Annotated in this window: 89 protein-coding genes and 2 tRNA genes (1 of these 91 running past the window's edge); 43 read left to right on the plus strand and 48 right to left on the minus strand. The window is 52.4% G+C overall.

The features are described from left to right. Positions 1 to 197 precede the first annotated feature (197 nt). Positions 198 to 944 (plus strand): tRNA (N6-threonylcarbamoyladenosine(37)-N6)-methyltransferase TrmO, encoded by a 747-nt coding sequence (gene tsaA, locus NG346_RS06110; RefSeq protein ID WP_262280211.1) that lies wholly within the window; start codon positions 198 to 200, stop codon positions 942 to 944. A 607-nt stretch (positions 945 to 1,551) separates the two neighbouring features. On the opposite strand, the gene NG346_RS06115 is transcribed toward tsaA, so the two are convergent. The 5 genes from NG346_RS06115 to NG346_RS06135 all read right to left on the minus strand — a co-directional run bounded on the left by NG346_RS06115 (position 1,552) and on the right by NG346_RS06135 (position 9,366). After that, entirely contained in the window at positions 1,552 to 3,855 is a 2,304-nt protein-coding gene (locus tag NG346_RS06115; protein WP_262288441.1) for a glycoside hydrolase family 31 protein, read from the minus strand. Beyond that, positions 3,852 to 5,198 carry a glycoside hydrolase family 43 protein gene (locus NG346_RS06120; protein WP_396266739.1) on the minus strand — a complete coding sequence of 449 codons (1,347 nt, stop codon included), beginning with the start codon at positions 5,196 to 5,198 and terminating at the stop codon, positions 3,852 to 3,854. The genes NG346_RS06115 and NG346_RS06120 overlap by 4 nt, the downstream gene beginning before the upstream one ends. A 254-nt stretch (positions 5,199 to 5,452) precedes the next feature. Beyond that, positions 5,453 to 7,591 carry a Tex family protein gene (locus NG346_RS06125; RefSeq protein WP_262280209.1) on the minus strand — a complete coding sequence of 713 codons (2,139 nt, stop codon included), beginning with the start codon at positions 7,589 to 7,591 and terminating at the stop codon, positions 5,453 to 5,455. A 48-nt stretch (positions 7,592 to 7,639) separates the two neighbouring features. Then, positions 7,640 to 8,938: a D-alanyl-D-alanine carboxypeptidase/D-alanyl-D-alanine endopeptidase gene (dacB, locus tag NG346_RS06130; protein WP_262280208.1), complete on the minus strand. Its 1,299-nt coding sequence runs from the start codon at positions 8,936 to 8,938 to the stop codon at positions 7,640 to 7,642. Between the two features lie 5 nt (positions 8,939 to 8,943). Continuing rightward, positions 8,944 to 9,366, minus strand: a complete 423-nt coding sequence (locus NG346_RS06135) for a PH domain-containing protein (RefSeq protein WP_262280207.1) — start codon at positions 9,364 to 9,366, stop codon at positions 8,944 to 8,946. A gap of 157 nt (positions 9,367 to 9,523) precedes the next feature. Here NG346_RS06135 and nadB point away from each other — a divergent pair, with 157 nt between their 5' ends. Beyond that, the gene (gene nadB / locus NG346_RS06140) at positions 9,524 to 11,110 is read left to right on the plus strand and encodes an L-aspartate oxidase (RefSeq protein WP_154533973.1); all 1,587 of its coding nucleotides are present in this window, start codon (positions 9,524 to 9,526) and stop codon (positions 11,108 to 11,110) included. Positions 11,111 to 11,120: 10 nt separating this feature from the next. Next, positions 11,121 to 12,410 carry a serine/threonine protein kinase gene (locus NG346_RS06145; RefSeq protein WP_262280206.1) on the plus strand — a complete coding sequence of 430 codons (1,290 nt, stop codon included), beginning with the start codon at positions 11,121 to 11,123 and terminating at the stop codon, positions 12,408 to 12,410. A gap of 105 nt (positions 12,411 to 12,515) precedes the next feature. Here the strand turns inward: NG346_RS06145 and sov are convergent, their stop codons facing one another. Continuing rightward, entirely contained in the window at positions 12,516 to 20,156 is a 7,641-nt protein-coding gene (gene sov, locus NG346_RS06150; RefSeq protein WP_396266742.1) for a T9SS outer membrane translocon Sov/SprA, read from the minus strand. A gap of 73 nt (positions 20,157 to 20,229) precedes the next feature. Beyond that, a complete protein-coding gene (gene ruvA / locus NG346_RS06155) occupies positions 20,230 to 20,850 on the minus strand; it encodes a Holliday junction branch migration protein RuvA (RefSeq protein ID WP_262288443.1) in 621 nt (206 codons plus the stop codon). Positions 20,851 to 21,093: 243 nt separating this feature from the next. On the opposite strand from ruvA, the gene NG346_RS06160 reads away from it, so the two are divergent. Together NG346_RS06160 and NG346_RS06165 are read left to right on the plus strand one after the other, a co-directional pair. Next, positions 21,094 to 21,471: a hypothetical protein gene (locus NG346_RS06160; RefSeq protein WP_154533977.1), complete on the plus strand. Its 378-nt coding sequence runs from the start codon at positions 21,094 to 21,096 to the stop codon at positions 21,469 to 21,471. Positions 21,472 to 21,729: 258 nt separating this feature from the next. Next, positions 21,730 to 22,629 (plus strand): diaminopimelate dehydrogenase, encoded by a 900-nt coding sequence (locus tag NG346_RS06165; protein ID WP_262288444.1) that lies wholly within the window; start codon positions 21,730 to 21,732, stop codon positions 22,627 to 22,629. A gap of 163 nt (positions 22,630 to 22,792) precedes the next feature. On the opposite strand, the gene NG346_RS06170 is transcribed toward NG346_RS06165, so the two are convergent. From NG346_RS06170 to NG346_RS06180, 3 genes are all read right to left on the minus strand, one after another. Further along, entirely contained in the window at positions 22,793 to 23,752 is a 960-nt protein-coding gene (locus tag NG346_RS06170) for a metallophosphoesterase (protein ID WP_262288445.1), read from the minus strand. Between the two features lie 40 nt (positions 23,753 to 23,792). Next, on the minus strand, positions 23,793 to 24,743 hold the full coding sequence (locus NG346_RS06175) for an endonuclease/exonuclease/phosphatase family protein (protein WP_262288446.1): 951 nt from the start codon (positions 24,741 to 24,743) through the stop codon (positions 23,793 to 23,795). Positions 24,744 to 24,942: 199 nt separating this feature from the next. Next, a complete protein-coding gene (locus NG346_RS06180) occupies positions 24,943 to 26,349 on the minus strand; it encodes a C1 family peptidase (RefSeq protein ID WP_262288447.1) in 1,407 nt (468 codons plus the stop codon). A 129-nt stretch (positions 26,350 to 26,478) separates the two neighbouring features. Between NG346_RS06180 and dxs the strand changes: the two genes are divergently transcribed. From dxs to NG346_RS06200, 4 genes are all read left to right on the plus strand, one after another. Next, entirely contained in the window at positions 26,479 to 28,389 is a 1,911-nt protein-coding gene (dxs, locus tag NG346_RS06185) for a 1-deoxy-D-xylulose-5-phosphate synthase (RefSeq protein WP_262288448.1), read from the plus strand. 4 nt (positions 28,390 to 28,393) lie between these two features. Further along, positions 28,394 to 29,734 carry a Trk system potassium transporter TrkA gene (trkA, locus tag NG346_RS06190; RefSeq protein WP_154534533.1) on the plus strand — a complete coding sequence of 447 codons (1,341 nt, stop codon included), beginning with the start codon at positions 28,394 to 28,396 and terminating at the stop codon, positions 29,732 to 29,734. Positions 29,735 to 29,788: 54 nt separating this feature from the next. Beyond that, entirely contained in the window at positions 29,789 to 31,246 is a 1,458-nt protein-coding gene (locus NG346_RS06195; protein ID WP_262288449.1) for a TrkH family potassium uptake protein, read from the plus strand. Between the two features lie 110 nt (positions 31,247 to 31,356). Further along, complete coding sequence (locus tag NG346_RS06200) at positions 31,357 to 32,319, plus strand: type I phosphomannose isomerase catalytic subunit (protein ID WP_262288450.1); 963 nt, start codon at positions 31,357 to 31,359, stop codon at positions 32,317 to 32,319. Positions 32,320 to 32,821: 502 nt separating this feature from the next. Here the strand turns inward: NG346_RS06200 and recA are convergent. From recA to NG346_RS06225, 5 genes are all read right to left on the minus strand, one after another. After that, positions 32,822 to 33,871, minus strand: a complete 1,050-nt coding sequence (gene recA, locus NG346_RS06205) for a recombinase RecA (RefSeq protein ID WP_262280195.1) — start codon at positions 33,869 to 33,871, stop codon at positions 32,822 to 32,824. 76 nt (positions 33,872 to 33,947) lie between these two features. Continuing rightward, positions 33,948 to 35,186 (minus strand): saccharopine dehydrogenase family protein, encoded by a 1,239-nt coding sequence (locus NG346_RS06210; protein WP_262280194.1) that lies wholly within the window; start codon positions 35,184 to 35,186, stop codon positions 33,948 to 33,950. A 66-nt stretch (positions 35,187 to 35,252) separates the two neighbouring features. After that, entirely contained in the window at positions 35,253 to 35,870 is a 618-nt protein-coding gene (locus NG346_RS06215) for a DUF6621 family protein (protein WP_262280193.1), read from the minus strand. A gap of 59 nt (positions 35,871 to 35,929) precedes the next feature. After that, on the minus strand, positions 35,930 to 36,970 hold the full coding sequence (locus tag NG346_RS06220) for a DUF4435 domain-containing protein (protein WP_262280192.1): 1,041 nt from the start codon (positions 36,968 to 36,970) through the stop codon (positions 35,930 to 35,932). 4 nt (positions 36,971 to 36,974) lie between these two features. Further along, positions 36,975 to 37,796, minus strand: a complete 822-nt coding sequence (locus tag NG346_RS06225) for an AAA family ATPase (RefSeq protein WP_262280191.1) — start codon at positions 37,794 to 37,796, stop codon at positions 36,975 to 36,977. A gap of 121 nt (positions 37,797 to 37,917) precedes the next feature. On the opposite strand from NG346_RS06225, the gene NG346_RS06230 reads away from it, so the two are divergent. Both NG346_RS06230 and NG346_RS06235 read left to right on the plus strand, forming a co-directional pair. Further along, on the plus strand, positions 37,918 to 38,862 hold the full coding sequence (locus NG346_RS06230; RefSeq protein WP_262280190.1) for a DMT family transporter: 945 nt from the start codon (positions 37,918 to 37,920) through the stop codon (positions 38,860 to 38,862). A gap of 12 nt (positions 38,863 to 38,874) precedes the next feature. After that, entirely contained in the window at positions 38,875 to 40,113 is a 1,239-nt protein-coding gene (locus NG346_RS06235; RefSeq protein ID WP_262280189.1) for an MFS transporter, read from the plus strand. Position 40,114: 1 nt separating this feature from the next. Here the strand turns inward: NG346_RS06235 and NG346_RS06240 are convergent, their stop codons facing one another. Together NG346_RS06240 and NG346_RS06245 are read right to left on the minus strand one after the other, a co-directional pair. Next, a complete protein-coding gene (locus NG346_RS06240; RefSeq protein WP_262280188.1) occupies positions 40,115 to 41,377 on the minus strand; it encodes an ATP-binding protein in 1,263 nt (420 codons plus the stop codon). A 226-nt stretch (positions 41,378 to 41,603) separates the two neighbouring features. After that, the gene (locus tag NG346_RS06245) at positions 41,604 to 42,329 is read right to left on the minus strand and encodes a nitroreductase family protein (protein ID WP_262280187.1); all 726 of its coding nucleotides are present in this window, start codon (positions 42,327 to 42,329) and stop codon (positions 41,604 to 41,606) included. 378 nt (positions 42,330 to 42,707) lie between these two features. Here NG346_RS06245 and NG346_RS06250 point away from each other — a divergent pair, with 378 nt between their 5' ends. From NG346_RS06250 to NG346_RS06275, 6 genes are all read left to right on the plus strand, one after another. Then, positions 42,708 to 43,199, plus strand: a complete 492-nt coding sequence (locus NG346_RS06250; protein ID WP_262280186.1) for an RNA polymerase sigma factor — start codon at positions 42,708 to 42,710, stop codon at positions 43,197 to 43,199. Next, positions 43,196 to 43,867, plus strand: coding sequence for a DUF4974 domain-containing protein (locus tag NG346_RS06255; RefSeq protein ID WP_262280185.1), 672 nt, complete (start codon positions 43,196 to 43,198; stop codon positions 43,865 to 43,867). Before NG346_RS06250 ends, NG346_RS06255 begins: the two co-directional genes overlap by 4 nt. A 2-nt stretch (positions 43,868 to 43,869) precedes the next feature. Continuing rightward, on the plus strand, positions 43,870 to 46,413 hold the full coding sequence (locus NG346_RS06260) for an outer membrane beta-barrel family protein (protein WP_262280184.1): 2,544 nt from the start codon (positions 43,870 to 43,872) through the stop codon (positions 46,411 to 46,413). Between the two features lie 307 nt (positions 46,414 to 46,720). Further along, a complete protein-coding gene (locus NG346_RS06265; protein WP_262280183.1) occupies positions 46,721 to 48,817 on the plus strand; it encodes a TonB-dependent receptor domain-containing protein in 2,097 nt (698 codons plus the stop codon). A 155-nt stretch (positions 48,818 to 48,972) separates the two neighbouring features. After that, a complete protein-coding gene (locus NG346_RS06270) occupies positions 48,973 to 50,412 on the plus strand; it encodes a sensor histidine kinase (protein ID WP_262280182.1) in 1,440 nt (479 codons plus the stop codon). Positions 50,413 to 50,497: 85 nt separating this feature from the next. Then, entirely contained in the window at positions 50,498 to 51,208 is a 711-nt protein-coding gene (locus NG346_RS06275; RefSeq protein ID WP_262280181.1) for a response regulator transcription factor, read from the plus strand. A gap of 122 nt (positions 51,209 to 51,330) precedes the next feature. Here the strand turns inward: NG346_RS06275 and NG346_RS06280 are convergent, their stop codons facing one another. The 5 genes from NG346_RS06280 to NG346_RS06300 all read right to left on the minus strand — a co-directional run bounded on the left by NG346_RS06280 (position 51,331) and on the right by NG346_RS06300 (position 56,589). Continuing rightward, the gene (locus tag NG346_RS06280; protein WP_262280180.1) at positions 51,331 to 53,598 is read right to left on the minus strand and encodes a TonB-dependent receptor domain-containing protein; all 2,268 of its coding nucleotides are present in this window, start codon (positions 53,596 to 53,598) and stop codon (positions 51,331 to 51,333) included. A gap of 43 nt (positions 53,599 to 53,641) precedes the next feature. Then, positions 53,642 to 53,998 carry a GntR family transcriptional regulator gene (locus NG346_RS06285; protein ID WP_154534515.1) on the minus strand — a complete coding sequence of 119 codons (357 nt, stop codon included), beginning with the start codon at positions 53,996 to 53,998 and terminating at the stop codon, positions 53,642 to 53,644. 31 nt (positions 53,999 to 54,029) lie between these two features. Continuing rightward, positions 54,030 to 54,809 (minus strand): DUF2807 domain-containing protein, encoded by a 780-nt coding sequence (locus tag NG346_RS06290; RefSeq protein WP_262280179.1) that lies wholly within the window; start codon positions 54,807 to 54,809, stop codon positions 54,030 to 54,032. 66 nt (positions 54,810 to 54,875) lie between these two features. Further along, positions 54,876 to 55,682: a hypothetical protein gene (locus NG346_RS06295; RefSeq protein ID WP_262280178.1), complete on the minus strand. Its 807-nt coding sequence runs from the start codon at positions 55,680 to 55,682 to the stop codon at positions 54,876 to 54,878. A gap of 82 nt (positions 55,683 to 55,764) precedes the next feature. Next, positions 55,765 to 56,589, minus strand: a complete 825-nt coding sequence (locus NG346_RS06300; RefSeq protein WP_262280177.1) for an ABC transporter ATP-binding protein — start codon at positions 56,587 to 56,589, stop codon at positions 55,765 to 55,767. A gap of 397 nt (positions 56,590 to 56,986) precedes the next feature. On the opposite strand from NG346_RS06300, the gene NG346_RS06305 reads away from it, so the two are divergent. Further along, positions 56,987 to 58,282, plus strand: coding sequence for an O-acetylhomoserine aminocarboxypropyltransferase/cysteine synthase family protein (locus tag NG346_RS06305; RefSeq protein WP_262280176.1), 1,296 nt, complete (start codon positions 56,987 to 56,989; stop codon positions 58,280 to 58,282). A gap of 74 nt (positions 58,283 to 58,356) precedes the next feature. Further along, on the plus strand, positions 58,357 to 59,304 hold the full coding sequence (gene cysK / locus NG346_RS06310; protein ID WP_154534510.1) for a cysteine synthase A: 948 nt from the start codon (positions 58,357 to 58,359) through the stop codon (positions 59,302 to 59,304). Positions 59,305 to 59,823: 519 nt separating this feature from the next. Here the strand turns inward: cysK and nhaD are convergent. The 5 genes from nhaD to rsfS all read right to left on the minus strand — a co-directional run bounded on the left by nhaD (position 59,824) and on the right by rsfS (position 66,864). Next, positions 59,824 to 61,185 (minus strand): sodium:proton antiporter NhaD, encoded by a 1,362-nt coding sequence (gene nhaD / locus NG346_RS06315; RefSeq protein WP_262280175.1) that lies wholly within the window; start codon positions 61,183 to 61,185, stop codon positions 59,824 to 59,826. A gap of 229 nt (positions 61,186 to 61,414) precedes the next feature. Beyond that, positions 61,415 to 63,388 (minus strand): DNA primase, encoded by a 1,974-nt coding sequence (gene dnaG / locus NG346_RS06320; protein WP_262280174.1) that lies wholly within the window; start codon positions 63,386 to 63,388, stop codon positions 61,415 to 61,417. Positions 63,389 to 63,397: 9 nt separating this feature from the next. Then, complete coding sequence (locus tag NG346_RS06325; RefSeq protein WP_262280173.1) at positions 63,398 to 64,264, minus strand: phosphatidate cytidylyltransferase; 867 nt, start codon at positions 64,262 to 64,264, stop codon at positions 63,398 to 63,400. A 76-nt stretch (positions 64,265 to 64,340) separates the two neighbouring features. Continuing rightward, positions 64,341 to 66,455 carry an ATP-dependent zinc metalloprotease FtsH gene (ftsH, locus tag NG346_RS06330; RefSeq protein ID WP_262280172.1) on the minus strand — a complete coding sequence of 705 codons (2,115 nt, stop codon included), beginning with the start codon at positions 66,453 to 66,455 and terminating at the stop codon, positions 64,341 to 64,343. 49 nt (positions 66,456 to 66,504) lie between these two features. Next, positions 66,505 to 66,864: a ribosome silencing factor gene (gene rsfS, locus NG346_RS06335; RefSeq protein WP_262280171.1), complete on the minus strand. Its 360-nt coding sequence runs from the start codon at positions 66,862 to 66,864 to the stop codon at positions 66,505 to 66,507. Between the two features lie 289 nt (positions 66,865 to 67,153). On the opposite strand from rsfS, the gene NG346_RS06340 reads away from it, so the two are divergent. Then, positions 67,154 to 67,224: transfer RNA gene (locus NG346_RS06340), tRNA-Gln, on the plus strand. 124 nt (positions 67,225 to 67,348) lie between these two features. Here NG346_RS06340 and NG346_RS06345 read toward each other — a convergent pair. The 3 genes from NG346_RS06345 to NG346_RS06355 form a co-directional block, all read right to left on the minus strand. Continuing rightward, complete coding sequence (locus NG346_RS06345) at positions 67,349 to 67,879, minus strand: RsmD family RNA methyltransferase (protein WP_262280170.1); 531 nt, start codon at positions 67,877 to 67,879, stop codon at positions 67,349 to 67,351. Positions 67,880 to 68,014: 135 nt separating this feature from the next. Continuing rightward, complete coding sequence (locus tag NG346_RS06350; protein WP_262280169.1) at positions 68,015 to 68,830, minus strand: DUF3822 family protein; 816 nt, start codon at positions 68,828 to 68,830, stop codon at positions 68,015 to 68,017. Positions 68,831 to 68,833: 3 nt separating this feature from the next. Further along, positions 68,834 to 69,316, minus strand: coding sequence for a hypothetical protein (locus NG346_RS06355; protein WP_262280168.1), 483 nt, complete (start codon positions 69,314 to 69,316; stop codon positions 68,834 to 68,836). 111 nt (positions 69,317 to 69,427) lie between these two features. Between NG346_RS06355 and NG346_RS06360 the strand changes: the two genes are divergently transcribed. Next, on the plus strand, positions 69,428 to 70,861 hold the full coding sequence (locus NG346_RS06360) for an ATP-dependent DNA helicase (RefSeq protein WP_262288451.1): 1,434 nt from the start codon (positions 69,428 to 69,430) through the stop codon (positions 70,859 to 70,861). A gap of 172 nt (positions 70,862 to 71,033) precedes the next feature. Here the strand turns inward: NG346_RS06360 and NG346_RS06365 are convergent, their stop codons facing one another. The 5 genes from NG346_RS06365 to rsmA form a co-directional block, all read right to left on the minus strand. Then, the gene (locus NG346_RS06365; RefSeq protein WP_262280166.1) at positions 71,034 to 71,942 is read right to left on the minus strand and encodes a helix-turn-helix domain-containing protein; all 909 of its coding nucleotides are present in this window, start codon (positions 71,940 to 71,942) and stop codon (positions 71,034 to 71,036) included. Positions 71,943 to 71,968: 26 nt separating this feature from the next. Beyond that, positions 71,969 to 72,631: a SprT-like domain-containing protein gene (locus NG346_RS06370; protein ID WP_262280165.1), complete on the minus strand. Its 663-nt coding sequence runs from the start codon at positions 72,629 to 72,631 to the stop codon at positions 71,969 to 71,971. Positions 72,632 to 72,840: 209 nt separating this feature from the next. Beyond that, on the minus strand, positions 72,841 to 73,776 hold the full coding sequence (gene rsgA / locus NG346_RS06375; protein ID WP_262280164.1) for a ribosome small subunit-dependent GTPase A: 936 nt from the start codon (positions 73,774 to 73,776) through the stop codon (positions 72,841 to 72,843). A 10-nt stretch (positions 73,777 to 73,786) separates the two neighbouring features. Next, positions 73,787 to 74,347 (minus strand): ribosome recycling factor, encoded by a 561-nt coding sequence (frr, locus tag NG346_RS06380; protein WP_262280163.1) that lies wholly within the window; start codon positions 74,345 to 74,347, stop codon positions 73,787 to 73,789. A gap of 336 nt (positions 74,348 to 74,683) precedes the next feature. Then, positions 74,684 to 75,490: a 16S rRNA (adenine(1518)-N(6)/adenine(1519)-N(6))-dimethyltransferase RsmA gene (gene rsmA / locus NG346_RS06385; RefSeq protein ID WP_262280162.1), complete on the minus strand. Its 807-nt coding sequence runs from the start codon at positions 75,488 to 75,490 to the stop codon at positions 74,684 to 74,686. A 588-nt stretch (positions 75,491 to 76,078) separates the two neighbouring features. Here rsmA and NG346_RS06390 point away from each other — a divergent pair. The 4 genes from NG346_RS06390 to NG346_RS06405 all read left to right on the plus strand — a co-directional run bounded on the left by NG346_RS06390 (position 76,079) and on the right by NG346_RS06405 (position 82,257). Next, entirely contained in the window at positions 76,079 to 77,098 is a 1,020-nt protein-coding gene (locus NG346_RS06390; protein WP_154534497.1) for a lysylphosphatidylglycerol synthase transmembrane domain-containing protein, read from the plus strand. A gap of 35 nt (positions 77,099 to 77,133) precedes the next feature. After that, positions 77,134 to 78,588: an aminoacyl-histidine dipeptidase gene (locus NG346_RS06395; RefSeq protein WP_262280161.1), complete on the plus strand. Its 1,455-nt coding sequence runs from the start codon at positions 77,134 to 77,136 to the stop codon at positions 78,586 to 78,588. A 565-nt stretch (positions 78,589 to 79,153) separates the two neighbouring features. Next, positions 79,154 to 80,080 (plus strand): magnesium transporter CorA family protein, encoded by a 927-nt coding sequence (locus NG346_RS06400; protein WP_262280160.1) that lies wholly within the window; start codon positions 79,154 to 79,156, stop codon positions 80,078 to 80,080. 188 nt (positions 80,081 to 80,268) lie between these two features. Further along, positions 80,269 to 82,257: a DUF349 domain-containing protein gene (locus NG346_RS06405; RefSeq protein WP_262280159.1), complete on the plus strand. Its 1,989-nt coding sequence runs from the start codon at positions 80,269 to 80,271 to the stop codon at positions 82,255 to 82,257. A 161-nt stretch (positions 82,258 to 82,418) separates the two neighbouring features. Here the strand turns inward: NG346_RS06405 and NG346_RS06410 are convergent, their stop codons facing one another. Together NG346_RS06410 and NG346_RS06415 are read right to left on the minus strand one after the other, a co-directional pair. Beyond that, positions 82,419 to 83,441 (minus strand): AMP-binding protein, encoded by a 1,023-nt coding sequence (locus NG346_RS06410; RefSeq protein ID WP_262280158.1) that lies wholly within the window; start codon positions 83,439 to 83,441, stop codon positions 82,419 to 82,421. Continuing rightward, positions 83,420 to 84,451, minus strand: coding sequence for an o-succinylbenzoate synthase (locus tag NG346_RS06415; RefSeq protein ID WP_262280157.1), 1,032 nt, complete (start codon positions 84,449 to 84,451; stop codon positions 83,420 to 83,422). Before NG346_RS06415 ends, NG346_RS06410 begins: the two co-directional genes overlap by 22 nt. 131 nt (positions 84,452 to 84,582) lie before the next feature. On the opposite strand from NG346_RS06415, the gene trhA reads away from it, so the two are divergent. Then, positions 84,583 to 85,239 (plus strand): PAQR family membrane homeostasis protein TrhA, encoded by a 657-nt coding sequence (trhA, locus tag NG346_RS06420; protein WP_262280156.1) that lies wholly within the window; start codon positions 84,583 to 84,585, stop codon positions 85,237 to 85,239. A 388-nt stretch (positions 85,240 to 85,627) separates the two neighbouring features. Here trhA and NG346_RS06425 read toward each other — a convergent pair whose 3' ends face one another. The 5 genes from NG346_RS06425 to NG346_RS06445 all read right to left on the minus strand — a co-directional run bounded on the left by NG346_RS06425 (position 85,628) and on the right by NG346_RS06445 (position 90,084). After that, complete coding sequence (locus NG346_RS06425) at positions 85,628 to 86,020, minus strand: GxxExxY protein (protein WP_262280155.1); 393 nt, start codon at positions 86,018 to 86,020, stop codon at positions 85,628 to 85,630. A gap of 91 nt (positions 86,021 to 86,111) precedes the next feature. Beyond that, positions 86,112 to 86,939: a 1,4-dihydroxy-2-naphthoyl-CoA synthase gene (gene menB, locus NG346_RS06430; RefSeq protein ID WP_154535350.1), complete on the minus strand. Its 828-nt coding sequence runs from the start codon at positions 86,937 to 86,939 to the stop codon at positions 86,112 to 86,114. Between the two features lies 1 nt (position 86,940). Beyond that, complete coding sequence (menD, locus tag NG346_RS06435) at positions 86,941 to 88,620, minus strand: 2-succinyl-5-enolpyruvyl-6-hydroxy-3-cyclohexene-1-carboxylic-acid synthase (protein ID WP_262280154.1); 1,680 nt, start codon at positions 88,618 to 88,620, stop codon at positions 86,941 to 86,943. Further along, entirely contained in the window at positions 88,607 to 89,671 is a 1,065-nt protein-coding gene (locus NG346_RS06440) for an isochorismate synthase (protein WP_262280153.1), read from the minus strand. Before NG346_RS06440 ends, menD begins: the two co-directional genes overlap by 14 nt. Further along, positions 89,668 to 90,084: a PaaI family thioesterase gene (locus NG346_RS06445; protein ID WP_154535353.1), complete on the minus strand. Its 417-nt coding sequence runs from the start codon at positions 90,082 to 90,084 to the stop codon at positions 89,668 to 89,670. Before NG346_RS06445 ends, NG346_RS06440 begins: the two co-directional genes overlap by 4 nt. Positions 90,085 to 90,193: 109 nt before the next feature. Here NG346_RS06445 and NG346_RS06450 point away from each other — a divergent pair, with 109 nt between their 5' ends. The 11 genes from NG346_RS06450 to NG346_RS06500 all read left to right on the plus strand — a co-directional run bounded on the left by NG346_RS06450 (position 90,194) and on the right by NG346_RS06500 (position 104,473). Beyond that, on the plus strand, positions 90,194 to 92,482 hold the full coding sequence (locus NG346_RS06450) for an alpha-N-acetylglucosaminidase (protein WP_262288456.1): 2,289 nt from the start codon (positions 90,194 to 90,196) through the stop codon (positions 92,480 to 92,482). A gap of 441 nt (positions 92,483 to 92,923) precedes the next feature. Continuing rightward, positions 92,924 to 94,084 (plus strand): acyltransferase family protein, encoded by a 1,161-nt coding sequence (locus tag NG346_RS06455; protein WP_262288452.1) that lies wholly within the window; start codon positions 92,924 to 92,926, stop codon positions 94,082 to 94,084. A gap of 98 nt (positions 94,085 to 94,182) precedes the next feature. Continuing rightward, on the plus strand, positions 94,183 to 95,931 hold the full coding sequence (locus NG346_RS06460; RefSeq protein ID WP_235899385.1) for an ATP-binding protein: 1,749 nt from the start codon (positions 94,183 to 94,185) through the stop codon (positions 95,929 to 95,931). Positions 95,932 to 95,939: 8 nt separating this feature from the next. Continuing rightward, positions 95,940 to 96,752: a hypothetical protein gene (locus NG346_RS06465; RefSeq protein WP_262288453.1), complete on the plus strand. Its 813-nt coding sequence runs from the start codon at positions 95,940 to 95,942 to the stop codon at positions 96,750 to 96,752. 244 nt (positions 96,753 to 96,996) lie between these two features. Further along, positions 96,997 to 98,733 carry a lysine--tRNA ligase gene (gene lysS, locus NG346_RS06470; protein ID WP_262288454.1) on the plus strand — a complete coding sequence of 579 codons (1,737 nt, stop codon included), beginning with the start codon at positions 96,997 to 96,999 and terminating at the stop codon, positions 98,731 to 98,733. A gap of 15 nt (positions 98,734 to 98,748) precedes the next feature. Beyond that, positions 98,749 to 99,798 (plus strand): NAD(P)H-dependent glycerol-3-phosphate dehydrogenase, encoded by a 1,050-nt coding sequence (locus tag NG346_RS06475; RefSeq protein ID WP_263010686.1) that lies wholly within the window; start codon positions 98,749 to 98,751, stop codon positions 99,796 to 99,798. 369 nt (positions 99,799 to 100,167) lie between these two features. Then, a complete protein-coding gene (locus tag NG346_RS06480) occupies positions 100,168 to 100,572 on the plus strand; it encodes a GxxExxY protein (protein WP_154535359.1) in 405 nt (134 codons plus the stop codon). A 424-nt stretch (positions 100,573 to 100,996) separates the two neighbouring features. Further along, positions 100,997 to 102,355: a glucose-6-phosphate isomerase gene (locus NG346_RS06485; RefSeq protein WP_154535360.1), complete on the plus strand. Its 1,359-nt coding sequence runs from the start codon at positions 100,997 to 100,999 to the stop codon at positions 102,353 to 102,355. 118 nt (positions 102,356 to 102,473) lie between these two features. Then, positions 102,474 to 103,190, plus strand: coding sequence for an HAD family hydrolase (locus NG346_RS06490; RefSeq protein ID WP_262279267.1), 717 nt, complete (start codon positions 102,474 to 102,476; stop codon positions 103,188 to 103,190). A 30-nt stretch (positions 103,191 to 103,220) separates the two neighbouring features. Further along, a complete protein-coding gene (locus NG346_RS06495; protein WP_262279268.1) occupies positions 103,221 to 103,835 on the plus strand; it encodes a hypothetical protein in 615 nt (204 codons plus the stop codon). An 8-nt stretch (positions 103,836 to 103,843) separates the two neighbouring features. After that, positions 103,844 to 104,473: a hypothetical protein gene (locus NG346_RS06500; protein ID WP_262279269.1), complete on the plus strand. Its 630-nt coding sequence runs from the start codon at positions 103,844 to 103,846 to the stop codon at positions 104,471 to 104,473. 13 nt (positions 104,474 to 104,486) lie between these two features. Here the strand turns inward: NG346_RS06500 and NG346_RS06505 are convergent, their stop codons facing one another. The 3 genes from NG346_RS06505 to asnA form a co-directional block, all read right to left on the minus strand. Further along, positions 104,487 to 104,978 carry a GNAT family N-acetyltransferase gene (locus NG346_RS06505; protein WP_262279270.1) on the minus strand — a complete coding sequence of 164 codons (492 nt, stop codon included), beginning with the start codon at positions 104,976 to 104,978 and terminating at the stop codon, positions 104,487 to 104,489. Positions 104,979 to 105,001: 23 nt separating this feature from the next. Further along, positions 105,002 to 106,057 carry a 3-dehydroquinate synthase gene (gene aroB / locus NG346_RS06510; RefSeq protein WP_262279271.1) on the minus strand — a complete coding sequence of 352 codons (1,056 nt, stop codon included), beginning with the start codon at positions 106,055 to 106,057 and terminating at the stop codon, positions 105,002 to 105,004. Positions 106,058 to 106,203: 146 nt separating this feature from the next. Then, the gene (gene asnA, locus NG346_RS06515) at positions 106,204 to 107,241 is read right to left on the minus strand and encodes an aspartate--ammonia ligase (RefSeq protein WP_262279272.1); all 1,038 of its coding nucleotides are present in this window, start codon (positions 107,239 to 107,241) and stop codon (positions 106,204 to 106,206) included. Between the two features lie 318 nt (positions 107,242 to 107,559). Between asnA and NG346_RS06520 the strand changes: the two genes are divergently transcribed. The 3 genes from NG346_RS06520 to NG346_RS06530 all read left to right on the plus strand — a co-directional run bounded on the left by NG346_RS06520 (position 107,560) and on the right by NG346_RS06530 (position 111,485). After that, positions 107,560 to 107,633, plus strand: a tRNA-Arg gene (locus NG346_RS06520). Positions 107,634 to 107,836: 203 nt separating this feature from the next. After that, complete coding sequence (pepT, locus tag NG346_RS06525; protein WP_262279273.1) at positions 107,837 to 109,060, plus strand: peptidase T; 1,224 nt, start codon at positions 107,837 to 107,839, stop codon at positions 109,058 to 109,060. A 142-nt stretch (positions 109,061 to 109,202) separates the two neighbouring features. Continuing rightward, positions 109,203 to 111,485 carry a cation:proton antiporter gene (locus NG346_RS06530; RefSeq protein ID WP_154533003.1) on the plus strand — a complete coding sequence of 761 codons (2,283 nt, stop codon included), beginning with the start codon at positions 109,203 to 109,205 and terminating at the stop codon, positions 111,483 to 111,485. Positions 111,486 to 111,750: 265 nt separating this feature from the next. Here the strand turns inward: NG346_RS06530 and NG346_RS06535 are convergent, their stop codons facing one another. The 3 genes from NG346_RS06535 to NG346_RS06545 form a co-directional block, all read right to left on the minus strand. Beyond that, positions 111,751 to 112,179, minus strand: a complete 429-nt coding sequence (locus tag NG346_RS06535; RefSeq protein ID WP_262279274.1) for an RNA-binding S4 domain-containing protein — start codon at positions 112,177 to 112,179, stop codon at positions 111,751 to 111,753. A gap of 105 nt (positions 112,180 to 112,284) precedes the next feature. Next, a complete protein-coding gene (gene pth / locus NG346_RS06540; RefSeq protein ID WP_262279275.1) occupies positions 112,285 to 112,860 on the minus strand; it encodes an aminoacyl-tRNA hydrolase in 576 nt (191 codons plus the stop codon). Between the two features lie 33 nt (positions 112,861 to 112,893). Next, positions 112,894 to 113,526, minus strand: coding sequence for a 50S ribosomal protein L25/general stress protein Ctc (locus NG346_RS06545; protein WP_262279276.1), 633 nt, complete (start codon positions 113,524 to 113,526; stop codon positions 112,894 to 112,896). A gap of 226 nt (positions 113,527 to 113,752) precedes the next feature. On the opposite strand from NG346_RS06545, the gene nusB reads away from it, so the two are divergent. The 3 genes from nusB to NG346_RS06560 form a co-directional block, all read left to right on the plus strand. Then, positions 113,753 to 114,853: a transcription antitermination factor NusB gene (gene nusB, locus NG346_RS06550; protein ID WP_262279277.1), complete on the plus strand. Its 1,101-nt coding sequence runs from the start codon at positions 113,753 to 113,755 to the stop codon at positions 114,851 to 114,853. A 106-nt stretch (positions 114,854 to 114,959) separates the two neighbouring features. Further along, a complete protein-coding gene (gene yajC / locus NG346_RS06555) occupies positions 114,960 to 115,283 on the plus strand; it encodes a preprotein translocase subunit YajC (protein ID WP_262279278.1) in 324 nt (107 codons plus the stop codon). A gap of 19 nt (positions 115,284 to 115,302) precedes the next feature. Next, positions 115,303 to 115,343: the start of a YbbR-like domain-containing protein gene (locus NG346_RS06560; protein WP_262279279.1), read on the plus strand. 913 nt of this gene lie beyond the right edge of the window; the window shows 41 of its 954 coding nt (coding positions 1-41); it begins with the start codon at positions 115,303 to 115,305; its stop codon lies beyond the right edge, outside the window.

Consider the following 115,343-nt stretch of genomic DNA (forward strand, 5'->3'; position numbering starts at 1 on the left):
CTATCTTTTCTTGTTCCATGACCGCAAAGGTAAGCAAAAAAAATAGTTTTAGCACGCTATCATATCAAGTTCTTTGGTTAGGCAGCGGCATCCGTCCGCCACGGACAATCCCCCTTGGGCCCTTTTTTTCCCATGCGAGTTTTTTTTCGTACCTTTGCAATGTCATCATTATCAATATCATCAATCTGCGAAGCTGTATGGAAATAGAGAAGATCGCAACGTTTCATTCGCCTTTCGGCAGTAAGTTTGGCATTCCCAAGCAGAGCGGCATCGTGCCGGAGCTGCGTGGAGAGATCGTTTTGGAGAAGGCCTACCGCAACCCCGACGCGCTGCGCGGCATCGAGGACTTTGACTATCTGTGGTTGGTGTGGGGCTTCTCAGCCAACCGCCATGCGCCTACCAGCCTCACCGTGCGGCCGCCGCGCCTTGGCGGCAATGAGCGGGTGGGTGTCTTTGCCAGCCGCAGTCCTTTCCGACCTAATGGCCTCGGGCTGTCGTCGGTGCGCCTCGACCGTGTCGAGTGGGACACCCCACGCGGACCGGTGCTCCATGTGCTCGGCGCAGACCTGATGGACGGCACGCCCGTCTACGACATCAAACCTTATGTGACCTATGCCGACAGTCATCCCGAGGCACGCAGCGGCTTCGTTGACCGGCGGAAGTGGCAGAAGGTGGAGGTGGACATACCCGCGAATGTTCTCGCCCAGCTACGGGCGGCAGGACTCACGGAAGAGGATATTACGGCCCTGCGTGCCGTGCTTGAGGAGGATCCACGGCCACAGATACAGCGGGGAGAAGACAAGGAGTATGGAATGCCTTTTGCCGGACTCGACATCAAGTTCCAAGCTGTGGGTGGGAGACTGGTGGTAAGAAGCCTCCCCCCCCTCGCCCCCTCTCCCAAGGAGAGGGGGAGTGAAATGCTGCAAGGGGTCAACAGGGATTAGAGAGCTTTCCTCAAAGTACTCCAAAAGGCGTAGCCTGCTTGGTGGATCTGAGACTCTGTGTGAGAAAAATGTATTTTGTTAATGATAAGTTAGAATGAAAGGAATCGGTAAGCGAAGAATTATTCAGACAAAAACACCTCCGCGAGAACTTGCAATCTGGAGAATGAGAAATCGATGAAATAAGGGGCTATGGGTCAGAAACGGACTTTGAGGGTGAGAAAACAGTGATTTTATGACATCATCTCAGTTGTTTTACCTTGTCAGAAAGCTGTTTTGATGAGGTCAAACAACTGAGATGATCGAAAATTCTCTAGAGAATTTTGTGAGAAATGGGCACTTTTGCATTCGGCTTCAAATGATTTTATTCGTAAATCATACCATTTTAATCATAACGTATTGATTATCATTGGTTTGCGAAAAAGCCCAAAAATACCGTGAAATTGAGACAAACATGCACTCTCGTTCAGAAAATCGTCGCTACGAGGGCGGAAAATTGTCACTTTATTCAACAATTAACCATAGACAGATTTCGTTGAGAGCAGGGGAGTCTACGCGTCTCGCATCACGATTGTCTTTGCCAATATTTGAGTTCGTGAAGCGGGACGCGTCATTCGACGACATGCCATGCCACCTTTGTCTTTCCTTTTACGGTCAGTTTCCTTTGTTTGTCGTTCCATAGGAGCCGGGTGAGCTGGTACTTTCCCTTCTTGTAGTCGTAGGAGATGCCGTCGTCGTGATAGAGGGTAAACGCGGCATCGGCACCGGGGAAGACCAGAGCGGTGACAGGCTTTCCCTCTTGTGCATCGGAGTACTCAACGACGTCGGAGACGGGGATGACCGTTCCGGCCTTGACGAAGAGCGGCAGACGGTCGATGGTCACCACCACGGTGAGCCACTGGCCGCCTTCGTAGCGGCGATGCGTCCAATAGTCATACCATTGGCAACCACGGGGCAGATAGACGCTTCGCGTCGTCGTTTCAGACATCGGATGCGTCACGGGACAGACGAGAAGGGAGCCGAAGAGATACTCATCCTTCAAGTCGAGCACCGTGGTGTCGTCGGGGAAGTCAAAGGCCAGGGGGCGTGCCATGGTGTAGTTGCCCCGTGTCTGTGCCGCTGCCATGCTGTAGATATAGGGCAGCAGGCGGTAGCGCAGCCTGATCATCCGCAGAATGGCATCGTAGTAAGGCGTACCGGGCTCACCAAAGCGCCAGATCTCGCGTGGCGTGTCGCTGCCATGGGAGCGGAGCATCGGCAGGAAGGTGGCCCACTGAAACATGCGCACGTAGTATTCGCGATAGGCCTTGTCGTTTACTCCGCCCGGAAACTCACCTTTGTAGAACCATCGGTGGCCGTCGTCGCGTGTGAAGAATGAGCCCACGTCGACCGTCCAGTAAGGATTGCCGGTGGCCATATAGTTCAGTCCGGATGGTATTTGCTGGCGGAAAGAAGCCCATGAGGCATGGGTGTCACCATTCCACACCACGGTAGCATAGCGTTGCTGTCCTGCCCAACTGCTACGCGTGAGGTTGAGCACACGTTTGCGGTCGGTGGTAGCCCGCTGGTTGTCGTAGAGGCCACGGGCGTGGTTGAGTGAGTAGAGCTGGCTGCGCTCAGCACCGAGGGTCTCGCTGAGGATCTGCGTGTTGAGCTGCCATCGCCGTTGCTGATCATCCCATCCATAGGGATGTCCGTCCACGGGCTGCGGTATCTGATTCCAGTCGCCGTCGAGCGGTTCACTGCTGTCGCACCACCAGGCATCGAAGCCATTGCGGAAGAACTCGCGGTCGGCATACTGCCAATAGAGTTTGCGGGCATTCGCGTCAAAGGCGTTGTAGACCGAGTGCTCGAGCATATAGCCCCTTTTCCCGAAGTCGTCGGCTTCGGGACAGTACTGCGGGTTGGGCCAGATGCTTACCATCAGCTTGGCGTGAAGACTGTGGATGGTGTCGGCGAGAGCCTTGGGACTGGGATAGAAACGAGGGTCCATCTTCATGTATCCCCAGCCCTGTGGCCAGTAGTTCCAGTCCTGCACGATCATGTCGAGCGGCACGTGACGCCGGCGGTATTCGCGCACCGTGGCGATGAGCTCAGCCGAAGAGGTGTAGCGCTCTTTCGACTGGATATAGCCAAAGGCGTAGCGGGGCAGCATCTCTACACGCCCTGTGAGGTATCGGTAGCCGCCCACTACCTCGTCGGGCCGCTTGCCGGCAATGAAGTAATAGTCGAGTTGTCGGGCTGCCTCCATCTGCATGGAGAACGTGTGGCCGCTGGATGTGTATTTCATCGCGCAGCCTACGTCGAAGAGCAGGCCGTAGCCCTGTGGTGAGAGAAGCACGGGAATGGTGATCTTCAGGTTGTGCTGAGTGAGCCACAGTGTCTTGCCGAGCAGGTTCATATAGTCCTCCATGTGTGAGCCCAGCCCATAGAGTGCCTTTGTTCCCGGGCAGGCGAACGAAGAGAAAAAGCGTGTGGAGTGCCCGATGGTGTCGGTGCGGATGGCCTTTTTCACGGTTACCTGTCCGTTGGCAGTCTGCTCGGCGTGTGCCGTGCGGTCGTCATAGACGGTACGTGTCTGCACGACGGGCTCAGCCCTGCGCTGTGTCTCTTCCAGCAGCACACGTCCGGTTTTTCGGTCTGTGAAGGTGATGGCTGTCGTCTTGAGGTTGACGCTGACCTTCAGCACCGACGAGCGCAGCACCCGGCATCCGTTTTCTCTGGTCTGGCGAACCGCTACCTGATGGGGAGAATAGATACACACGCCGGTAGCGTTGCCCGGCAGCTGACCGTCGGGTGACCATTGCACTCTGACGATCGACGGTGTGACAAACGTGACCTTCACGTCAGCGGCACGGAGTGCTGACGATGAGAGAAGGATCAGGAAAAGAGTAAGAATCGCTGATTTGTTCATCGCATCTGCCACCAGTCAAAGTTAAACAAGTTGCGTTTCTGACGATCACCACCACGGAAGACCAGGTAGAGGTCGTGGACACCCTTGGCACCGGTCAGAGAGCACGTGAACTTCTGATACTGAAACTTGGTGTTAGGAACATTTACGGTACCTGCCAGAGCGCCATTCACAGAGTCGAGTCTCACCTCGATGCGGCCGCCATAGAGCTGGGCGGAACAGGAGGCCGTGAACTCATGCGCTCCTTTCCGGAAGTCCACGCCCTTGACGAGGATATACTCACCGTCGTCGATGTCGGTGACAAACGGTGTGTCGTTCCATGGTCCCGAGGGGTTCTCTCGCGTGGTTTTCAGTCCGTAGCCCCATGCCATCGTCTCAGCCTCCACGCGCCGGAAAGGATTGAAGGTGCCCACCTGCCGGAGCGTGCAGTCTTGGAAATAGGGCAGTTCCACGATGGTGCCGTCGGGACGGTAGGTCATCTCAGCCGCGGAGACAGAGCGTCGCTCGGCATGTCGGCTTGTTTCCAACCGAAAAATGTCGTAGTTGAGTCCAAAGCAATAGGAGCGTCCCTTGAAGTCGATGATGCCGGGGTGGTTGCCGCGTGTGCGTGGCGTATGGTTCATGATATGGCCTTTGTAGGTCCATGGACCGGTGGGTGAGTCGCTCATGGCGTAGCCGATTCCCTCGGGACAGCAGGTAGAGGCAAAGGCCATGTAGTAGTGGCCCTTGCGCTTATAAAACCACGGGCCTTCCTGATAGTCCTGGATATGAGACATCTGCATGATCTCGCCACTGGTGGAGATCATGTCCTGGTTGAGTTTGATGCAATAGAGATTGGGGTTGCCCCAATACATATAGGCTTGTCCGTCGTCATCAATAAACACCGTGGGGTCGATGTCGTACCAGTGCTCCTTCTGCCAGATGAGCGGCTTGCCCAGCGGATCGACAAAGGGACCGTCGGGCGAGTCGGCTACCAGCACGCCAATGCCGTGGCCATGGATGGGACAATACATATACCATTTGCCGTTGCGCTCCACCACGCATTCAGCCCAGGCGCCGTTGTCGCCCTTGTACCATTTGAAGTCGCGCAGTGAAGCCACGGCACCATGATCCTGCCAGTTGACCATGTCGGTGGAGGTGTAGAGCAGCCAGTCGCGCATTTTGAAGCCCTCGGCGTCGTCCTCGTCGTGGGTTGTATAGAGATAGACGGTGTCGCCGTGGACATAAGGCGCCGGGTCGGCGGTATACTTGGTTTGGATGATCGGCATGTTCAAGTCATGCTGTGCCCATGCCATGGAGCTGATAGCGCTGGCAAGGAATAGTAATAATGTAGATTTAGTTTGCATCGTGATAAGATTGTATCTGATGCAAAGATAGTGTTTTTCTTTCTGAATGAGGGAGTGAGAAATATCAAAAACTTCTTTTGATGTATCTGTAATAGGGAGAATGTTTCAAGCGCATCATACTTTTGTTTAACCAACAAAAGTATAGCCTGAGACAGCGGATAAAGGAATGATGGATCGTTTCTCCTGCAACACTCACCCCTTGAAGCATTTTACTCCCCTCTCCCTTTGGAGAGGGGGTAGGGGGGTGAGGCTGTTTATTGTCCCACACCTTTCATTGTCAGTGCAATGCGATGGCGGCGCTTGTCAACTTCGAGCACCTTTACTCTGACGTGCTGGTGGAGCTTGATCACATCGTTGGGATCCTTGACATAGCGGTTGGCGAGCTGGGAGATATGAACCAGTCCGTCTTGATGGACACCGACGTCGACAAAGGCACCGAAGTTGGTGATGTTGGTCACAATGCCGGGCAGTTCCATGCCGGGAACCAAGTCGTCGGGAGTCTTCACGCGCGGGTCAAACTCAAAGGTTTCTATCTTGTCGCGTGGGTCAAGGCCCGGCTTCTCCAACTCCTTCATGATGTCGCGCAGCGTGGGCAGTCCCACGGTGGATGTCTTGTAGCGGTTGAGATCGATCTTCTTGCGTTCCTCGGGATTTTTCATCAAGTCGATGACACGGCAGCCGCAGTCCTTGGCCATCTGCTCCACGATGGGATAGCTCTCGGGATGCACGGCACTGGCATCGAGCGGGTTTTTCGCTCCGGGAATGCGCAGGAAGCCCGCACACTGCTGATAGGCAGCCGGGCCGAGGCGTGGCACTTTCTTCAGTTGTGCGCGCGAGGTGAAGGCACCGTGCTCCTTGCGGTAGTCGACGATGTTCTGAGCCAAAGCCGGACCGAGTCCACTGACGTAGGTGAGCAGGTTTTTGCTCGCCGTGTTGAGGTTCACGCCCACCGAGTTGACACAGAGCTCGACGGTCTGGTCCAGGCTGTGCTTGAGTTTGGTCTGATCCACGTCGTGCTGGTACTGTCCCACGCCGATACTCTTCGGGTCGATCTTCACCAGTTCTGCCAGTGGGTCCATGAGTCTCCGCCCGATGCTTACGGCACCGCGCACGGTGACATCCTCGTTGGGAAACTCCTCACGGGCGGTCGCTGATGCGGAGTAGATGCTGGCGCCATCCTCGCTGACCACGTAGACGGGGATGCCGGGAATCTGTCGCAGGATGTCCGCCGTCTCGCGCGATGCCGTGCCGTTGCCCACGGCGATGGCTTCGGCACCGAAGCGGTGGGCGATGTCGGCAAAGCGACGGAGTGCAGCCTCGCTGCCCCCATGGCTGTCGGCGATGTGTCCGGTGGCAAAGACCACGTCGTGAAAGAGCAGATTGCCTTGTGCGTCGAGCATCACCACTTTGCATCCCGTGCGGATGCCCGGGTCGACGCCCATGACGCGTTTCTGTCCGAGTGGGGCTGCAAGCAGCAGCTGGCGCAGGTTCTCACGGAATACTTTGATGGCCTCGTCGTCGGCTTTCTCTTTGCTCAGCGCGGAAAACTCTGTCTCCATCTGCGGGCCGAGGAGACGCTTGAAAGCATCGTCGATGGCCTCGCTGACGATCGTCTGGCAAGGTCCCGTGCCGTGGATATAGTGTCGTTTGAGTTTGTCGGTGCACTCCTCATCGTCGGCACTGATGGTCACGCGCAGCACGCCCTCGGCCTCGCCACGGCGCATGGCCAGCAGACGGTGGGAGGAGCAGCGGCGCAATTCCTCGCTGAAGAAGAAGTAATCGGAATATTTCTGGGCCTCGTCCTCGTCGCGCATCTTCGGCACCACGCGTGAGGCAATGGTAGCCTCTCGGCGGAAGATGCCTCGGACAGCCTGTCGCGAGCCCTCGTCTTCGCTGACGCGCTCGGCGATGATGTCCTGAGCACCTTTGATAGCTTCGGCTGCGTTCTTGACCTCACCTTTGACAAAGCGTTTGGCCGCATCCTCGGGATGACGCTCAAACTGCATCATCAGCGTGTTGGCCAACGGCTCCAGTCCACGTTCGCGGGCTACCTGTGCCCGTGTGCGCCGCTTGGGCTTGAAGGGCAGATAGAGGTCTTCGAGCTCTGTGGCATTCCAACTGGCCGTGATGCGATTGCGCAGTTCGTCGGTGAGTTTGCCTTGTTCCTCAATGGTTTTGAGGATGGTGTCCTTGCGCTTCTGCAACTCTTTGAGCTTGTCGTTGAGATCGCTGATGGCAGCTACCTGCACCTCGTTGAGGTTGCCGGTAGCCTCTTTGCGATAGCGGCTGATGAAGGGAATGGTACAGCCCGCGTCGAGCAGGTCGAGCGTAGCGTCGACCTGCTCGGCACGGATATGAAGATGTTCGGAAATAAACGGAGTGAAGGTGTTCATCGAATCTTGTTTTTAGTGATTGGGAAGATCATGGTGCGGCTGTCGGTGTCAGTTTCTGCACAGAATGTTGCAGACCTTGTCTTGAAACCGTCGGCCGTTGATGCCATGAAGCAGTCCCTGGTTGATGATAGAAAAACAGATATGGTGGCCGTTGGCGGCGGTGAGATAACCACAGAGCGAACTGATTCCCGTCACGGTACCCGTCTTGGCGTGGACGTTTCCGCGGGTGAAAGAGCCCTGCATGCGGCTGCGGAGGGTGCCGTCGCGCCCGGCGATGGGCAGTGCCTGGTAGAGGTGGTTATAGATGATGGCGTTGCTGAAGGCATAGCGCAGGAAGCGCACCTCCAGCTCCGGACTGACATAGTTGTAGAGCGAGAGCCCCGAGCCGTCGGCAAACTGATAGTTGGCAGGGTTGAGTCCTACCTTGCTGACGAGTTGGCGGATGACCGACCGGGCGTCTCGTGCCGTTGCCGGCCGGTTGCCCGTGGAGGCTGCTATCTGATAAAACATCGACTCGGCGTAGAGGTTGTCGCTCTGTTTGAGCATGCGCATGAGTATCTGGTCGATGGTGTGGAAACGGCTGACGATGCAGTAGGCGTCCTGTGGTTTGCGAGCCTCGCCGAAGACACCCGTCACGACGATGCCCGCCTTGCGCAGCTCAGCACTGAAGCGGTCCATGAACAGATCCTTGCGGCCGATGAGCAGGGGCGAGAGCGTCGGGTTGTCGTCGTCCCAGCACCATCCTTCGCCGAGGCTGTCGCGGTCCTTCATTGTCCGGTCGGCATAGACATTGCCGCGGATGGTGTCCACGCCCATTTTGCGCAGAGCCTCGACAAGAGCCCGCAGGTCATCGCTGTTGAAGCGCGGGTCGAAGCCGCCCACGCAATAGACATCGCCACGAAGGACACAGGAGTCTACTTTGCCCGTATAGCACAGTTCGGTCTTAAACTGGTAGCTGCCGCCGAGACGGTCCAAGGCTGTGATGGCGGTGATGACCTTCAGCGTGGAGGCGGGGCGAAGGAGCTGCCGCTCATTGTGGCGGTAGATGGCCGAGTCGGCATCGAGGTCATAGACCATCAGTCCCACTTGGGAAGTCTGGAACATGTCGTCGCGGAGCAACGCGTCGATAGCCATCTGCACGTTTCTCGGCCAGGGCAGTGTGTCGTTTTTCACCACTGCTGAGTCGCTCCAAAGAGAGTCTACGGCCGTGCTGTCGTTTTCTTTCTCTATCTCAGAGTTGACAATCTGTGCCTCAGCGGGCAGGGCGAGTGTCAGGGCAAAGAGCCATGCGAGGAGCAGGCCCAGGTATTTTGTTGTTGTCTTGCTGTTTGTCTTCAATGCTGTCATGTCGTTTAGTCAATCTCCTCCTTTCCTTCTTCTTTGTCGCTGCCGTGTGCTTCGTGGATGCGGCTGCGCAGACATCTGAGAAACGAATCCTCGTCGTTGGGCTCCGCGCTGGTCAATTTTCCGCTGCCATACTCGATGAGCAGATAGTGCACCAGCCCCCATGTTGTCGTCATTGGACGGATGGCACGGATGTCACTCAGCGGTACCCGTATGTCGTGGAGGAAACGTCCGCGGTGGATGATCAGGTCATGGCCGCGCAAAATATAGCATGAGTGGAGCACCCGCTCAATGACAGCCACCAAGGCCGCGACGACAATCAGTGCCGCAAGGATGCCTTTTGTCCAAAACAGGTAAAAGGCAAGCAGTGACAGAATGATGATGCCACTCTTGGCGCCCAGGGTGAATCTGTGTTGAAAAGTACGGTCCATAATCTAAAGGAAAAAAGTATGCTTTCGCCTTACAAAATCTTTTTAAATGCAAAATTACAAAGATTATTATAATGCGATTGCATTCATTTAGATAATATTTAGTAATTTTGCACCAATTAATAGTTGCAAGACTATCACAGTCAAATCATTACGCGTCATGACTTATAAATATGACTTTCTGATTATCGGTGCCGGTATTGCCGGCATGAGCTATGCCCTGAAAGTGGCAAAAGCTAAGAAAGGTAAAGTATGCATCATCTGCAAGACCACTCTTGACGAGGCCAACACTCGTTTCGCCCAAGGCGGTGTGGCCTCTGTCACTAATTTGGAGCTTGACAATTTCGACAAGCATATCCACGACACCATTGTCGCCGGGGACTATATCAACGATGTCGATGCTGTCAAGCAGGTCGTCACCAAAGCACCCGAGCAGATCAAGGCTTTGGTGGAGTGGGGCACCAACTTCGACAAGAAGAACAATGGCGACTATGACCTCCACCGCGAGGGTGGTCACTCGGAGTTTCGTATCCTCCACCATGCCGACGATACCGGCGCTGAGATACAGCGTGCGTTGATGGCTGCCGTGAGAGCGAACCCTGACATAGAGATCAAGGAGAACCACTTCGCTGTGGAGATTATCACGCAGCACCATCTCGGCGCGCGTGTCACCCGCCGCTCTCCTTATATATATTGCTACGGTGCCTATGTGCTCAACCCGGAGAACAAAGTTGACACCTACCTGAGCCGTGTCACGGTGATGTGCACCGGCGGGTGTGGTGCCGTCTACCAGACAACCACTAACCCCGTGATCGCCACCGGCGACGGTGAGGCTATGGTCTATCGTGCCAAGGGTACGGTGAAGGATATGGAGTTTGTGCAGTTCCATCCCACTTCGCTCTATCATCCCGGTGAGACGCATCCTGCCTATCTCATCACAGAGGCTATGCGTGGCTACGGTGGCATACTGAAGCTGCCAAACGGTGAAGCCTTCATGAAGAAGTATGACGAGCGTGGCTCGTTGGCTCCCCGCGATATCGTGGCACGCGCCATCGACAAGGAGATGAAGAAAAACGGTATCGACCATGTCTACCTCGATGTGACGCATAAAGACCCGGAGGAGACCAAGCACCACTTCCCCAATATCTACAAGAAGTGTCTGTCCATCGGCATCGATATTACCAAGGAGATGATCCCCGTGCGCCCCGCTGCTCACTATATGTGCGGTGGCATCAAGGTGGATCTCAATGGTTGCTCAAGTATTGAGCGACTCTACGCCATCGGCGAGTGCTCATGCACCGGACTGCATGGTGGCAACCGACTGGCCAGCAACTCGCTTATCGAGGCTGTCGTCTATGCCGACGCCGCTGCCAAGCATAGCATAGAGCATGTCGACGATTATGACTTCAACGATAAGGTACCGGAGTGGAACGATGAAGGTACGCTCACCAATGAGGAGCACGTGCTCATCACGCAGGCTAATAAAGAGGTGGGAGAGATCATGTCGAACTATGTGGGTATCGTGCGCTCCGACCTGCGGCTGAAGCGTGCGTGGGATCGTCTCGACTTGCTCTATGAGGAGACGGAGTCTCTCTTTAAGCGTGTGAAGATCTCACGTGACCTCTGCGAGCTTCGCAACATGATCAACGTGGGCTATCTCATCACGCGTATGGCCATTGAGCGCAAGGAGTGTCGCGGTCTGCACTACACCATCGACTATCCGCTGCACGCGTATGATAAGAAATGATTATTAGCGCGTGACAGAAGATACTTCTTTCTCAGACTTCATTGAAGGGAGCTTCACAGCTCCCTCCAGTGACTATACCGGCTTTGAAAAAATTGCCGACGGGGCTATCTGTACCCTGTGGCGGGCTAACAAGGACGGACAGCGGTATGTTGTCAAGTCTTTGCAAGCCGAATACCGGGATCAGACACAATATATTGCAAGGCTGAGAAAGGAGTATGATATTCTTTCAATATTCGACAGTCCTTACGTCGTGAAGGCTGTGGACTATTGTCGTATTCCCCTTTATGGCATGTGCCTCGTGATGGAGTGGATCGACGGTGTGACGCTCAAACAATGGCTCTATGGACCCTGTTCGCCTGATTTCCCTCGGTTGCCAAACATGGTAGAGCGGCGGCGGGCGGCACTTGAGATCGTCAGGGCTGTGGAGTATATTCATTCCTTGCAAGTCGTGCACCGAGACTTGAAGCCTTCCAACATCATGGTCACACGGACCGGACGACAGGTGAAGCTGATCGACTTCGGACTTGCCGACACCGACAGCTTCACCATCTTTAAGGAGCCGGGGGGCACGAAGGGGTATATAGCACCCGAACAGCGTAAGATCTCGGTGACGGACGAGCGAAACGATGTCTATAGTCTTGGCATCATCTTGCAGGAGATGAGGCTCGGAAGGATGTGGCGGGGTATCATACACAAGATGCTCAAGCCCATTGACCAGCGTCTTGGTCATGTCAGTGATGTCATCGTTTTGCTGCATCGCCGTACACGTTTCGTCAGTGTCTTGACGGGATTGTGCTTGGCAGTGGCACTCTTCGGAGGTGGCTTCTGGACTTGGGACCGCATTGTCAATCCGCGACCGCACTTCGAGGTGGTGACGCGTTTTCAGTATTCCAACATGATCTTTGAGTCGTGGGGTGGGGGTAAGGTCACGATTCGCCCGGCCATCAATACGGAGGAAGTCGTGGAGATACCGAGTAAGATGTCTTACGATGGATTTAGTTATCAAGTAGACGAGATTACCTTCAATGCTTTTAAAAACGATAGCAATCTGCATTCAATCATCATTCCCGGTGGTGTCCACCTGATGAAAGGTGCTTTCAAGCATTGTCCTAACCTTAGGGATATCTATATCCGTGGCAACCGGCCGCCTCGTATCGGCAACGAATATTGGCCGGCAGATATCAATGATGTCTTCGATGCCTCGCACTTCTCTTCTGTGCGCATCCATATTCCCAAGCATAGCCGTGCGGCTTATAGCGACTATCCTTGGACTCTGTTTAAGCATTATGTGCTGTATTAACTCACACATTGTCTTTTTCTAACCCTCTCATTACGCTCTTCCCTTCTCTACAGGGAAGGGTCGCGTGGGCTTTTCCCCTCCCTTTAGGGAGGGCAGGGAGGGTCTTTATCTTGTCAAACTGAACTTGACACTGAGTCCGAAGTCTTGCGTCGTTGTCGGGTAACTGTTTGACGAGAGCAACGGCGTGTTGGTCTGACGGTCGAGATAGAAACTCATGGTGAGCAGTTTCGACAGCGTGTAGTCAGCCATGAGCGAGAACTTAAAGGCCGTGTTGCCGCTGCTGGCCGTGGAGTTTACCGTAGCGATGTCGCGGAGAATGCTGGCCTGCTTGCGATAGGAGAGATCGAGGCGTATGTTCAGATCGTGGTTGGCACGTCCACGGGCATTGTTGCGGCTTGTTTGACTGTTGCTATTGTTGTTGCGACTGTTGTTGCCTTTTCCTTTGTTCTTCACACTGCGGTTTGTTCCCCCGCCACCGAAGAGATTGAAGTTGTTGATGCGGTAGCCCAAGCCGAAGGTCCAGTCTTTGCTTACAGCCTCGTTGATCTGTGCACTTGTCATCGAAAGGGCGAGAACGCGTGTCTGGCTGTACTCCAATTTTGCGGTGAGGTTGTTTTGGAGCGTCACGTCGACACCGAGCAGCGGGGCAAAGGCTTCGTTGATGCTCACCGTAGAGATGTTGTACATCGAGCTGGGAATAGGATTGCCCGTCGTAGCATCGGTGATGAAGCCCATACCCGGTCCCATGAGAGCCATGAATGTGGAGTAGCTCTGGTAGGAGCCGATGGCGAAGATGCTCTTGTAGCTATGGTTGAGGTTGACACTCTTGAAGATATCCCGTAGCCATGGCAATTTGCCCAGTCCGCTGTAGCGCAGCGTCCAGTTGGGGAGCATGTGTGCCAGAGAGGGGAAGAGTTCAAGTCCGCTGTTCATGCGTGTGTAAGCTTTGAGGAAAGCCGGAATCATCACGTCGGCGCTGTAGCCGTTTACTCCGCCGTTGGCCGCGTCGAAAGTCTTGCCCGCGAGTGTCGTGCCCTCGGGATAGACAGTGCCGGCATAGCGGTTTTCCACGCGCTGGCGGAAAGCGTCGAGCGAAGCGCAGAACTTCTCAAAGGTCTTGCTGCGGAAGCCATTGTTGGCGTTGCCCATACCCTCGAAAGCCGAACCGAGAGAGAGCGTGGTCATCGTGAACGTGCCGGTCTGTGTGGTTGGATTACCTACATACATATATTGTATGCTCTTAGCCGAGGTGTTGGTGCGGCTGGCGTTGAGGTCAATCTTCAGGTTCTTGATCGGTTCAAGCGTCAGTCTCAACTGCAAGTCCTCGGTCTTGTTGGTGGTGGCCGGTGTCGCCACGCTGTCAGCCATGAGCAGCCAACCGCGATTCTTAGCCTTGTCGATGTAGCTGTCGCCCATCAAGCCAAAGGCAAAGTCCAGTCCTGGCGAGAGGACGCCCGCATTGGTGTTCTTGGTCTGGCCAAAGGCATCACCGATGTTCGGCATGAAGCCGGGCAATGCCATGGAGTATTGATTGCGATAAGACACGCTGACACTGCGCACCATCATAGCCACGCGAGCCAGCACTTGAGCCGTCTTGTACCATCCTTTCTCATCGAGTGCCGGCTTAGCCATCACTGAGAGTTTCAGTTTGGTGACGGAGTCCACCTTATTTATAATACGTATACGGTTGTCGTCGAGTTTGCGGAAACGCAGCTTCACCTTATGTCCCTTCTCATCTTTTGCCGCGACGATGAGCCGTTTGGTATGCTTGCCGTGGCTGACGATAAGGGTGGTGTCTGGGCGCAACGTGATCTCCTTCTCATAGGTGTTGCGGTTGCGGGGCAGTTGCCTCTTCTTTTCTTTTTCGGCTTTGTTCTTGGCGCGCAACTCTTTCACCGCCTGGTCAGGATCCTTGCCCTCGGCGATGGCTTTCTTGCGTGCATCCTCTTCGGCTTTCTGTTGCTTCTGTCTGTTGGCCTTGGCCTGCTCTTTTTGTTTCTTCTGTTGGTTGATCTGATATTGGCTCGTCTCCCTGTTGAAGCGCTCGTTGGTCTTTTTGAGGAAAGGAATATGGTTGTAGAGCTTCACGAGATCGAAGTTGCCCGTGACGTTGAGTTGACGGTTGTTCTGAATCGTATTGCCCAATGATGTGCTGTCCTCCAGCATTGTGCCGCGTACCCAGCTGTAGTTGGAGTTATACGTCGCATTGGATGTCACCCAATCGAAGATCGGGATGAGGTTGAGTGGCAGCTGATACGACAGATTGAAGTTTTGCTGATAGTCGAGCGGTGTGCCGAAATGCCTGATGCTCTGCCATACGCTGTCCTTCCAAGCTTGGTACTGCGTGGGGTAGAGATCTTTGTTGATAGCCGTGTACGGTTCCTCTATCTCGGCATGTGTGGCACTTTGGAAACTCATGTGGATGTTCTTGGTGAAGTCCCAGCGGAGTTGGAATTCACGGTTCCAAAGGAACTGCTCGGAGAACGTCAGTGGCAACTGATTGTTTTCCGTCGCCTCCATGTCACGCTCCTGAAACTCATAGTAAGAGCGGGTCATCTCAGAGTTGAAGCTTACGCTTTGTGGCAGATAGTTCAGTCCCAGTCGCTTTGGCAGGTCGAGCCATTTGCTCTTGCTCTTCATTTTACGGAACGGCTCCCACGTCTTGTACACAGGTGTCCAGGCGTAGTTTATCGCTCCACGCCAGTCGTCCTCGTTCTCGTAGACTGTTGTCTCTCCCTGCTTATGAGAGTGGGAGTGACTGTAGGAGAAAGAGAAGTTGGCAGGATCGACGGGTGTGGGATGTCGCTGGTTCTGAATGCCGATACGTGCATTGGAAATAGAGAAATTGGTGGTGATAGCCTTCGTCACGGCGATGTTCTCGATGGAGTCGTGCTCCTGCTTGTCGGCCGTGCTCTCAAGCGCATCCTTGAGGAGCATGTCGGTGTCGAGGGGATTGTATTTGGGGCGGGTGACCTGCTTGGTGACACTGTAGTAGAGCGGTGCCGACACCTTTGCCTTGTCGGGGAAGAACTTTCCGAGTTCGAGGCTTGTGGTAAACGCTACGTTGCTTTGGTCGTCGGTGGTGCGCTCGCTGACACCGCTCTCCAGTCCGCCGAAGCCTTGCGAGACATATCTGCCCTGCATGTTCATGGTTCCGAGGTCAGAGAGTTGTACGTTGAGGTTGCCGTTGGCAGCCCATCCTCCTGCGTTGTTGTATTCTCTGAGACGAAGCTCATTGATCCATATCTCGCCGCTTTTCTGCTCGGCACTGAGGTTGCGCACACCGATGATCATCGTCTTCACCTCGCCAAGTGTCGGGTTACCCATCACGGTGACCTTGTTTTGCGGATGGTCACTGTCATATCCAGTGTAAGGACGGGCAAAGGATGCCAGTCCCTGAGCCTTCTGAAGGTTGCGCTCCTTCTTGATCTTGGTGAAGAGCGAGAGCGGAATGTCGAGCATGTTGTCCTCAGGCCATACCTCACGTGCGGCATCAGCCGAGAACCGACTATACGAGCCAGGCGCGGTGAGCTTCAAAGGAATCTCGTATTCATAGTAATTGCTCTTATAGTCTGAGCCCAGTCGGATGAATACGGCGAGCTGATTGTCCTGAAGGTTGGTAGTGTTCTGCTCATTGGCATTGGCGTGCACAAACATTTGCAGGCGTTTGTATTGGCGCAGGTCGAGCGTTGTATTCTTATATACGCACTTCGACTCGCCGGAGGAGAGCTGACTGACATTGATGTCGAGAGCCTGCTCGTTGTCCTGTACAAGTTGGGTGTTGTTGGGATCCTGTCCGCGCTTGATGCCCGGTGGCAGCACATAGTTGACAGGTTTCTTGTCGCTGTTCTCCTCGATGTTGACGGATGCTGTCGTCATCGTTCCTGTCTGTGCCCCACTGTTGTCGAGGTTCTGCTCATAGACGCGCCAAGTGCCACGCACGAGGTCAAGGCTGCCGAAACGGAGGATGACGGGGTGCTTAAAGCCTGTGAGGAACATGCGCATGAAACGGATGCTCGTGAAGTCGTTGATGCTGCCTACCCGTTGCTCAAATTCCTTGAGAGGGATGCGGAAGAGATACCAGTCGATTTCTGTGTCGTTCTTGCCGTTGCGTAGCGTGGGCTTTGTCTCGCGCTTGTCGACGATAAAGTTCTTGCCAATTTCCAGATCCTCCGGGCGGATGGAGACGTGGTACTGGAAGTATTTCTCATATTCGTTGAGCGTATAGTCCTGATTGATATCTTCCACGTCAGGCGTGCTCTTAATAGAGGTATCGTAGCGCTCAGTGCGCCCATCGCTGTCGGGCGAGTTGCCCTGTGGGTTGTTGATGTATTTATACCGGCGGAGGATGCTGGCCTTCATGTCGTCATAGTCCGACCCGCGGAAATAGTGATAGTCGTCGTGAGCCGGATCCGCCCAGATGGAGTCCCACACAGCTTGGTTGACCTTACCTTGTACCGCTTTGAGGAAGTCCTGATATGAGTCAAAAGTTTGCTCCTCGCTGTCGTTGAGTCCGTTAAGTCCCACATCCTGCAAGGCACGGCTGCCTTTGGTAGTGGCGAAGGCATAAGTGACATTGGTTGTCGTCGGCACCTTGCCCCACTGTGTGGTGACAAAGCTGTTGGAGCCGTCGACAGGCATACTGCTCTCTGCGAACTTCTTGCCGTCGTGGAGCACGTCTTCCGACACCTCACCGAGATCGATATAGAAGTCACCGCCGTAGTCGCTGGCATTTCCGGCTTGGCGTGTATGGATAAATGGATCCATCATCCAAAACTCTACATACTCTATGTTGGCTGTTTGGAAGTCGTTGGTGTCAAGCTTGCGCATCATACCGCCCCAGTGGCGTGTGGGGTTGTTGAGCGAGCCGTCGGCGGCGAGATCCGGGTTGAAGTTGTAAGGGCCACGCTCGTTGGGGTAGTATGCAAGGTTGAGCACGGATATTGTCGATGTGGCTCCGTTGTAAGTGCTTTGGTCGCGGTTGGGATAGAGCTCCTTGACGTAAACCTCACGCACATAAGGGTCGCTGAGCTGGTTGAGGTCGCTCTTGATGTGTCCCGGAGTGAGTGAGGAACTCAAACGGGTGAAGAGCGGGTCGATGGTGTACCAGGCAAGCAGCGAGCGGTTGAAACCTGAGCGCAGCGTCGTGTTGTCGGTGTGCTCAGGGAACATCGAGGGCACGCTTGACAGTTGCCAGTTGTAAGGTGTGGAGACGTCGATCTTGTCGGTTGTGTTCTCAAAGTCGTCGAGATAGGACGCGTTGTCCTGCGTGCCATGGCTCTGCCCGGCGATGAGTTGTGCAAACTCACCGGTGAAAGAGATCTGTGAAGGCTGTGTCAGATGGAGCAAGGGCAGTTTGTCGAGCATGTTGGTAAGCCACTGGCTCTCGTGCTTCCAGTTGAGGTTGAGACCCCATAGTGTGTTGTTGACCGGCTCGGCACCCATCGATACCTTTGTGGTGAGTGCCTGCTCAGAAAGATGTTGGAGCGTTCCCGAAAGTTGGAAGTTCTTGGAGAAGTCATACTCCCAGTTCATGCCGAACATTGTTTTCCGCTCTTGAGCATAATCGCTTTGGCTCTCCAACGACACGTTGACTGCGGTACCGGCGTCGATGATGCTTTGGTTGAGAATGGTCACTTCGCCGGCACTGTAGTCCACGCTATAGTCGGAACCTTCGGTCAGCTTCACGCCACCCGCAGTGACAACGACGGAACCTTGCGGCACGTTATACGCACCGAGAGAGATGACGTTGGCTTGTGTGCCACGGAACTGACCCTGCAACAGATATTTGTCTTTCTCGGCAATCTGCTTGGCAATGGTCTTCGTGGAGTCGTAGAGCTCGGTGAAAGCATATTTAGAGGCTGTGGTGGCAGAGACACCTTTGCCGACAAGATAGTTATAGAGATAACTACCGAAAGGCTCTGCGGCAGGGAAGAAGACACGGCCGTCGCTGACGGTATAGCCCTCGACGAAGTCGAAGTAGCCGTTGGAGTGTGCTTTGTTGTTATTGTCAAGGCGGTCTGCACCGAGTACCTTGATGAGCGTCTGGCTCTTTACCTGTGGTTCGGGGATATAGGAAAGATAGACACCAGTGGTGTCGCTTTGGTATTTCACGTCAAGGCGGAACTTGTCTTTCTCTACCGAGGAAGCCAAGTAGTAGACGTTCTTCATCATCAGCGGCCAGTTGCCTTGTGAGGGATTGTTGCTGGTGTTCTTGAGCGATTTGACGAAAAGAGCTTTGGATGCATCGGTGACATCACTGGCAAACTCGCCGACCTGATAGGTACGTCCGCCGTAGGTATACTCGTAGGCAATGGCAAGTACCTGGTCGGTCTGCAAGGCTGTCTTCAACGAGATGTAGCCCATAGCATTGTTGATGCTATACTCCGACGAGGAGAGCAAGCGTGCACTCTGCAGCTTTTCATAGTCGTTGCCGCCCACAAGCCCGGCACCGTCAAGCACCGTAGAGGTTTGGTCAATGTCGCGGGCCGTGGCATACTGGCTCGTCAAGGTGCTGTACTCTGTGTTGGCATCATTTGATGGCACAGGCTGCCCCGTTGTCGTCCACTTATTGCTGCTCACCTTGCTGTTCTCGCCGAGGTCTGTCAGTGCAATGATGTTGCGAGTGTTTGCCGTGTTGCCGCTTTTGTTAGTCACCCAGATCTCTACACGGTTGATGGTGACGCCCGTAGTGAGGTTGGGCAGTGTCTTCATGGCTGCGTCGTAGTGATCGTGGAAATAGCGGGCGAGGAAAAAGTGCCGGTTCTCCTCGTAATCAGATGCATCTATTTCAAAGGGAGTGAGCTGCTTGCCACCGGAGCTGGAGACACTCTTCGACGTACTCTTCTTCTGTGAGGCCACCATTTGCAGTTTCAACTTACCAAATTGCATATCCGTGCGGATACCGAAGAGACTGCTTGAGCCTTGGATGAGCGAAGAGTTGGAAGGGAAGGATACATTGCCGGCCTCGACGAGTTTGATGATTTCATCTTCCTTGCCGTCGTATTTCAACTTCATGTTCTGCGCATCGAAGTCAAAGGTGGCATCGGTGTTGTAGTTGAGGTTGAGGTTCACTTTGTCGCCGACCTTACCGTTGACGTTGAGGTTGATCTTCTCATCGAAGTCCATTGTGGTGGTCTTGCGGTTGCGAATTGGCAGCGACGGGTTGTCGATATTCTTGAATGTAGCGCCGAATTTCAGTTCTGCTGATCCTTGCGTCTTGATACGCACACCGCCGGGGCCGAAGATCTTCTCCGCCGGTCCCAGGTCGAAGTGCATGTCGGTGAAGTCGAACTTCTCCTTACCTTTAGCCTTGTAGATCTCATCGTTCTTGCCCCGATAATAAGCGTTGCGCCAGTTTTTCTCGCTCCACTTCATATATTCCTCTGGCGACATCATGATGGGAGCGGCAAGATAGGTCGATCCCATCTTTGTGCCAATGATATATACGTTGAGGCTGTCGTTGTATGTAACTTCGTATTTCAGTCCGTCGGGACGTTTCAAGTCGAGTGCGCTTTGGTCGAGATCGTCGTAGGTGACGGGCATGGTGCGCTGGATCTTCCAGCGCGGATGGAGCAGAGAGTCGGGTATAGAGTCTTCGTCGGCTAACAGCGGTTGGGCTTGTGCATGGATGTTGCCTTGCTTGTTGCCGACGTTTTGCGCCTTGTTGCTTCCACCGTTTTGCCTTCTTGGGCTTAGCCTGTTTTGGTTTTGCGGTGTCTTTACCACTTGTGGCGACCAGGGCATAGCAAGGGCATAGCTGACAGTGATGACAGCCAGCACAAGTAAGACTACAATATGGTAATGACGATGTCGCAAACTACTTAATTCTTTTTAAAGCTTCCTTGACAACCATCTCCACGGCGAGATCGGGCTGCTCGGTGAGGATGGCGACGACAACCTTGGCTGCCGGTGCCGGGGAGAAACCAAGCATAGTAAGAGCGGCAACAGCTTCATCTTTCACGGCGTTGTTCACAGCCGGTGACTCGTTGCGGCCCGAAGCCACATGGAGCTCGTCTGCAATTCCCGATGCAGCAATCTTGTCTTTCAAGTCGACGATAATGCGCTGAGCAGTCTTCAGTCCGATGCCCTTCACGCCTTTGATGAGTTTCTCGTTGCCACTTGCGATGGCATCGCAGAGCTCTGCCGGCGTGATGGAAGAGAGCATCATGCGGGCGGTGTTGGCTCCCACGCCACTGACGCTGATAAGCATACGATAGAGCTCGCGCTCCTGCCGTGTGGCAAAGCCGTAGAGTGTGAAGTTGTCGTCACGGCCGCCGGTCTGAAGCGATTCATGGACGAGGAGTTTCACCTCTTTCTTGCCTTGGATGGCAGTGTAAGTGTTGAGGGAAATGTTCAGAGCGTAGCCTACGCCGGCTGCCTCTACAACGGCAAGAGCAGGTGTCAGCTCGGTCAGCTGACCATGGATGTATTCTATCATTTTTGTTTTTTGTCTTATATATAATAATGTGTGATGATAAGATAACGTGAGAAGCGGGGGATTATTGCATAAGAAGACACGAAGCTGCTGTAAGCAGCAGCGAACAGAACCCAGCAACAAGGCGAAACGAAAGTAGCGATAGTGCCCACCAATAAAAAGCGAGCGAGAGCAAAAGCAGGGCGCGCAAATTTCCCGTTAGAAGTTTGGGCAGATGAAAGGAAAAACGTAAATTTGCAGGCAATTATGGGAAGAAACAAGTTTTCACAAAAGGAAATAGAAAAGATCGGTAAGCTGCTGAGGCTGAAGAACTCGGTCAACCGCGGCAAGCAAAAGCTCATCCGTCATGAGCTGAGAGTGGATTACGAGTTCAACATCTCAGACTTCAATGAGCCGGGGAAAGCCTTCGGCGAAGAGGAGTTGCAGGATGCCGTGAAGCGTGGAGCCATTCAGATTCTTGACGAGGCCACCATTGAGGCCATGAAGGCCAAGCGTGCCCGCGACAAAGCACGGGATGAGGCTGCCCGTGAGCAGGCTGCCGTGGAAAGCGGTGAGCAGACCGACTGGAAGAAAGCCATGGAAGAATGGCAGGAGTGGGAAAACGAGAAACATCAGAATGATTAATAAATACCAATAAATTGTAAGGAAAAGCCTGTTTTTAAGGAAATATTGTTACCTTTGCACTATAAGGAACGTAAGAAGTACCAGTTACTTCATCGTTTCTAAGAAAATATTGTTACCTTTGCATGGTATGACGATAGACATTCGTTTGTAAGATATACAATCGCCAGCAAGATGATCTATTGCTCGCATATATTTCATCATCCACAGACATACAACCATTCGCAAGATATACAACCAATAATACAACCAATAAGAGAAATGAAGAAGATCAGAGCTGCTGTAGTTGGCTATGGCAATATAGGCCACTACAGCGTACAGGCGCTTGAGGCTGCGCCCGATTTTGAGATTGCCGGCATCGTACGCCGTCAGGGTGACAAGGACAAGCCAGCAGAGTTGGCTGCCTACGAGGTGGTCGACGACATCGCCAAGTTGAAAGACGTGGATGTGGCTATCCTTGCTACGCCGACACGTGCTTGCCCCGACCTTGCAGAGAAGATCGTGGCTTTGGGCATCAACACCGTTGACAGCTTCGACATCCACACGTCTATCCTCGACTATCGTACACGTCAGATGGAGAACTGCAAGAAAGCAGGTCGCGTGAGCGTCATCTCAGCAGGATGGGATCCGGGTTCGGACTCTATCGTACGTGTGCTGTTGGAGAGCCTTGCACCGAAAGGACTTAGCTACACCAACTTCGGTCCCGGCATGTCGATGGGACACAGCGTTGTGGCGCGCTCTAAGAAGGGCGTGAAGAACGCGCTTTCCATGACCATTCCATTGGGCGAGGGCATTCATCGCCGTATGGTCTATGTGGAGCTGGAAGACGGCTACACCGTGGAGCAAGTCTATGACGAGCTCAAAGCCGACGACTACTTTGCTCACGACGAGTTGCATGTCTTCGCTGTGAAGAGCGTCGACGAGGTGCGTGACATGGGTCACGGCGTGCACATGACCCGCAAGGGCGTGAGCGGGAAGACACAGAACCAGCGTTTCTCCTTCGATATGAGCATCAACAATCCGGCACTTACCGGTCAGGTGCTTGTCAACGTAGCCCGTGCCTCCATGCGTTTGCAGCCGGGATGCTACACCATGCCTGAGATTCCTGTCATCGACATGTTGCCGGGAACGCGTGAGGAAATCGTAGCAACACTCGTCTGATCTTTAGCCTATTCGGGCAAAAACTATAAAGTCTATTATGCCAATCGTGCATAATAGACTTTATTTTTTTGCCCCTTTGCTTTCGAGTACTCTACCTTTTTTATATAGGATTCTCCTCTTATGTTTTATGATATTCTCTTCCTTAGCTTTAGAAGACTTTGCCCTATTGCTGTTGGGAATACAGTTTGATGACGTTTACTTCCGGCCATGCTCCGAAGCGGAAGGGCACAGTGCCACCGATGCCCAGCGAGACATAGAGCATGGATCCGTCTTCAACATATTTTCCTCCCCATTCGTTGTAGGCCCATTTGGCGGGTGAGAAGCGCCCCACGCGTATCTGTCCAGCATGGGTGTGGCCCGACAATGTTAATGCTATGTCAGTCTGATGGAGCACACCGCGCCGCCAATGACTCGGGTCATGGCTGAGCAGTACCTTGAACATGCCTTTGGGTAAGTCTCCCAAAGCCTTATGCAGATCGCCATAGTCGGGGAAAGGCGGACGACTGATATTCTCTACCCCGATGAGTCCGATAGAGTCATTGCCACGACGGATAACAACATGTTCATTGAGCAGCAGGTGCCAACCGGCTTTCTCCTCCAAGTATTTCAGAACGTTTTGGTTTCGGCGGATGTTATACTTGCTTTTATCCTCACCGTATTCGCAATAGTCGTGGTTGCCCATGACGGAAAACACACCGTCGCGCGCACACACCTCTTTTAATATATGCTGGAAAGGGATGACTTCCTCGGCACTGACATTGACGAGATCACCGGTAAACACCACGAGGTCGGGATGTTGCTCGTTGACGATGCGTACCATTTTGTCGATGAAGCTTCGGTTGCGCAGAAACGTGCCGATGTGGATGTCGCTGAGTTGTACAATGCGGTAGCCGTCGAACGACTCTGGCAGCAGAGGAGACGTGCAGGAGGCTGTCTTCACTACGATGTGGCGCCAGCCAAAGAAAAAGCCGTAGGCGGCCAGCATATTCCAGACAATGGGTAGTGGCAAAGCCCATCGCCAGCCCACAAAAGGCCATAGTGCCAAAAATAGAAGTCCTGGTATGCCGATGATCAGCACCAGTCCATAGGCTAAGCGCATGAATGTATTGTGAGGAAGATGCATTGTCTTATGTTGAGAGTTGGATATTTATTGATGGTGCTCTCTATTCCGGATGGATAGGAGGAAAACCGAATGTGGCGACGAGCGGCAGATGATCGCTGAAACCATTGAGATAGCGCGGACCAAGATAGTTGCGGCGGGGTTTCACACCACCGTATTTCTCGTCGGGCACCAGCAGGAAGGGCGCGTCGTGGATGTGGCAGTCGACGAGTTGCCGAGCCGAAGTCGCGTCGCAGAGGATATGGTCGAGGCTGCCCCACAGCCCATGATAGCGATAGGTCCCTTTCGCCCCGTGACTGCCCTGCGCTTTTTCCGACACTTCCACGAGACCATGACGGACGAGCAGTTGAAGCGTGGGATCAGAAGAATAGTCGTTGAAGTCGCCAGCAATGATGATGCGGGCTTGGGGTGACAAGGCTCTGACGGAATCCACAGACTGCAAAAGACGGTTGATGACTTTCAGCCGATAGGGTCGGGAAGCCTGCTCTCCGCCACGTCGGCTGGGCGCATGTATGGCGAAGACATGCAGCGTGTCGCCCGAGATCAGCTGTCCGCAGGCATAAAGGATGTCGCGCGTGGGACGGAAGCCTTTCGGTGGCGCGATACGGATGGAATGATAGCCGATCAGGGCAAACGAGAAAGGAGAGTAGAGTAGGGCGACGTCGATGCCACGCTCGTCGGGGCTGTCGGTCATCACATATTCATAGCCCGCATTGCGAAGCAGTGAGCGCTTGGTGAGATCACGCATCACACTGTCGTTCTCCACCTCAGTGAGCACCACCATGTCGGGAATCACCTTCGTGGAGTCCAACTCACCACACGAGAGAATGTCCTGCCCGATGCGGTTGAGCTTATGCCAATAGCGCGATGGCGTCCAGTGCATCGCGGAGGTAGGCAGAAACTCCTCGTCGTGCTTAAGGCTGTCGTGCTGCGTGTCGAAAAGATTCTCGCAGTTCAGCTCTACAAAGGTGAACAGACAGATGAGCAGATACATTGGCTAATGTTGAATGTTGAGTGATGAATGATTCCAATGTTGAATGATGAATGTTGAGTGTTGACCTACTCTATACCCAACTTCCCCAACCTCCAATGTTCAAGCCCTAAGCCCTCTTTGATGGGAGAGGAAATGGTTGTACATTTCCCTCCCTTGGGAGGGTTAGGGAGGGCTGTAGGGTTAGTGAGAGTCTTCTTTTCTATTCGTCTTCGAGGAACAGCGGGTCTTCCGGCGTGACCATCGTCGGCTTCTGCTCGAACTGCTTCAGGAGCGTCTCCGGTACATAGCGCTTGTTGACCACGAGACGGAACATATAGTTTTGGAACCAGTTGTCGGTCATGATCAGATAGCCGTTCTGACCGTAGGTCGGTCCCCAACTGTTCTCTACCTTCCATTTCAGCGGCTTGCCCTCAGCGTTGAGGTCGACGGCGGTGAGCGTCATGGCATGCGTGGAACCACTGTCGAAGGTTTCGATGCGCTGCGCCTTGTTCATGCCGAAGGTAGTACCCAGCAGCGAGCCGTAGTCGAAGTTGTCGGTGTCGAGATAGCCGCGCTTGCGGTCGAGCTGCTTGCCCACGTCGTAGCTGGAGTACATCTTATGCCCGTCTTTGAGCGAGGCGATGGCGAGGCTCTCAATCTCGTCCATCGGCAGGTTGAGGTATTTCCAGTTGTGTCCGTCGTAGGTGTGGCGGTCATATTCCACTTCGTAAGTCTTGTGATAAGGCCGGCGCGGGTTGTTCATCACCATGATAAACGTACCGTTGAGCGGTCCGCCCACCGTAGCCTGATAGAACGACTTCGGTGTATAGGTCTTTGCGGGACCCACAGCCTTTCCGTTTTTGTCGCGGAAGGTATAGGAGAACTCCTTGACCGGTTCGCCCAGTGTCAGCGTGAGGATGTGATAGATGGTCCCGAGCATCTCTGTTTTGCGCTTCTTGATGTCGGCTGCTTTCTTACCGTCGGCGACCATCCGGCGCAGTTCCAGCCCGAACTCACGCAACTTCGACGACACCATCTTCTGCATCTGTGAGGTGTTGTCGCTGGAGAAAGTCTCCGGCATGACGCTCATCGGCACCAGTCCGTATTTCTCGCTCAGATCGGCCACACCGCAGAACGTGCCGCCGTCGCCGATGGGGTTACGGAAGAAGAACTGCACGTGCGTGTCGTCCATTGGCTTGCGGGCACAGTCGATGACACCTTGCAGCATAAGGTTGGCCTTTTCCAACTGGTCGTAGAAGAAGAGGTAGGAGTGAGAAAACTCCACGCGCACCGAGTCGCCGTGAGCTTTGGCAAAGTTGGCGCGCAGCACGTTCAGGCCCGAGAACATCCAGCAACGGCCCGAGCTCTTCTGGTCCTCGATATTCTGTTTGGGCGTCTCCACACTGAAATAGGTGTCGACTTCACCTAAGTTTTTGTAGTTCTTTGCCAAGTCGTCGATCTTGTTCGACGCGATGGCGTTGGCCAAAGCCTTGTAAGCCGGGTTCTTGCTTTGAGACTGCTCGATCTGTTGCAGCATCGTAGCAGAGATGCCGCCGTCGTGTGTCTGTGCCAACATGGTGCTGGAGGCAGCCACGAGGAACAGGGCCAGGATGGTTCTTTTCTTCATATTTGTGAGATTATAGTTAATGTTCATGCAAAGTTATTGTTCCTTGCAAAGGTAGCAAAAATTATGGTCTTTTCACTATATTGTCAATTAAATATTGTACCTTTGCAAGGCTATAGCAAACGAATGTGAATGGATAAGAACAAATACGGACTTCTTAGTCAGATCAAATATCCTTCCGACTTGAGGAAACTCAGCGTCGACCAATTGCCAGAGGTGTGCCGCGAGCTCAGGCAGGATATTATCGACGAAGTGTCGGTCAATCCCGGACATTTCGCTTCCAGTCTTGGTGTGGTGGAGATCACAGTGGCATTGCACTATGTCTTCGACACGCCCGATGACCGTATCGTATGGGACGTGGGCCATCAGGCTTACGGGCATAAGATTCTGACGGGCAGAAGGGACACTTTCTGCACCAACCGCAAGATGGGTGGTGTGCGTCCTTTCCCTTCACCGGAAGAGAGCCCATACGACACCTTCACCTGTGGTCATGCGTCGAACAGCATCTCTGCGGCGCTGGGCATGGCGGTGGCAGCCCGCAAGACCGGACATCCCGAGCGGCATGTCGTCGCTGTCATCGGTGACGGTGCCATGAGTGGCGGACTGGCTTTTGAAGGACTCAACAACGTCAGCTCTACGCCCAACGACCTGCTGATTGTTCTCAACGACAACGATATGAGCATCGACCATGCTGTTGGCGGCATGGAGAAATACCTGCTCAACCTCGACACCAACGAAACTTACAACCGTCTGCGCTTCAAGGCTTCGCAATGGCTCCACGCCAAGGGCTATCTCAACGATGACCGGCGGAAGGGAATCATCCGACTCAACAATGCCTTGAAGAGCGCCATCAGCCATCAGCAGAATATCTTTGAGGGCATGAACATCCGCTACTTCGGACCCTTCGACGGGCACGACGTGAAGGAAGTGGTAAGGATCATGCGTCAGCTCAAGGATATGCGAGGTCCCAAACTGCTTCATCTTCACACGGTAAAAGGCAAAGGCTACAAGCCTGCCGAGAAAGCCGCCACCATCTGGCACGCTCCTGGCCGCTTCGATGCCGAAACGGGCGAGCGCATTGTGCCCGACACAAGCAACGAGCCTCCAAAGTTCCAAGAAGTATTTGGCAATACGCTGTTGGAACTGGCAAGGCGCAACCCCAAGATTGTCGGCGTGACTCCTGCCATGCCTACGGGTTGTTCGATGAACATCATGATGAAGGAGATGCCCGACCGCGTCTTTGACGTGGGTATCGCTGAGGGCCATGCCGTGACATTTTCCGGTGGTATGGCCAAGGACGGCTTGCTGCCTTTCTGCAATATCTACAGTGCTTTTGCTCAGCGCGCCTACGACAATATCATCCATGATCTGGCGATTCTCAACCTGCCGGTAGTGCTCTGTCTCGACCGTGCCGGCCTTGTCGGCGAGGACGGACCGACGCATCATGGTGCCTTCGACATGGCAGCCCTGCGTCCGATCCCCAACCTCACCATTGCCTCGCCGATGGACGAGCATGAGTTGCGCAGGCTGATGTACACTGCCCAAAAGCCCGGTATGGGCACCTTCGTGATCCGCTATCCGCGTGGTCGGGGCCATCTTGTCGACTGGCAGTGCCCACTTGACGAGATAGCTGTCGGCACCGGACGTGTCATTCATGAGGGCACCGATGTGGCAGTGATCACCATCGGCCCCATCGGCTACGACGTGGAGAGTGCCATCCAACAGATCGAGAGCGAAGATCCAAACCGCAAAAACCATGTGGCTCACTACGATCTTCGCTTCCTCAAACCACTCGACGACCATCTGCTCGACGAGGTCGGCTCGAGGTTCAAGCACGTGATCACTGTAGAGGACGGCGTGCGCAACGGCGGCATGGGATCGGCAGTGCTTGAGTGGATGAGCGATCACGGCTACCATCCCGATGTTGTCAGACTGGGACTGCCCGACTGCTTTGTGGAGCATGGCACCGTGGCTCAGCTGCGGGAGAAGTGGGGACTGGATGTTCCAAGTATTAAGAAGACGATAGAAGAAAGTTTGACATAGACTTATGAAAATCATCATTTCCGGCGCATACGCCATTGGTACCTATTTGGCGCGGTTGCTCTCCCGCAATCAGGAAGAGATCACCGTGATCGATGACGATGAGGAACGGCTGGCCCGCATAGGCACGGACTATGATTTGCTGACTCTTTGTGGCTCGGCCTCCAGCGTGAAGACACTCAGGGAAGCCAATGCCGGTGACGCGGATCTGTTTATTGCCGTGACACCCGACGACAATGCCAACATCAACAGTTGTGTACTCGCCCACGCTCTGCACGCCCGTAAGACGGTGGCAAAGATCGACGACAGCGAGTATATGGAGCCCGACATCCGGCAGTTCTATAAGGAGCTGGGTGTTGACGAGCTCATCTATCCAGAGATGCTCGCCGCACGCGACATCATCAACGGATTGCGCATGTCGTGGGTCAGACAGCGTTGGGATGTGCACAACGGCGCACTGGTGATGCTTGGCATCAAGTTGCGGGAGTCGTGTGAAATTCTCAACCGTCCCCTCAAGGAACTTTGCGGTCCTGATGACCCTTACCATGTGGTGGCCATCAAACGCAAGGACGAGACGATCATCCCCGGCGGCAATGACGAGCTGAAATGCTACGACTTGGCCTATTTCATGACCACGAAGCAATATATCCCTTATATCCGCAAGATAGTCGGCAAGGAACATTATGTCGACGTGAAGAATGTGATGATCATGGGCGGCGGTGCCACTGCCGTGCGTGCCGTGCAGACCATGCCGGAATATATGAACACGAAGATCTTTGAAGTGGATCCTGATCGCTGTGACGAACTCAACCAGTTGCTCAACGACCAAGCCCTTGTCATCAATGCTGACCCGCGCGATATGGGCGTGCTGACCGACGAGGGTATCTACAACACCCAGGCTTTCGTCTCTCTCACGGGCAATGCCGAGACCAACATCCTGGCCTGTCTGGCAGCCAAGCGCATGGGCGTACGCAAGACCGTGGCCATGGTCGAGAGCATGGGCTATGCCAGTATGGCCGAAAGCCTCGATATCGGTACGATCATCAACAAAAAGGCCATCGCCGCCAGTCGCATCTATCAGCTCATGCTCGATGCCGACGTGATGAATGTCACCTTCTTGCTGTCGGCCAATGCCGACGTGGCAGAGTTTATTCCCAAGCCCGATTCCAAGGTGACCAGGAAAGCGGTCAAGGATCTCGGACTGCCGCAAGGCATGACCATCGGCGGACTGGTCAGAGACGGAGAGGGAATGCTGGTATCAGGAAACACACAGATACAGGCCGGCGACGACGTGGTGGTGTTCTGCCACAACGTCAACATGAAGAAGATCGAGAAGTTCTTTAATTGATGCGCGTCATCATCGCATCTGCAGACAAGTTTTAAGAAATAGGAGACAATAGGTGTGATCAACTTTAAAATCATTTATAAGATCCTGGGCTCGCTGCTCTTCCTTGAGGCTATTATGATGCTGGTGTGTCTGGGCATTGCTCTGTACTATGGCGAGGAAGACACCTTTGCTTTTCTCGTCTCCGTCCTCGTCACCGTGCTCTCGGGCATTATCCTCGGGTATAAGGGCCGCAACGCCGACAATATCATGTCGCGCCGTGACTCTTATCTGATCGTCACGCTCACCTGGACCGTATTTTCGCTCTTTGGCACGATACCTTTCTTGGTGGGTGGCTATCTCCATAGTTTTACGGATGCTTACTTTGAGACGATGTCGGGCTTTACTACGACGGGAGCCACCATCATCGACGATGTGGAGATTTTGCCCCACGGCATCCTGTTCTGGCGGTCGTTGACTCACTGGATCGGTGGTTTGGGTATCGTGTTCTTCACCATCGCCGTGCTGCCGCAGGTGGTCGGGGGCAGCACGAAAGTGTTTGCCGCTGAGGCCACCGGACCGATCAAGAGCAAGCTCAGCCCAAGGCTCTCGACGAGTGCCAAATGGATTTGGCTCGTCTATCTGTTTATCACCTTTGGCTGCATGGCCGGTTTCATGCTCTTTGGCATGAACTGGTTCGAGGGCATCAACTACGCCATGTCGACAGCAGCGACAGGTGGCTACTCGATCTATAACGACAGTATCGAGCATTTCCATTCACCCGGAATGGAGTATACCGCCACGTTCTTCTGCTTCATCTCGGGCGTCAACTTCACGCTGTTTTATTGCGCCGTGGCGAAGAAAAAGGTACGGGCACTGTGGCGCGACACTGAGTTCCGGCTCTATCTGATACTCACGGTGCTGTTCACGGCCTTCATCATGATGGAGCTGGTCGTGCGCAATCACTATGGCTTGGAGCATGCGTTCCGCTCTTCGCTGTTCTCCGTGGTGTCGTTTATGACGACGACAGGACTGTTCAACGACGATGCTGGCAAGTGGCCCCACGTCACGTGGGTCGTTCTGGCCGTGTGTATGCTGGTCGGGGGCTGTTCGGGGAGTACGGCCGGCGGCATGAAATGCGTGCGCATCACCATGCTCTTTAAGGTGCTCCGCAATGAGTTGCGACAGCGTCTCCACCCCCATGCCGTGTTGCCGTTGAAGATCAGCGGCGTGAACATCACCTATCCTCAGCGTGTCTCTCTGTTGGCGTTTTTCACTGCCTATCTGTTGCTCATCTTCATCTCGGCGTTCATCATGATCGCCTCGGGCATCGACAACACCAACGCCATCACCATCGCCATGAGCTGTATCGGCAATGTGGGACCGACATTGGGCTTGGAGATAGGGCCTACGATGTCGTGGTCGATGCTTCCCGACTTTGCCAAGTGGATCTGTACCGTCATGATGCTCTTCGGCCGTCTGGAGATTTTCTCGGTGATCGTTTGCCTCACACCGTCGTTCTGGACGGAAAATTAGTAAGATAGTGTCACGTTTGGATAATTGAGGCCGTATGATGTCGCTTGTATTTACGTAACTTTGCAGCATAAAAACGTATATACAAATAGACATTAATAAACTGATATGATATGAAGCCTTTACGTTTTAAGCCTTTGCTGAAGCAGACTCTTTGGGGTGGCAACAAGATCATCCCGTTCAAGCATCTCCACGACAATCTCGAAAACGTGGGAGAGAGCTGGGAGATCTCCGGTGTTCCCGGCAATGAGACCATCGTCAGCGAAGGAGAATATGCCGGTCAGCCGCTGAGCGCTGTCGTGGCAGATATGAAGGAGAAACTGGTGGGTGTGGCCAACTATCAGCGCTTTGGTAACGAGTTTCCGTTGCTCATCAAGTTCATCGATGCCGCCCAGCCTCTGTCCATCCAGGTGCATCCGACCGACGAGATAGCCCATAAGCAAGGCAAGGAGCGCGGCAAGACCGAGATGTGGTATGTCATGGACTCTGATCCCGATGCCAGTATGCTCGTGGGACTGAAGAAGAAGATCACTCCCGAGGAGTATAAGGAGATGGTGGCCAACGACACGATCGTGGACGCTATCGACCACTACGACGTCAAGGAGGGCGATTGCTTCTTCCTCCCCGCCGGACGCATCCACAGCATCGGCAAGGGCTGCTTCCTCTGCGAGATCCAGCAGACGAGCGATGTCACCTACCGCATCTACGACTTCAAACGTAAGGACAAGAATGGCAACTACCGGCAGCTCCATACCCAGGAGGCTGCCGAGAGCATCAACTACACAGTGTTGCCCAACTACCGCACGGAATATGTTCCCGAGGAGAACAAAGGCGTCATGCTCGTGCAGTGCCCTTATTTCCATACGCTGCTCTACGATCTGAGCAGTCCTGTGACCATTGACGTATCGGCTTTGGACAGTTTCATCATCACCATCGTCACAAAAGGCAGTGGTAAGCTCACTGACAACGAGGGCAACGTCATCGATGTGCAGGCGGGTGACAGCCTGATCTTCCCCGCTACAACCAAGCAGATCAAGACCGAGGGAAAGATGAAACTCATCGAGACCTACGTGTAAGCTAAATGAAAAAACGATTAGATAGATGATAGCAAAATAGCAAGCAGGAGAAACCTGCTTGCTATTTCTTTTTACAAAACACCTTCCACTTCAACTTGCAATCTAGAGAAGAGAAAACTGATATTCTCTCCTTAAAACCTCAAAATGCCGTCGTGTCCCCTCGATTTCTGTTGGGTCATGGGTAGAAAACAGTTGTTTGATACGATCATTTCAGTTGTTTGACTCGGTCATATCAGTTGTTTGATCGGATCAAAAGCCTTTTCTGACCGAAAATTTTCTAGAGAATTTTGCAAGAAAAAGCCGAGATGTTATTGATAGAAAGTGTTTACGTTTGTAGCACATTGATTATCAATAGCTTATAAAAATACGCTATTTTTCGCGAAAATCAGAGCCAAGGAGGTCTTCGTCCAAAAGAATCGATTCTCAGAGCCCGTTTTTTATCAGAAAAAACAACAAAGGGAAGAGCCGGCTCTGTCGGTTCTTCCCTTTGGCTTGTGGGTGATTATTCTTTGTGATCTTTGATGGCTTTCATCACCAGTCCGGTGATTTCTTCCGAAAGTTCCGGGTTGTCGTTGATCAACTTGATGGTGGCGTCGCGGCCTTGGGCCAGTCGGCTGCCGTTGTAGCTGAACCAGCTGCCGCTCTTCTGGACGATGTTGTACTCCACACCGAGATCCACGAGCTCGCCGGCCTTGTTGATGCCTTGTCCGAAGAGGATGTCGAACTCAGCCTTGCGGAAAGGAGGTGCTACCTTGTTCTTCACCACCTTCACACGCACGTGGTTGCCGTATACCTCATCGCCGTCCTTGAGCTGACTGGTACGACGAATGTCGAGACGAACGGAAGCGTAGAACTTCAGTGCGTTACCACCCGTGGTGGTTTCAGGGTTGCCAAACATCACGCCGATCTTCTCACGCAACTGGTTGATGAAGATGCAGCAGGTGTTGGTCTTGGAAATCGTGCCGGTGAGCTTGCGCAGTGCCTGGCTCATCAGTCGGGCCTGCAGGCCGACGGCAGAGTCGCCCATGGTGCCCTCGATCTCTTTCTTCGGGGTCAGCGCGGCGACAGAGTCCACCACGAGGATGTCCACGGCCGATGAGCTGATGAGCTGGTCGGCAATCTGCAGTGCCTGCTCACCATTGTCGGGCTGGGAAATCCAGAGGTTGTCAACGTCCACACCGAGTTTCTCGGCATAGAAGCGGTCGAAGGCGTGCTCTGCGTCGATGAAGGCGGCGATGCCGCCCTGCTTCTGTGCCTCGGCGATGGCGTGGATGGCCAGCGTCGTCTTACCGGAAGACTCGGGACCGTAGATCTCGATGATACGGCCACGAGGGTAGCCGCCTACGCCCAAGGCGCAGTCCAAGCCGATGGATCCCGTGGGGATGACCTCCACGTTCTCCACCTTCTCGTCGCCCATGCGCATGATCGAGCCCTTGCCAAAGTCCTTCTCGATCTTTGCCATGGCCTCCTGGAGCGATTTCAGTTTGCCTTCACGCTCTTTCTTATCTTGTGCTGCCTTTTCTGCAGCCAATTCTTCTTCTGTTTTTGCCATTTCTGTTGTTGTCGTTTTAGGGTTTATGGAGAGGATGAGTATCGATGCTCATCCGCATGATGCCAAGGTGGAGAGCTTATAGCTCCAGGTCACCGTCGTGAATCTCGTGCCAGGGCAGTCCCTGCTCACCGAGTACCTTCAAGAACGGATCCGGGTCGAACTCCTCAACGTTGTACACGCCCGGTTTGCGCCAGATGCCTTTGAGGAACATCATAGCACCGGTCATGGCCGGCACACCGGTGGTGTAGCTTACGCCCTGCATACCTGTCTCCTTGTAAGCGTCCTGATGCTTGCAGTTGTTATATATATAATAGGTGTGCTCCTTGCCGTCTTTGATGCCACGGATGCGGCAGCCGATGGACGTCTCGCCGTCGTAGTTCTCGCCAAGATCCTGCGGGTTGGGCAGTACGGCCTTGAGGAACTGCAGCGGTACGATGTTTACCTTCACCATCTTGCCTGAGCCGTCGGCGAGCGGAGCCTCGTAGGTCACCTCGTCGATGCGCGACATGCCGAGGTTCTGAATGCAGTCGAGATAGGTCAGATACTGCTGTCCGAAGGTCATCCAGAAGCGGGCACGGCGGATTGTCGGGAAGTTGATCACCAGGCTCTCCAGCTCCTCGTGGTGCATGAGGTAGCTTTCGCGCGGCCCGATGTTGGGGTAGGTGAGTGCCTTGTGCACGGCGAGGGGGTCGGTCTCAATCCATTTGCCGTTTTCGTAATAGAGACCTTTCTGTGTGATCTCACGGATGTTGATCTCTGGGTTGAAGTTGGTGGCGAAGGCCTTGTGGTGGTTGCCGGCGTTACAGTCCACAATGTCGAGGTCGATGATCTCGTCGAAGACATGCTTGGCAGCGTAGGCGGTGAACACCTGGCTCACACCCGGGTCGAAGCCGCAGCCGAGGATGGCGGTGAGCCCTGCCTTCTTGAAGCGGTCGCGGTAAGCCCACTGCCAGCTGTACTCAAAGTGGGCCTCGTCCTTGGGCTCGTAGTTGGCGGTGTCGAGATAGTTGACGCCGCAGGCCAGACAGGCATCCATGATGGTCAGATCCTGATAGGGCAGGGCGAGGTTGATGACCAGCTCGGGCTTATAGCTGCCGATGAGCTGCTTGAGCTGCTCCACATCGTCGGCATCGACCTCAGCGGTCTTGATGTCCATCTTATATCCTTTGTCGTGGATGGCCTTGACGAGTTTGTCGCACTTATCCTTGTGGTGGCTGGCGATCATCAGCTCAGAGAAGACATCCTGGTTTTGTACCATCTTGAAGGCGCAGACCGTAGCTACGCCTCCGGCTCCAATCATTAATACTCTACTCATACTGTAATATATCTTTTTATTGTTTTTGTTTTGTAGTGAGCTCTTGGGTTCCGCTTCTTTGTTGGCTTAGTCCTCTGCCTTGAGCTCGTCGGCTTTGATGCCGAGGGCGTTCATCAGCGAGTAGCCGAGAATCTCCTGACGGAAGTTGCCACCGGGCATGGGCTGCATGGCGAAAACGGTGACGCGCTTGTCGTCAGGAGCTTCGCGCAGGGCATGGCTCACGATGTCGTAGGTCTCGCCTTCCTCGCCGTTGGGGATGATCATCAGCCGGCGCACCTCGTTGTGCTCAAGGATGGTGCGGATGGCATCCTGCAGGTAGTCGTCTTTGTCGACCATGCTGCCCGTGGGATAAGCGTTGACGAGGAACTCGCCGAGCTTGTCGTCGCGGAAAGCCTGGGCGTTGAGCTCTGTGTCGTAGACCGATGGCGAGAAATTGTCGAGCTGTTTCTTGCTTTTGTCGTGAATCAGAACCAGTTGGATCTCGTGTGGCTTGCTGTCTTCGCGCAGTCCGCCGTCCAGGGCAATGTCCACGGCCCAGCGGCTGAGATCAGCCTTGGGGATGCGTCGGCCGATCATCCGCTCGAACTGTACACTCAGGCGGAAAGCGACGAGGTCGATATAGTCGGCATCGGCAAGAATGATGTTTTCGCTAAGTTTTACGTTTTGGGTATTTGGCATGTTCATATTGCAAAGGTACAGCAAACGTCGGGAATATCAAAGGAAAATAGTGTTTATTTTTTGTTTCATTGATCCTTCTGCTTGTTGTCTGGCAGACTGTTGCCCAACGTATTGCAGCTTTGTATAAAAGTGTAGAGGTCTCTTTCTATCTGATGGTATTGCGGTGAGCGCAGGAAGCCGGCGTTTTTCTTGAGCATGGAGGTGATGTCGGCCAGGCTGTTGGTGTAACATGAGAGCTCGTTGCGCCGCTGAGTGCCGTGAACGCTTTCTCGGGCGATCTCGCTCTGCCGTTGTCTGACGAGTTTGTCGCAGACCTTGCTGAGCATCGGCACGACGACTTTGTCGAAAAGGTGATGGCCCTGGATATACATGTAGGTGTTGTCGGGCGTGACGCCTAACTCTGTCAGACTGATCTCTACTTGCTGATAGCTCCTTTGCTCATCGGGATGGATGCACCACAGCTGTGCTACTTTCTTTTCGGCTTTTTGCTTGACCCGGCTGATGGGTTCCCAAGGATTGGAAAGGGAAAAGCCGCCCGGCTCGATGATACGCAGAAAGTCGGTGAGCGTGAACTCACTGTAGTGGGGTGTGCGGTAGTACCAGATGTTCCAGACGAAGAGCGGATAGATGGCGCGGGAATATTGCCGCAGATACTCCTCCATGTCGAAGATGCTGTGATCGTTGAGCGTCACGGCAACACAGACCTCGTGGAGCGAGGGAGCGTAGCACTGCATGTTCTCGATGGCGTAGGCGTAGGTGTGGAAGACGTAAGGATTGGAGATGACGGCGCGCGACGTCTCGGTCTTGCCCTGGATGAGGTAGTCGTAGTCTGCGTCGACACAGGCGATCATGCTCTGTCCGGTCTTGCCGGAGAGCAGGCGCATGAGCACTGCTTTCTTGCCCCGCTCGAGATGTTGCATTCTCGATGGTAGCATGATCTCGAAGTAGAGCGTGTCGCTCTCAAACTGGCTGAGGATCTGCCGCCAGAAAAAGACGTCGTCGTAGCTTTCGACATAGGCGACGACTTTTTTGCGCGCGCGTTTGGACTGGAGCCGGTTGGCTGCCTCGAAATAGCTGGAGGTGAGGTTGTCTCTTAATCTTTTCATGGTTTTAGTTCTCCACGGTGATGTCGCTGACCTCGGTGACCTTGTCCATCCATCCGTTCATGATCACGGCGGGGGAGTGGGTAGTGAGGATGATCTGCACGTTGGGGTTGAGGCGGAGGATGAGGTCGATGAGCTGTTTCTGCCATTCCACGTGCAGGCTCACCTCGGGCTCGTCCATGAAGAGCACATAGTTCTTCTGATCCTCCACGAGCACGGTGAGCAGGATGACGAGGATCTGTTTCTCACCGCTGGAGAGCTGGTAGGGAAGGAGGGTCTCGCCGATCTGCGTGAACTTGATTTCGTTTTCCGTACGGATAATCTTCTTGCCGGTCTCGGCGAAGAGGCTGTCCATGATGTCCTGGAAGTCTTTCTTGGGTTGCGAGAGTGCCTGTGCCTTCTCGGCGGCATCGGGCTCACCGCTTTGCAGGGTGGCGATGATGCGGTTGCCGATGTTGACCTGGTAGTCGAGATACTTTCTTTGCAACAGGAAGATCTGCCAGTCCATCTCGGTGGCCAGCGTGAGTCCCATCTTCGTCACCGCCTCTGAGTTGATGATCGGACGGTCGAAGCTGCGGATGATGTCGAAGCGGATAAGGCGCGCGTCCTCCGGCTCCACCTTCAGATGTACGCCTTTGAGCAGATGACTGGGGAAGTCGCCACCGGCCGAGAGACCCTTGACCACCTTGTTGAGGATGGTCGACTTGCCCACGCCGTTGACGCCGCTGAGGATGTTGACCTGCCGGTCGAGGTCCCAGATGATATGCTTGCGCCCGCTCCAGAGGGCGTCGATCTCTATCTGCTTGATATAGTCTGCGTATTTCTGCATAGTTGTTTCGGTTTTTTCTTTTGGCAAATATAAGGAAAATATCGGTAAGTTGTATCGCTGAAAGGCAATTATTAGTAACTTTGCATATGAATTTGACAATAATAAGAAAAGGAAAGAAAAGATGAAGGATAACCGTGTGCCCTTGCAGGCACATCTGAGTATGTTTGCTGCCGAGGCTATTTGGGGGCTAATGGCGCCGATCGGCAAGGCTGCGATGAACAGTGGTTTTGATGGCATCTCTGTGGTGTCGTTTCGTGTGGCGGGGGCTGCTCTGCTCTTTTGGGTGGCCTCGCTGATAGGTCCGCGCGAGCATATTCCGGCGCGCGACATCGTGAAGTTGGCGGGAGCGGCTCTGCTCGGCATCGTGTTTAACCAAGGACTGTACAACATCGGGTTGAGCATCACCTCGCCAGTCAATGCCAGCATCGTCACCACGTCGATGCCTATCTTTGCCATGGTGCTTTCCTTCTTTATTCTCAAGGAACCGATCACGTGGAAGAAGGTACTTGGCGTGGCTATCGGTTGTGGTGGCGCGCTCATCCTCATTCTCAGCAGTGCTCATGCGGGAAGTGCGAAGGTCGGCAACATCCGCGGGGACCTGATGTGCTTCGGTGCGCAGTTCTCCTTTGCCCTCTATCTGGCACTCTACAACCCGATTATCCGGAAGTATAATGTGTTCACAGTCAACAAGTGGATGTTTACGTGGGCTTCGCTTTTCGTCCTGCCGTTCACTTCCTGGCATGTCAGTCAGTTGCCGTGGGCGACGTTCACTGTAGCCACGTGGTTAGAGGTGGGCTATGTGGTCGTCTTCGGTACGTTTGTCAGCTATCTGCTCAGCGTGGTGGCTCAGCGTGTGTTGCGGCCTACGGTGGTGAGCGTATATAATTATGTGCAGCCCATCGTCTCGGTCATCGTCAGTGTGGCTGTGGGACTGAGTGTCTTCACGCTGCCTCAGGGCGTGGCCGTCATTCTGGTCTTCTCCGGTGTGTGGCTTGTCATCAAGTCAAAGTCGAAGAGAGACGAAGAGAAGCGTGGAAAGAATGCAAAGTTGAATGATGTGTGTTGAGATGTTGTAAAGATGAGTGAAAAGAAAAGGCGGATGTCGGCAGCGATGACGTTCATCGTGCTCTTCGGCGTGGTGAGCTTGTTCTCGGATATGACCCATGAGAGTGCGAACAGCATACGTGGAGCGTTCCTCTCATTGGCCGGAGCCTCGGCGGCAGTCATCGGTTTTGTGTCGGGGCTTGGTGAACTGGTAGGCTATGGTCTGCGTTATGTCTTTGGATGGTTGACTGACTGGACGCGACGCTATTGGCCGATGGTGCTCTTCGGCTATGCGCTCGATGTGGTGGCTGTGCCGGCATTGGCACTCGTTGGCCGTCATGGTTGGGCGCTGGCGTGTGCGTTGCTCATCGTTCAGCGGTTGGGTAAAGCTATCAAAAAACCGGCGAAAGACACGGTGATGTCTTTCGCAGCCTCGCAGGAAGGGGTGGGGAAGAGTTTCGCCATCCAAGAGTTACTCGACCAAATCGGTGCCGTGCTCGGACCTCTGTTGCTCTATCTCATCATGCTCATTCAGCACCGCGACGACACGTTCAGCGACTACCGCACGTGCTTTGCCTTTCTCGCTATTCCTGGTGCCATCACCTTATTATTATTATGGCTGACATACAAGCGCTTCCCGCATCCCGAGAACTTTGAGCCGGAACCGAAGGAGTATGTACCCTTTCGTGTCAGCAAGCGCTTCGTGGTGTATATCGTTGGCATCAGCCTCTTTGCCTTTGGCTTCGCCGACTACTCGCTGATCGTCATGCACTTCTCGCGTCAGCATCTCTTCACGGCTGCTGTCCTGCCGTTGCTCTATGCTTTGGCGATGCTCACCGATGCGGCTTCCGCCTTTGTCTTTGGCTGGCTCTTCGACCGTCATGCCCGTTTGTCGCTGGTTGTCTCCACATTAGTGGCCGCTCCCTTTGCTGTATTCGCCTTCTTGGGCGGTGACGTGACGAGCCTGCTTGTCGGAGGGACGAACACCGGCATTGCTTCGACTTGCGCTATCATCGGCGTGGTGCTGTGGGGCATTGGCATGGGTGCGCAGGAGTCCATCCTCAAGGCTTCCGTGGCTACAATGGTGCCTAAGCGCAGCCGTGCCACGGGTTACGGCATCTTTGAGTGCTGTTTCGGTGCTGCCTGGTTCTTGGGCAGTTGGCTCCTCGGTGTACTCTACGATCAGAGTCTCGTGGTCATGGTCGTTGTCAGCGTCGCCGCTCAGCTCCTTGCCGCAATCATGTTTTGGTGGAAGGTGCCAAAGGAGGAATAACTTATAGGAATATGATGTCATAGATAGGCAGATAGGTGATACCTTGCTCCTGATAAATGCGGCGCTCATTGGAGAGTACAAAGGCTTGGTGGATGTTGTATTCACTGATGCTGAGGAAACGGTCCAAGGCACTGTGCACCTTGTAGTCCTTACCAGACTTCACCTCAATGGGGACGACGGACAGGTGCTGCTGGTCGTTGATGAGATAATCCACTTCGCCCAACTTCTTATTGTCATAATAGAACAGTCCATGTCCATGTGCCCGCAGTTCTTGTGCCACTACAGACTCATAGACTGATCCCAAGTTGATGCTGGCGATGTCTTTCAGAATAGGCATTATGTTTGTGCCATAGAGCACGTCGGTGAGTAGCCCCACATCGTTGAGGTAGAGCTTTAGCAGATTCTTACCGCTGTTCTGTACCAAGGGATAGCTTGGCTTGCTGATGGCTTTCACTTCCAGTGCTACTCCGGAAGAGATAAGGTATTCAAATTCATCGAGGTAGTCGGTCATGCGCTTGCCTTGCTTCCCTTCTATTTCTTTGGCAACGATTCGTTTCTTTTTGTTTTCCATGTTGGACGGAATCATGCGGTAGATACGCATGATCTGTAGCTTGCGTGCAGATTCCTGTTCGTATTTAGCGGCATCATCACCATAGAGTTCGTGGATGTCAGTCTGTATCTGTCGCGTTTCCACGATATTCTGAGTAGAGAGAAAGGTGTTGACGGCATCGGGCATGCCACCGGTAAGCAGATAGGAGCGGAAGAGAGACATCAGCTTCGTATGAATGCTTTCGGGTAGAGAACGCCTATTCTCATAGCTCTCTTTCATGGCTTGGATGAGTGGCTCGCCCACACCGTTGGCCCAAAGAAACTCTTCGAAGTCAAGTGGATACATGTGCTTGCGTATAATGCTTCCAATAGGGATGGACTGCGTCTTCTTCAGCGTGACGCCCAAGAGAGAACCGCTGGCTATAAAGGTGAACCGACGGTCCGACATGAGAAACTTCACTAAGGTGAGCAGATGGTCGTAAGCTTGGATTTCATCGATGAAGACAAGTGTATTCGCCCGGTCTTTCATCCTGTCACCGGCCACCACGCTTAGTGCAAGATAGAAGTCTTTCACGGTCTTTGCCTCGGCAAAGACACGGTCGCCTAACTTGTCGGCTTCCATGTTTATCTCAATGTAGTTGGGAAACAACTCTTTACCCACTTGCCGAATGATAAATGACTTGCCTACCTGCCGTGCTCCATCGATGATCATCATCTTGTTGGAATCACTTGATAAATAAGCTCTTATGTCTTGCTCTATTTTCCTTCGTAATGCCATAGATACACTTTTCCTTGGTTTTTACCCTTGCAAAAATACACTTTTCCTACGAAATAAGCAGGCGGAAACTACACTTTTCCTGCGTTTTGGGACCTCTAAAACTACACTTTTCCTAAAATTGGGGCAACAACCTTCTTGTCTCGGCAAAGACAAGAAGGTTTTGCTACACCCTGTGATAGGTCTCGCTGAATGGCTGGCGATAGCGGTCGCCCCACACTCCGTCGGGCTGGCGGATGCCGCAAGTGATGACCATGTTGATCTCTACTTTACGGGGTAAGCCGAGGGCCTTCTTGACCAGCAGGCTGTCAAAGCCTTCCAACGGACACGTGTCGTAGCCTGCCTCGCTCATGGCCAGCATAAACGTTTGTGCAGCCAAGGCACAGCTCTTATGTACAACGACGCGTATGTCTCCCTCCGATACCTGGCGTACGATGGGACGGCTCAGGCCAATGAGTTGGGCCAGCAGTTTGCGCAATAATCCCCATAGGCCGAAGCCGCGCGAGTAGAGGAAGGGCATGACCTTGCCGTAGTAGGTGTCCCATTTCTTGATGCGCTTCTCCTGCTTCTCCTTCGGAGCATGACGTCGTTGGTTGCCCTCCTCAAACTTACGGGCGGCTTCGGCGTGCTGCTTATAGAGGTCCTGGCGTGTGACGAAAACCACCATCTCCTGGGCTGAGCGTGCCGAGAGCTGGTCGAGGCAGGCGTGGGCGAGCTTCTCTAACACCGCTTTGTCCGTGACGTGATAAGCCTCCCACAACTGCATGTTGGAACTCGTCGGTGCCAGCGTTGCCATCCTGATGCATTCTTTCACCCGTTCCGGGTCAAGCGGCTTCTGAGAATCAAAGTGACGGATGGCACGGCGCTGGTCTAAAATCTCTTGTAAACTCATGGTTATTTGCTTTATGTGTTACTGATGCAGGTGGCGCAGTTTCCATTACCATGCATCCTATTCCTGAGTAAAGTTAGGAATAAATTGTCTTTTCTCCAAACGAAAGTACCATTTCCTGTTGAAAAAGAGCATCTTTTTAGTATTTCCTGTCATCAATTGTAGGTTGGGAAGGTGGCCTTAGCTTTGGTAGCTCTGCTGGTGGATTTGGGGAGAAAATTGCATCTAACATGCGAAAAAGCGTAGGGCTCGGTCTTCTGTGTGCTTGAAAAAGAGTATCTTTGTAAATATGCTTATCAAGTTGAACGGGAAATTTTAGCGCGGGGGGTTAACATTCTCTTCGCTTAGGGGTATTGATAATAAAAAAACACAAGACAGACGATGGACAGACAACACGTTGAACAGCTCTTCCGCCAACACTATCGCCGCATGTACAGTGTGGCCTGCTCCCTGCTCTACGACGGGCAGGAGAGCGAGGACGTGGTGAGTGAGGTCTTCGCCCATCTGTTGGAGAGCAACACCGAGCTGTTGCCCGCCTCGGCTAAGGGATACCTGATGGTGGCCGTGCGCAACCGCTGTCTGAAACGGCTGCGCGATAAGAGCAACCGCGAGCGCATTCTCCGCCTCTATACCGACGAACTGCACGACGGTGATGACTGGCTGGACGACGAGCGACGACTCAAACAGCTGCGCCAACTCGCCCACACACTGCTCTCACCGCAGGAACTGCACCTCTTCACGCAGCGTTTCCTCGATGGCAAGGACTACAAGGCCATCTGCGCCGAGACGGGCACGAGCCGCATCGCCGTGTGGAAGCATCTGTCGCACATCGTCAAAGTGTTGAAAGAGAACATCAAAACCCCAGAGCCATGAACTATTCAGACGAAGAGAAAATCAAGCGCCTCCTTGACGCGCAGGAGCATCCCGAGTATTACACCGATGAGGAACTCCGTGAAATCATACACGATGCCCAACCGCTTGCCCAGTTGAAACGTGCCCTCGCGAAAGAGCGGGCCGAAGACGAAGACATCGATGTGGAAAAAGCATGGAAGGCGTTCAGCCAGTCACATCCCGAGAGCTCTCATCCGCTTTCCCGCCATCGCATTCCCCGCTGGCTGCGTGTGGCTGCCGTCTTCCTCGGCTGTGTCCTCCTTGCCGGTGTGACCTTTGCCGCCATGACGCGGTTGGGTTGGATTCGCAGTCCTTTTGTCGCAGAGAAGTCGGAAGTAGTGCAGCACGCTCCCGTCACAGCGGCGTTGCGTGACACCACCGCCACCGCCGACAGCATTACGCCAAAGCAGGAGAAGAAGAAGCCGGCGCCCGTTGTCAAGGTCTTCGACAACACCACTTTGTCCGACATCCTCTCTGCTATGGGGCAGTACTACGGATTGAAGGTCGTCTACAGCACCGCTACCGCCAAGGCCATCCGTCTGCACTTTGAGTGGGACCAGGCTAAGTCCATTGACGCCAACATTGTCATCCTCAACGGCTTCCAGCAGATTTCCATTACACGTAACGGTGACACCCTTAATGTAGAATAGCTATGAGAAAGATACACCTATTATTATATATTCTCCTTTTAGGTGCCGTCCAAGTCCATGCCCAGCGTGTGAGCCGCGACTTCCGCAACGTGACGATGCCCACGGCTTTGCAGCAACTCGGTGGCATGACCCATCGCTACACCATCAACTTCATCTACAACGACTTGGAGGACTTTCACGTGACGGCATCAATCAAGGGCGCAACCATTCCCGAGGCCATCCGCCATCTCATCGGCTTCTATCCCATCTCGATGACGATGGTGGGCGACAGCATCATCAACGTGGAATGCTCGCAGAAGACAGTGTTGAGGTACAAAGGCCGCGTGGTCGACGACAAGGGCGAGCCCGCCGAGTATGCCAACGTGGTGCTGCTCTCGCCCGCTGACTCCTCGTTTCTTGCCGGTGGCGTGAGCAACGAGAGTGGCTATTTCGTCATTCCCTGCAATGCCCGGCGTGTCATCGCCAAGGTGACCTACGTGGGCTACAAGTCTAAACTGTGGACCGCTGCCTCGCCCGATCTTGGCACCATACGCCTGCAGGCCGACCGTTATACGCTGAAAGGCGTGACGGTACAGGGGCATAAGCTCAGTTACAAGCCTTCGCCAAACGGCTTGAGTGTAATGGTGAAAGGTTCTCAACTAGAGCAATTCGGCTCAGCGAAAGAGATGATCAAGCACCTGCCCCTTGTCATGGGTGACGGCACTGTGGCCGGACATGGTACTCCGCAGATATACATCAACAACAAGCTGGTGCGCGATGCCAGCGAACTGGAGCGACTGCAAACCGCCGAGGTGCTGTCAGCGGAGATTATCACACGCCCTGGTGCGGAGTATGCCTCCGACGTGACATCCGTTATCCGATTGAAGACCGTTCGCCGGCAAGGCGAGGGCTGGAGCGGAAGCCTATGGGGAAACTTTGGGAAAAGCAAAGGGATGCTTGCTACAGCTAATGCTTCGCTCAACTACCGTCTGCGTAATGGCATGGACTTCTTTATCCGTGCCAATGCCGCAGATAGCAAAGGCCGTATCACAGCCACGTCTAATGATCAATTAAAGGCTACCGACACATGGGACTACCATAGCCGCAGCAAGTGGAGAAATGATTATAAGTTTATTTACGGTGATGTGGGTTGGAACTGGGAAATCAACGACAGGCATTCGCTTGGCCTTACCTATTCTGCCACAGGCACTGTCAAGGGAAAAAGAACCATCACAAAGACAGAGCAGGTGTGGCGCAATGGTGAGCATTTCAGTGATGACGACAACCAAAGCGTCACCAAGTCGAAACCTAATTTGGCTAACAGCGTCAACACCTACTATGTGGGCAGATTGGGTAAGTGGGGAATCGATTTCAGTGCCGATTACTATGGAAGCCACACTGACATGGATATGGCCGGCGGTACTGACGACTCTTCGGTTAGTAGCAACACGAGCACGAGGAGCAACTTGTGGGCCGAGAAGCTCACGGTCTCGGCGCCGATGCCCGCTGGAACGTTCTCCTTCGGTGAAGAGACTTCCTATACCAACAGAAAAGCAGATTTCACACAGAGCGGATTTTCTGCTGACACTCATATCCGGCAACGCACTGCTATCTGGTCACTCTATGCAAACTATGCGCTCCCCATTGGCAAGAAGTTGAATTTCTCGGCTTCTTTGAGGCTACAGAACGAACACAACCGCTATGATGTGGATGGTAAGAAAGACGACGAGCTAAGCCACGATTATCATGTGCTTATCCCCAAATTATCAATGAGCTATGCTGACGACGGGTGGCAGCACTCGTTAGCATTTGCCACATACCGGTACAATCCGCCTTATTCGATCATGTCGTCCTCGGTGAACTACCGTAGCAAATACGAGTACGATACGGGCAACCCCTTCTTGCAACCCATGACTACGTATTATCTTTCGTGGACGACAGTATGGAAATGGATGACGGTGGAAGCCTATTACACTTATATCAAAAACTCATTCCGCACCTTTCAAACGGCTTACGACGATGTGAGTCATCCCGGCGTCATCATCACAGACTACCGCAACACGCCAAAGACACAAAACTACGGGGTGACACTTAATACCTCGCCTACCTTAGGCATTTGGCATCTTAACTACACCGCTAGGCTCTTTTTCTCAGATGCCGACTTGGCTCCCATGGGCATCACGCACTATTGGAATGGACTTTGTACGCAGTTCAGACTTGACAACACGTTCACACTTCCCTATAACTGGACAGCGAACATCACTGCGAGCCTCACGCCTTATAACAAGTCTAATGTAGCTATAACTAAGACGGTGGCCAGTGTAGACCTCCGTATTTCCAAACAGTGGCTAAAGAGTAAGAATATTCGACTCTCGCTTTATGCCAACGATATTTTCCACACCAATTACAAGGAGATGACGGCCTATGGAGGCATTAACGTCCGTACCCAGTTCAAAGAATACGACAGTACACAGTGCGTGGGTATTCAGTTCACTTACAGTTTCAATACTGTACGCAGCCGTTACAAAGGCATACGCGCAGGTAGTGAAGAGAAAAATAGACTGTGAGAATGCCAAAAGGAGTTTGTGTTATAAAAGCTATGCCACATGTTCATCGTGCGGCATAGCCTTACTTTGTTAATCATAACTAAAACTTTGGTTCTTTTCTGTCTTTTTATAAATCGTAATTGATAAATTCGCTATATTTGTGGAAAGTTTTAATTACGATTTATGGATTATGCTTTGTAGAGAAACTGGCGTAACACCGCAATGATGTTAAGCCTATTTAAGCCTTGGCGTTAAGGATGTATAAGTGGATAGACTTGGTAGTATTGTTTTTTCAACCTAACTTTGCAATGATAAAAAACTCAGAGAGATGGAAAGAAAAGCTATGATACTGATGCTCTGCATGGCAGCGACTGCTGCTTATGCGCAGACAGACGGATCGGGCACAGCCACAAGCTCTGCCGACTCACTACGTATGGACAGCATCATCCACGCCCTGCCGGAGGTGATGGTCAAAGGCGAGCGACCTATCGTGAAGGTGGCGGGCAGCAAGCTGACCTACGATATGCCGTTGCTGCTTAAGAAAGAAAGCGCGGACAATGTCTATGACGCGCTGAAGCTCATCCCTGGCGTGACTGACAACAACGGCTCACTCACGCTGGCAGGCAATGCCTTCAACGTATTGATCAACGGCAAGCACTATCAGATGGATGCCGCTCAACTCAATGCCTTGCTGAAGAGTCTTCCCGCTAACAGATTGAAGCATGCCGAAGTGATGTACACCACACCAGCCCGCTACGAGGTGCGTGGGGCGAGCATCAACCTCGACATCGCCTCTGATAGTTCGCAGACCGACGGATGGCAGGGAGAACTCACGGGAGCCTGGAACCAAGAACACGAGGCGATGTGGAGCGAAAAGGCAGGACTGATCTATCATAAAGGAAAACTCGACTTCAGCGTGAACTATCAACACAATCATGGCAAGACCTACGGAACAACGGACGAGACCTCGCTTCACCATCTTGACGACGGAACGACACACGACATTGAGACGCACGAGACGCAGCGCAGCCGCGATCACGAGCATCTATGGCGAATGGGACTTGACTATGCCTTTACCGACAATCATCGGTTGAGCCTGAGCTACACCGGCAATTACGACACGGAACACGCACGCGAGGACGTGACGGGTAACGTGATGGCGACCAATGCTTATCGGACGAGAAAGACCATGCACGACGTGATGCTCGACTACCAGTTGCCTACAGGCACGAAGGTCAACGTGGAATACACCTATTATAATACGCCCTCGACACAGCATCTCATCAGCACGCTGCCTACGGGCGAGCTCCACTTCGATACTGACGAGCACCAGCGCATCAACCGCTGGAAGTTCCATCTTGGACAAGAGCACAGCCTTGCGGGCGGATGGGGACTCAACTACGGCGTGCGCTATAATCTCACCAATGACCACAGTTGGCAGACTTTTCTGCCTACGGGCAGCAACACCGCCGCCAGTCCCACCAATTCATACAGTCGCCAGAACGAGGACATCGTCAACATCTATGCGGGTACCAACGGCAAGATAGGAGAGAAGCTCGACTTCGAGGTCTCGCTGGCTGCCGAATATTATCACTCGCCGGCCTGGCATCAGTGGAATGTCTATCCCACGCTGTCGCTGACCTACATGCCCAACAGCGGTCACATGCTTCTGCTCAACGTCAGTAGTGACAAGAAGTTCCCCGACTATTGGACGCTGCAAAACTTCACGTCGTTCAGCAATGGCGGCTATAACGAAGTGGTGGGCAATCCGAGCCTCAAGCCTTCAAGCAACTATCAGACACAGTTGGTCTATGTGCTGCACAACAAATACCAGTTCGTGGCATGGTTCAACTACACCGATGACTACTTCACGCAGACACCTTACCAGCGCCATGATCGGCTGACCGTGCAATACAAGTTTCTCAACTTCGACTATTCTCAGCAGTTGGGCTTGCAGGCGTCTGTGCCTCAGCGCTTCGGCAGCTGGCTCGACAGCCGTCTTACCGTTCTCGGTGTGTGGATGAAGGAGAAATGCTCGGCGTTTTACGACATCCCCTTCAACCGCGACATCGCTTGGGTGATGGCCAGCCTGCGCAACAACTTCACCCTTGTCCCCAACCATCTCTATCTCAATCTCGACGGCATGATACGCTCCAAGGCTCATCAGGCCATCTACGACCTGCCGGCCTCGGGCAATGTCGACCTTGGACTGAAATACATCTTCTGGAAGAAGCGTGCCACGCTCCATGTGTTCTGCAACGACCTCTTTGAGACTTCCGTCATCGACCCTGTCATCCGCTTCGGCAACCAGAATATGAAAATGGACTTCTCGTGCTATCGTCAGGTGGGCGTATCGCTGGTCTATAGGTTCGGAGGATACAAGGACAAGAGCAAAGAGGTAGACACGGCGCGGTTCAAGCAGTGATGCTAAGCAGGAGGATGCTGCAAGGCGGGCGGATGCTGCAATGCGGGCGGATGCTGCAAAGCAGCATCTTACAGAACTGTGCCATACCCTCACTGCGGCACATTATAGAGAAGGAAGGGCCGGAAATAAGCAGAAAAAGTGTTATCTTTGCGTGTATGAAGTGGAAACGAAACCTTATCGCCATTGCTATAGCACTGTCGGCGGTCATCGGCCTGCTGTGTTTTTGGCTTTTCCGACAGTACAACATGCAGCACGCACGGATGCGCCAACAACTTGATGACGCCATCGCCGAATGCGACTATGAAGAGCTGCTGATCCGAGGTCAGCGGCTCTACCATAAGCAGATGACGGCAGTGTATGTCATTGGTGATCAGGATAAACACCAGGAAACGTTGTGGAAAGCGATACGTATCGAACGGAAAGGAAACGTTGTCAAGAAGACCACGATAGAGAAATACAAGGTCGTGAAATCTGACAGTGCTAAGAACGGAAAGGAGAAAATACTATCTCTCGACACTGCCAGATCCCATCCCTTCGCCTCCATCATCAAAGAGATGCGTAGAGGTTTGCATCAGGTGGTGGACACCGCTGCCCTACCGGACGTGGCTACTTTCTATAATCTGCTGGACGCGAAGATGGCCGCTTGTGGTATGGAAGAAACAATGAAGGTAGAACTGTGGAAAGACAATCGGATGATTACGCATACAGAAAGGATTGGCTACAGTCACAACCACGCTGTGGAGATTGCCCGGTTGCAATGGGACGTAGACGGTCATACGCTTAGCTACCGCGTGTTTTGTGTACCCTTGGGGTGGATCGTGCTTAGCAACATGGAGGGTGTCATCGGCCTATCGGTGGTCGTCATCCTTTTGTTGTTAATGGTGTTCTGGATGTTGGGGCGTACCATCCGGGAGTTGCAAGCTGTCGACGAGATGAAGAGCGACTTCGTCAACAACATGACGCACGAGTTGAAAACACCGGTCTCTGTGGCATACGCCGCCAACGATGCACTGCTCAACTTTGGTCAGTCGTTGCCGAAAGAGAAGCGGACTGAATACCTGAAGATAACCTTGCAACAACTGAAGAAGCTCGGACAACTCGTGGAGCAGATCCTTCAGATGACCATGGAACGGCGCACGACCTTGCAGCTCGATATGCAGCAAGTCGATGTGGCGCCCGTGGTGGAAAGCCTTGTCGAGGAGTATCGCTTGAAGGCCGACAAGCCCGTGGCTTTCCATATTGTAGGTGGCGACAACCATCCTATGGTATTTGCCGACGCGGCTCAGTTGCAGCATGTGTTAGGCAACCTCATAGACAATGCCTTGAAATACTCAGGAATCACGGTTGATATTACCATCAGTCTGTCTGATGGGGCTATTACCGTGGCAGATAATGGTATCGGTATTGCCAAGGAGAAGTTGGAGTATATTTTCGACAAGTTCTACCGTGTGCCGCAGGGCAACCTCCACGACGTGAAGGGCTATGGCCTCGGGCTCTATTACGTGCGCAATATCATGGAGCGCATGGGTGGCGAGGTCAGCGTCAGAAGTACGTTGGGGAAAGGCACGGAGTTCATATTGATGTTCGGTCAATAAGTAGGAGGTGCGGCACTCTCCGTCGTGTAATGTATGGGGCGTGACGCCGCATCTCCTACAAAGTTGTATAGAAGAAACAGAAACGATGGAGCAAAAGATAAAAGTATTGTTGGTCGAGGACGAGGCATCGTTGGCCATGATCATGAAGGACACGATGGAGCCTGAGGGCATGAGTGTGACGCTTGCTGCTGACGGCGAGGAAGGACTGCGCGCGTTTTTTGCTGACAAGCCCGACGTGCTGATCGCTGACGTGATGATGCCGCGTATGGACGGCTTTGAGATGGTGAGGCGTATCCGTGAGCACGACAAATTGACACCGGTGCTCTTTCTCACCGCCCGCTCATCGGTCAACGACGTGGTCAATGGTTTCAAGATGGGTGGTGACGACTATCTGAAGAAGCCGTTCAGTCTGCAAGAGCTCATGGCACGCGTCTGCCGCCTGGCTGAACGGCAGCAACTTTATAGTCATTCCTCATCGTCGGAGCCGAAAGAAAGTGACCGCTGGATAGACATCGGAAGCTATCGCTTCAATCCCGTCACACAACAGTTGGCGTGGCAGGAACATGTGGAAGAACTGTCGCACCGCGAAGCCGAGTTGCTGCGGATGTTGGCTGAGCACGCCAATGATGTGGTGGAGTCGCGTGACATCCTCTTAGCATTGTGGGGCGACGATACGCTATTCAATGGGCGCAGCTTGCAAGTGTTTATTACCAAGCTGCGCCATCGCTTGGAGCGTGACCCGCAGCTGCGCATCGTCAATGTACGCGGCATCGGTTACAAGCTCATCATCACTTGACGAGCTTTTGTTTCATAGCCTTTGAAATAACAAAAGTAAATTGAAGGAACAAACAGAGCATCCATAGTCTGAGCGTTTTCAGACCATGGATGCTCTTGTTGTTTTGAATAGAGTAGGATGGACTACATGCCCATTTTGCTTGTCGGTGAGTCTTTCTTTTGTGAGTCGTTGAAGTCGTTGTTGATCTTCGAACTGTACTGTCCGAACTGCTTCTTTGTGTTGCCAAAGTTCCACTTCACGGACAGGGCTATGACCTGTAGAGGAATGGAGACGTGGGTATGGTTGCTGAAGTCGGCACCGGCACTGTGCTGGTTGATGATCAGGTGGCTGCGGAGCGGGTTGGCATAGCGGGCCGAGAGCTCTAAGCGATCCTTGAAGAAAGAGCGGGTGAACGAAGCATTGAAGAACTGCATGCCACTGTTGTAGCCCATGAGGTTGTACTGGCGTGTTTGGGCGAAGAGTCCGAATGAACTCTTGATTTTCCATGGCAGTTGCTGCTCCAGTCCGACATAGGCGTTGCCCGACCATCCCCAATTATGATAGCCCAGCTCTTTCGCCTTCCAGTCACCGTAAGACACGTTGCCGCTGAGCATCAGCGTGGAGTTCTTGCAGGCTGCCCAGCGGACGAAGGCATCCACGTAGGTGTTTCTGCTCTTGCCGTTGTTGGCGTAGGTGCTGTTGTATTTGTTGTCGGCATCCACGAACTGGTAGTTCTCTATCTCATTGCCGATGTAGTCGTGGCTGAGGCTGACGTTGAACATCACCTTCGGCATGAAGAAGTTGTAGGCCAGCGTCACGTTGTGCGACTTCACCACGGCGAGTGACGGGTTGCCGTAGGTAAGCGCTGTCGGGTCGGTGCGGTCGGTGTAAGGGTTGAGCTGGCTGATGCCCGGTCGCGAGATGCGCATGGTGTAGGTCAGACCGAGGTTGGACATCGGTGTGATGTTGTAGCCGATGCTTCCCGAAGGCACGAGGTTGCCATAGTCCTTATGGAAGTTGCGGTCGCTGTGCTCAGCATATTTCACGCTCTCGAAGGTATGCTCGTAGCGCAGGCCGAGGCGTGCGTTGTACTTCTCCTTGGTGAGCTTATACTGTGCATAGCCTGCCACGATGCTCTGCAAGTTGCGGTAGAGCATGCTGCCGGCGTCGTTGAGCACGTCGTTACCGTCAACGATGTCGTAGAGTCGGCTGTCGCTCTTGTTGCGTCGGCTGATGAACTTCGTGCCCGTCTCCAGCGTCTGTCCTTTGCCAAGGTCCAAGGTCAGGTCTGCCTGACCCGTGTGGCTGGTGCCCCATGTACGTGAGTCGGAGAAGAGATCGGTAAGGGTGAGTCCCGTCACACCCGACACATTATTATATATAGTCCATGTACGGTTACGGGCCGGGTTGTAGTCGAAGAGATAGCTCAGCGTCAGCGACGAGGTATGGTCAGCGTTGAGCCACCGCTGATAGTCGGCACTGGCATTGGCGCCCATAAAGCGGTTGCGTTGGCTGGAATTGTAGACATAGCTGAAGCCATTGCCGTAAGGGCCTCCCGAGAAGGAGTTGCGCGGTTGCATATTCTGGTTGGTGTAGCCGCCATTGACACCGGCACTGACGTTGATGGTGCTCAAAGAGTCGAGGGCGTAGCCTAAGGTGAAGTTGCCAAAAGAGAAGGGATGCTTCTGCTTGAACTCCACGTCTGTGGTCTGTAGCGACTCACCAAGAGAAGTCTGTTGCAGACGGGTGTTGGTCACCTTGAGGTTGCCAAAGTCCTGCCAGGCAAACATGCCCATGGCGCTGTAGGTCAGCTTGCCATGCTGTCCGCCGATGTAGGCGTTGGCGCGCTCGCCCTTGTTGCTGAGGGAGAGCTCGACATTGCCGTTGTAGCAGTTGCTGCAGTCACTGTTGGGTTGTCCGCTTTGGTGCACCAGCTTGATGTCGAGCACGCCACTGGTACCCTCGGCATCGTATTTGGCGCCCGGTGAGGTGATGACGTCGATGCTCTTCACCATGGAGGCAGGCATCGACTTCGCCACTTGTGAGAAGTTGTTTTGGAACATCTGGTTGGGCTTGCCGTCGACATAGACCTTAAAGCTGGCAGATCCCTTCACGGTGACGTTGTCTTGTCCGTCCACGGTGACCATAGGTACCTTGCGCAGCATGTCGAGGAGCGTCATGGTCTTGGCGTCCTCGTCCTGCTGTACGTTGTAGGTCATCTTGTCGGTCGTCATCCTGACGACGGGCTTTTGCGCCACCACTTCCACGCCTTGCAGGTCGAGGCTGTCGTGGATGGCTTGGAGTTTAAGGCTGTCGGTGGTGTTGACCGGAGCCTGGGCCAGAGCGGCGATAGGGGAGAACGAAAGGAGAGTGATGGCAAGCGCCTGCTTGCCTTTGATATTGTTTTTCATTGTCTTGCTATTGTTTTTGGGTGGGACGCTGCAAAGCAGCGTCTTACTGAACAGAGGCTACCGCTTCCTTGAGCTCTTCCCAAGAGATGTCGAGGAGCTTCATTTGGCGGGCAAACTCGGGGAGGACGGTCTTGAGAAACGTCTGACGCCGTGTCTGCTTGATGTGTCGCTGCGCATCTTCCGCTACGAAATAGCCGAGGCCGCGCTTGTTGAAGATGATGCCTTCCTGAGCGAGCTGGTCGTAGGCCTTGACCGCCGTGTTGGCATTGACGCCGAGCGTGGCGGCATATTCGCGCACGCTGGGGATACGGTCAAAAGCCTTGTAGACACCCGCGAGGATCTCGTCGCTCAGGCGGTCGGCTATCTGCAGGTAGATGGCTTTGTCGTTGTTGAATGCCATATACGTGAGTGTTATGTGTTGTGAAGTGTGATTACTTGCCGAGTTGCAACTTGTCTGTGTCGATGTCACCGGCACCGGACACACTCTTGTCAAGTGATTGCAGCGTGCCGCAGAGGTCGACGTCACCGCTGCCGGCGATGCTGATGCCCGCATAACCGCAATGTTCGAAGTTGAGTGTGCCGTCGCCGCTTCCGGCAATGTAGAGCTTTGTCACTTTGACATTGGTCAGCTTGCTCTTTACGTCACCGCTGCCGCTGATGCTGAACGAAGCATTGCGGGCCTGTATGGTTCCGGTCTCTATGTCACCACTGCCTGCTACGATATATTGGAAATCACCGGAGAGGGTAACGTCTTTCAGCTTGCTGTCGCCGCTGCCAGAGATGGACAGCTCCAGGCTTTTGCCGGTGATGTTGCTTTCGGCATAGAAGTCGCCACTGCCGGCGGTGGAGAGGGCAATCAGCGAGGGCGCGCTGATCCAGAGCTCGGCACCATCTCCTGTGGTGTTGAAATGTAAGACGGTGATGCCTTTTTGCTTCTTCTCTTCCTTTTGCGTGATGACGAGCTCACCACGGTTGGCGGTGACAGTGTGAGAAGCGTACCAACGTGGGGTGGCCTTCAAGACAACTTTGTAGGTGTCGGACTGCGTGAAGTGGATGTCGCAGTTGGAGTAGTTCTTGATGCTTTGGAAGTCGCGGAGGTTGAGCGTGTAGGACTTCGTGGGCTCGTCGTTGTTGTTGACTTTTTCAATGCGGCAAGCAGAAACGGAAATGAGGGCCACAAGGGCGATAAACATAAATGCTAACTTTTTCATGGTGATACTTTTTAATGATTGGGAGATGCTGCTAAGCAGCGTCTTACAAAACGAAACGGACGCCTTTTATTTGTTGATCCATTGGTTGTTGATGACCTGCAGACGGGTGTAGCGACGGAAGGCGAACCAGTAGCAGAAGATGATGAGCGCGATGCTGACAACGAAGTAGAGGGCATTCCACCATGCATCGTAAAGTATGATCGTGTAGCCACTGTTGATGAACTCAGTGAGAAGGTTCGCAGCCAAAGCACCAAACATGAGGAGCGCGATGCCGAGCCCCATCCACGTAAGGACAGCCATCACGAGTGGATGCTTGTGGTAGATGCTGCCGAAAAGCAGGAAGCAGGCGTGCTGCGTGATGGTTCCTAAGAGAATCACGAGGAAGCCTTCAACAGGGGATGGGTCGCCATTGAGATTTGTATAAAAATGGAAGATGCCACTATTGTTGAGGCCTTCCGTGAGTGCGCTGGTAGCCCACTGTGCTGCATTGCTGTTGATCATCAAGCTCATGAGATATTGCAGTATGTCGCCGGCAAAGAAACCCGCGATGGCAGCCAGCGGCATGGCAACCACGAGTACGAGGTAGCGGGCGATGAACTTCTCTTTGTTGGAGGCTGGGAGCATGAAGTTGTTGATGCGTTGTTGGCGGCTGCGGAAGCTGGAGAAGATGAGCGCACCGCTGCAAAGCAGATAGGCGGACAGAGCTACGGAACAGAGGATGCCCATGGTATAAGCACTGCTCGACGATGACTTGAAGACGAGCGTGAGGATCTGTGGGATGACAACCAGACCGAAGAAGGTCAGGGCCATGGTGGCTATTTGACGCTTGCTGAGCAACAACTCCCAGCGAAGCACTTGCTTAAATCGTGACATAGTAATGTATAATGTATAGTGTATAATGAATAATGTATAATGTATAGTGTATAATGAATAATGTATAAATAAGTGCTAAGCACTAAGCATTTCCGAGCTTTCCGCTGATCGTAGCGTTGAAGAGCAACTCCAGGTCTACTTGTGTCTCCTCACCGTCGCCGCGCGGCATGATGACGGCGTTGCCTTGCAGTGTGGGTTCGGCGTAGAGCACCGTATTGTCCATCTCCTGCGGCGAGAGGTAGCGGAAGGCATAGCGACGAGAGATGTCTGCGATGGAACTGTTGAGCAGCACGCGGCTTTGGTTGATGATGACCACATGGTCGAGCAGACTCTCGATGTCGTGAACCTGATGGGTGGAGATGATGAGCGTGCGGTCGTCCTCCATGTAGTTGGCCACCACCTTTCGGAAGAGTGCTTTCGACGGGATGTCGAGGCCGTTGGTCGGCTCGTCCATCATCAGCAGGCGGGTGCCCGTGGCAATGGCGAAGCTCATATACACCTTTTTCTTTTGTCCCATGGACAGCTCCTTGAGGTTGGGATGTGCCGGCATCTCGAAGTCGGCGAGGCATTTGGCCAGCAGGTCATCGCTGAAATGAGGATAGAAGGCGCGCATCATGTCGGCGAAGGCTTCGAAGCTCATGTCGGGCATGGCATATTCCTCAGGTACGATAAATACTTCCTGCAGCATTTCGGGGAGGCGCAACCGGCTTTCCATGCCGTTGACCGTCACCGTGCCACTGTCGGGTCGGAGCAGTCCACTGATGAGATAGAGTAGTGTGGACTTGCCGGTGCCGTTTTTGCCCAGCAGTCCGTAGACGCTTCCGGGTTGCAACTGCAAGGCGAAGTGGTCAAACACTTGGTGCTTGCTGCCCTGATAATGAAAACAGAGGTCTCTTACATCAATCATATTATTCTTTCGTTTAATTGTTACCTATATTAGTGTACTACTTTAATAGTACACTGCAAAGATACTATGATTGATTTGAAACAACCAAATATTTGGGCAACAAAATGCTTGTCTTTGGTGGATATTTAACTTTTATACAGATAATAATAGCATTTTCTTTGCTTCTGTTAACTATTTTATAAGAAAGGTCAGAGCGCGATCATGCGAAGAGTAAGCTGTGGTTATGGTGCGAAAAAGGGGTTGTACCACGTTTGTGGTATGCAATATGACGTGATTATGCGATTTCTATGATGGGAAAATCGTCGTAACTTTGCATCGTGAAAAAAACAATAGATGTAGAACCGCTGAACGCAACATCTTATATAAGAGTTGAGGGAAGCATAAAAAGTAAATGACTATGAGCAACGAGAAAAAGCTTCATTTCGAGACACTGCAACTTCACGTAGGCCAAGAGCAGGCCGACCCCGCAACAGATGCGCGTGCCGTGCCTATCTACCAGACCACCTCTTATGTGTTCCACAATGCACAGCACGCCAGTGACCGTTTCCACCTGAAAGATGCCGGAAACATCTACGGTCGTCTGACCAACACCACACAGGGCGTGTTTGAGGACCGCGTGGCCGCACTGGAAGGCGGCGTAGGCGGACTGGCTGTTGCCTCAGGCGCTGCTGCTGTGACTTACGCTATCACCAACCTGGCATACGCCGGTGATCATGTGGTGGCTACCGATACCATCTACGGCGGTACCTATAACCTGCTGAAGCACACGCTGAGCAAGTATGGCATCGACACAACTTTTGTCAATCCCGACGACTACGACGCTTTGGAGGCTGCCATTAAGCCCAACACCAAACTCGTATATATAGAGACCCTTGGTAACCCGAACTCCAACATCAGCGACATCGAGCGCTCTGCCGCCATCGCCCACAAGCATGGCATCCCCTTGGTGATCGACAACACCTTCGGCACTCCTTACCTGATTCGTCCTATCGAGCACGGAGCCGACATCGTGGTGCACTCTGCCACTAAGTTCATCGGTGGGCACGGATCATCCTTAGGCGGTGTCATCGTCGACGGTGGTAAGTTCGACTATTTTCAGAACGACAAGTTCCCCGGCTTCACCAAGCCCGACGCCTCCTATCATGGTCTTGTCTTCGGCAAGCTGCCCGCTCCTTTCGTGACCCGCGTGCGTGCCCTGTTGCTCCGTGACGAGGGTGCCTGCATCTCTCCGTTCAACGCTTGGGTGCTGCTGCAAGGTCTGGAGACGCTGTCACTGCGTGTGGAGCGCCACGTATTCAACACATTGAAAGTCATCGACTATCTCAAGACCCAGCCGCAGGTGAAGAAGATCAACCACCCGTCACTGCCCGATCACCCCAACCACGACCTCTACGAGCGCTACTTCCCCAACGGCGCCGGCAGTATCTTCACCTTTGAGATCGATGGCAGCCAGCAGAAGGCTTGGGACTTCATCGACCATCTCAAGATCTTCTCTGACCTGGCCAACGTGGCTGACGTGAAGTCGCTCGTCGTGCATCCAAAGAGTACCACACACTCTGAGTTGAGCGAGGAGGAGGCTTCCGAGCAGGGTATCTTCGACGGAACAATCCGTCTGAGCATCGGCACTGAGCACTATGAGGATCTCATCGCTGACCTCGATCAGGCTTTTGAGGCCGTGAAGAACGAGAAATAAGGTCAAGGAGCGATCGTCGTTTATCAAGAATTTAGAGAATTGAAGAATTAGTAATCATTAAAAAGAAACACATTATGGCAAGAATATATAAGCAGATCACAGACCTGATTGGTCATACACCTTTAGTAGAGCTCAACAAGTACTCGGCTCAGCGTGGCCTGGAGACTCCGGTGCTGGCCAAGGTAGAGTTCTTTAACCCCGGCGGCAGCGTGAAGGACCGCATCGCCCTGGCAATGATCGAGGCCGCTGAGCGCGACGGTAAACTCAAGCCAGGAGCAACGATCATCGAGCCGACCAGTGGCAACACGGGTGTAGGCTTGGCCTTGGTGTCAGCCGTGAAGGGCTATAAGCTCATCCTTACCATGCCCGAGACGATGAGCATCGAGCGCCGCAACCTGGTGAAGGCTTATGGCGCACAGGTGAAGCTCACCAGTGGCAAGGACGGCATGCCGGGTGCCATCAAGGCTGCTGAGGAACTGCGTGACTCCATCCCCGGTTCGGTCATCCTTGAGCAGTTTGAGAATCCCGCCAACCCGCAGAAGCACTATGAGACGACAGGTGTGGAGATCTGGGACGACACCGACGGCAAGGTTGACATCTTCGTGGCTGGTGTGGGCACTGGCGGAACGATCTCCGGTATCGGTCGCAGACTGAAGGAGAAGAACCCCAACGTGAAGGTTATCGCTGTGGAGCCCACTACATCACCGGTGCTCAATGGCGGCAAGCCCGGACCGCATAAGATTCAGGGTATCGGCGCTGGCTTCGTGCCAAAGACCTACGATCCGAAGGTCATCGACGAGGTGTTTGACGTGGACAACGACGCTGCTATCCTCGCCGGCCGCCAGCTGGCTCAGCAAGAGGGACTGCTCGTGGGTATCTCTTCCGGTGCAGCCGCATACGCAGCCACTGAGATTGCCAAGCGCCCGGAGAACAAAGGTAAGACAATCGTGGCTCTGCTGCCCGATACGGGCGAGCGCTATCTCTCGACAGTGCTCTACGCCTTCGAGGAGTATCCACTTTAACAACAACGTTTTCTCGTTTGCATCATTGCATACATTTTAGGCCCGCTGCCTGATGTCCCACTTCCAGGGGACAAGGCGGTGGGCCTTTTTCAATGTTGAATGGTGAATGGTGAGTGATGAATGGGAGCGGCCGGAAGTGTTGAATAGAATACCCCAAAAGGTAGAAACAATACGAATGGAGACAGTCAAGTCAGCGTGTTCTTTTTGAAAAATTAGTTGTTAGTAAATGGTCAAACGTTCGTTGGACGATAGTAAAACGTTCGTTTGACTTTAGTACAACGTTCGTTCGACGATAGTCAAACGTTCGTTTGACTTTAGTACAACGTTCGTTCGACCTACGTCAAACGAACGTTTGACCATCATCAGATAACGCTTCTTTGCATGTCTGGTCGTGCAAGTCAATGTGTCTAAAGACGATTCTAAGTCCATGCAAGGACGAAAAATCGCGCGTATAGAAGCCAAAAGGCACTGACAGGAACGCTGTCAGTGCCTTTTGATGATGATCGCTTAAAGCTTTGTTTATGCAGGAGTGACCATGATGAATGTGCGGATGATCCAGTAGCAGAAGATACCGCCAAGGTAGCCCAGCGCTGCAATCCAGCTCACATGCTTCATATACCAGCCAAAGGTGATCTTCTCCAGTCCCATAACCACAACGCCGGCAGCGGACCCAATGATGAGCATGGAACCACCCACACCGGCACAGTAGGCGAGCAACTGCCAGAAGATGCCGTCGACAGCCATGTCGCCTGTCGGAGCCACAGGATACATGCCCATGCAGCCTGCCACCAAGGGCACGTTGTCGACAATACTCGACAACACACCGATGATACCCGTCACGGCATAGTGGTTGCCGTCAAAGGCAACGTTGAGGCCTTTGCCGATGGAGGTCAGCACACCGGTCTGCTCCAGGCTGGCCACTGCCATGAGGATGCCAAGGAAGAAAAGAATCGTGGACATGTCGATGCGATGGAGTAGATTGACCACCCGCTTCTTGGTTCCGTGAGTCTCGTAGGAAGTGGAGAGATTGCGGTAGAACAACTCGGTGGCAATCCACAGTACACTCAGCACGAGCATGATGCCCACGAAGGGAGGCAGACCGGTGATGCCCTTGAAGACTGGTACGAACATCAGACCGCCCACACCGATGCAGAACACGGCGGCACGCTGGCGATGACCCAGCTCCTGCTCTTCGGTCTCCACAGGAGCGTCGGGGCTGTCAATGTCCTCCAAGTCGCCGTGGAGAGAATATTGCAGGATGAATGCCGGGATGACCATCGACACAATAGAGGGAATCGTGATCTCGGAGAGTACGCCTAAGGCAGTGATGACACCCTTGTTCCACAGCATGATCGTTGTCACGTCGCCGATGGGCGAGAACGCGCCACCGGAGTTGGCGGCGATGATGACGAGTGAGGCGTAGATGATGCGGTCCTTGTGCTCTTTCACCAGTTTACGCAGGATCATGATCATTACGATGCTCGTGGTGAGGTTGTCGAGGATAGCAGAGAGGAAGAACGTCAGGAAGGCGATGCGCCACAGCAGTGTGCGTTTGCCTTTGCTCTTCATCACGCCACGCACCCAGTTAAACCCGCCGTTCTGGTCCACGATCTCCACGATGGTCATGGCGCCCATGAGGAAGAACAGCGTCGTGGAGGTGTCGCCCAAGTGCTCAGTGATGGCCGTGCCTGCCTTGTTGATGAGTTCCTGACCGCTGAATCCCGGCAGATAGCTTCCCGGGTCGATCATGAACAACGTCCAGCAGACCACAAACATCAGCAGGGCTACGGCAGCTTTGTTGACTTTCGTCACGCTCTCTAAGGCTATGAACAGATAGCCCACGCAGAACACGACGACAATAGCGATAGTTAATGTTGACATAAGCGTTACGTTTTTATGCTTTCTCTGTAATATAGTTAACCAAGTGCAAAGATAATCATTTTTCTAAAAGCAAGAGGCGAAAAAGCCAAATATTATGCTTTTCCGCCTCTGTTGTATTTGTTTTGTCATTTGGTGTTTATCCGTTTGATATGTCCCAGAAGCGTTCCTGACCACTCAAAGGCATACTTCGTTTCTCTCATTGCCAAAGAAAGACAATGGAAGCTATTGGTTAAAGGATGATGTTGCTGCCGAGCTGTTTGGCAAGGGCGTTGCGCATGGTCTGCAGTTCCTGGTAGCGGGCCATCAGCTCTTTGAGCTTGCCGATGTCCTTGGTGCTTTGCGCGATCTCGGCCTGCACCTGTTTCAGTTGTGCCTCGACATAGTCCTTGCGGAAGTCAAGCATCAGGTGCATGGCCTGGTTGCGCAGGTCGTCGGTTTCGTTCTCCATGCGTTGCTCCAGTTCTTCTTTGTTTTTCGGTGCTTCCTCCTTCTCAATGAGATGGTACTTGTCGGCTGTCATGTCGGCGGCAAGTTGTGCGATGGCGATGTTGTCGTGGTGGAGGAAGTAAGGCTCCGCCTTGAATCCCGGTTCGGTGCTTTTCTGTGCAGCCTCTTGCAGAATGCGGTTGTAGACCTCGCTTTGGAACGAGAGACTGTCGGTGGTGAGGCTGTAGTGGATATATTGTGCCACGGTGAGCGAGTGGAGCTGTCCCTCGTCATCCTCGACGTTGTTGAGGATGATATGCTCGCCATGTTTGATGATGAGCTGAATGATCATGCTCTCCACCTGAGTAGCCTGCACCTGTGGCGTGACCGGCATCGACGGCTGTGACACGGGCGCTTGTGCGGGAGCAGAAATGTCGCCGGGGACAGCCGAGCCCGGAGCACCACTCTTACGGCTACGGATGAAGTTGTTCATCTGATTGATAAGGGTAGCCTCACCGATGCCGATGCGCTGTGAGCAGTCATGGATGTAGGTATCGCGGAGAATCTGGTTGGGCACCATCGACACGGACTGTACGATGGAGCTGATGGCATCGGCGCGTTTCTTCGGGTCGGTTTCTCCACGCAGCATCAAGTCGGTCTTGAACTGGATGAAGTCGGCTGAGTGCTCCTCGATGTATTTCCGAAAGTCGGCGGCGGAGTGGGAGCGTGAGAACTCGTCGGGGTCCTGGCCGTCGGGCAACAACAGCACCTTGAGGTTCATGCCCTCGGAGAGCAGCATGTCGGTGCCTCGGAGAGCGGCGTGTATGCCGGCGGCGTCGCCGTCGTAGATGAGCGTGATGTTCGACGTGAAGCGGTGGAGTGTGTGGATTTGGTGCAGGCTGAGTGCCGTACCTGAGTTAGCCACTACGTTCTCGATGCCGCACTGGTGCATGGCGATGACGTCGGCCTGCCCTTCAACCATGAACACGCGATCCTCCTTGGCAATGGCGCGCTTGGCCTGCCAGATGCCGTAGAGCTCGTGATCCTTATGAAAGATGTCGCTGTCGGGCGAGTTGACATATTTCTGATTGACGCCTTTTGTACGGCTGTCGAGCACGCGGGCCGTGAAGCCCACCACCTTTCCGCTCACGCCAATCCATGGGAAGACTACGCGTCCGGCATAACGGTCGATCAGCTCACCACGGTCGGTGCGGTAGCAGATGCCCGTTTTGAGCAGATACTCTTCTTTATAGCCTTTCTGCAGAGCGACACGGGCCAGGGCACGTCGGTCAGAGATGTCGAAGCCCAATTGGAACTTCCGGATGATGTCGTCGCGGAAGCCCCGGCTGCGGAAATACTGCATGCCGATAGCCACACCGTCGGCATGGTTGTGGAGCAAGTCCTCGAAATACTTTGAAGCCCATTCGTTGACGATGAACATCGACTCACGCTGGCTCTGCTCCTCCTTTTCCTTGCTGGAGAGCTCGCGCTCGTGGATTTCGATGTGGTATTTGTTGGCCAGCCAGCGCAGAGCCTCGGGATAGGTCATCTGCTCGTGCTCCATGATAAACGACACGGCGTTGCCACCCTTGCCACAGCCGAAGCAGTGGCAGGTGCCACGGGCGGGAGATACATAGAACGACGGTGTCTTCTCGTTGTGGAACGGGCAGAGGCCTTTGTAGTTGGCGCCCGAGCGCTTGAGTGTGACAAACTCCGAGACCACGTCCACGATGTTGGCGGCCTCTTTGATTCTCTCTACTGTCTGACGGTCAATCATGGTTCTGCGTTAGAAAGAGACGAGTGTATAGAGATACATCACGGCGGCGGGGATCGCCATCAGGCTGGAGTCGAAGCGGTCGAGCATGCCGCCGTGTCCCGGCAGGATCTTGCCGCTGTCCTTGATGCCCAAGGTGCGCTTGAAGAGACTCTCCACGAGATCGCCCCAAGTGCCAAAGACCACGATGACGAGACCCAGTCCGGCCCATTGCCACTCGTTGAGCTGATGAGCCTGTCCGTTGTTGGCGTAGAGTCCAATGACGAAGGCAGCGATGATCACGATGACACCGCCTCCGATGCTTCCTTCCCAGGTCTTACCCGGAGAGATGCGTGGGAAGAGCTTGTGCTTGCCCAGCAGGGAACCGGTGCAGTAGGCGCCGGAATCGTTGAGCCAAAGGAAGATGAAGACGCACAGCGGCAGGAGCATGTCGTAGTGCACGCCCGTTGCGTCGGCGTTGACCTCAAAGGCGAGGATATTGATCAGCGACAGCGGCATGGCGATGTACATCTGTCCCAGCATGGTATAAGCCATATCGGCTACCGCGTTTTTGTTGCCAGTGTACAGCTCGCTGATGAGCAGATAGACGATGCTGAGGATGTAGGGCACCATCACCACGAAGTTGTTGACCATTCCCGTGCGCCATCCGGCCACGGCAAGGAAGAAGTAGACACCGGCCACCGTGGAGATGAGACGGTTGACCTGCACGTCGGCCACGAAGTTGTTTACCAGTCCGGTGTACTCCCAAAGGGCGAGAGCTGTTATGAGGGCGAAGAGCGCCACCATGGTTGTGGGAGTGAGGAAACCAGCCACCATGACGATGACAAAGAGCACGCCTGTGATGGTGCGGATGATCAGATTGAGTTTTTTGTCGTTCATCGTATTGTCGTTTAAGTTGTGTAATAGCGTATGGGCGCACCCGTGGAGGCGCGCCCATACCTTTTATATATATGTATTAGTCAGCTTGCTCAGCGTCGCCTTTCTTTTCAGTGTTGGCGTGAGCGTCAGCCTCTTCAGCTTGCTTCTGCTTCTCGGCAGCTTCGTGCTCGGCCTGTGCCTTTTTCACCTCGTCGGGCATGTCCTCGAGTTTTGGCTCAGCAGCCTTGGCCTTTTCAGCCTCAAGCTTGTCGTTCTCTTCCATGAGTTCCTGTGAGCGGCTCACCCATGGACGCTTGCCAAAGATCTTCTCCACGTCCTCGGCATAGATGACCTCCTTGGAGAAGAGCAGGTCGGCCAGCTGTTTGTGACCTTCCTTGTGCTGCGTGAGGATGTTCTTGGCGCGCACATATTGCTCGTTGATCATCTTCAGCACCTCGTCGTCCATGATCTTTGCGGTGGTCTCGCTGTAGGGGCGCTGGAACTGATACTCCTGATTGTTGTAGTAGCAGATGTTGGGGAGCTTGTCGCTCATACCCGCATAGGCTACCATGCCGTAGGCGCTCTTGGTGGCGCGCTCCAGGTCGTTCATGGCTCCGGTAGAGATATGTCCGGTGAAGAGATCTTCGGCAGCACGTCCGCCGAGCAGTGCACACATCTCGTCGAGCATCTCCTCTTTGGTGGTGATGACGCGCTCCTCAGGCAGATACCAGGCAGCGCCAAGCGCCTGACCACGCGGTACGATGGTCACCTTGACCAACGGATTGGCGTGCTCGCAGAACCAGCTGATGGTGGCGTGACCGGCCTCATGGATGGCGATGGAGCGCTTCTCCTCGGTGGTCATCACCTTGGTCTTCTTCTCCAGACCGCCGATGATGCGGTCCACAGCGTCGAGGAAGTCCTGCTTGGTGACGGTTTTCTTGTCGTGGCGGGCGGCGATCAGGGCGGCCTCGTTGCAGACGTTGGCAATGTCAGCGCCGGAGAATCCCGGAGTCTGACGCGCCAGGAAGTCGATGTCGAGGCTGTCGTCGGTCTTCAGCGGCTTCAAATGTACTTGGAAGATAGCCTTGCGCTCTGCCATGTCGGGCAGGTCGACGTGGATCTGACGGTCGAAACGTCCGGCACGCAGCAATGCCTTGTCAAGCATGTCGACGCGGTTGGTGGCTGCCAGAACGATGACACCCGAGTTGGTGCCAAAGCCATCCATCTCGGTGAGCAGGGCGTTGAGCGTGTTCTCGCGCTCATCGTTGCCACCCATGGCGGGGTTCTTTGAACGTGCACGTCCCACAGCATCGATCTCATCGATGAAGATGATGCACGGTGCTTTTTGCTTGGCTTGGGCAAAGACGTCGCGCACGCGACTGGCACCGACACCGACGAACATTTCCACGAAATCGGAACCCGACATCGAGAAGAAAGGCACGCCGGCCTCTCCGGCCACAGCCTTGGCAAGCAGAGTCTTACCTGTTCCCGGAGGTCCGATGAGCAGGGCTCCCTTAGGAATCTTTCCACCCAGGTCGGTATATTTCTTCGGGTTCTTGAGAAACTCCACGATCTCCTGCACTTCCTGCTTGGCACCTTCCTGTCCGGCAACGTCCTTGAAGGTGATGCCGAGCTCGCCGGCTTTCTCGTAGAGCTTGGCTTTGCTCTTGCCTACGCTGAACACGCCACCGGCACCGCCTGTGCCGCCACCCATGCGTCGGCCGATGAACCACATCAGCACGAAGAAGATGATCAGCGGGGAGAGGTTGATGATCAGCGACATGATGTCGCTGGTCTTGGCGTTGTCGTAGCTGTAGCTGGCAAACTTGCCTTTGGCCTGCTCGGCAGCTAAGTACTTGTCGAGCTCATCGACGGAGCCGAACTCTACGTTGACATAGGGGTCGTTGCCTGTCTGCTGCGCAGTCTGTTGGAATACGTTTTGGATATACTTAGGCTTGACGTACATCTTCAGCGTGTTGTCGTTCTTGTTGACGACGATGCGCTGGGCATAGCCTTTCTCCACGTAAGTCTTGAAATCACTGTATTTGGCATCCTTGCTTGTGCCTGCGGCCTGCGCCAGGGAGTCGCCTCCACCGGTGAAGAAGAGCACGGCAAGGCCAATGAGCACGATGATGTAGATCCAGTTCATGTTGAACCGTGGCATCTTCGGCTGATTGTTATGCCTTGGAAATTGATTGCTGTTTCTGTCCATTTCTGAGGAGTAGAATTGTTATGTATGTTAGAATTGTCTTGTCTGTCGTTTAGTCCACGTCGGGCAGTTCGGTGAGCTTGGCGTCCTCCCAGAGGTTCTCCAGGTCGTAGAACTCTCGTGTCTCCGGCATGAAGATATGCACGAGCACGTCGACATAGTCGATAGCCACCCATTGGTTGTTGCCCAGTCCGTTGACATTTACGGGTTTTTCGCCCGCTTCCTTTCGGCAGATGTCGCCTACGCTTTCGGCGATAGCCTCCACCTGCGTGGGTGAGTTGCCCTGGCAGATGACAAAGTAGTTGGCGATGGCGCCGTCGATGTGGCGGAGGTCAGCAATGACGATGTGCTGTCCCTTCTTCTCTTGTATGCCCTTGGTGATGGACTTTACGAGATTTGTTGCTTCTGTCATGTATCTGTTTAAACTTGGTATACCTTATTAATATATATATGTAATGATTTGAATTGCAAAGATACGGTATATTATCGAAAGAGAGTAGTCTTTCGATGTTTATTTGATATTTTTTAGGAAGACGAGAGAGGTATGGAGAGTCTGAGAGGGGTGGAAAGAGGTAGTAAAAGAGAGAAAAATGCGTTTTTTATAAAAAAAGTCTCCAAAAGTTTTGGCGTTTCAAAAAAAGTCCGTACCTTTGCACTCGCAATACAGAAGCAAGGGTGTTGCTTCCAAAGCAATTGAAAATTGGGATATGGTGTAATGGTAACACAACAGATTCTGGTCCTGTTTTTCCTGGTTCGAGTCCGGGTATCCCAACAAGAGGTCGCTGAATAGCTTAGCTGTTCAGCGATTTTTTTTGTTTGTGCCTGACAAGGAGAGGAGGATAAGAGAAGGGAGCGTCACGATATATCGTGACGAACAGAACTTCCCCCCCCTCGTATTACCGAAACAGACTGAAGTTGACGCTGCCGTAGTGGCGGTGGTCAACGAAATGAGGATGCGACTCGAAGGAGTGGTCCTTGCCATGCTCCAGGACGAAGATGCCGTCGGGAGCAAGCAAGTCGTGCTCGAAGACAAGATCGGGCAGGGTGGGGAGCTGCTCAAGCGCATAGGGAGGATCGGCAAAGATAAGAGAGAACTGCTGGTGGCAGGACTTGAGGAAGCGGAAGGCGTCGCCACGGATGAGCAGGTCGTTGTCAGCACCAATCTTCTTCATGCACTGAGCGATGAAGCGGGCGTGGTCACGGTCTGCCTCCACGCTGATGACCTGTGCGCATCCCCGGGAGAGCATCTCCAGCGAGATGCTGCCGGTGCCGGCAAAGAGGTCGAGGGCGGTGATGCCGTCGAAGTCGAGGTAGCCGCTGAGCACGTTGAAGATGTTTTCCTTGGCAAAGTCTGTGGTAGGTCTTGCCTTAAAGGTACGTGGCACGTCGAAGTGACGGCCTTTATAGATGCCAGTGATGATTCTCATTATTTTCTTTTTGAACAAGTTGAATGTTGTGTGAGTGGCCTAAGACGCTCTTTAGTTGAGTTGGAAGTTTTGCCTAATTTGAGCGTTACTATGCCAAAGGTCTATCCGAGTTAGAAAGTGACCATGTCCGGGAGCTTATCCGAGATAGAGCGTGACCATGTCGAGAGGTATGCCCTTGATGTCGGTGATGGCGGCTCGGTTGAAGTCGGCTTTAGGGTTGATGAAGGTGACTTTGCTCAGATATTTTTGCAGCATGGCGGTGAGTTCTTCCTTTTCGCGAATGTTGCCGGAGAGGTAGAGCTCGTCGGATCGCTGGTCCATGGCGAGCTGTTTCCAGATGAAGAGAAGGAAGAAGACAGCGTCTTGCCACTCCTTGATGGGATATTGGTTGGAGAAGACGAAGCGGTTGCGCTCAAAGCTGAACGCCTCCATCTTGCCGTCATGGAAGTGGGCATAGAGCTTGCGGCGGTTGGAGACAAAGCTGCGGCGGTGGAGATACATCCACACGGGGCGCATGAGCGCGATGAAGCGAGCATCGCTGTAGTGATCCTCGACGACGAGTCGCAGGTCCTTGTTCAGAGCGAAGAGCGCCACTGCATTGAGATCCGGGAGGATGTTGCTCTCCACGGCATAGCCTTCGTAGCCTGTGATGGCCTGGTGATAGAGGATCTCGTTCTTGGTCTCGTCGTATTCCTCGATGGGCACAAGCACCACGGGCGTGTCCACGAGCACCTGAGCCCGATGGGTAGGCCGCTGCAGGATGTCGGCGGTCTTGAACGCTTCGCGCAGGTTGGCGGCCATCGACACACCGCTTTTTGCCGTATAAGGCTCGTAGACGATGTTGTTGGGATGGTCAGTGTCAGCGATGGCAAAGATGAGCGATCCCTTGCTCACGCGTATGGTCATGCGGGGCGAGAGCCCCTGTCGTGTGGTATTGTTGTTGTCTTGCATAGTTTATTCCCAGTTACCTGCGTTGTCGTTGGGTTGTGTGGTATCGCCAAATTTCAGTCCGGGAAAACGTCCGGACTCGTTGGCGGCCTGTGTGAGATTGTCGATGCTGTTCTTGTCGAGCCCCTTGAGATAGTCGTCGTAAGCAGCACTGCACTCCATGAGTGGTATCTGGCGACCGCTCTTGGCGATGGTCGTGGTGGCATCAACGGTGAATCGTTTGCCGTCGGAGTAGGGGATATACTGCAAGGAGTCGGCGAGCAGTCCGCTCTTGATGAGTGTGCTGAAGTCGGCCGTGTAGACTCCGTGGCGTAAGCGATATTTCTCCTCGGCGGTGCGGATCTTTAATAATCGTTCCTTGACGGCATTTTCGCGCTGCTGCTGTTGATGCTCAAAGCGCATGGGCGAGCTGACGCTCAGCACGCAGAGCACAGCCAGGGCGATGGCGCAGGCAAGGAGCCCGTAAGTGTTTTTATGTTGAATGTTCATCTTTCTCGATAATTATTACTACCTTTGCCCTACAAGGGTTTCGTAGTTGCAAAGATACGAAGAATTATTGTTTCATCAAAGAGAAAAGTGAAGATAGCGCAATTTATAGATATGATCGTCGGGCAGTTTGGCTTTCAGCCTACTGCCTGCCAGCAAGCGGCGTTGCAGACCTTTGGACAGTTTTTGGCTGACCGCAGGCCAGAGTCGGTGATGATCCTGCGTGGTTCGGCGGGTACGGGCAAGACTTCTTTGGCCGCTGCTATGGTGGGCACGCTGCATCGTCTTGGGCAGAAGCTCACACTCATGGCACCGACCGGTCGTGCTGCCAAGGTGTTCTCGCGTGGCAGCGGTCTGCCGGCCTATACCATCCACCGGCGTATCTATCGTGAACGTGCCTACCAAGGACTCGACGGGCAGTTCAATCTCAATGACAACCGCAACCATCGTATGCTCTTCGTTGTCGACGAGGCGTCGATGATCGGCTCCGGCGCGCAGGGTGAGGACACCTTCGGTTCCGGCTCGCTGCTCGACGACTTGATTAAGTATGTCTACAGTGGTGACAACTGTCGTCTGCTGCTTATAGGTGATAAAGCCCAGTTGCCACCGGTGGGTGAGGAAGAGGCTCCGGCACTCTCGACCGACGTGCTTCGGGGATACGGACTCGTTGTTTATGAGTGCGACCTCGACGAGGTGCTTCGTCAGGGACAGCGGTCGGGCATTCTCTTCAATGCCACGCGGCTGCGCGATATGATCGTACGTGACGAGACCGCCCAGTTGCCGCCGGTGACCTTCGAGGGCTTTGCCGACATAGTCAACCTCAGAGGCGACGAGCTTGTTGAGACGATAGCCTCAAGCTACAGCCAGGTAGGTATGGACGACACCATCGTCGTGACACGGTCGAACAAACGGGCCGGCATTTACAACCAAGGCATCCGCAACACCATCCTCGACCGCGAGGACGAGCTCTGTTCGGGCGATCTGCTGATGATCGTACGCAACAACTACTACTGGACCGAGCGAGAGCAGGTTGCCATCCGCGAGAGTGTGAGCAAAGGCGAGCCAGGGCAGCCGTTGCCCGTGAGTTTTCTGGCCAACGGCGACAGGGCGGTGGTGGAGCGTGTGCGCAACATCCGCGAGCTCTATGGCTTCCGCTTTGCCGACGTGTGGTTGCGTTTTCCCGACTACGACGACTATGAGATGCAGGTGACGGTGAACATGGATTCGCTGCTCACCGAGGCTCCCGCGCTGACACGTGAGCAAAGTGAACAGCTCTTCAATCAAGTGATGGAGGACTATGCTGATCTAAAGACTAAAACAGAGCGGCTACGGGCTGTGAAGAACGATGCCTATTTCAACGCCCTACAAGTGAAGTTTGCTTATGCCGTCACCTGCCATAAGGCTCAGGGCGGACAGTGGAGTCACGTCTATGTTGACCAGGGTTATATGACCGACGACATGGTCAACGCTGACTATTACCATTGGCTCTATACGGCCTTTACACGTGCTACAGAGAAACTCTATTTGGTCAATTGGAAGAATGGGTGAAAAGGGATGTCTGGCCAAGAACCTTTACAAAAGGCTCTCTTCGCGGACGACGGTTCCGGAAAAGTGGCTAAAGGAAAACAATGGAAAAACAGGTCTGAAGGACATGAAAACAAGATGTCAGTTTGTCCAACATATCTGCCTTTTCTGTGTGGTACCGGATTCTTCGGGGAACTTATTTCCCGGCTCTGTATTTCTTGCGTATATTGGCAGGCGAGGCGTTGAGGTGCTTGCGTGTGTAGGTACCGAAGAAGCTCAGACTTGGGAATCCCATGTCGTTGGCGATTTCTTTGACAGTCTTTGATGTGTAGCAGAGCTGTCGACGGATCTCGTTGGCCACCGTCTCGTCGATGAGCTGCTTGGCTGAGTGTTCGGTCTTCTCTTTGACGATATGGGAAAGATACTTTGTGGTGATACACAGCTCGCGGGCGAAATAGCTGACGTTTCGGATTTTACCTTCACTTTGAGCCAGCAGTTGCAGAAAGCGCTTAAAGGTATTGTCGGTCTGACTGTATTGGGCGTCTTGAGGTACTGATCCCGTGCGGTTGTTCACCATGTCAGCGAGCTCATAGATCATACTTCTGTGCAGGGTGTACAAGATATTGCTTCGAAATTTGGTAGGTTTGCGTTTGGAGTAGATCTTGTAGAGATGATGATATTGTCTGCCTACCTCAACCTCTTCCTCTGTGAGATGGATTTTGGGGTGAGTACTTACAAATTCTATGTTAGGCCACAGATCCTTGTCGCCCAGAAGACTGTCGTTGATGACCGTGGGCGAAAGACTGAGCACCATCAGCTGCAGGTCGTTGGAGAAAGAGAAGTCCTCCAGTGTGGTGCGGGGAAAAGCTATGAGCAGGTCGCCACTGGTCATGGTCGTCTTCTGCTTATGGTTGACAGTGATGGACAAAGATCCTTGGCGGCAATAGGCCACGATGAACCTATTGGGGATGAAGAAGTCGACTTGGTGCGAGGTATCGGTGAAGTCGTCATAGAGGATAAACTCCGGCTCTGTCCCTGCCACTGGATGGATGTTGGCAGTGGCAGTGATATTGTTGGTCGTGGGTGCTTGCTGTGGAGTGGACATAGGTAGCTATATAAATAAGGTGGTGATTAAATGGAGAAAGGTGTCATGGCGTGTGTTTTCTCTTGATAAGTGACCGTGTCGACGCGCCGTCCCCGCAGACTGCGTACGCGCGGCATGTTATCGAACCATGGGTCTTCGGTGACGAACCAACAGAAGTGGCTAACCTCGTTGATAGAACGCAACCGGTTGTTGAGCTCTCGGGCGAAGCGTGGGTTCACAGCGGAGAGGAAATGGTGACCGTCATGCATCTCGATGGCGAGCACCAGATGTTGTTTCCTGTTGCGTGCGGTGGATGAAGTATTGGCTGTCGCAGCTTTACCGAGGTCGCGTGTAGAGGTCGTCACGTGTATGTCCCAGCCGTCGCGGTTAAGGCGGTCCATGATGCCCCGGAAGACAATGCCGTGGGGCGAGGAGTCGCGGATACCCGTGTATGCGATGGAGTAGTGGATCATCTCATGGAGCAACACGCTTTGGAACTGGTGCTCGTTTTGGTCGTAGTAGTTGCTCATGCCCAGTGTGTAGTCGTAGTTGACGACCTTTCGCCACGTGCGCTTTCGCTTGAAGGAGAGAGAGCCCAGTCGCGTACGCGACCGTCCGATGTGGTAGCGTGGCTCGGGCAGCCCGCCGTCGAAGTATCGACGGTTGAACGTCTGAAAGTTGGCGCGTAGCCATGAGATAGTGATTTGCATGAAAACGATCCTTTACTTTTATCAAAGCAAAGTTAGTGTTTTTCCTTTTATCTACAAAGCGATGAGGGGGTAAAGTTAGGCTTTCGGCAGTTTTTCATGAAAAGCGGTAAGCAAAACCAACTCTTACAATGAACGACAGCGATCATTGGAATTTCTTTCGGGGAGGCACTATAGATAGTAGGTTCCACCGACGTTGCAGTGACATACGGCTAATAGGCCTCGCGATATTTGCTCTCGTCCTTATCCTTGAGCATGCCGAGATAGCTTTCGTAGCGCGACTCGGCGATGTAGTGGTTGCGAACCGCCTCAATCACGGCGCAGCCCGGCTCATGGGTGTGGGTGCAGTTGGCAAAGCGGCAGTCTTGTGAAAACTTGAAGATTTCGGGAAAATAACTGGTGATCTCTTCCGGTTCCATGTTGAACGTACCGAAGCCTTTGATGCCCGGTGTGTCGACAACATAGCCGTTGTTGTCGGGTAATGGCACCATCTCGGAGAACGTAGTGGTGTGCATGCCTGTGTCGTGGGCTTCACTGATGTCGGCTACACGGGCTTCAGTGCCGGGAATCAGCAAGTTGAGGAGTGTGGACTTACCGACACCTGAGTTGCCACTGAGCAGTGTCACCTTGCCGCTGAGCAGTGTGCGCAGTCCGTCGATGCCATTGCCGGTGAGTGCCGACACCTGGTGACAGGGATAGCCGATGTTGTCGTAGAGCGTCACCATCATGTCCTGATAGTGACGCTCTTCGTCGGTGAGCAGATCGGTCTTGTTGAACACCAGTACCACCGGCACGCTGTATGCCTCGGCAGAAGCCAGAAAGCGGTCGATGAATGTCGTAGAAGTCTGTGGGTGCGCCACGGTGATGACGAGCATTGCCTGGTCGAGGTTAGCCGCGATGATATGGCTTTGCTTCGACAGGTTTTGTGACTTACGGATGATATAGTTCTTTCGGTCTTCGATCTCTGTGATAAAAGCAGTACCCTCCCGGTTGATGTCTATATGCACCCAGTCGCCGACGGCAACGGGGTTGGTGCTTCTGATACCCTTCAGCCGAAAGTTACCTTTGACCTTGCTGTCAACGAGCTGGCCGTCATCGGTCTTGACGGTGTACCAAAATCCGGTGTTTCTTACGACAAGTCCTCTCATGCGCCATGGATTAAACGGTCATCACCTCTTTCTGCTTGGCAGCCAGGGTGGCGTCGATCTCCTTGATATATTTGTCGTGCATCTTCTGCAAGTCGGCTTCAGCGTCCTTTTCCTGATCCTCAGAGAGTCCGTCCTTGATAGCCTTCTTCAACTTCTCCTTGACCTCAGCGCGTGCGGTACGCACCTGCACTTTCACGCTCTCGCCAATCTTGTTGCACTGTTTGACGAGTTCCTTGCGGCGGTCCTCAGTGGGCTGTGGAATGCGCAGGATGACCATCTCGCCATTGTTTTCCGGTGTGATGCCGACATCGCTGTCCATGATACCTTTTTCGATGTCCTTGATGGCCTTGCGGTCCCAGGGACGGATGGTGATGGTGCGAGCGTCAGGAATAATGATAGAGGCTACCTGGTTGAGGGGCATCATCTGACCATAGGAACTTACGCGCACGCCATCGAGAATGGCAGCGTTGGCACGGCCGGCACGGATGCGTGCGAGCTCCTCTTGAAGATACTTCGACGCCTTCTTCATTTTTTCCTCGGCGCCATTGAGGGTTTGCTTTACGTCTAACATATTTTTAGTGCTTAGTTTTCTAAGTCACAAATTTAAAAAGATTTTCTGGACGATGCAACTATTTCTCCAACTTTTTTCTTTCGCGACATAATAACAGAGGAATAAAGACATAGTAACATATTAAACAGATGGATGAATAGACATAGTAACATATTAAACAGATAGTTTTTTAGACATAGTAACATATTAAACAGATGGATGAATAGACATAGTAACATATTAAACAGATAGTTTTTTAGACATAGTAACACATTAAACAGATTATGCTATTTTATGTTCTATCTGTTACTATGTCTAAAGTTATTATAGTTATTGTGTCTTTATATACTCTGTCTTTTATACCGTGCTGCTGTTTACTTTGTCTGCAACCATGGAGGTGAGCTCTACGAACTGCTGGACGGAGAGCTGTTCGGGCCGCTTGGTCATGATGTCCTGAGCGAAAAAGTCAGGCGTGGGCATGGTCTGAGGTGTGAAGAGCTGGCGCAACGAGACGCGCAGCATCTTGCGGCGTTGGCCGAAAACCGTCTTCACCACACGTTTGAAGAGCACTTCGTCGCAACCGAGATCATTTACGTTGTTGCGCGTCATGCGTATCACGGCACTCTTGACCTTTGGTGGCGGGTTGAAGACGCCCTCGTCGACGGTGAAGAGATACTCCACGTCGTACCACGCTTGTATCATCACGCTGAGGATGCCGTAAGCCTTGTTGCCCGGTGCAGAGGCGATACGCTGAGCCACTTCGCGCTGAATCATCCCCGTGCAGCAGGGAATGAGATCTTTATAGTCGAGCATCTTGAAGAAGATTTGGGAAGAGATGTCGTAGGGATAGTTGCCGGTAAGCACAAACTGTTTGCCGCCGAAGATCTTGTTCAAATCCATGCGCAGGAAGTCTTCCCCGATGATCTGGTCGCGCAGCTCGGGATAGCGTTCGTTGAGGTAAGCCACGCTTTCGGAGTCGATTTCCACAGCTTTCACCTCCCGGTTTTTCTTCACCAAGTACTGTGTGAGGACTCCCATGCCCGGTCCGATCTCCAGAATGGGCAGAGCCGGGCAGGCGTCTACTGTGTCAGCGATGCGTCGTGCCACGCCAAGGTCGGTGAGAAAGTGCTGACCGAGGTTTTTCTTTGGCTTTACTTGTTTCATGTTGCAGATATGTATTTTTCTTTGGTTACAAATGTACGAAAAACATTGGGGATAGACAAGAAACGGGACAAAGAATTGCCGTCAACGCACAAAAAAGACCGGAAACAGATTGCTCCATTCCCGGTCTTCTATGTATTCTCTCTATTTTATTTCAAATTTATAAGGCTGTTTACTTGCCCTCGACCATATGGTCCATTGTCAGAGCCAGTGCAGAAGCACCTACGAAAGCAACAGCTACCAATGTGATAAATGTCATCATACTCATAATCTTTTTACCTTTCTTTACTTTTAATTCTACTTTTGTTATCCTTTGTCCGTGGTCTCGTGTTGTGGAGATCTTCTTGTGGACTTTGTTATCCTTATGACCTCTATGGGTCTCTGTTTTACGCTTGCAAAGGTAGGCGTTTTTCTCTGTGTGCGCAAACAATTATAGTTTTATTCGCAAAATATGTGATTTTAATTGATACGTGTCAAGCGGATTGACGTGTGTCAATGGATTCTAGAAGGGTAGAAGCGTACATTATAAAATGATTATTTTTCTAAAAAAGTTTCGTTATTCCACTGAATTACATTACTTTTGTATGCTATATGAAGAAGAGAAACACCATCAACAACATAGTGAAGGTGGCATTGAGCCTGATGCTGGGCGGTGCCATCCTCTATTGGATGTATCGTGGTTTTGATTTCCAAGGCATGAAGCAGGTGCTCCTCCATGGAATGGACTGGACATGGATGCTCCTTTCCTTCCCCTTCGGCATATTGGCTCAGGCTTTCCGTGGCTGGCGTTGGCAGCAGACTTTGGAGCCTGTCGGGGAGAAGCCCCGCGCCTCGGTGTCGGTCAACAGTGTTTTTGTGTCCTATGCCGTGAGCTTGCTTATACCACGTGTAGGTGAGTTTGCGCGTTGCGGCATCCTTCGGCGATGGGACGGTGTGTCGTTTCCCAAGGCTTTGGGGACAGTGGTTACGGAGCGTGCCATCGACTCGTTGCTGGTGCTGGTGATGATCTTTGTCACGCTTCTCTCCCAGTTTCGTGTTTTCCAATCATTCTTCCGGCGTACGGGCACGCGTGTCGATGAACTGTTGGCAAGCTTCTCGTCTACCGGTTGGCTGGTGACAATGATATGCGGTGTCGCCGTGGTGATACTTCTCTGGGTGCTGCTCAGAAAGATGTCTATATATAATAAGGTGAAGGAGCTCTTCCATGGACTGTGGCAGGGAGTGATGTCGGTGCGCTATGTCAAGAATGTGCCACTGTTTATTTTCTACTCCGTTGCTATCTGGGCATGCTATTTCCTCCACTATTATCTCACCTTCTTCTGCTTCGGGGCGACCCGCCATCTGGGTTTCGCTTGCGCGATGGTCACATTTATCGTCGGCAGTATTGCTGTCATCGTGCCCACGCCCAACGGTGCCGGCCCCTGGCATTTTGCGGTGAAAACCATGCTCATTCTCTATGGCGTGGCGTCTACGGCAGCCTTGAACTTTGTGCTCATCGTCCACAGCATCCAGACCTTGCTCGTCGTGGTCATCGGTATCTATGGGTGGATGGCACTAAGCTTCACGAAGAAAAAGACGAGCAACAAGCAAGAGACAATCATCAGTGAATAGATAAAATATTTATTGTAACCATTAAACGTAATATTATGAGTGAAATCAGCAATCTGCAGCCAGCAGCCATCTGGCGCAACTTTGACGCACTGACACAGGTGCCACGTCCGTCGGGTCACTTGGAGAAAGTACAGCAGTTCCTTCTTGACTTCGCAGCAAAAATCGGCGTAGAGGCCTTCAAGGACGCTGGTGGAAATATCGTCATGCGCAAACCGGCTACCCCAGGCTATGAGAACCGTAAGACTACACTGTTGCAGGCTCACATGGATATGGTGCCACAGAAGACTCCTGACAGCAAGCATAACTTCGAGACAGACCCGATTGAGACCTATGTCGAGGACGGATGGGTACACGCCAAAGGCACTACGCTTGGCTCTGACGACGGTATCGGTGTGGCTGCCATCATGGGCGTGTTCGAGAGCAACGATCTCAAGCACGGACCTTTGGAGGCTTTAATCACACGCGATGAGGAAACCGGTATGTTTGGTGCCAATGAGTTGCCAAAGGGAGAACTCAATGCTGACTACTATCTCAACCTTGACTCAGAGACATGGGGCAACTTCTGTATTGGTAGCGCAGGCGGTATCGATATCACCGCAACAATGCAATATCAGGAAGTGGAAAACGACCAGGAAGCTGCCGTCAAGGTGACCTTGAAGGGATTGCGCGGTGGACACTCTGGTCTGGAAATCAATGCTGGTCGCGCCAATGCCAATAAGGAGATGGTGCGTCTCGTGCGTGAGGCTATTGCCGAGCTTGCTGCCCGCCTGGTCAGTTGGGAAGGCGGCAACATGCGCAATGCCATTCCTTCTCATGCTGAGGTGGTGCTTGCTCTGCCAAAAGCCAATGTGGAGACACTGAAGCAGATGGTAGAAAAACAGCGACTGGCCATTGAGGATGAGTTCAAAACCATCGAGAGCAACGTGCAGTTCTTCTGCGAAGACGTTGACAAGCCTGCTACACTGGTGCCGGAAGAGATCCAGGACAACCTTGTGGACGCCATCTATGGTTGCCACAACGGCGTGGTGCGCTTCATTCCTGTCAAGCCCGACGTAGTGGAGACTTCTTCAAACCTCGCCATCATCTCTATTGGTGAGGGGAAGGCCGCCATCAAGATCCTGGCTCGCTCCAGCCGTGAGGATATGAAGATGTATGTCGCTACACAGTTGGAGAGCGTGTTCTCCATGGCTGGCATGAAGGTAGAGTTCTCTGGTTCCTACGGTGGTTGGGATCCTAACCCCGACAGCTCTCTGCTGAAGTTGCTTTGCAAAGTCTACAAAGAGCAGAACAGCAAGGACGCAACGGTCGTCGTGGATCATGCCGGACTGGAGTGCTCGGTGATCCTGGAGAAGTACCCCAATATGGAGGTAGTCTCTCTCGGTCCTACGCTCCGCAGCCCCCACACCGTCAACGAGCGTTTCGAAATCGCTACAGCAGAGCCTTTCTGGAAACTGCTGACAGCAGTACTCGAGCAAGTTCCAGAGAAGTAGACGATAAAGACAGGTTCCTTTTTAAGACATAAAGACATATTCTGAAGGACAAGTCCTCTTTTAAGACATAAAGACATAAAGGACATATTTTAAAGGACATGTTGTCTTTTTTAAGACATAAAGACATAAAGGACATATTTTCTTTTTTGTCTTTATGTCTTATTTGTCTTTACGTATAATGAAATATGTCATTATGTCTAAACAAGAAGAATATGTCTTTTATGTCTTTATGTCTAAAAAAAAAGAATACGTCTATTACATCTTCATGTCTAAAGTAAAGAAGAATATGTCTTTTATGTCTTTATGTCTAAAAAAAGGACACGTCCATTATGTCTTTATGTCTAAACTAAAAGAAGCATGTCTTCTTGTCTTGCTTTTGGCATCTTTGTCATCAAAAAGAATATTAAATCGTTGGCTCACTCACTTATTTTTTCTAATTTTGCAGTCAGTTAATCAATATTCATCAATTTATGGACGATTATCACGCGGAAAACTTCAAGTGTTAACGTGAGGATTCGACTCGGAGAGTCAGTCCCCACACTTCTTATCATGGAGATTGGCTACAATGAGAACATATTGGAACATTGAGAAAAAGCTGAGCGCCCTCCAGGAGTGGCAGCCCAACTGCTGGATTCAAGTAACGTGCCCCACCGACGATGACCAGCGCGAACTGGTGGACAAATTTAATATTCCCGACTATTTCCTTAGCGACATCAGTGATACGGATGAGCGTGCCCGCTATGAGTACGACGATGGTTGGATGCTCATCATTTTGCGTATTCCTTACGTCAAGGAGGTGAAAAGCCGTACTCCTTATACTACAGTGCCGCTTGGCATCATCCATAAGCGCGATGTGACCATCACCGTTTGCTTCTACGAGACGAACATGATGATCGACTTCGTCAGCTATCAGCAGAAACGCGGCGAAGGCTTCACCGACTATGTCGACATGATCTTCCGTCTCTTCCTCTCCAGTGCCGTGTGGTATCTGAAACGGTTGAAGCAGATCAACACCCTTATCGAAAAGGCTAAGCACAACCTCGACAGCGAGATCAACAACGAGAGCCTGATCGGACTGTCAAGGCTGCAAGACTCGTTGACCTTCTTCATTACCTCCATCCGTGGCAATGAAAACCTGCTGCAGAAACTGAAGTTCAAACTGCAAGTCGATGAGTTGGATGCCGACCTTATCGAGGATGTCAGCATCGAGATGACCCAGGCGCGTGAGACCACCAACATCTATTCCAATATTCTGGAATCGACGATGGACACCTATCAGAGCGTCATCAACAACAATATGAATACCACGATGCGTACTTTGTCGTCTATTAACATCGTGCTGATGTTCCCTACGCTCATCGCCAGTTTGTATGGTATGAACGTCGTCAACGGTTTGGAGACATCGCGCTATGGCTTTGTCATCACCATCGCCATATCCATAGTTGCGACAGCGATCAGTCTTTGGTATTTGAAACGGAAACGGCTCCTTTAATACGCTAAACGGCGGCAAACTTAAGTTTTTTCGTAAAAAAACGGTGGTTTTTGTTGGAATTACAGTTTTTTTGTTTAAGTTTGCATAATAATATCAAATAGCATGTGTTGTCTGCTCCCCTTGTTGTCTATTTATAGAGGCGGGGGAGAGGCAAGTGATAAACCGAATCATAAACTTAAAACGGTGTAATGATGGACTCTCAAGAAAACGCCTTGGAGCAGGATAAGAGCCTGGCCCAAGGAGCCACGGAAGGCGAACAGAATGCTGTGCAGGCACAGGACGAGAATGTAGAAAACACAGAGGCTGCCACTGAGAAGCCTGCCGCAGAATCGTCTGAGACAGTGCAGCAGGAAGCGTCTACAAACCAGGAACAGTCGGCTGATAGCCAAAGCCAGGAAGACAAACCACAGAAGGCTGAAGCCTCGGCAACGGATCAGAATGGTGACAGTTCCGCTGAACAGCCTGCTCACAAGGTCTATGCCTCTAAGCAGGAGGTGCTCGAAAGAATCAAGGAGATTGCCCGCAACGAGGACAAGCCCGATAAGGATGAAGTGGAGCACTTGAAGTCTTCCTTCTATAGATTCCACATTGCCGAGCGCGAGAAACGGCAGAAAGACTATCTCGAAGCCGGCGGCGATCCTGAGAAATATCAGGTTCTGCCCGATGACGACGAGGAGACTTTCAAGGCAGAGATGCAGATCATCAAGGAAAAGCGCGCCAAGGCTTTCCAAGAGCAGGAGGCTGAAAAACAGGCCAATCTGCAACGTAAGCTCGATATCATAGAGAAGATAAAGGCAATGGCTACCTCTCCCGAGGAAGCCAACAAAAACTATAATGAGTTCAAGGAACTGCAAAAGGAGTTCAAGGAGATCAAGTCTGTGCCGCCGGAGAAAGCCAATGAGGTGTGGCGCAACTACCAACTCTATGTAGAGCAGTTCTATGACTTGCTCAACCTCAACCGCGAAGCGCGTGAGTACGACTTTAAGAAGAACCTCGAAGCCAAGACAAAACTCTGTGAGGAAGCAGAGGCTTTGGACAAGGAGCCCGACGTGGTCAGTGCCTTCCATCAGTTGCAGGAGTTGCACGCACAGTATCGCGAGATAGGACCTGTCGCCAAAGATCTGCGTGAACAGATTTGGGCGCGCTTCAAGGCTGCCAGCACGGTCATCAACAAGAAACACCAGCAGCACTTTGAAGAGCTTCGTGCCAAAGAAGAAGAGAATCTCGCCAAGAAGACGGAGCTCTGTGAGAAGGTGGAAGCCTTAGCCAAAGAAGAAAATAAAGGCATTGGTGATTGGGAGAAACACTCCAAGGCTATCATCGCCTTGCAACAGGAGTGGAAGACCATCGGCTTTGCGCCACAGAAGATGAACGTGAAGATCTTTGAGCGCTTCCGTGCCGCCTGTGACGACTTCTTCAGCCGCAAGAGTGAGTTCTTCAAACAGCTGAAGCAGCAGTTTGCTGCCAACGCAGAGAAGAAGCGCGAGCTCATCAAGAAGGCTCAGGAAATGACCGACTCCACAGACTGGAAGGCTACGGGTGATAAGTTTGTTGCTTTGCAAAAGGAATGGAAGACCATCGGTGCCGTGCCAAAGAAGCTCGGTGACCAGCTGTGGAACGAGTTCCTCACGGCTTGCAATCATTTCTTCGATGCACGCAACGCCGCTCATGCCGGCACCCGTACTGAGGAGAAAGCCAACCTGCAAAAGAAACGTGATATCATCGCTCAGCTCAAGGAACTTGCAGAGAAGGGCGTAGAAGACGCACAGGACAAGGTTCAGGAACTTGTCGACGCATATAATGCTGTCGGCCATGTGCCTTTCAAGGAGAAAGATAAGATCTTCAAGGAGTACCACGATGTGCTGGACAAGATTTATAGCGACCTGCATGTATCCGTGGCCCGCCGTCGTCTTGATAACTTCAAACAGAACCTCCGCAACGTGGCCAAGCGTGGCGAGGATGCCGTGGACAACGAGCGTGGCCGTCTGGCCCGCCGCTATGAGCAGCTCAAGCAAGAGATTGCCACCTATGAAAACAACCTTGGCTTCTTGAATATCTCAAGTAAGAAAGGCAACAGCCTTGTTGACGAGATGAACCGTAAAGTGCAGCGACTCAAAGATGATGCTGAGCTCGTGCGCCAGAAGATCAAGGCTATCGACAGTCAAGATAATAATTAACCTGCCAATCATTATAGAAGATCCCAAGCTTTGAGACGTGAGTCTCGTGCTTGGGATTTCTTTGTTTGTGGCAGAAGCAACATTTATTACCTTTTTTCTTTTTCCCCTTTTTACCCTTTTATCTTCCTCTTTTACTTTATTCCTCTTTTCCTTTTTTCCTTTTATACTTTTCTTTTTGGCTTTCCCGTCTCCGTCATGGGGATGTGATCGATGTGTCGTACTTCCCGTGGAATCCAGTATTTGGGCAGGACACGGCGGCAGATGGCGGTGACGGCATCGGTGTCGGTGGCTTCGGTGAGTAGGATCTCGGCCTCGCCGAACTTCACGTCCTTGCGCCGTGTGATGATGAACGGAGCGGAGAGATAAGGCTTCAATGCATGTTCCACCTCCTCAATCTGTATCTTGATACCCCCTGAGACAATCACGTTGTCCTTACGTCCGAGGATTCGGAAGCCCTTGCCGGGGACGATCTCTGCACGGTCGTTGGTCTTTAGTGTTCCCTCATGCACCAAGGGTGCATTGATCATCAGACAATCATCTTTATCCAAACTTACTTTGACACTTGGGAAAGGCTGGTACCACTCGCTGGCCTCTGAGCCGTTGAGGCGTCGCAAGGCGATATGCGAGAGCGTCTCCGTCATGCCGTAGGTGCTCCACACCGCATGGGGGAAGTCACGCAAGGCTGCCGCAAGCTGGTCGTCGATAGCACCGCCGCCAATGATCAGATGACGGATCTGACGTAGCAGAGCCGCTTCTTCGGGCACTTGCAGGGTGTTGTAGACTTGCAGGGGAACCATGGCGGCAAAGGTTGGAGCCGGGATTTTCTGCCCTTGTGGACAAGGGTGGGGCAGGGCAGCAGGGTCGTGGAAGTCGGTCTCTGTGACACTTTGCCCTTGTAATAAGGCCGCCATGGGATGCCCACTCGGCTCTACGCTGAGCAGGCGCAGCCGACGCTCGATGGACCGGACCACGACCATCTTAGCACCGATATACTTCAGGTTCATGCAGAGCAGGGCCGTGTCTCCGGGTTGCAGTCCCAGAAAGTCGCAGGTGATGCGGGCCGAGTTGCGCATCTTCTCCTTCTCGGGCCACATCGGTTTGGGTGCGCCCGTACTGCCACTGGTGTGGACGAGCACGCGATCGCTACTGTTGCGCCACTCACTCAGGAATTCTTCGAGTACCATAGCTTGTCGTCTTTAATCTCCAGAGGCATGGCGATGTTGTCGGTGTAGAGCAGACCTGTTCCCAACCCCTGCGCCAGGGTGATGTGTGGTCCGTACACGTCGGCACAGAACTGGGCCACGGCGTTGAGTCCGACATTGCTTTCCAGTGCCGAGGTGATCCATGAGCCGATGCTACGGTCTTGGGTCATTCTGATCCATTCGCGGCATCCGTGCATGCCGCCATGCAGGCTGGGCTTCAGCACGAGATAGGCCGGCCGGATCTTGTCGAGCAGCATGGCTTTCATCGACGGCATGTTGATGCCGATGAGCTCCTCGTCGAGTGCGATGGGCAGGGGCGAGTGCTCGCAGAGTTCCGCCATCTCTTTCCACTGATGCGGCTTGATGGGCTGTTCGATGGAGTGGATGTCGTAACGGGCCAGTGCTTCCAAGCGCTGCATGGCATTGTCGGGCGTGAAGCCACCGTTGGCATCTACTCTAAGCTCCACTTGCTCCTTGTTGAAACACTCACGGATGTGCTTCACTAAGTCCAGCTCACGCTCGAAGTCGATGGCTCCAATCTTCAGCTTCACACAATGATAGCCTGCCTTAAGTTTTGTTTCCAGCCGCCCGTACATCTCGTCAAAGGTTCCCATCCACACGAGTCCATTGATGGTGATGCCCTCTTCTCCCCGGCTGAACGGAGTGTCGAAGAGTGCTGTAGACCCCTTAGCGTCGAGTTGTGCAAAAGCCGTCTCCAGTCCGAAGAGAATGGAAGGGTAAGGCCGCAACATCTCATAGGGGATGCCGCCCAGACGGTTGACCAGGTCGCAGGTGTCGCGAAGAAGAGCCTGATAGCGTTCGTCACTCATGGCGTCGCAGCTGAGGTCAGGCAGTGTCGAGCACTCTCCCGTGCCGTATATGCCGTCGCGCTCAAGGGTAATATAGTAAGAATGGTGGGTGGTGTACACGCCGCGGCTGGTTCCCGCCGGTTGTTTGAAGTGCAGCACCCTGTCGGTGATCTCGTATTTCATGATAAAGCTACTTTTGTTGCGTGAAGGCAAAAGTAAGAAAAAAAGGATAAAAAAGCAAGTTTTATTTTGTCTTTCACTAAGATTACGCTATCTTTACACAGAAATCATTTATCAGTAAGCAACAGCATATCATGAAAATAAAGATATTCTATAATCATAAAGAAGAGTTGTGGAACTCCTGGAGCCATGCAGGCGGCATCTTCTTGGGCGTGGCCTTTGGTGCTATCTTCCTTTATCTCTGCTTCTCGCGTGGCAATGGCTGGGCCACAGCAGGCGTCATCCTCTACCTTGTGGGCATGCTCGGTTCGTATATTGCTTCTACCGTCTATCATGCCCTCTCGGCCTGGTCACCATGGAAGGAGCGGTTGCGCAAGTGGGATCATGCGGCCATCTACTGGCATATCGCCGGTTCCTATTCTCCCATCACGCTCATCGCCTTGCGCCATGAGGGCTATTGGGGCTGGACGCTGTTCTGCTTTGTATGGCTCTGCGCCATCGTGGGCACGATCACGAGCTTCCATAAGCTCAAGGCCCACAGCAATCTGGAGACGCTGGTATACGTTGGTATGGGCATGAGTGTGCTCATCGCTTTCAAGCCCTTGATCGATTCTGTGAGTGCGGCGACGGTCATCTGGATCATCGCCGAGGGTGTGTGCTATGTCACCGGCGCGCTGTTCTACACCCTTCGCCGTCGTCGCTACATGCACACCGTCTTCCATTTCTTTGTCCTCGCCGGCAGCGTCTGCCACCTCATTGCCGTATGGGACATCCTCATGCGCTACCTTTGAAGACATAGTAACATTGGTAAATAAAGACATAGTAACATATTGAACAGATATAAGACATAGTAACATATTGGACAGACTAAGACATAGTAACATATTGAACAGATATAAGACATAGTAACATATTGGACAGACTAAGACATAGTAACATATTGAACAGATATAAGACATAGTAACATATTGGACAGACTACGACATAGTAACATATTGGACAGACTAAGACATAGTAACATATTGGACAGATATAAGACATAGTAACATATTGAACAGATATAAGACACATTGTCTAATAATCTTTCGGTCTCCTCTGTTACAAAGTCTTAGTCTGTTCAATATGTTACTATGTCTTATATATACACTGTTACTCTGTCAAACAAACAGTGTGTACATGCTATGTATTATGGACGGTTTTTTTGTAGGTGCGATACTTATGTTTGAATTGCAATTGATCTGAGCCGAAGTTGATGAGAAATCCATCATCGATGCCTGTGGCGTTGAGATAGTTCACTAATTGAATTTCATTGGCCATGGTAAGGCAGGTAGTAGCCTTTAACTCAAGGATGAGTCTGTTGTCAACGATTATGTCAGCCCTATAGCTTCCAACTACGATGCCATCGTAACGAACCTCAAATGGAACTTCTGTTCTAACAACGTGCTTGTGCTTCCTGATCTCAATGAGCATCGCATTCTTGTAGACGGCCTCTAAGTAACCCGGCCCCAACTGACGTCGGACAGCTTTCGCACACTCAATCATTAGTTTTATTAAATCATTGATGTCCTCCATTTATACTCTTGTTTATGTTATTATGTCTATTACTATGTTATTATATCTGTTACTATGTTACTATGTCTTATGTTCACTCTGTTACTCTGTCTTAAGGGAACTGAGGATACTTGTCGAAGTCAGGCTTGCGCTTTTCCAGAAAAGCGCGTCCGCCTTCCTGTGCCTCGTCGAGGGTGTAGTAGAGCATTGTGGCGTCGCCGGCAAGTTCCTGGATGCCCGCCTGACCATCGAGCTCGGCGTTGAATCCTGCCTTCATCATGCGGATGGCGAGCGGTGAGCGCTCCATGATCGTCTCGCACCAGGCCACCGTTTCATCCTCAAGTTGGTCAAAGGGCACCACCTTGTTGACGAGTCCCATCTGCTCAGCTTCCTTTGCGGAATACTGTCGGCAGAGATACCAGATCTCGCGTGCCTTCTTCTGTCCCACGATGCGTGCCAGATAGCTGGCACCCAGTCCAGCGTCGAAGCTGCCCACCTTTGGTCCTGTCTGCCCGAAGATAGCGTTTTCGGAAGCGATTGTCAGGTCGCAGACCACGTGAAGCACATGTCCGCCACCGATGGCGTAGCCGTTGACCATGGCGATGACAGGCTTGGGCAGTCGGCGAATCTGCATCTGCACGTCGAGCACGTTAAGGCGTGGCACACCGTCGCTACCGACATATCCGCCACGTCCCTTGACGTGCATGTCGCCACCCGAACAGAAGGCCTTGTCACCGGCACCCGTGAGGATCACCACGCGGATGTCGAGATGGTCGCGGCAATAGGTGAAGGCCTGGCTCATCTCCCACACCGTGAGTGGTGTGAAGGCGTTGCGATAGCGTGGACGGTTGATGGTGATCTTTGCGATGTGATTGTATTCTTCAAAGAGGATCTCCTTGAAGTCGAAACCCGGTATGGTTTTCCAATTTCTCTTTTCCATATTATAATAAGGTGTTAAAGTATTCTTGATAAGCCCTCAGGTCGTCTTCGGCATTGGTGAAGACTTCAAGGAGCATAGGACGCTCCGCCTTTGGGCTGACGAGCGCACCGAGGAGATTGTAGAGCTCCTCCTCGTTGTGAGCGTGACAGTACATGATGTCGTTCTCGCGACAGATGCCCTCTGCTGTGGTGGCGTGCACGCCCATGACCATGCTGCGTGCCAGACTTTGGCGCAGTCCGTCGAACTTGGCAAAGATCTCACCACCGCTGTTGTTGAGCAACAAGATGCGGAGGTTCTGCCTCAGGTTGGTATTCCACAGTGCGTTTTGGTCGTAGAAAAAGCTCAGGTCACCGATGACACAATACACCGGATCGTCTGTGGCGAGCGAGAAACCGGCAGCCGTGGACAGCGAGCCCTCGATGCCGTTGATGCCACGATTGCAGTAGACATGCTCCCGGGCATAGAGACAGCCCAGTCGCACCGACGTGCTGTTGGCGTAGTGCAGGGCGTAGCCTTCCGCGGTATTGCTGAGCCGCTCCTCAAGGAGTTGCACGGCCAGCAGGTTGGAGTAGCGAGGGACGAACGTCCGGCGGTGATCCTCTGCTTTCCAGCGTAGCGTTTCCCAGCGGTCGAACCACTCGCGCGGTCCCTCCGCTGTGATGGCGGCAAGCACGTCGTCGGGCCTTGCCTGTACGATGCCGTGCAGGTTCATCATCGGGTCGTGGACAGTGCCGTTGGCATTCACCTCCCAGCAGATAGCGTCCTTAGCCTGTCGCAGGAGCTGCTTGGCACGCTTGCTGACCAGTGTGTCGCCGATGTAGAGGATGAAGTCGGGCAAGAAATCCTTGTTGCCTCCTGCCATAGCTAACATCTCTTCCAGTGACGTGGCACCGTCCTCACCGCTGAGAACCTCGTTCCAGACCACATAGTGTTTGTCGGTGAGTGCCGGAATCCTGCCTTTGGCCAAGTCCGACGGCTTCATCTGTCCGATGACGATGAGCGGTCGCTCAGCCTTGGCGAGTTGCTGCAAAAGGTCGTGGGCTACGGCTGTAATTGCATTGGCCGAGACGCACGCTTCCTTTCCGCCATCGTGAGCCGCCAGCAGAGAGTTAAACGCAATCATGCGTTCCGAGGGCAACTCGCGTGTATTGAAAGAGTAGAGGGGTTCTGTGATGGGTACGTTGATGTGCACCGGGCCTTGGCAAGGTTGTGTGGCGGCGATGAGTGCCTCGTTGACGAGTCGGTTGCAATACCAGTGCTCCTCGTCGTTGTGCGGTTCGGGCAGATCCACCGTGCGTTTGACAAAGCAGGTCAGTGCCCCCGGCTGAGGCATTGTCTGTCCGGTGAGTTGTCCGATCCACTGCTTGGGTCGGTCGGCCGAGACGACCACGAGAGGCAGATGCTGATACATTGCCTCGGCGACAGCGGGCAGCGTGTTGAGCAGTGCCGTGCCGCTGGTGACGCAGACGACCACCGGTTCCTCTGTGGCCTGACAGAGTCCGAGTGCATAGAACGCGGCACTGCGCTCGTCGGTGATGGGGTAGCACTGGATCTCAGGGCACACGTCGAGGTTGTGCACGATAGGCGCGTTGCGTGACCCCGGACATACGACTGCATGGCGCACGCCGTGAGCGATGAGCAGCGCAGTGAGCGTGTTGACATTATCTTTATCGCAATACATCTCTCATGGTGTTGAGTTTCATCTCTGTCTCCTTCCATTCCTCTTTCTCCTTACTTTCCGGCACGATGCCGCCTCCGGCGTGTAGGATATAGTGGTCATCGGCTATCTCCATGCAGCGTAGCGTGACATAGAGCCGTGTCTCTCCTTCCGGATCATAGGGTCCGCAGAAGCCGCTGTAGTATTTGCGCTCATCCTTCTCATATTCGAGAATGAGTTTTTGGGCAGCGTCCTTGGGTATGCCGCACACGGCAGGGGTAGGGTGGAGAGCATTGAGCACGTCGCCCAGTTGCACGTCGTCGTTGAGTGTGAAGTCAAAATCAGTGCGCAGGTGGAGCAGTTGCGCCGCCATGGTGGTGTGGGGATGTCCGTGATCCAAGGTCTTGGTCATTGGACGCAGCGTGTCTGAGATGTAGTTTGCTACATAGCGTTGCTCCTTGCGGTTCTTCTCCGACCATTTCAGCTCCTGCCCAGGTCTGTAGTCGACCGGCATCTTCTGCGTGCCCGCCAGGGCCATGGTGTGGTAGTTGAGTCCGTCGCCTTCGATGAGCACTTCGGGTGTAGCCATGAGCCACGTCCCCGCATGTTCCATGTTCACCAGGGCGATATACTGATGGGGATAGAGGCGGCAGGCGTGCAGAAACAGTTCTTCGGGGGCTCCGACGGCATATTGCATCTCATGCACATGCCGGGCTATGACCAATTTGCTAACCTTTCCAAGCTTGAACATCGTCTTGCAGAGGTCGAAACGCAGACGATAATTTTTCCGTTCCAGCTGATCGTACTCTGCTATCTTGCTCTTCATTTCCGTGTCGCTGTGTTTCTCGCTATGCTTGAAATCCCCTTCACCCACAGCTTTTTGCTCGATGCTGTCGGGTTGCAAGAGCCAAACGGGTGTCTCTTCCGACGGTTGGAACGGTGCGAAGACGAAACCCTTGCGGCCGTTGAGGTCTTTGACAGACTTCATGGCCACGGGTTCACCCTCACGCTGTTCCAGTCGTACATATTCTTTCTGCTCCGGCAAGCGGTAGCATACATAGTTGTTTGTGGTCATTCCTTTCGTGGCGACAAGATATAGTTTGTGACATGTACCGTAGAGATCAGCTCACCCTTGGAGTTCTTCACGTTGATCTGCCATTCATGCAGTGTGCGACCCTTGTATTGCAGTTGGGCATAGGCCGTGACGGTATCTCCCACCAGCACCGTACGCAGATGGTTGCCACTGACATTGATGCCCACGCAGATCTTGCCAGGACAAAGTGCCATGGAAGCTACGCCCGCAAGGTTCTCGCAAAGTGCCAGCGTAGCGCCGCCGGAGAGAAAGCCAAACGGTTGTCGGTTGAGATCGTCGACCTTCATGCGTGCCATGCATGTGTCGGGCTCCTCGGTTGAGAGAAACTCCATATTCAGTGTCTTCGAGAGCCCTCCCTGCTTCTCGATGACGGCTTTTTCTTTTTCTATGTTCATGGTTTTGTTTTTTATTTTATTCTTCCTTGCAAAGATACGAAAAATTCTATTACCTTTGCCAAACAAATCATCTATTATGCAGTCTAAACTTAATAACACTATGAATAAAATGAGGAAAGTCCTGATCGCAGGGCTCACCTTTCTTGCTCCAATGATGGCCGTGGCCAATCCCGTTGACGACCTGCTCAACCGTATGGACGCAGGAGCCGCACGCAAGTTCATCACAGAGTTGCAACCGTCAGATACCGATTTCTTTGAGCTCTCGCAGCGCGACGGCAAGGTCTGTGTCAAAGGCAATACGTGGGTGAACATCGCCACGGGTGTCAACTGGTATCTCAAGCACCATGCCGGCATCATGGTCAGTTGGAACAATATGCACCCCCGCCTGCCCGAGCGCCTGCCCGCTGTCAAAGGTAAGGAGCGCCATACTACCTGGCTCACCGACCGCTACGACTTCAACTACTGCACGTTTTCCTACTCCATGGCCTTTTGGGACTGGAACCGCTGGCAGGAAGAGATCGACTGGATGGCCTTGCACGGCATCAACATGCCATTGGCCGTGACGGGCGAAGAAGTGGTATGGCGCAACATGCTCTTGAAGCTGGGCTATTCCAAGGAAGAGATAGGACGCTTCATTGCCGGGCCGGCTTTTCTGGCCTGGTGGGCGATGAACAATCTCGAGGGGTGGGGTGGACCGCTGCCCGAGAACTGGTATCGACAGCAGGAAGCATTGCAGAAACGAATCCTGCAGCGCGAGCGTTCTTTGGGCATGCACCCCGTGTTGCCGGGTTACTGCGGCATGTTGCCGCACGACGCCAAGACAAAGATGGGTGTCGGCGTGACCGATGGCGGGCTGTGGAACGGCTATACGCGCCCGTCCAATCTCATTGCTACCGATCCGTCCTTTGACCGCATCGCTGACCTCTATTACAAGGAGCTGACGCGGCTCTACGGCAAGGCAAGCTACTACTCGATGGATCCTTTCCACGAGAGTGCCGACAACAGTGCCATCGACTATGCGGCCTGCGGACGCAAGCTGCTCGCCGCCATGAAACGTGTCAACCCCAAGGCGGTATGGGTGGTACAGGGCTGGACCGAGAACCCGCGCCCGGCGATGGCAGACAGTCTGCCGGCTCAAGACCTGATGGTGCTGGACCTCTTCTCGGAGTGCCGCCCGATGTTCGGAGCACCTTCGGTGTGGCGGCGTGACAAGGGCTACGGCGATCACCCATGGCTATTCTGTATGTTGGAGAACTTCGGAGCCAACGTGGGGCTTCACGGACGCATGGACCAGCTCCTCCATAACTTCCGGCTGGCAGTCGCCCCGACCTCTCCTCTGCAAAGTGCCAGACAGCATCTGCGTGGTTGGGGCTACACCATGGAGGGCTCGGAAAACAACCCCGTGATGTTTGAACTGATGAGCGAACTGCCGTGGATGACCGACTCGCTGCCCAACGATGAGGACATTGCTGCCTTCAAACAGCGGTGGCTCAACAGCTATGTGCGTGCCCGCTATGGCGTGGCAGACCCTGCACTGCAGCAAGCTTGGCAAGTCTTGGCCAACAGCATCTATAACTGTCCGCTCGGCAACAACCAGCAGGGGCCTCATGAAAGCATCTTTGACGGACGTCCCTCGATCGACAACTTCCAGGTGAAAAGCTGGTCGAAGATGCACAACTACTATGATCCCAACGATACCCGTCGCGCCGCTGAGCTGATGACAAGCGTCGCCGACAAATACCGCGGCAACAACAACTTTGAGTACGACTTGGTGGACATCACCCGTCAGGCCCTCGACGACCAGGCCCGACTGCAATATCTGCGTACCATCGCGGACTACCGTGGCTTTGACCGCCGTGCGTTTTCGGCCGACTCAGCCCGTTTCCTTCACATGTTGCTTTTGCAGGATAGTCTCCTGGGCACGCGGCGTGAGTTCCGCCTTGGCCATTGGACCGAGGCAGCGCGCTCGTTGGGACGTACGCCGCAAGAGAAGGATCTCTATGAGTGGAACGCCCGTGTGCAGATAACGACCTGGGGCAACCGCGACTGCGCCGACCGGGGAGGGCTCCGCGACTATGCCCACAAGGAGTGGCAAGGACTGTTGAGCGATTTCTACTACGTGCGCTGGCAGACCTATCTCGATGCGCTCTCCCGACAGATGGCCCATGACAGCCGCCCCGACGCCTCGGCACTTGGCGAGGGAGCAAATGCCAACAAGACGGCGACAGAGCTTTTTGCCATGGCGCTGCCCAAAGCCCCGGTTATCGACTGGTATGCGATGGAAGAGCCGTGGACGCTTCGACACAACACCTATTCACCGGTGCCGGTAGGCGATTGCGTCGACATGGCAAAGCGGGTGATGGCGTTTTTGAGAGAAACAAAATGTCGGGCTTTCTGACAAAAAAACGGGTGCGAGAAGGCGATTTTCTCGAGCAAGTGACCTCTTGCTCCTGATTTCTCGATTCTCGTGATGTTTTCTTAATTTGTTGATTAACAGTGTTTTGTGAATTATCCCGATTTTCAGATCTTCTCAAAGTCCCTTTCTGAGGGAAAATTCTCTAGAAAATTTTTCGTCATCTCAGTTGTTTTATCGTGTAAAACAACTGAGATGACCACATAAAACAATAAGTTTGACGAAGTAAAACCACTGTTTTGATGAAATTGCCCCATGATTTTCGTGTTTCCAAGTCGATTTGCGCTGAGCCAGCGCACTATATTCTCTCTAGAATGAAAGAGAGAACAGATGGCGTTTTGTCAAGCAATTTTGTGTCATAAAAGTTATTGGATTCAGAATATATTTATTACTTTTGTAGTCGGTCAACAATATTGAAAGAACAAGATGAAGCAAAATACAAATGCAGTGAAACGACTGGTGAGCCTCGACGTTCTGCGCGGTCTGACAGTCATGTTTATGATCTTCGTAAACAACGGAGCCGGTGAGGAGATCTTCTCCACTTTGCAGCACTCCAAATGGAACGGGATGACGCCCTGTGATCTCGTCTTTCCCTTCTTCCTTTTCATCATGGGCATCTCCACCTATCTCAGTCTTCGTAAGGGCGGATTCCGGTGGACACCACAGCAGGCCCGTAAGACCATTAAGCGCACGCTGCTGCTCTTCCTCATCGGACTGCTCATCAACTGGTTCGACATGGCCATGGACGGCCGTCCGCTTGACTTTGCCCATCTGCGCATCATGGGCGTGATGCAGCGCATCGCCATCTGCTATGGAGCCACCGTAGCCGCTGTTCTCACCATCCATCATCTAACCCATTCCTTCCGTGGACTGTGGGTGCTCGTAGCTCTGTTGTTGACGGGCTATTCCGTCGTGCTGCTTGCTGGTGGCGGTTATGACTACGACAGCGTCACGAACATCCTCTCGCGCGTGGACCATGCACTGTTGGGCGATGCCCATCTCTATCATAAGTCGCCCGTAGACCCCGAGGGACTGCTCTCCAGCCTGTCTGCCATGACCAACACGATGATAGGTTTTCTCGTCGCTTCGTGGGCACTTCGTAAAGAGCGTCCCGAGTTGGGACATCCCCATCTCGTCGTCCTCTCACGGCTGTTGGTCTGTGGCGCCGTTATGGCCTTTGCGGGCTGGCTCCTGCAGTTCGGTCTGCCTCTCAACAAGCGCGTGTGGAGTCCCTCCTATGTTCTGCTCACCTGCGGCATTGCCGCCTCTCTGCAGGGACTGCTTGTAGGCTGGCTTGACATCTACAGAGCCCAAAGTCAGACGACAAACAGCGGCTCTGCCGGGCAACCGTGGTTGGTGAAATTGACGCTATGGTTCGGCATGAATCCCCTCTTCCTCTATGTGGCCAGCGAGGCAGTAGGCATCTTTTTCGGTGCCGTGGGCATTAAGGAAGGAGCCTATTCTTTGCTCCATGCGGTGATTCTCAACGGCTATTGGGCCAGTGTCGCCTATGCTGCGCTGTTTGTCGCCCTGCACGCACTGATGGGCTGGGCACTGTGGAAGAAGCGGGTGTTCATCAAGTTATGAGCGCCGAAATTATGTGTATTATTAGAAAATAAACTTGCCATCTTATTTGCTTGTCTGAGAAAATAGTTCTATTTTTGCAGAAACGATAAGCAGATTCCATGATGAGCAACGACATTAAGCTGATACCCTACGGCATTTCCAACTTCAAGCAAGTGCGGCGTGAGAACAAATATCTGGTTGACAAGACCATGTATTTTGAGAAGATGGAACGAACCGGCAATTTCCTGTTCTTTGTCCGTCCGCGTCGTTTTGGCAAGAGCCTATTTCTCAGTATGCTGGAGGCTTACTACGACATCAGTGAGAAGGATAACTTCGACGAGCTGTTCAAAGGGCTCTATGTGGCCGACCATCCCACGCAATACAAGAACAAGTATCTGATGTTGCACTTGGACTTTTCACAAGTGCAGGGGGATATAGACCATATTGCAGACAATCTGAATAATTACCTGTCTGTCCAATGTGAGCTCTTTGCGTTGAAATACGCGAAGTTCTATCCTCCACAGCTTACGCAACTGTTGCAGATAACCCCGACAGGGGCAAGCAAGCTGACGCTCATAGGCAACCTGTCCCGACAGTTGGGAATAGGCCTTTATCTCATCGTTGATGAATATGACAACTTCACCAACGACGTGCTCAATACCAAGGGACAACAGGCTTATCATGAACTGACGCATGGCACGGGTATCTATCGGGAACTGTTTAAGAAGTTCAAACCAGTATTCGACCGTATCATCATGCTCGGTGTGTCGCCCATCACCCTTGACGACCTCACCAGCGGCTATAATATCGCATTGAACATCACGATGCACCCGTTCTTCAATCAGATGCTCGGATTTTCTGAGGACGATGTCAGGCAGATGATACGTTATTACCAAGGTGTTGGTGCATTGCCCGCTACGGTGACCGAGGAGGGTATCATCGCCGATATCAAACCTTGGTATGACAATTACTGCTTTGCTGGGGAAAGTTTCGGTAAGGAGCCGAGTATGTTCAACAGTGATATGGTGTGTTATTATCTGAGCAACCTCGTAGAGCAAGGTCGTCGCCCTAAAGAGCTCATTGATTCGAACACAATGACCGACTATGCCAAGATGAAGCGCTTGATAGAAATAGACAAGTTGGACGGTGAGCGATTGAATATTATCCACGAGATTACTGAGAACGGATACATTTATAGTCCGGTGGTCAGCCACTTCCCGGCCGAGCGAATGATGGAGTTTGGCAATTTTATCAGCCTGCTTTATTACTACGGCATGCTCACCATCGGTGGTGTGCGTGGTGAGAACTTGAAGTTGGTCATTCCCAACAACAATGTGCGCCTACAGTATTATCATTACATGTTGGACGAATATCAGACCATCTATGCGCTGCCGGTCACGGATTTGCGAAAGGCTTTTGACGGCGCGGCCCTTGACGGTGACTGGCAGCCGCTCATCTCCTTCATTTGCCAGGCTTACCACGACACCACTGCCGTGCGCCAGTTAATCGAGGGCGAACGCAATCTGCAAGGATTTATGAACGCCTACCTCACGCTGACTAATTACTACCTTGTCGCGCCGGAGATGGAGTTCAGCCACGGCTTCTGCGACTTCTTCCTGCTGCCCAACTATGCGGTCTATCCGATGGTGAAGCACAGCTATATCTTAGAACTGAAGTACCTCAAGACCGATGCCTCTGATACAGAGGCGGAACGGCAGTGGACAGAGGCCGAGCAGCAGATAAAAACTTATGCTGCGGATAAGAAACTGCAGAGCATGCTCCACGGCACACAGCTTCATCCTATCGTCGTGCAGATAAAAGGTTATGACTTGGTGAAGGTAGAGGAGATTCAGACTTATATAATATAATTTCAAGGATGAAGAAGAAACTCTATTTGTTGGTTTTTTTGTTAGCCGCTTCAATCTTTGACTTGAAGGCTCAGGTTAAAATTAGCGGATTAGTACAGAATGAAGAACATGTTGGCATTGAGTATGCAACGATTTGTGTAGACAGCATCTTCACTCTTACAGACAAAGAAGGGCGTTTTGCTTTAGAGATTCCAGGTAACATTAAAAGTCCTATGACCTGCTCGCATATTAGTTACAAGAAGAAAATGATACCATATTCACAATACAAGGGTGGAAATGTTTGTGTTGTAATGGAAGACAGAGTGTATGACATAGCAGAGGCTTCTGTAGCTGCCCGAAAGGGTAAGGTGACTACCATTCTACGGAAAGGTATGAAACTTCCAGGGGATGTCGCTTTCGGAAATGCTCCTTCTGGGAAAATAGAGATAGGTCCTAAATTTAAAGCAAGTGATAATTTCATTATAGATTATTTCAATTTGCACATAGAAGAATGCACCTATGAGCAATGTACACTTCGACTTATCGTTTATAAAGTGGTTGAAGGTCAATTCGAGCCAGTTAGTTCCAAGCCTATCTATATTAATCTGTCTTCAGAGAATAAGAATTCAGATGTTAAAATAATGACCAATTCGCCAATCACTTTGCAGAAAGGAAACGAATACTTTGTGGGGCTATCTATTGTTTCCGGATCTCAAGGCACAATCCATTTCCCTGCTGCTCTTCGCAAAGGGATAGCAAGAAATGTGGTTAAAGGTACGATGAAAAATCTCCCCGCGACTGTCGGTATTGCAGTAACAGGACGAAGACTTCCTGCTAAATAGGATAGCCTGAGTAATTTTTAGCATCCCCTGAAAGGCGCTGTGGAAGAAACGGATATTCGTCAAACTGTAATCTTCTTTCATTGGCGAGGGTGAGTGACGCTCACGCTTATCGCACTGTCATCGTGCAGGGTTGCGCATGTTGCACACCGGCTGAGGTGGTTATTAATTATTAAATAGCTCTTGTTCTCGTTTCTTTTTTGTAACTTTGCATATAGGAAAAATATATTCGAATATAATTATTAGTATGAACATTTTAGAGTTAAGCGAGCAGGAGATCGGACGACGCCAGAGCCTGCAGGAGCTGCGCAACATGGGTATCGACCCGTATCCCGCAGCTGAGTTCCCCACCAATGCCTTTTCAGTAGACATCAAGAAAAACTTTAAGGAGGGGGAGAAGCAGGAGGTCGTCATCGCCGGCCGTATGATGAGCCGCCGTATCATGGGCAAGGCCAGCTTCGTAGAGTTGCAGGATAGCAAGGGCAGAATCCAGGTGTATGTCACCCGTGATGACATCTGCCCCGACGAGGATAAGGACATGTATAACAAGGTCTTTAAGAAACTCCTCGACATCGGTGACTTCATCGGTATCAAAGGTTTCGTCTTCAAGACACAGACGGGTGAGATCTCTGTTCACGCCCAGTCGCTGAAACTGCTGAGCAAGAGCCTCAAGCCGCTGCCTATCGTGAAATACAAGGATGGTGTGGCTTACGACAAGTTCGACGATCCTGAGCTGCGTGCCCGCCAGCGCTATGTCGACCTCATCGTCAACGACGGTGTGAAGGATACATTCCTCAAACGTGCCAAGGTGCTCAAGACCATGCGCAACTTCTTTGATGAGGCAGGATACACTGAGGTGGAGACTCCTATTCTGCAGAGCATCCCCGGTGGTGCCAGCGCACGTCCGTTCATCACGCACTTCAATGCGCTGAACATCGACATGTACATGCGTATCGCTACTGAGCTCTATCTCAAGCGACTCATCGTAGGCGGCTTCGAAGGTGTCTACGAGATTGGTAAGAACTTCCGCAACGAGGGTATGGATAAATACCACAATCCGGAGTTCACCTGCATGGAGCTCTATGTGCAATACAAGGATTATAACTGGATGATGTCGTTTACCGAGCGCTTGCTCGAGACCATCTGTGTGGCTGTCAACGGTAGCACAGAGGTGAAGAACGGCGACCACGTCATCTCCTTCAAGGCTCCTTTCCGCCGTCTGCCTATCCTCGATGCCATCAAGGAGAAGACGGGCTTCGATCTCGACGGCAAGAGCGAGGAGGAGATCCGCGACATCGCTGTGAACAAACTCAAGATGGAAGGCATCGACGAGAGCTTCGGTAAGGGTAAGCTCATCGATGAGATCTTTGGTGAGTTCTGCGAGGGTACGTTCATCCAGCCAACATTTATCATTGACTACCCAGTGGAGATGAGTCCGTTGACGAAAATGCACCGTTCTAAGCCCGGACTCACAGAGCGCTTCGAGCTGATGGTCAACGGTAAGGAGCTCGCCAACGCTTACTCTGAGCTCAACGATCCTATCGATCAGGAGAACCGCTTCAAGGAGCAGATGAGGCTCGCCGACAAGGGTGACGATGAGGCAATGATTATCGACCAAGACTTCCTGCGTGCCCTGCAATATGGCATGCCGCCCACCAGTGGTATCGGCATCGGCATCGACCGCCTCTGCATGTTGATGATCGGTAAGGAAAACATTCAGGAGATCATGCTCTTCCCGCAGATGAAGCCTGAGGCTAAGATGCCACAGAGCAGCATCAAGGAATGGGCTGCCCTCGGCGTACCTGAGGACTGGGTGTATGTGCTGCGTAAGGCTGGCTTCAACCTCATTTCCGACATCAAAGACGAAAAGGCGCAGGGCTTGCAGCAGAAGATCGGTGAGATCAACAAGAAATATAAACTCGGATACGAGAAACCGACAGTCGACGACATCCAGCACTGGATCGACGGTGCCAAGAATCTCTAAGACGATAAGTTGACTATGCGTCTGTTCAGAAGAATCAGTAGAGCTCTGGGCCTGCGGAAGAAAGGCTCTATCCCCGATTTTGGCCGTGTGGCCATCATCGGGGGCGGCTCGTGGGCTACCGCCATCGCTAAGGTGGTGGTGGAGCACACGGGACACATCGGATGGTATATGCGGCGTGACGACCGCATCGCTGACTTCCGACGGCTCGGACATAATCCGGCCTATCTCACAGGTGTACACTTCGACACTGATGACATCGAGTTCACTTCGGACATCAACGAGATTGCCACTGAATACGACACGCTCGTCTTCGTCACGCCCTCGCCTTACTTGAAAGACCATCTGAAGAAACTCACAGCCGACATCAGCCATAAGTTTATCGTCACCGCCATCAAGGGTATCGTGCCCGGCGAGGATGTGGTCTGCTCAGACTACTTCCATCAGCGCTACGGCGTGCCCTACCGGCAGTTGCTCTGCATTGGCGGACCGTCGCACGCTGAGGAGGTGGCTCTCGAAAGACTTACCTATCTCACCGTGGCTGGCAGCGACGAGAAGATGGCAAGGGAGTTCTCGCGCGTGCTCGCCTGTGACTATGTGAAGACTGAAACCTCCACCGATGTCACGGGTATCGAGTATGCGGCTGTGCTGAAGAATGTCTACGCTATCTGTGCGGGCATCTGCAACGGCATGGGCTATGGCGATAACTTCCAGGCAGTCTTCCTCACTAATGCTATCCGTGAGATGGATCGCTTCCTGACTGCCGTCAACCCGGTGCACCGCAACATTTGTGACAGCGTCTACCTCGGTGACCTGCTCGTGACGGGCTACTCCAACTTCTCACGCAACCGCACCTTCGGTATGATGATCGGTAAGGGTTACTCCATCAAGAGTGCCCAGGCTGAGATGAAGATGGTCGCGGAAGGTTACTACGGTACGAAGTGCATGGAGGAGATCAACCGGCAGCTCCACGTGTGCATGCCAATCCTCGATGCTGTCTATGACATACTCTACAAAGACCTGCGTCCGCGTGATGTCATCCCCTCTTTGACAGAAAGACTCTCGTGAGTGCTTTGACATAAAGACATGTTCTTGGCTTTAAGACATAAAGACATAAAAGACATGTTCTTGTTTTTAAGACATAAAGACATAAAAGACATGTTCTTGTTTTTAGACATAAAGACATAAAAGACATGTTCTGTTTTTTAAGACATAAAGACATAAAAGACATGTTCTTGGCTTTAAGACATAAAGACATAAAAGACATGTTCTTGTTTTTAAGACATAAAGACATAAAAGACATGTTCTGTTTTTTAAGACATAAAGACATAAAAGACATGTTCTTGTTTTTAAGACATAAAGACATAAAGGACATATTTTTATGAAGAAGTATTTTTGAGTTTAGGAAAAGGAGAGCAATATAATATAATGAGTAAGATGGATGAAGAAGAGTTAAAGAGAAAGGCGCTGGAAGAGAAGATAACTAAGATTATTCAATGCGCCTATAATGTTCGGGGCGTGCTGCCGAAAGGATTCTTGGAAAAGGTATATAAGAATGCCTTGTATCTTGAACTTCGAGAGCACAACCTGAATGTGACACCCGAAGCACCCATCGATGTCTATTATAAGGGCGTTGTGGTTGGGGAGTACAGAGCGGACATGCTTGTGGACAATGATGTCATCATTGAGTTGAAGGCAACGCAATGTCTGACGAGGCAGGATGAGGTCCAAATAGTCAATTATCTGACGGCTCTCCATATCGATACCGGATTGCTCATTAACTTCGGAGGCGATAATCTGGAGATAAAGCGTAAATACAGGGAATACAAGAAGACAAAGTAGTAAAACAAGTATAAGTTAGTATTATTCATTTAATAAGGTAAGATGATGAGAAAGGATTAGGCAAGACCACATCACAGTGAGAAGGCTATTCGTATAGAAGACGAAAGTAGAAACTGAGACAGAAATAAAGACTAAGGCAAAGACAGAGGGTAGAATATATCTTTATGAATTATATGTTCTTTATGTCTTTTTGTCTAAGAAAGAATAGAAGAAAAATATGTTCTTTATGTCTTTCTGTCTAAGAAAGAATAGAAGAAAAATATGTTCTTTATGTCTTTCTGTCTGAAAAAAGAATTAATGAGAATATGTTTTTTATGTCTTTCTGTCTTAAAAAGAAAAGTATGTCTTTCTGTCTTCAACAGAGTAGTCTGTCTATCTGCCGTGATTCTGTCGTGATCCTAACTCTGACTCTTGAAAGATTATCATGAAAAACATTGCATTAGACACAACGAAGGCTGTACAGTTCCTCAAGGCTGGTACAGTGGAGGCTTACGAGCCAAAGGTGAAGGCCGCTCAGGAGGCCTTGGAGAATGGAACATGCGAGGGTAACGACTTCCTCGGCTGGTTGCACCTGCCCTCTGAGATCACAGAGGAGTTCCTCAACGAGATTCAGGCTTGCGCCAACACATTGCGCGAGAAGTGCGAGGTTGTCGTTGTCGCTGGTATTGGCGGCAGCTATCTGGGCGCACGTGCCGTCATCGAGGCACTTGGCAACTCCTTCGCATGGCTTGTCGGTGACAAGAAGAACCCCACCATCATGTTTGCCGGTAACAACATCGGTGAGGACTACCTTGCTGAACTCACTGACTACCTGAAGGGTAAGAAGTTCGGTGTCATCAACATCTCCAAGTCTGGTACCACTACAGAGACTGCTCTGACCTTCCGTCTGCTTAAGAAGCAGTGCGAGGCTCAGCGTGGTAAGGCCGAGGCCAAGGATGTCATCGTGGCTGTCACTGACGCGCACAAGGGTGCTGCCCGTGCCGCTGCTGATAAAGAAGGCTACAAGACATTTGTCATTCCTGACAATGTAGGTGGCCGCTTCTCTGTGCTCACTCCGGTAGGTCTGTTGCCGATCGCTGTGGCTGGCTTCGATGTCAAGGCTCTCGTCAAGGGTGCTCAGGACATGGAGAAGGCTTGTGGCAAGGACGTTCCCTTCGCCGAGAATCCCGCTGCACAGTATGCTGCTACCCGTCAGGGACTGTATACCCAGGCTGGCAAGAAGATCGAGATCGTCTGCAACTTCCAGCCGAAGCTCCACTACTTCGCTGAGTGGTGGAAACAGCTCTACGGCGAGAGCGAGGGTAAGGACGGTAAGGGTATCTTCCCCGCTGCTTGTGACTTCACTACCGACCTGCACTCTATGGGCCAGTGGATCCAGCAGGGCGAGCGTACCATCTTTGAAACGGTGATCTCTGTCGAGACTCCTAACGAGAAGCTGCTCTTCCCGCATGACGAAGAGAACCTCGACGGACTGAACTTCCTTGAGGGCAAGCGTGTTGATGAGGTGAACAAAATGGCTGAACTCGGCACCCGTCTGGCTCATGTCGACGGTGGCGTACCAAACATGCGTGTCAGCGTGCCGCAGCTCAACGAGTACTACATCGGTCAGCTCATCTATTTCTTCGAGAAGGCTTGCGGCATCAGCGGTCTGCTGGAAGGTGTCAATCCGTTCAACCAGCCTGGTGTGGAAGCTTACAAGAAGAATATGTTCGCACTGCTCAACAAGCCTGGCTATGAGGCTGAGAGCAAGGCTATCCAGGAGCGGTTGGCGCAGGAGAAGTAATAACAGACCCTCTTCCCTAATCCCTCTCCCTAAAGGGGGGAGAGGGGATTTTGCGATACCTTTATAATCATAATCGATGCAAGATATAAGAAAAGCAATCGAGAGATACTTATCCAAGATGCAGGAGAGTCATCCCGGGCAGAATGTCTGGAAGGGCTTTCGCTGTGTCTTGTTTGATATGGATGGTGTTCTTTACGACTCCATGCCCCATCACGCTATTGCCTGGCAACAGTCGATGGCGGAGTTTGGCATCACGATGACGGCAGCTGACGCCTACGCCACAGAAGGTGCACGCGGCATTGACACCATTCGTCACTTCTTCCTCCTGCAAAAGCACGAGGAGATCACGCTGGAACAGGCACAGAAGATGTACGACGAGAAGACGCGTATCTTCCACGAGATGGGTGAGGCTCCTATCTTCCCAGGTGTGAAGCCGCTCATGCAGGCTATCCAAACGTCTGGGATGAGCGTCAACGTGGTGACAGGCAGTGGTCAGCGTCCGCTCATTGATAAGTTGTTGACAGACTTCAGCGACTATCTCGTCCGCGAGCACATTACGTCAGCCTACGATGTGAAGCGTGGAAAGCCTTATCCTGATCCTTATCTTCAAGGTATGCGAAAGGCAGGATATGCCGACCCGCGTCAGGCCATCGTCGTGGAGAATGCCCCCCTCGGCGTGCGTGCCGGTAAGGCTGCGGAGATGTTCACCGTGGCGATTAACAGTGGCCCTCTGCCCGACAAGGCACTGACAGACGAGGGTGCTGACGTGCTCTATCCGTCGATAGAGGCGTTTCTGGCCGATTGGCCGGAAGTGGTGAAGGTTGCCGGAAAGTAACTTGTTGTTTATATATAAATAAGGAGTCCGATGATGAAGCAGATGCTCTTATACCTATTATTATATGTCCCATTAGCTCTTTCTGCCCAAGAGGAGAAGACAGGTCAAGTTGTGCAGCAGAAAGAGATGTTGAAGCCGCAGTTGCGTAAGTTCGTGGTGGCTGACATGGAGACGCGTGTGCCCGTGCGTGATGCTGTCGTCAGCACGAAGTCGGGCTATCGCGACACCACCAACTACCGGGGCATCTGCTATATTCCAGTGCAGTTTGACACGCTGTCGGTCAGTCACGGTAAATATCTCACGGAGCGACTGACGGCAAAAGAAATCAAGGACACTACGTATCTCATTCCAAATAGCCACCAGATCAGTGAGGTGACCGTATGGGGCGATGGAACGCCGTCAGTGTCAAAGGGGCTGACAGAACAAGTTCGACAGATCTTTAGAGAAAATACGAGAGGCGGCTTGGGTTTTGACTTTGCTAAGATACTTGACAAACGCTACCGTCGCGACATGAAGCATCTGCGGAAGACGCGCGAGATCTTCAAGGAGATGGACAAGGACGATGAGGATCCCATCGTGAAAGCCTATAAAGAGGCAATGGAGGAGAAAAAACGGGCGACGGAGAGTAAGACTGAGAGCAAATAGACATCAGTATGATGAAGCAGCTGTTGTTACACCTATTATTATATGTCCCTGCCACCCTATATGCGCAAGATGCGAAGTATGTCCCGTTTCTCCAGCAAAATCCAAGGGTACAGTCTCAATTGCGCAGGCTTGTTGTTGCCGACATGGAGACGCATGTGCCTGTACGTGGCGCCATTGTCAGCACGAAATCGGGCTATCGCGATACCACCAACTATCGTGGCATCTGCTACATTCCTGCCCAATTTGACACACTCTCTGTCAGTCATGCGAAGTATTTGACAGAACGTCTGTTGACGGGCGAGGCCAAGGATTCTACATTCTTGCTTCCTAATTTTCATCGGCTTTCTGAGGTTACCATATGGGGAGACCATAGACTCTCGGCACTTGACGGAGTCGACGATGCTCTCAAGAAGGAAGCTCCAGCACACACGTCTGCCCCAGCGGGTGTTGGCCTCGTTGTTACGTTCGACTTTGCGAAGATGCTCGACAAACGGTACCGTCGCGACATGAAACACCTTCGGAAGACACGCGAGGTGTTCAAGGAAATGGACAAGGGCGACGGGGATCCTATTGTCAATGCCTACAGACAGGCAATGGAGGAGAAAAAACGGACGGCGGAGAAAGAGAGTAACAAATAAAGACTTGTTGCTCTTATTCCAGCAAATCCTTTGTCCAAAACGACATGGGAGGTTCTACGTCCTTGAACCCTGCTTTGGCATAAATACGGCGAGCCGGTAGGTTGTCGGCTCTGACTTCGAGAGTGAGTTTGCAACAGTGGTGTTGACGGGCCCAATCTATTAACTTTTGGATGAGCAGAGAGCCTAAGCCTTCGTTGCGGTATTCAACTCCAACAAAGATGTCGTGGATGTAGAGATAGGGCATCGCATGGAAAGTAGAGAAAACTTCGTAGCACGTCGACAATCCCACATATTCTTTCCCCCGACGAAGGAGAAAGCAATGTGCGTCGGGATGTTGAGTCATGTACGTTGCCAATCGCTGTTGTTCATCGTTGTTGAGTCCGCGCTCCATGCCTCCCATCGGGTGTATCATATATTGTCCGAGCAGCGTGAAATACTGTCCACGTTGCTCGGTATTGCGAAAGTCACATTCTACTAACTCTGTTTCTTGTTTGCTTTCTGCCATATCCTTTAATTGCCTTTTAAATGTTACCCTTCCCGGAAGAAGTCGAGAGCTTCCTTGATGAGCTCGTCGGAGGCTGTTTGGTTGATGCGTATGTCACCGATGCCTGCCAAGAGTGTGAAGTTGATCGTGGTGCCCGTGTTCTTCTTGTCGTGGTGCATGAGTTCGATGAGCTGATCGTAGTCATCGCAACTGAAGTCAAACGAACCGTAGTTTTCACGGATGAACTGCACAGTCTGCCGCATCTTGTCCGTCGGGAACCCGGTGAGTACAGAAGAAAGATAGAGTTCACAGATGAGGCCAAAGGCTACCGCATAGCCGTGGAGTAGGGGCTCCTTGCCGGGTGTGTCGAGCGAGAAGGCCTCAAAGGCGTGTCCGAAGGTGTGACCGAGATTCAGTGCCTTGCGGATGTCCTTCTCGTGAGGATCTTTCTTCACGATGCGCTTCTTGACGTTCACAGAGTAGGCCAGCATGGTTTGTAGTTGCTTCAGGTCAGGGTGATCCAAGTCGAAGTTGAGCAATTCCGCCCAGTGCTTCTCGTCGGAGATGAGACCATGCTTGAGCATCTCGGCATAGCCCGAACGGATGTTCTCATCATCGAGTGTACGCAGGAACTCAGTGTCGAGGATGACGAAGCGCGCATTGTTGAACACACCGATCTCGTTTTTCAGTCCGTTGAAGTTGATACCCGTCTTACCGCCTACCGAGGCGTCTACCATAGCGAGCAGTGTTGTCGGGAGGTTGATGAAGTCAATGCCACGTTTGAAGGTAGAGGCCGCGAAGCCGCCCAAGTCCGTCACCATGCCTCCACCGAGGTTGATGAGCAGTGAGTGACGTGTGGCTCCATGGTCACCGAGCTCCTTCCAAACGTGCGACAGCGAGGTGAGATCCTTATGGCTGTCCGTCGACTGGATGGTGATGACGTAAGCATTGCGCAAGCCAAACTGCTTGGCAAGCACAGGCCAACATTTCTCGTGGGTGGTCTCGTCGGTAAGAACAAAAATCTTATCGTGCTCACATTCTGAAATAGCTGTGGCTACTTCAGTTTGCAAATGTTTGGAAATAATCACTCTCTGCTCCATAATCATACTCTTTTATTTACCACAAATATAGCCAAAAAAGACGGATTATAGAACAGAGAGCTACTGATATTAAGGTTTCTTAAATATAGAACCTTCTTTTTTGCGCACACGACCTAAGCAGTGTGCAACTTTTATTGTTGTATCTTTTAGATGAGTGGCATGCCGAGTTCCTCGCATTCCTTTCTCATGTCCTCGGGCCAGATGCTGGCTTGTATCTCACCGATATGCGCTTTGTGGAGCATGACCATGCACAGACGGCTCTGTCCGATACCGCCACCGATGCTCAGCGGCAGCTTGCCGTCGAGGAGCTGACGGTGGAAAAAGAGTTTCTCGCGCTCTTCCTTACCTTCTATCTTCAACTGGCGCAGCAATGCTTCCTTGTCCACACGGATACCCATAGAACTGATCTCAAACGAGCGGCCAAGCACAGGATACCAGATGAGGATGTCGCCGTTGAGGCCGGCCTTGCCGTTCTCTGCCACTGTCGACCAGTCGTCGTAGTCGGGAGCGCGTCCATCGTGCTTCTTTCCGTCGGAGAGCTTTCCACCGATACCTTCCACAAACACGGCACCGTACTTCTTGCAGATGGCATCCTCACGCTCGTGGGGAGAGAGGTTGGGATACATGTCGAGTAAGTCCTGGCTGTGGATGAAGTGGATATCGCGCGGCAGGAAGGGTTTCAACTGGGGATAGCTTTCGCATGCCAGGAACTCTGTGCGCAGGATAGCAGCATAGATGCGGCGCACCACATTCTCCAGGAAAGCAATCGTGCGGTCACCCTTCTCGATGACAGCCTCCCAGTCCCATTGGTCGACATAGAGCGAGTGGAGGTTGTCCATCTCCTCGTCGGCGCGTATGGCGTTCATGTCGGTGTAGATGCCGTAGCCCGGCTGTATATTGTATTCTGCCAGTGTCAGTCGCTTCCATTTAGCCAGGGAGTGCACGACCTCAGCCTTTGCCTCACCCATGTCCTTGATAGGGAAGGTGACAGGGCGCTCTACGCCGTTGAGGTCGTCGTTGATACCCAGACCCTGCAAGACGAAGAGCGGGGCGGTGACACGGCTCAACCTCAGCTCAGTGGCGAGGTTTTGCTGGAAGAACTCCTTGATCTGTTTGATACCCTGTTCTGTCTGATGTTTGTCGAGCAGGGCCTTGTAGCCTGTTGGCTTGATAAGTTTGCTCATTATATGATGATTATGTTAATATTGTCGTATAGTGATATGAATATGTATCTTCTACAATAGAATTTTCTTCTATTCTGCTGCAAAGTTACGCTATTAATTATAAATATGCAAGCAAAAGGCAAATTAATTTTTCAAATAGTAAATATTGGTCTTTGCTCTTCTGTCAGTTGTCAAGGCATAAGCAGTTTGACTTACACAATGTGAGCTCCTTGTTTCCCGACAGAAGGAATCCGATAGAAGCATTGTTTTTTTTTTAAGTTGAAAATTTGGTAATAGCGAAAATATTGCTTACCTTTGCAGAACGATAATAAAGAATATGGCCTCGTAGCTCAGTTGAATAGAGCATCAGATTCCGGTTCTGAGTGTCGCGGGTTTGAGTCCCACCGAGGTCACACTTTTGCGCTCCGCCGTTCCAAGGAACAGCGGAGCGCATTGTTTGTTTTTACACTTCCGACGGCAGTTTTTGTCGGGTCAAATCTTGTTTCCCCCCTCTCTTTACGTCCTTCTGTCTTTAAAAACTGCTAAAGTCTTTGCAATATGACTTAATTTCCTTATCTTTGCGAATAAAATATGAGAAACCAGTATTATATCTAAAATGGACATAACAGAAAGATTTATCAATTACACAAAGTTCGATACACAGTCGGCCGAGGACTCTCAGACCGTGCCGAGTACCGCCAAACAACTTATCTTCGCCAAATATCTTAAGGAGGAACTTGAGAGCGAAGGCCTCGAAGACGTCGAGATGGATGACATGGGCTATATCTACGCTACCCTGCCTGCCAACACGAAAAAGGAGACGCCGACCATTGGCTTCATCTCTCACTACGATACGGCGCTGGATGCAAGTGGCGCAAATATCAAGGCCCGTATCGTGAAAAACTACGATGGAGGCGACATTGAGTTGTCATCGGGCATCATTTCTTCTCCTAAGAAATTTCCAGAGCTGCTTGCCCACAAGGGCGAAGACCTGATTGTCACCGACGGCACTACGCTGCTTGGCGCTGATGACAAGGCCGGCATCGCAGAGATCGTTCAGGCCATGTGCTACCTGCGGGATCACAAGGAAATCGAGCACGGCAAGATACGTGTTGCCTTCAATCCCGACGAGGAGATCGGCATGGGCGCCCACCATTTCGATGTGGAGAAGTTTGGATGTGACTGGGCTTATACGATGGACGGCGGTGATATCGGTGATCTGGAATATGAAAACTTTAATGCAGCATCGGCTAAGGTGACCATTAAGGGATGCAGTGTGCACACAGGATATGCCAAGGGTAAGATGGTCAACGCCAGCCGCCTGGCTTGCGAGTTCAATGCTCACATCCCGGAGACTGACATACCTGAGACTACAGAAGGCTATCAGGGCTTCTATCATCTGCTGGGCATCGAGAGCCATTGCGAGCAGGCCAAATTGAGCTATATCATTCGCGATCACGACCGTCGCAAGTTTGAAGACCGTAAAGACTTCATGGAGAACATTGCCAAGGAGATGAATGAGAAGTATGGCGAAGGCACGGTGAAGGTAGACATCAAGGATCAGTACTACAATATGAAGGAGAAAATTGATCCCAAGATGTATGTGATCGACATCGTCCTGAAGGCTATGCAGGAGAGTGGTGTCACACCGAAGGTGGAGCCTATCCGTGGCGGCACCGATGGTGCACAGTTGAGTTTCCGTGGACTGCCTTGCCCCAACATCTTTGCCGGTGGTGTGAACTTCCATGGGCCCTATGAGTTTGTCTCCATCCAAGTGATGAACAAAGCCGTGGATGTCATCGTGAAGATTTGCCAGATAGCCGGTACGTTCAACGACTAATAACTTGTTTTTGAATGGAGAGGCATGGCGCTTCTCCATTCAAGACCTTGTGTTGTCGGCACATTTCCTCTGTATTCTGTCTTATCTCGTTTTTCTCCTTGTTGTGGGAAAGGCGGGGATCACTCCTATTTATATATTATAGATGTCTGAACTTCCCAATCTGGTCAAAGACTTGGCACTTATTCTTGTAGTTGCCGGAGCCGTTACATTACTGTTTAAGAAACTTAAGCAGCCGCTTGTGCTGGGCTATATTGTAGCCGGATTCTTAGTGAGTCCCCACATGCCTTACACCATGTCGATACTTGACAAACACGATATCCAGACGTGGGCAGACATAGGCGTGCTCTTCCTGTTGTTCTCTTTGGGTCTCGACTTCTCGTTCAAGAAGATCCTTAAGATGGGCATGGCACCGGTCATCGCGGCCTTGTCGATCGTCTTCAGCATGATCATCTTAGGCATCAGTGTGGGGCATCTCTTCCATTGGAACCATTACGACTGCATCTTCCTTGGCGGTATGCTTGCCATGTCGTCGACGACAATCATCTACAAGGCCTTCGACGACATGGATCTCCGTCAGCAGGGCTTTGCTTCGCTGGTGATGAGTGTACTCATTCTTGAGGACATCCTTGCCATCGTCATGATGGTGATGCTGTCGGCTATTGCCAGTGGCAGTGATCCCAATGGCGGGCAGATGCTCGATTCGGTGTTGAAGATAGGCTTCTTCCTCGTGCTGTGGTTTGTTGTCGGTCTTTTCATCGTTCCCACCTTTCTGCGGCAGACACGCCGGCTGATGACCGACGAGACGATGGTCATCGTGGCCTTGGGTCTTTGCTGTCTGATGGCGTGGATCTCCACCGCTGTCGGCTTCAGCTCAGCCTTCGGTGCCTTTGTCATGGGCAGCATTTTGGCGGAGACGATCGAAGCTGACAAGATCGAGCGGTTGGTGGAACCGGTGAAGAATCTCTTCGGCGCCATCTTCTTCGTGTCGGTAGGTATGCTTGTCGAGCCCAGTGTGCTCGTGGACTACGCCCTGCCTATTGCCGCATTGGTGGTGACCATCCTTGTTGGACAGGGCATCTTCGGCACGCTGGGTTTCATGCTCAGTGGTCAGCCGTTGAAGACAGCCATGCGCTGTGGCTTCTCGATGGCACAGATTGGTGAGTTTGCCTTCATCATCGCCTCACTTGGACTCTCGCTCGGTGTGATCAGCAACTTTCTCTATCCTGTTGTCGTGGCAGTCTCGGTCATCACCACGTTCCTGACTCCTTACATGATCCGTGCCGCTGTACCCTGCTACGACGGCCTGGAGCATGTCCTGCCCAAGCGGTGGATTCGTCGGCTCAACCACTTCGGTCAGGCTCATCAAAACACGGTAGAGGAGCAGAGCAACTGGAAACGTTTGCTCACCAAGATGGCAGTCTCTACCTTGGTCTACACCATTCTGTGCATGGCCGTGACTGCCGTGATGCTGTCCTTTGCCTTGCCCTTCTTTCGTCATTTACTGCCCCACTGGTGGGCCAATGGCGTGTGTGGTGTGCTGTTGCTGCTGTTGTTGGCACCTTTCCTGCGTGCCATCGTGATGAAACATAACCATAGCGAGGAGTTCAGGACGCTGTGGGTTCAGAGTCGTATGAACCGTCTGCCGCTGCTGTTCACCGTTCTTGCACGTGTCGTGATCGCTGCTGCCTTTCTGTTCTATATCTGCAACTATCTGGCCCGCTTCGCCAATGCCGTTGTCATCACGCTGGCTTTGGTGGTGCTGACGCTGATCGTCTTGTCACGCAGGATGAAGAAGCGGTCCATCGCCTTGGAGCGTCTCTTCGTTCAGAACCTTCGCAGTCGAGAGATAGAAGCCCAGGTTCAGGGCAAGCGCCGTCCGTTGTATGGCGATCATCTCTTGGAGCGCGATATCCATGTGTCGGATTTCGATGTGCCCGAGGACAGCGCATGGGCGGGACAGTCTTTGCGCCAGTTACAGTTCCGCACGCGCTATGGTGTACACGTGAGCAGCATCCTGCGTGGCCATCAGCGCATCAACATCCCCGGCGGTGATGACATCATCTTCCCGGGTGACCGTCTCCAGGCTATCGGCAGCGATGAGCAGCTGCAGGCATTTGGCAAGGCTCTCAAGGGAGAACTGGTGCCTGAAGACCCGAATATAGAAGAAAGGGAGATGAAATTAAGAAAGATGGTACTGTCGCGCTCCTGCGCTTTCTTGGGCAAGACTCTTGGTGAGAGTGGCATCAGAGACCGCTATAGTTGCATGGTAGTGGGCGTGGAGGAAGGTCAGCAAAACTTGACCATGATTAGTCCCTCGCGTAAGTTTACGGTCGGAGATATCATCTGGGTAGTAGGGGAGCGCAACTCTCTGGAGATGCTGGCCGAAGCCAACAACGGAAAAAATGCGACAAGCAGCTGTGAATAACGATGGCAGCTAAGATAGAAGAAAACAAAAAGAGGAGGCAATGACGGTTTTGTGGTCATTGCCTCCTCTTTTTGCTGATATTCGTCATGGAGCGGCCGCACAGGCATCTATGGGAAATGCAGTCAGTCTCACGCTGGGGGGCTAATAGCTTCTGGGCTTGAAACCGTGCTCGATAAAGGGTGCGCTCCTTCTTGAGTGCAACACTTCGTGTTAAGAGTAAAGGGAGTGTGCCATGCTTGAGCGTGTCGCTTCATGTTTCGGTTTGTCACTCGTCATCATCGTCAAAGCCGAACATGGCAGGCTCGATGAAGGCGTCGAGGGCCCGTCGCTCTTTTTTGGTGGGGCGTCCCGTGCCTCTTGCTCTGTCGACGAAACCGCTGATGCGGCTCATCTCCAAAAGTTCATATTGCTTGGGATCCGTGACGTTTTCGTAGACTTGCGGAATGAGTTTGGCGCCAACACGCTGTTCGATACAAGCCAGAATGCGGAAAGAGTAGGTGATGGGCGGTTTTTTCACGCTGACGACCTGCCCCTCTTTAACAATATGGCTTGGCTTTACGTTGGCTCCGTCTACGGTCACACGGCTGTTCTTGATAGCATCCACTGCCAGGGAACGTGTTTTATAAACACGTGCTGCCCAAAGCCATTTGTCGATGCGGGCCGAAGGACCGTGCTGAGGAAGAGTATCTTTCATACAATGTTGAATGATGAATGATGAGGAATGAATGATTGCAATGACGAATGTTGAATGTGGAATGATGAATGTTGACTTCATTCATCATTCCACATTCAACATTGTTTAGTGCTTTTTTCCCAGTTTGTTGTACTGGTTCATCGTGTTGTCGATGCCTTGGAGGACAAAGCTCTTGATGATGTCTACTGCCATGTCGATGGTAGGCTGCAACACTTTCATGTCGTCGTCGGAGTAATGGCCGAGCACCCAGTCGATCTGTCCGCCACGTGGATAGTCGTTGCCGATGCCCACGCGCAGGCGTGCGAAGTTCTGGCCGATCAGTTGCATGATATGTCCCAGACCATTGTGTCCTCCATTGCTTCCATTGGCTTTCAGCCGGAAATCGCCCAAGGGCAATGCCACATCATCACTGACGACGAGCAACCGGCTTTGGTCGATTTTCTCTTCGTTGAGCCAATAGCGCACGGCGTTGCCGCTGAGGTTCATAAACGTCGTCGGTTTGAGCAAGAACACCTTTCTGCCTTTCAGGGACGTCTCAGCCACAAAGCCGTAACGGCGATCCTCAAAACAAATATTGGACGCTTTAGCAAAAGCGTCCAATACCATAAATCCTGTATTGTGGCGAGTACCGGCGTATTCATCACCGGGATTACCCAGACCACAGATCAAATACTTATCCAATGTCTATCGATATCGGTAACCTACAGAGATGGATTACTTGCTCTCAGCGTCAGCTTCTGCGTCTGCAGAAGCGTCAGTGTCGTCGCTGGCTGCGCTGGCGTTGGCGTTACGTGTCATCTTCACGGAGCAAACGACCACGTCCTTGCCTGTAGCGAGCTCCAGACCCTCGTAAGAGAGCTGGCCAACCTTGATGCTCTTACCAATGCGCAGAGCAGTGACGTCGACGTCGAGGTGCTCAGGAATCTGCTGGTAAGGAGCAGTAACGTTGATCTTACGGATAGAGAGGTTCATACGGCCACCGTCGCGAACACCCTGTGCCAGACCTACGAGCTTCACAGGAATACCGATGGTGATAGGCTTCTGATCGTTGACCTCATAGAAGTCGACGTGCAGAGGAGCGTCTGTGACGGGGTGGAACTGGATCTCTTTGAGCACAGCAGTGTGGTCAGTGCCGTCGATGTTGATCTTCACGACATAGATGTGGGGAGTGTAGATGAGCTTGCGCAGCTCGCTGAAGGGAGAGGCAAAAGCCAATGCTACTGGCTTGCCGTCTACGCGCTCCTCACCATAGAGGTTGCAGGGAACCATTCCCTCCTTACGAAGGGCTTTAGAAGCTTTCTTACCAAGGGCCTCGCGCTTCTTACCTGAAATGCTGATTTCTTTCATTTGTGTTACTCTAAATTAAATCGTTAATTAATTCGCCATCACACTGAATCAATAATATGTATCAATCTGAAAAGCGGTGCAAAGGTAGTGCTTTTATTTGAATTGAGCAAAGCAATGTGCAAAGTTTATCTAAAAAAATAGTCTTTTGATACCTCTTTCTTGCATATCCACGGAATTTTCCCTACTTTTGCAGCGTAAAACATGTTTTAAGACGGAATAGAAGAAAATGATTAATCGCGAACTAATACGTATAAAGATAGTCCAGTTAACCTATGCATACTATCAAAACGGTAATAAGAATATGGACGCAGCTGAGAAGGAACTGCTTTTCAGCCTCTCCAAGGCATACGACTTGTACAACTATCTCTTGGATCTGATGGTCGCCATCACGCAGGAGGAGCGTCATCGTCTCGATGTGCTCAATCAGCGTGCTGAGCGTGAGGGCACACAGCCGGCCTCGCCCAAATTCGCTTTCAACAAATTCGCGGTTCAACTGGAAGAGAACAAGATGCTCAATGAGTTCCTTGAGGACAAGAAACTCACATGGAAAGACGATATAGAGTTCATCCGTAAGCTGTGCAACCAGATCGAGCAGAGCGAGCTGTATCAAGAGTATATGAAAACTCCCGAGACGACTTACGACGAAGATCGTGAACTGTGGCGCCGGCTCTATAAGATGTTTATCGAAACCAACGACGATCTCGACGCTCTGCTGGAGGAGAAGAGCCTCTATTGGAATGACGACAAGGAGGTGGTGGATACCTTCGTGCTGAAGACCATCAAGCGCTTCGATCCGAAGAACAAGAACAAGCAGGAACTGCTGCCGGAATGGAAGGATGTCGAGGACAAAGACTTTGCCCGCAAACTCTTCCGCTCCACGATTCTCAATGCCGATGAGTATCAGCACTACATGAGTGAGGCTTCCCGCAACTGGGATTTCTCGCGTCTGGCCTATATGGACGTAGTGATCATGCAGATCGCTATTGCAGAGATGCTCACCTTCCCAAATATTCCGGTGTCGGTGACGATCAACGAGTATGTGGAGTTGGCTAAGCTCTATTCCACTCCGCGCAGTGGCGGATATATCAATGGCATGCTCGACTCCATCGCCCGCCATCTGATCGACAGCGGTAAGATGATGAAAGAGATGCCTGAGCGCTCAGAACGCCCCGATCATCAGCCGATGGGTCGAAATGGTCAGTCGGCAGGTCGCATGCGCTTTGTCCATCACGATGCGCCGGTCGAGGCTCCCCAGCCTGAAGAAGACAGCGAGGATGCTCAGCCTTCAGAAGCGAAAGCGTCAGAAGAGCCCGAAGAGCAGGAGTAGACTATATATAATGTAGACTATATATAATAATGTGTAGCGTGCCTCTGGCATCAATGGGGTATGCGGCTATTCATAACAAAACAATCATCTTTTAATCAGACAGTAAATGAATACAATGGTACTGGCTGCTCAGGCAGCTCAACAAGGAGGCGGCTTCGGTGGAATGCTCATCATGCTGGTGGCACTCTTCGCCATCATGTGGTTCTTCATGATTCGCCCCCAGCAGAAGAAACAAAAAAAGATACGCGAGTTCCAGAACTCTTTGCAGGAAGGATCTAAGGTCGTCACCGGCGGTGGTGTCTATGGCACCGTGAAGCGTCTCGACAACGAGAAGAATGTCGTCGAGGTTGAAGTGGCACGTGGCGTGGTGATCTCGGTTGATAAGAACTACGTCTTCCAGGACGCAGCTCAGCAGCAGCCTAATGCATAATATAGGGTCTTTCCTCAATATGGTCAGAAGCTTCTTGTTCAGTTCCAAGAACAAGCAGTT

Source organism: Hallella absiana (assembly GCF_025457485.1).
Classification (GTDB): Bacteria; Bacteroidota; Bacteroidia; order Bacteroidales; family Bacteroidaceae; genus Prevotella; species Prevotella absiana.

What these genes read in the sequence shown, in the direction of transcription:
- tsaA (WP_262280211.1), top strand. Translation starts at nt 198, where the DNA reads ATGGAAATAGAGAAGATCGCAACGTTTCATTCGCCTTTCGGCAGTAAG.
- NG346_RS06115 (WP_262288441.1), bottom strand. Translation starts at nt 3,855, where the DNA reads ATGAACAAATCAGCGATTCTTACTCTTTTCCTGATCCTTCTCTCATCG.
- NG346_RS06120 (WP_396266739.1), bottom strand. Translation starts at nt 5,198, where the DNA reads ATGCAAACTAAATCTACATTATTACTATTCCTTGCCAGCGCTATCAGC.
- NG346_RS06125 (WP_262280209.1), bottom strand. Translation starts at nt 7,591, where the DNA reads ATGAACACCTTCACTCCGTTTATTTCCGAACATCTTCATATCCGTGCC.
- dacB (WP_262280208.1), bottom strand. Translation starts at nt 8,938, where the DNA reads ATGACAGCATTGAAGACAAACAGCAAGACAACAACAAAATACCTGGGC.
- NG346_RS06135 (WP_262280207.1), bottom strand. Translation starts at nt 9,366, where the DNA reads ATGGACCGTACTTTTCAACACAGATTCACCCTGGGCGCCAAGAGTGGC.
- nadB (WP_154533973.1), top strand. Translation starts at nt 9,524, where the DNA reads ATGACTTATAAATATGACTTTCTGATTATCGGTGCCGGTATTGCCGGC.
- sov (WP_396266742.1), bottom strand. Translation starts at nt 20,156, where the DNA reads ATGCCCTGGTCGCCACAAGTGGTAAAGACACCGCAAAACCAAAACAGG.
- ruvA (WP_262288443.1), bottom strand. Translation starts at nt 20,850, where the DNA reads ATGATAGAATACATCCATGGTCAGCTGACCGAGCTGACACCTGCTCTT.
- NG346_RS06160 (WP_154533977.1), top strand. Translation starts at nt 21,094, where the DNA reads ATGGGAAGAAACAAGTTTTCACAAAAGGAAATAGAAAAGATCGGTAAG.
- NG346_RS06165 (WP_262288444.1), top strand. Translation starts at nt 21,730, where the DNA reads ATGAAGAAGATCAGAGCTGCTGTAGTTGGCTATGGCAATATAGGCCAC.
- NG346_RS06170 (WP_262288445.1), bottom strand. Translation starts at nt 23,752, where the DNA reads ATGCATCTTCCTCACAATACATTCATGCGCTTAGCCTATGGACTGGTG.
- NG346_RS06175 (WP_262288446.1), bottom strand. Translation starts at nt 24,743, where the DNA reads ATGTATCTGCTCATCTGTCTGTTCACCTTTGTAGAGCTGAACTGCGAG.
- NG346_RS06180 (WP_262288447.1), bottom strand. Translation starts at nt 26,349, where the DNA reads ATGAAGAAAAGAACCATCCTGGCCCTGTTCCTCGTGGCTGCCTCCAGC.
- dxs (WP_262288448.1), top strand. Translation starts at nt 26,479, where the DNA reads ATGGATAAGAACAAATACGGACTTCTTAGTCAGATCAAATATCCTTCC.
- trkA (WP_154534533.1), top strand. Translation starts at nt 28,394, where the DNA reads ATGAAAATCATCATTTCCGGCGCATACGCCATTGGTACCTATTTGGCG.
- NG346_RS06200 (WP_262288450.1), top strand. Translation starts at nt 31,357, where the DNA reads ATGAAGCCTTTACGTTTTAAGCCTTTGCTGAAGCAGACTCTTTGGGGT.
- recA (WP_262280195.1), bottom strand. Translation starts at nt 33,871, where the DNA reads ATGGCAAAAACAGAAGAAGAATTGGCTGCAGAAAAGGCAGCACAAGAT.
- NG346_RS06210 (WP_262280194.1), bottom strand. Translation starts at nt 35,186, where the DNA reads ATGAGTAGAGTATTAATGATTGGAGCCGGAGGCGTAGCTACGGTCTGC.
- NG346_RS06215 (WP_262280193.1), bottom strand. Translation starts at nt 35,870, where the DNA reads ATGAACATGCCAAATACCCAAAACGTAAAACTTAGCGAAAACATCATT.
- NG346_RS06220 (WP_262280192.1), bottom strand. Translation starts at nt 36,970, where the DNA reads ATGAAAAGATTAAGAGACAACCTCACCTCCAGCTATTTCGAGGCAGCC.
- NG346_RS06225 (WP_262280191.1), bottom strand. Translation starts at nt 37,796, where the DNA reads ATGCAGAAATACGCAGACTATATCAAGCAGATAGAGATCGACGCCCTC.
- NG346_RS06230 (WP_262280190.1), top strand. Translation starts at nt 37,918, where the DNA reads ATGAAGGATAACCGTGTGCCCTTGCAGGCACATCTGAGTATGTTTGCT.
- NG346_RS06235 (WP_262280189.1), top strand. Translation starts at nt 38,875, where the DNA reads ATGAGTGAAAAGAAAAGGCGGATGTCGGCAGCGATGACGTTCATCGTG.
- NG346_RS06240 (WP_262280188.1), bottom strand. Translation starts at nt 41,377, where the DNA reads ATGATGATCATCGATGGAGCACGGCAGGTAGGCAAGTCATTTATCATT.
- NG346_RS06245 (WP_262280187.1), bottom strand. Translation starts at nt 42,329, where the DNA reads ATGAGTTTACAAGAGATTTTAGACCAGCGCCGTGCCATCCGTCACTTT.
- NG346_RS06250 (WP_262280186.1), top strand. Translation starts at nt 42,708, where the DNA reads ATGGACAGACAACACGTTGAACAGCTCTTCCGCCAACACTATCGCCGC.
- NG346_RS06255 (WP_262280185.1), top strand. Translation starts at nt 43,196, where the DNA reads ATGAACTATTCAGACGAAGAGAAAATCAAGCGCCTCCTTGACGCGCAG.
- NG346_RS06260 (WP_262280184.1), top strand. Translation starts at nt 43,870, where the DNA reads ATGAGAAAGATACACCTATTATTATATATTCTCCTTTTAGGTGCCGTC.
- NG346_RS06265 (WP_262280183.1), top strand. Translation starts at nt 46,721, where the DNA reads ATGGAAAGAAAAGCTATGATACTGATGCTCTGCATGGCAGCGACTGCT.
- NG346_RS06270 (WP_262280182.1), top strand. Translation starts at nt 48,973, where the DNA reads ATGAAGTGGAAACGAAACCTTATCGCCATTGCTATAGCACTGTCGGCG.
- NG346_RS06275 (WP_262280181.1), top strand. Translation starts at nt 50,498, where the DNA reads ATGGAGCAAAAGATAAAAGTATTGTTGGTCGAGGACGAGGCATCGTTG.
- NG346_RS06280 (WP_262280180.1), bottom strand. Translation starts at nt 53,598, where the DNA reads ATGAAAAACAATATCAAAGGCAAGCAGGCGCTTGCCATCACTCTCCTT.
- NG346_RS06285 (WP_154534515.1), bottom strand. Translation starts at nt 53,998, where the DNA reads ATGGCATTCAACAACGACAAAGCCATCTACCTGCAGATAGCCGACCGC.
- NG346_RS06290 (WP_262280179.1), bottom strand. Translation starts at nt 54,809, where the DNA reads ATGAAAAAGTTAGCATTTATGTTTATCGCCCTTGTGGCCCTCATTTCC.
- NG346_RS06295 (WP_262280178.1), bottom strand. Translation starts at nt 55,682, where the DNA reads ATGTCACGATTTAAGCAAGTGCTTCGCTGGGAGTTGTTGCTCAGCAAG.
- NG346_RS06300 (WP_262280177.1), bottom strand. Translation starts at nt 56,589, where the DNA reads ATGATTGATGTAAGAGACCTCTGTTTTCATTATCAGGGCAGCAAGCAC.
- NG346_RS06305 (WP_262280176.1), top strand. Translation starts at nt 56,987, where the DNA reads ATGAGCAACGAGAAAAAGCTTCATTTCGAGACACTGCAACTTCACGTA.
- cysK (WP_154534510.1), top strand. Translation starts at nt 58,357, where the DNA reads ATGGCAAGAATATATAAGCAGATCACAGACCTGATTGGTCATACACCT.
- nhaD (WP_262280175.1), bottom strand. Translation starts at nt 61,185, where the DNA reads ATGTCAACATTAACTATCGCTATTGTCGTCGTGTTCTGCGTGGGCTAT.
- dnaG (WP_262280174.1), bottom strand. Translation starts at nt 63,388, where the DNA reads ATGATTGACCGTCAGACAGTAGAGAGAATCAAAGAGGCCGCCAACATC.
- NG346_RS06325 (WP_262280173.1), bottom strand. Translation starts at nt 64,264, where the DNA reads ATGAACGACAAAAAACTCAATCTGATCATCCGCACCATCACAGGCGTG.
- ftsH (WP_262280172.1), bottom strand. Translation starts at nt 66,455, where the DNA reads ATGGACAGAAACAGCAATCAATTTCCAAGGCATAACAATCAGCCGAAG.
- rsfS (WP_262280171.1), bottom strand. Translation starts at nt 66,864, where the DNA reads ATGACAGAAGCAACAAATCTCGTAAAGTCCATCACCAAGGGCATACAA.
- NG346_RS06345 (WP_262280170.1), bottom strand. Translation starts at nt 67,879, where the DNA reads ATGAGAATCATCACTGGCATCTATAAAGGCCGTCACTTCGACGTGCCA.
- NG346_RS06350 (WP_262280169.1), bottom strand. Translation starts at nt 68,830, where the DNA reads ATGCAAGACAACAACAATACCACACGACAGGGGCTCTCGCCCCGCATG.
- NG346_RS06355 (WP_262280168.1), bottom strand. Translation starts at nt 69,316, where the DNA reads ATGAACATTCAACATAAAAACACTTACGGGCTCCTTGCCTGCGCCATC.
- NG346_RS06360 (WP_262288451.1), top strand. Translation starts at nt 69,428, where the DNA reads ATGATCGTCGGGCAGTTTGGCTTTCAGCCTACTGCCTGCCAGCAAGCG.
- NG346_RS06365 (WP_262280166.1), bottom strand. Translation starts at nt 71,942, where the DNA reads ATGTCCACTCCACAGCAAGCACCCACGACCAACAATATCACTGCCACT.
- NG346_RS06370 (WP_262280165.1), bottom strand. Translation starts at nt 72,631, where the DNA reads ATGCAAATCACTATCTCATGGCTACGCGCCAACTTTCAGACGTTCAAC.
- rsgA (WP_262280164.1), bottom strand. Translation starts at nt 73,776, where the DNA reads ATGAGAGGACTTGTCGTAAGAAACACCGGATTTTGGTACACCGTCAAG.
- frr (WP_262280163.1), bottom strand. Translation starts at nt 74,347, where the DNA reads ATGTTAGACGTAAAGCAAACCCTCAATGGCGCCGAGGAAAAAATGAAG.
- rsmA (WP_262280162.1), bottom strand. Translation starts at nt 75,490, where the DNA reads ATGAAACAAGTAAAGCCAAAGAAAAACCTCGGTCAGCACTTTCTCACC.
- NG346_RS06390 (WP_154534497.1), top strand. Translation starts at nt 76,079, where the DNA reads ATGAAGAAGAGAAACACCATCAACAACATAGTGAAGGTGGCATTGAGC.
- NG346_RS06395 (WP_262280161.1), top strand. Translation starts at nt 77,134, where the DNA reads ATGAGTGAAATCAGCAATCTGCAGCCAGCAGCCATCTGGCGCAACTTT.
- NG346_RS06400 (WP_262280160.1), top strand. Translation starts at nt 79,154, where the DNA reads ATGAGAACATATTGGAACATTGAGAAAAAGCTGAGCGCCCTCCAGGAG.
- NG346_RS06405 (WP_262280159.1), top strand. Translation starts at nt 80,269, where the DNA reads ATGATGGACTCTCAAGAAAACGCCTTGGAGCAGGATAAGAGCCTGGCC.
- NG346_RS06410 (WP_262280158.1), bottom strand. Translation starts at nt 83,441, where the DNA reads ATGGTACTCGAAGAATTCCTGAGTGAGTGGCGCAACAGTAGCGATCGC.
- NG346_RS06415 (WP_262280157.1), bottom strand. Translation starts at nt 84,451, where the DNA reads ATGAAATACGAGATCACCGACAGGGTGCTGCACTTCAAACAACCGGCG.
- trhA (WP_262280156.1), top strand. Translation starts at nt 84,583, where the DNA reads ATGAAAATAAAGATATTCTATAATCATAAAGAAGAGTTGTGGAACTCC.
- NG346_RS06425 (WP_262280155.1), bottom strand. Translation starts at nt 86,020, where the DNA reads ATGGAGGACATCAATGATTTAATAAAACTAATGATTGAGTGTGCGAAA.
- menB (WP_154535350.1), bottom strand. Translation starts at nt 86,939, where the DNA reads ATGGAAAAGAGAAATTGGAAAACCATACCGGGTTTCGACTTCAAGGAG.
- menD (WP_262280154.1), bottom strand. Translation starts at nt 88,620, where the DNA reads ATGTATTGCGATAAAGATAATGTCAACACGCTCACTGCGCTGCTCATC.
- NG346_RS06440 (WP_262280153.1), bottom strand. Translation starts at nt 89,671, where the DNA reads ATGACCACAAACAACTATGTATGCTACCGCTTGCCGGAGCAGAAAGAA.
- NG346_RS06445 (WP_154535353.1), bottom strand. Translation starts at nt 90,084, where the DNA reads ATGAACATAGAAAAAGAAAAAGCCGTCATCGAGAAGCAGGGAGGGCTC.
- NG346_RS06450 (WP_262288456.1), top strand. Translation starts at nt 90,194, where the DNA reads ATGAGGAAAGTCCTGATCGCAGGGCTCACCTTTCTTGCTCCAATGATG.
- NG346_RS06455 (WP_262288452.1), top strand. Translation starts at nt 92,924, where the DNA reads ATGAAGCAAAATACAAATGCAGTGAAACGACTGGTGAGCCTCGACGTT.
- NG346_RS06460 (WP_235899385.1), top strand. Translation starts at nt 94,183, where the DNA reads ATGATGAGCAACGACATTAAGCTGATACCCTACGGCATTTCCAACTTC.
- NG346_RS06465 (WP_262288453.1), top strand. Translation starts at nt 95,940, where the DNA reads ATGAAGAAGAAACTCTATTTGTTGGTTTTTTTGTTAGCCGCTTCAATC.
- lysS (WP_262288454.1), top strand. Translation starts at nt 96,997, where the DNA reads ATGAACATTTTAGAGTTAAGCGAGCAGGAGATCGGACGACGCCAGAGC.
- NG346_RS06475 (WP_263010686.1), top strand. Translation starts at nt 98,749, where the DNA reads ATGCGTCTGTTCAGAAGAATCAGTAGAGCTCTGGGCCTGCGGAAGAAA.
- NG346_RS06480 (WP_154535359.1), top strand. Translation starts at nt 100,168, where the DNA reads ATGGATGAAGAAGAGTTAAAGAGAAAGGCGCTGGAAGAGAAGATAACT.
- NG346_RS06485 (WP_154535360.1), top strand. Translation starts at nt 100,997, where the DNA reads ATGAAAAACATTGCATTAGACACAACGAAGGCTGTACAGTTCCTCAAG.
- NG346_RS06490 (WP_262279267.1), top strand. Translation starts at nt 102,474, where the DNA reads ATGCAGGAGAGTCATCCCGGGCAGAATGTCTGGAAGGGCTTTCGCTGT.
- NG346_RS06495 (WP_262279268.1), top strand. Translation starts at nt 103,221, where the DNA reads ATGATGAAGCAGATGCTCTTATACCTATTATTATATGTCCCATTAGCT.
- NG346_RS06500 (WP_262279269.1), top strand. Translation starts at nt 103,844, where the DNA reads ATGATGAAGCAGCTGTTGTTACACCTATTATTATATGTCCCTGCCACC.
- NG346_RS06505 (WP_262279270.1), bottom strand. Translation starts at nt 104,978, where the DNA reads ATGGCAGAAAGCAAACAAGAAACAGAGTTAGTAGAATGTGACTTTCGC.
- aroB (WP_262279271.1), bottom strand. Translation starts at nt 106,057, where the DNA reads ATGGAGCAGAGAGTGATTATTTCCAAACATTTGCAAACTGAAGTAGCC.
- asnA (WP_262279272.1), bottom strand. Translation starts at nt 107,241, where the DNA reads ATGAGCAAACTTATCAAGCCAACAGGCTACAAGGCCCTGCTCGACAAA.
- pepT (WP_262279273.1), top strand. Translation starts at nt 107,837, where the DNA reads ATGGACATAACAGAAAGATTTATCAATTACACAAAGTTCGATACACAG.
- NG346_RS06530 (WP_154533003.1), top strand. Translation starts at nt 109,203, where the DNA reads ATGTCTGAACTTCCCAATCTGGTCAAAGACTTGGCACTTATTCTTGTA.
- NG346_RS06535 (WP_262279274.1), bottom strand. Translation starts at nt 112,179, where the DNA reads ATGAAAGATACTCTTCCTCAGCACGGTCCTTCGGCCCGCATCGACAAA.
- NG346_RS06545 (WP_262279276.1), bottom strand. Translation starts at nt 113,526, where the DNA reads ATGAAAGAAATCAGCATTTCAGGTAAGAAGCGCGAGGCCCTTGGTAAG.
- nusB (WP_262279277.1), top strand. Translation starts at nt 113,753, where the DNA reads ATGATTAATCGCGAACTAATACGTATAAAGATAGTCCAGTTAACCTAT.
- yajC (WP_262279278.1), top strand. Translation starts at nt 114,960, where the DNA reads ATGAATACAATGGTACTGGCTGCTCAGGCAGCTCAACAAGGAGGCGGC.